This window comes from Streptosporangium sp. NPDC051023, from assembly GCF_040689595.1.
Lineage (GTDB): Bacteria > Actinomycetota > Actinomycetes > Streptosporangiales > Streptosporangiaceae > Streptosporangium.
In genome coordinates this window covers 1-115,343 of record NZ_JBFBCE010000006.1, presented here as the reverse complement: position 1 = coordinate 115,343, position 115,343 = coordinate 1, and the positions used below count along the sequence as shown (strand labels likewise).

At 70.4% G+C, this 115,343-nt stretch carries 91 protein-coding genes and 1 tRNA gene (1 of these 92 running past the window's edge); 39 read left to right on the top strand and 53 right to left on the bottom strand.

The genetic code is table 11. The features are described 5' to 3' along the window. A protein-coding gene (locus AB0395_RS05970) for a winged helix-turn-helix transcriptional regulator (protein ID WP_366277490.1) crosses the window boundary here: on the top strand, positions 1-707 show its 3' portion. Its footprint begins 250 nt before the window's first position; the window shows 707 of its 957 coding nt (coding positions 251-957); its start codon lies off the left edge, out of view; it ends in the stop codon at positions 705-707. Here AB0395_RS05970 and AB0395_RS05965 read toward each other — a convergent pair. The 5 genes from AB0395_RS05965 to AB0395_RS05945 all read right to left on the bottom strand — a co-directional run bounded on the left by AB0395_RS05965 (position 691) and on the right by AB0395_RS05945 (position 8,364). After that, positions 691-2,160 (bottom strand): hypothetical protein, encoded by a 1,470-nt coding sequence (locus AB0395_RS05965; protein ID WP_366277588.1) that lies wholly within the window; start codon positions 2,158-2,160, stop codon positions 691-693. The genes AB0395_RS05970 and AB0395_RS05965 overlap by 17 nt on opposite strands. A gap of 1 nt (position 2,161) precedes the next feature. Then, the gene (locus tag AB0395_RS05960; RefSeq protein WP_366277489.1) at positions 2,162-3,676 is read right to left on the bottom strand and encodes a serine/threonine-protein kinase; all 1,515 of its coding nucleotides are present in this window, start codon (positions 3,674-3,676) and stop codon (positions 2,162-2,164) included. Beyond that, positions 3,669-5,822 (bottom strand): hypothetical protein, encoded by a 2,154-nt coding sequence (locus AB0395_RS05955; protein WP_366277487.1) that lies wholly within the window; start codon positions 5,820-5,822, stop codon positions 3,669-3,671. The genes AB0395_RS05960 and AB0395_RS05955 overlap by 8 nt, the downstream gene beginning before the upstream one ends. Continuing rightward, entirely contained in the window at positions 5,819-7,393 is a 1,575-nt protein-coding gene (locus AB0395_RS05950) for a serine/threonine-protein kinase (RefSeq protein ID WP_366277485.1), read from the bottom strand. Before AB0395_RS05950 ends, AB0395_RS05955 begins: the two co-directional genes overlap by 4 nt. Before the next feature lie 122 nt (positions 7,394-7,515). Next, on the bottom strand, positions 7,516-8,364 hold the full coding sequence (locus tag AB0395_RS05945) for an arylamine N-acetyltransferase (protein ID WP_366277484.1): 849 nt from the start codon (positions 8,362-8,364) through the stop codon (positions 7,516-7,518). A 233-nt stretch (positions 8,365-8,597) separates the two neighbouring features. On the opposite strand from AB0395_RS05945, the gene AB0395_RS05940 reads away from it, so the two are divergent. The 7 genes from AB0395_RS05940 (at position 8,598) to AB0395_RS05910 (ending at position 18,269) form a co-directional block, all read left to right on the top strand. Then, on the top strand, positions 8,598-9,539 hold the full coding sequence (locus AB0395_RS05940) for a GNAT family N-acetyltransferase (RefSeq protein WP_366277482.1): 942 nt from the start codon (positions 8,598-8,600) through the stop codon (positions 9,537-9,539). 277 nt (positions 9,540-9,816) lie between these two features. Beyond that, the gene (locus AB0395_RS05935) at positions 9,817-10,506 is read left to right on the top strand and encodes a response regulator transcription factor (RefSeq protein WP_366277481.1); all 690 of its coding nucleotides are present in this window, start codon (positions 9,817-9,819) and stop codon (positions 10,504-10,506) included. Positions 10,507-10,551: 45 nt separating this feature from the next. Continuing rightward, positions 10,552-13,755 carry a DUF4153 domain-containing protein gene (locus AB0395_RS05930; RefSeq protein ID WP_366277480.1) on the top strand — a complete coding sequence of 1,068 codons (3,204 nt, stop codon included), beginning with the start codon at positions 10,552-10,554 and terminating at the stop codon, positions 13,753-13,755. A 162-nt stretch (positions 13,756-13,917) separates the two neighbouring features. After that, complete coding sequence (locus tag AB0395_RS05925; RefSeq protein ID WP_366277478.1) at positions 13,918-15,441, top strand: amidohydrolase family protein; 1,524 nt, start codon at positions 13,918-13,920, stop codon at positions 15,439-15,441. Between the two features lie 37 nt (positions 15,442-15,478). Beyond that, entirely contained in the window at positions 15,479-16,588 is a 1,110-nt protein-coding gene (locus tag AB0395_RS05920) for an alanine racemase (protein ID WP_366277476.1), read from the top strand. Between the two features lie 51 nt (positions 16,589-16,639). Then, positions 16,640-17,026 (top strand): Rid family detoxifying hydrolase, encoded by a 387-nt coding sequence (locus AB0395_RS05915; RefSeq protein WP_366277474.1) that lies wholly within the window; start codon positions 16,640-16,642, stop codon positions 17,024-17,026. A 31-nt stretch (positions 17,027-17,057) separates the two neighbouring features. Beyond that, entirely contained in the window at positions 17,058-18,269 is a 1,212-nt protein-coding gene (locus AB0395_RS05910; RefSeq protein WP_366277472.1) for a hypothetical protein, read from the top strand. Positions 18,270-18,288: 19 nt separating this feature from the next. On the opposite strand, the gene AB0395_RS05905 is transcribed toward AB0395_RS05910, so the two are convergent. Beyond that, a complete protein-coding gene (locus AB0395_RS05905) occupies positions 18,289-18,837 on the bottom strand; it encodes a TetR/AcrR family transcriptional regulator (RefSeq protein ID WP_366277471.1) in 549 nt (182 codons plus the stop codon). Between the two features lie 96 nt (positions 18,838-18,933). On the opposite strand from AB0395_RS05905, the gene AB0395_RS05900 reads away from it, so the two are divergent. Next, the gene (locus AB0395_RS05900) at positions 18,934-19,410 is read left to right on the top strand and encodes an alpha/beta hydrolase (RefSeq protein ID WP_366277469.1); all 477 of its coding nucleotides are present in this window, start codon (positions 18,934-18,936) and stop codon (positions 19,408-19,410) included. A 25-nt stretch (positions 19,411-19,435) separates the two neighbouring features. Here the strand turns inward: AB0395_RS05900 and AB0395_RS05895 are convergent, their stop codons facing one another. Beyond that, complete coding sequence (locus AB0395_RS05895) at positions 19,436-20,056, bottom strand: LysE family translocator (protein WP_366277467.1); 621 nt, start codon at positions 20,054-20,056, stop codon at positions 19,436-19,438. A 104-nt stretch (positions 20,057-20,160) separates the two neighbouring features. On the opposite strand from AB0395_RS05895, the gene AB0395_RS05890 reads away from it, so the two are divergent. Further along, positions 20,161-22,908, top strand: coding sequence for an AAA family ATPase (locus tag AB0395_RS05890; RefSeq protein ID WP_366277465.1), 2,748 nt, complete (start codon positions 20,161-20,163; stop codon positions 22,906-22,908). 102 nt (positions 22,909-23,010) lie between these two features. On the opposite strand, the gene AB0395_RS05885 is transcribed toward AB0395_RS05890, so the two are convergent. Next, the gene (locus tag AB0395_RS05885) at positions 23,011-23,400 is read right to left on the bottom strand and encodes a response regulator (protein ID WP_366277463.1); all 390 of its coding nucleotides are present in this window, start codon (positions 23,398-23,400) and stop codon (positions 23,011-23,013) included. 1,329 nt (positions 23,401-24,729) lie between these two features. Here AB0395_RS05885 and AB0395_RS05880 point away from each other — a divergent pair. The 3 genes from AB0395_RS05880 to AB0395_RS05870 all read left to right on the top strand — a co-directional run bounded on the left by AB0395_RS05880 (position 24,730) and on the right by AB0395_RS05870 (position 25,521). Further along, the gene (locus AB0395_RS05880; protein ID WP_366277462.1) at positions 24,730-25,104 is read left to right on the top strand and encodes a C40 family peptidase; all 375 of its coding nucleotides are present in this window, start codon (positions 24,730-24,732) and stop codon (positions 25,102-25,104) included. Between the two features lie 81 nt (positions 25,105-25,185). Then, positions 25,186-25,260, top strand: a tRNA-Arg gene (locus tag AB0395_RS05875). Positions 25,261-25,338: 78 nt separating this feature from the next. Further along, on the top strand, positions 25,339-25,521 hold the full coding sequence (locus AB0395_RS05870; protein WP_366277460.1) for a hypothetical protein: 183 nt from the start codon (positions 25,339-25,341) through the stop codon (positions 25,519-25,521). A gap of 26 nt (positions 25,522-25,547) precedes the next feature. Here AB0395_RS05870 and AB0395_RS05865 read toward each other — a convergent pair whose 3' ends face one another. The 3 genes from AB0395_RS05865 to AB0395_RS05855 all read right to left on the bottom strand — a co-directional run bounded on the left by AB0395_RS05865 (position 25,548) and on the right by AB0395_RS05855 (position 27,924). Next, a complete protein-coding gene (locus AB0395_RS05865) occupies positions 25,548-26,273 on the bottom strand; it encodes a Mut7-C RNAse domain-containing protein (protein ID WP_366277586.1) in 726 nt (241 codons plus the stop codon). A 160-nt stretch (positions 26,274-26,433) separates the two neighbouring features. After that, entirely contained in the window at positions 26,434-27,240 is an 807-nt protein-coding gene (locus AB0395_RS05860) for a hypothetical protein (RefSeq protein ID WP_366277458.1), read from the bottom strand. A gap of 216 nt (positions 27,241-27,456) precedes the next feature. Beyond that, on the bottom strand, positions 27,457-27,924 hold the full coding sequence (locus tag AB0395_RS05855; RefSeq protein WP_366277456.1) for a MarR family transcriptional regulator: 468 nt from the start codon (positions 27,922-27,924) through the stop codon (positions 27,457-27,459). 102 nt (positions 27,925-28,026) lie between these two features. On the opposite strand from AB0395_RS05855, the gene AB0395_RS05850 reads away from it, so the two are divergent. Then, complete coding sequence (locus tag AB0395_RS05850; protein WP_366277455.1) at positions 28,027-28,860, top strand: alpha/beta hydrolase; 834 nt, start codon at positions 28,027-28,029, stop codon at positions 28,858-28,860. Positions 28,861-28,982: 122 nt separating this feature from the next. On the opposite strand, the gene AB0395_RS05845 is transcribed toward AB0395_RS05850, so the two are convergent. The 9 genes from AB0395_RS05845 to AB0395_RS05805 all read right to left on the bottom strand — a co-directional run bounded on the left by AB0395_RS05845 (position 28,983) and on the right by AB0395_RS05805 (position 47,851). Continuing rightward, positions 28,983-30,299 carry a TIGR02679 family protein gene (locus tag AB0395_RS05845; RefSeq protein ID WP_366277453.1) on the bottom strand — a complete coding sequence of 439 codons (1,317 nt, stop codon included), beginning with the start codon at positions 30,297-30,299 and terminating at the stop codon, positions 28,983-28,985. Continuing rightward, on the bottom strand, positions 30,296-34,375 hold the full coding sequence (locus AB0395_RS05840; protein ID WP_366277451.1) for a TIGR02680 family protein: 4,080 nt from the start codon (positions 34,373-34,375) through the stop codon (positions 30,296-30,298). The genes AB0395_RS05845 and AB0395_RS05840 overlap by 4 nt, the downstream gene beginning before the upstream one ends. After that, positions 34,375-35,535, bottom strand: coding sequence for a TIGR02678 family protein (locus AB0395_RS05835; protein ID WP_366277449.1), 1,161 nt, complete (start codon positions 35,533-35,535; stop codon positions 34,375-34,377). Before AB0395_RS05835 ends, AB0395_RS05840 begins: the two co-directional genes overlap by 1 nt. Then, positions 35,532-37,082: a TIGR02677 family protein gene (locus AB0395_RS05830; RefSeq protein ID WP_366277448.1), complete on the bottom strand. Its 1,551-nt coding sequence runs from the start codon at positions 37,080-37,082 to the stop codon at positions 35,532-35,534. The genes AB0395_RS05835 and AB0395_RS05830 overlap by 4 nt, the downstream gene beginning before the upstream one ends. Before the next feature lie 183 nt (positions 37,083-37,265). Then, a complete protein-coding gene (locus tag AB0395_RS05825; protein WP_366277446.1) occupies positions 37,266-39,032 on the bottom strand; it encodes a PD-(D/E)XK nuclease family protein in 1,767 nt (588 codons plus the stop codon). A gap of 373 nt (positions 39,033-39,405) precedes the next feature. Further along, on the bottom strand, positions 39,406-40,299 hold the full coding sequence (locus AB0395_RS05820) for a phosphorothioated DNA-binding restriction endonuclease (RefSeq protein ID WP_366277444.1): 894 nt from the start codon (positions 40,297-40,299) through the stop codon (positions 39,406-39,408). A 98-nt stretch (positions 40,300-40,397) separates the two neighbouring features. Continuing rightward, a complete protein-coding gene (locus AB0395_RS05815) occupies positions 40,398-44,840 on the bottom strand; it encodes an amino acid adenylation domain-containing protein (RefSeq protein WP_366277443.1) in 4,443 nt (1,480 codons plus the stop codon). 67 nt (positions 44,841-44,907) lie between these two features. Then, positions 44,908-46,071 carry an aminotransferase class I/II-fold pyridoxal phosphate-dependent enzyme gene (locus AB0395_RS05810; protein WP_366277441.1) on the bottom strand — a complete coding sequence of 388 codons (1,164 nt, stop codon included), beginning with the start codon at positions 46,069-46,071 and terminating at the stop codon, positions 44,908-44,910. Between the two features lie 7 nt (positions 46,072-46,078). Further along, the gene (locus AB0395_RS05805) at positions 46,079-47,851 is read right to left on the bottom strand and encodes a radical SAM protein (RefSeq protein ID WP_366277440.1); all 1,773 of its coding nucleotides are present in this window, start codon (positions 47,849-47,851) and stop codon (positions 46,079-46,081) included. A gap of 403 nt (positions 47,852-48,254) precedes the next feature. On the opposite strand from AB0395_RS05805, the gene AB0395_RS05800 reads away from it, so the two are divergent. The 6 genes from AB0395_RS05800 (at position 48,255) to AB0395_RS05775 (ending at position 56,846) form a co-directional block, all read left to right on the top strand. Then, entirely contained in the window at positions 48,255-51,716 is a 3,462-nt protein-coding gene (locus AB0395_RS05800; RefSeq protein WP_366277439.1) for an amino acid adenylation domain-containing protein, read from the top strand. Continuing rightward, complete coding sequence (locus tag AB0395_RS05795) at positions 51,713-52,909, top strand: MFS transporter (protein ID WP_366277437.1); 1,197 nt, start codon at positions 51,713-51,715, stop codon at positions 52,907-52,909. Before AB0395_RS05800 ends, AB0395_RS05795 begins: the two co-directional genes overlap by 4 nt. A 51-nt stretch (positions 52,910-52,960) precedes the next feature. Continuing rightward, positions 52,961-53,170, top strand: a complete 210-nt coding sequence (locus AB0395_RS05790; protein ID WP_366277436.1) for an MbtH family protein — start codon at positions 52,961-52,963, stop codon at positions 53,168-53,170. Next, complete coding sequence (locus AB0395_RS05785; RefSeq protein WP_366277434.1) at positions 53,160-54,533, top strand: PLP-dependent aminotransferase family protein; 1,374 nt, start codon at positions 53,160-53,162, stop codon at positions 54,531-54,533. The genes AB0395_RS05790 and AB0395_RS05785 overlap by 11 nt, the downstream gene beginning before the upstream one ends. Positions 54,534-54,549: 16 nt before the next feature. Next, complete coding sequence (hppD, locus tag AB0395_RS05780; protein ID WP_366277432.1) at positions 54,550-55,623, top strand: 4-hydroxyphenylpyruvate dioxygenase; 1,074 nt, start codon at positions 54,550-54,552, stop codon at positions 55,621-55,623. A gap of 155 nt (positions 55,624-55,778) precedes the next feature. Further along, positions 55,779-56,846: an alpha-hydroxy acid oxidase gene (locus AB0395_RS05775; protein ID WP_366277431.1), complete on the top strand. Its 1,068-nt coding sequence runs from the start codon at positions 55,779-55,781 to the stop codon at positions 56,844-56,846. An 86-nt stretch (positions 56,847-56,932) separates the two neighbouring features. Here AB0395_RS05775 and AB0395_RS05770 read toward each other — a convergent pair whose 3' ends face one another. From AB0395_RS05770 to AB0395_RS05750, 5 genes are all read right to left on the bottom strand, one after another. Continuing rightward, positions 56,933-57,700, bottom strand: a complete 768-nt coding sequence (locus tag AB0395_RS05770; RefSeq protein ID WP_366277429.1) for an alpha/beta fold hydrolase — start codon at positions 57,698-57,700, stop codon at positions 56,933-56,935. A gap of 49 nt (positions 57,701-57,749) precedes the next feature. Then, the gene (locus tag AB0395_RS05765; RefSeq protein ID WP_366277428.1) at positions 57,750-59,549 is read right to left on the bottom strand and encodes a non-ribosomal peptide synthetase; all 1,800 of its coding nucleotides are present in this window, start codon (positions 59,547-59,549) and stop codon (positions 57,750-57,752) included. A gap of 61 nt (positions 59,550-59,610) precedes the next feature. Then, positions 59,611-60,636 carry a TauD/TfdA family dioxygenase gene (locus tag AB0395_RS05760; protein WP_366277426.1) on the bottom strand — a complete coding sequence of 342 codons (1,026 nt, stop codon included), beginning with the start codon at positions 60,634-60,636 and terminating at the stop codon, positions 59,611-59,613. A 196-nt stretch (positions 60,637-60,832) separates the two neighbouring features. After that, positions 60,833-61,459: an LmbU family transcriptional regulator gene (locus tag AB0395_RS05755; protein ID WP_366277425.1), complete on the bottom strand. Its 627-nt coding sequence runs from the start codon at positions 61,457-61,459 to the stop codon at positions 60,833-60,835. 317 nt (positions 61,460-61,776) lie between these two features. Continuing rightward, complete coding sequence (locus tag AB0395_RS05750; protein WP_366277423.1) at positions 61,777-65,091, bottom strand: glycosyl hydrolase family 18 protein; 3,315 nt, start codon at positions 65,089-65,091, stop codon at positions 61,777-61,779. A gap of 577 nt (positions 65,092-65,668) precedes the next feature. Between AB0395_RS05750 and AB0395_RS05745 the strand changes: the two genes are divergently transcribed. Together AB0395_RS05745 and AB0395_RS05740 are read left to right on the top strand one after the other, a co-directional pair. Beyond that, complete coding sequence (locus AB0395_RS05745; protein WP_366277421.1) at positions 65,669-66,349, top strand: pyridoxamine 5'-phosphate oxidase family protein; 681 nt, start codon at positions 65,669-65,671, stop codon at positions 66,347-66,349. 4 nt (positions 66,350-66,353) lie between these two features. Continuing rightward, complete coding sequence (locus AB0395_RS05740; RefSeq protein ID WP_366277420.1) at positions 66,354-67,484, top strand: globin domain-containing protein; 1,131 nt, start codon at positions 66,354-66,356, stop codon at positions 67,482-67,484. Here AB0395_RS05740 and AB0395_RS05735 read toward each other — a convergent pair. The 6 genes from AB0395_RS05735 to AB0395_RS05710 all read right to left on the bottom strand — a co-directional run bounded on the left by AB0395_RS05735 (position 67,450) and on the right by AB0395_RS05710 (position 73,811). Then, positions 67,450-68,322 (bottom strand): MBL fold metallo-hydrolase, encoded by an 873-nt coding sequence (locus AB0395_RS05735; protein WP_366277418.1) that lies wholly within the window; start codon positions 68,320-68,322, stop codon positions 67,450-67,452. The two genes, AB0395_RS05740 and AB0395_RS05735, sit on opposite strands and share 35 nt — an antisense overlap. 113 nt (positions 68,323-68,435) lie before the next feature. Further along, complete coding sequence (locus AB0395_RS05730; protein WP_366277417.1) at positions 68,436-68,663, bottom strand: hypothetical protein; 228 nt, start codon at positions 68,661-68,663, stop codon at positions 68,436-68,438. Beyond that, positions 68,660-69,808 carry an inorganic phosphate transporter gene (locus AB0395_RS05725; RefSeq protein ID WP_366277416.1) on the bottom strand — a complete coding sequence of 383 codons (1,149 nt, stop codon included), beginning with the start codon at positions 69,806-69,808 and terminating at the stop codon, positions 68,660-68,662. The genes AB0395_RS05730 and AB0395_RS05725 overlap by 4 nt, the downstream gene beginning before the upstream one ends. A gap of 329 nt (positions 69,809-70,137) precedes the next feature. Further along, positions 70,138-71,589, bottom strand: a complete 1,452-nt coding sequence (locus tag AB0395_RS05720) for a hypothetical protein (protein ID WP_366277414.1) — start codon at positions 71,587-71,589, stop codon at positions 70,138-70,140. Between the two features lie 315 nt (positions 71,590-71,904). After that, positions 71,905-72,564, bottom strand: a complete 660-nt coding sequence (locus AB0395_RS05715; RefSeq protein ID WP_366277412.1) for a response regulator transcription factor — start codon at positions 72,562-72,564, stop codon at positions 71,905-71,907. Next, on the bottom strand, positions 72,537-73,811 hold the full coding sequence (locus AB0395_RS05710; protein WP_366277410.1) for a sensor domain-containing protein: 1,275 nt from the start codon (positions 73,809-73,811) through the stop codon (positions 72,537-72,539). Before AB0395_RS05710 ends, AB0395_RS05715 begins: the two co-directional genes overlap by 28 nt. Before the next feature lie 134 nt (positions 73,812-73,945). Here AB0395_RS05710 and AB0395_RS05705 point away from each other — a divergent pair, with 134 nt between their 5' ends. The 3 genes from AB0395_RS05705 to AB0395_RS05695 all read left to right on the top strand — a co-directional run bounded on the left by AB0395_RS05705 (position 73,946) and on the right by AB0395_RS05695 (position 75,563). Next, complete coding sequence (locus AB0395_RS05705) at positions 73,946-74,557, top strand: methyltransferase domain-containing protein (protein ID WP_366277408.1); 612 nt, start codon at positions 73,946-73,948, stop codon at positions 74,555-74,557. Further along, complete coding sequence (locus tag AB0395_RS05700) at positions 74,550-75,152, top strand: DedA family protein (protein WP_366277407.1); 603 nt, start codon at positions 74,550-74,552, stop codon at positions 75,150-75,152. Before AB0395_RS05705 ends, AB0395_RS05700 begins: the two co-directional genes overlap by 8 nt. Positions 75,153-75,233: 81 nt before the next feature. Beyond that, on the top strand, positions 75,234-75,563 hold the full coding sequence (locus AB0395_RS05695) for a hypothetical protein (protein ID WP_366277406.1): 330 nt from the start codon (positions 75,234-75,236) through the stop codon (positions 75,561-75,563). A 117-nt stretch (positions 75,564-75,680) separates the two neighbouring features. Here the strand turns inward: AB0395_RS05695 and AB0395_RS05690 are convergent, their stop codons facing one another. Together AB0395_RS05690 and AB0395_RS05685 are read right to left on the bottom strand one after the other, a co-directional pair. Further along, a complete protein-coding gene (locus AB0395_RS05690) occupies positions 75,681-76,574 on the bottom strand; it encodes a serine/threonine-protein kinase (protein WP_366277404.1) in 894 nt (297 codons plus the stop codon). Between the two features lie 24 nt (positions 76,575-76,598). Next, positions 76,599-78,500 carry an N-6 DNA methylase gene (locus tag AB0395_RS05685; RefSeq protein WP_366277403.1) on the bottom strand — a complete coding sequence of 634 codons (1,902 nt, stop codon included), beginning with the start codon at positions 78,498-78,500 and terminating at the stop codon, positions 76,599-76,601. An 84-nt stretch (positions 78,501-78,584) separates the two neighbouring features. Between AB0395_RS05685 and AB0395_RS05680 the strand changes: the two genes are divergently transcribed. Next, positions 78,585-79,382, top strand: a complete 798-nt coding sequence (locus AB0395_RS05680; protein ID WP_366277401.1) for a PP2C family serine/threonine-protein phosphatase — start codon at positions 78,585-78,587, stop codon at positions 79,380-79,382. Between the two features lie 207 nt (positions 79,383-79,589). Here the strand turns inward: AB0395_RS05680 and AB0395_RS05675 are convergent, their stop codons facing one another. The 10 genes from AB0395_RS05675 to AB0395_RS05630 form a co-directional block, all read right to left on the bottom strand. Continuing rightward, the gene (locus tag AB0395_RS05675) at positions 79,590-80,420 is read right to left on the bottom strand and encodes a phosphoribosylaminoimidazolesuccinocarboxamide synthase (protein ID WP_366277400.1); all 831 of its coding nucleotides are present in this window, start codon (positions 80,418-80,420) and stop codon (positions 79,590-79,592) included. Between the two features lie 233 nt (positions 80,421-80,653). Next, complete coding sequence (locus AB0395_RS05670; RefSeq protein WP_366277398.1) at positions 80,654-81,613, bottom strand: hypothetical protein; 960 nt, start codon at positions 81,611-81,613, stop codon at positions 80,654-80,656. Continuing rightward, positions 81,606-82,097, bottom strand: coding sequence for a SigE family RNA polymerase sigma factor (locus tag AB0395_RS05665; protein ID WP_366277396.1), 492 nt, complete (start codon positions 82,095-82,097; stop codon positions 81,606-81,608). The genes AB0395_RS05670 and AB0395_RS05665 overlap by 8 nt, the downstream gene beginning before the upstream one ends. A gap of 5 nt (positions 82,098-82,102) precedes the next feature. After that, positions 82,103-82,489 carry a MauE/DoxX family redox-associated membrane protein gene (locus AB0395_RS05660; protein WP_366277394.1) on the bottom strand — a complete coding sequence of 129 codons (387 nt, stop codon included), beginning with the start codon at positions 82,487-82,489 and terminating at the stop codon, positions 82,103-82,105. After that, positions 82,486-83,031 carry a hypothetical protein gene (locus tag AB0395_RS05655; protein ID WP_366277393.1) on the bottom strand — a complete coding sequence of 182 codons (546 nt, stop codon included), beginning with the start codon at positions 83,029-83,031 and terminating at the stop codon, positions 82,486-82,488. The genes AB0395_RS05660 and AB0395_RS05655 overlap by 4 nt, the downstream gene beginning before the upstream one ends. A gap of 18 nt (positions 83,032-83,049) precedes the next feature. Next, a complete protein-coding gene (locus tag AB0395_RS05650; protein ID WP_366277391.1) occupies positions 83,050-83,193 on the bottom strand; it encodes a hypothetical protein in 144 nt (47 codons plus the stop codon). A 3-nt stretch (positions 83,194-83,196) separates the two neighbouring features. Next, complete coding sequence (locus AB0395_RS05645) at positions 83,197-83,700, bottom strand: hypothetical protein (RefSeq protein WP_366277389.1); 504 nt, start codon at positions 83,698-83,700, stop codon at positions 83,197-83,199. Then, positions 83,697-84,188, bottom strand: coding sequence for a hypothetical protein (locus AB0395_RS05640; protein WP_366277388.1), 492 nt, complete (start codon positions 84,186-84,188; stop codon positions 83,697-83,699). Before AB0395_RS05640 ends, AB0395_RS05645 begins: the two co-directional genes overlap by 4 nt. A 2-nt stretch (positions 84,189-84,190) precedes the next feature. After that, positions 84,191-84,946 (bottom strand): hypothetical protein, encoded by a 756-nt coding sequence (locus tag AB0395_RS05635; RefSeq protein ID WP_366277386.1) that lies wholly within the window; start codon positions 84,944-84,946, stop codon positions 84,191-84,193. A 975-nt stretch (positions 84,947-85,921) separates the two neighbouring features. Then, positions 85,922-86,683, bottom strand: coding sequence for a protein phosphatase 2C domain-containing protein (locus AB0395_RS05630; protein WP_366277385.1), 762 nt, complete (start codon positions 86,681-86,683; stop codon positions 85,922-85,924). Positions 86,684-86,910: 227 nt separating this feature from the next. On the opposite strand from AB0395_RS05630, the gene AB0395_RS05625 reads away from it, so the two are divergent. From AB0395_RS05625 to AB0395_RS05610, 4 genes are all read left to right on the top strand, one after another. Next, positions 86,911-88,494, top strand: coding sequence for a peptide chain release factor 3 (locus AB0395_RS05625; RefSeq protein ID WP_366277383.1), 1,584 nt, complete (start codon positions 86,911-86,913; stop codon positions 88,492-88,494). A gap of 275 nt (positions 88,495-88,769) precedes the next feature. Continuing rightward, positions 88,770-89,750, top strand: coding sequence for a Gfo/Idh/MocA family oxidoreductase (locus AB0395_RS05620; protein WP_366277381.1), 981 nt, complete (start codon positions 88,770-88,772; stop codon positions 89,748-89,750). Between the two features lie 164 nt (positions 89,751-89,914). After that, complete coding sequence (locus tag AB0395_RS05615) at positions 89,915-91,072, top strand: DUF5685 family protein (RefSeq protein WP_366277380.1); 1,158 nt, start codon at positions 89,915-89,917, stop codon at positions 91,070-91,072. Positions 91,073-91,351: 279 nt separating this feature from the next. Then, on the top strand, positions 91,352-92,566 hold the full coding sequence (locus AB0395_RS05610; protein WP_366277379.1) for an amidohydrolase family protein: 1,215 nt from the start codon (positions 91,352-91,354) through the stop codon (positions 92,564-92,566). A gap of 59 nt (positions 92,567-92,625) precedes the next feature. On the opposite strand, the gene AB0395_RS05605 is transcribed toward AB0395_RS05610, so the two are convergent. The 6 genes from AB0395_RS05605 to AB0395_RS05580 all read right to left on the bottom strand — a co-directional run bounded on the left by AB0395_RS05605 (position 92,626) and on the right by AB0395_RS05580 (position 96,149). Continuing rightward, complete coding sequence (locus AB0395_RS05605) at positions 92,626-93,135, bottom strand: MarR family transcriptional regulator (RefSeq protein WP_366277377.1); 510 nt, start codon at positions 93,133-93,135, stop codon at positions 92,626-92,628. 116 nt (positions 93,136-93,251) lie between these two features. Further along, positions 93,252-93,860: a hypothetical protein gene (locus AB0395_RS05600; RefSeq protein ID WP_366277376.1), complete on the bottom strand. Its 609-nt coding sequence runs from the start codon at positions 93,858-93,860 to the stop codon at positions 93,252-93,254. Between the two features lie 158 nt (positions 93,861-94,018). Continuing rightward, positions 94,019-94,447 carry a large conductance mechanosensitive channel protein MscL gene (mscL, locus tag AB0395_RS05595; protein ID WP_366277374.1) on the bottom strand — a complete coding sequence of 143 codons (429 nt, stop codon included), beginning with the start codon at positions 94,445-94,447 and terminating at the stop codon, positions 94,019-94,021. A gap of 67 nt (positions 94,448-94,514) precedes the next feature. After that, positions 94,515-94,715 carry a DUF397 domain-containing protein gene (locus AB0395_RS05590; protein WP_366277372.1) on the bottom strand — a complete coding sequence of 67 codons (201 nt, stop codon included), beginning with the start codon at positions 94,713-94,715 and terminating at the stop codon, positions 94,515-94,517. A gap of 314 nt (positions 94,716-95,029) precedes the next feature. Continuing rightward, positions 95,030-95,242: a DUF397 domain-containing protein gene (locus AB0395_RS05585; RefSeq protein ID WP_366277370.1), complete on the bottom strand. Its 213-nt coding sequence runs from the start codon at positions 95,240-95,242 to the stop codon at positions 95,030-95,032. Positions 95,243-95,297: 55 nt separating this feature from the next. Further along, on the bottom strand, positions 95,298-96,149 hold the full coding sequence (locus AB0395_RS05580) for a helix-turn-helix transcriptional regulator (protein WP_366277369.1): 852 nt from the start codon (positions 96,147-96,149) through the stop codon (positions 95,298-95,300). Positions 96,150-96,875: 726 nt separating this feature from the next. Here AB0395_RS05580 and AB0395_RS05575 point away from each other — a divergent pair. The 4 genes from AB0395_RS05575 (at position 96,876) to treZ (ending at position 106,369) form a co-directional block, all read left to right on the top strand. Continuing rightward, on the top strand, positions 96,876-100,094 hold the full coding sequence (locus AB0395_RS05575) for a BTAD domain-containing putative transcriptional regulator (protein ID WP_366277367.1): 3,219 nt from the start codon (positions 96,876-96,878) through the stop codon (positions 100,092-100,094). A gap of 183 nt (positions 100,095-100,277) precedes the next feature. Continuing rightward, a complete protein-coding gene (gene glgX / locus AB0395_RS05570; protein WP_366277365.1) occupies positions 100,278-102,383 on the top strand; it encodes a glycogen debranching protein GlgX in 2,106 nt (701 codons plus the stop codon). Beyond that, positions 102,376-104,661 (top strand): malto-oligosyltrehalose synthase, encoded by a 2,286-nt coding sequence (gene treY / locus AB0395_RS05565; RefSeq protein ID WP_366277363.1) that lies wholly within the window; start codon positions 102,376-102,378, stop codon positions 104,659-104,661. Before glgX ends, treY begins: the two co-directional genes overlap by 8 nt. Before the next feature lie 4 nt (positions 104,662-104,665). Further along, a complete protein-coding gene (gene treZ, locus AB0395_RS05560) occupies positions 104,666-106,369 on the top strand; it encodes a malto-oligosyltrehalose trehalohydrolase (protein ID WP_366277362.1) in 1,704 nt (567 codons plus the stop codon). Positions 106,370-106,456: 87 nt separating this feature from the next. On the opposite strand, the gene AB0395_RS05555 is transcribed toward treZ, so the two are convergent. From AB0395_RS05555 to AB0395_RS05545, 3 genes are all read right to left on the bottom strand, one after another. After that, the gene (locus tag AB0395_RS05555) at positions 106,457-107,443 is read right to left on the bottom strand and encodes a DUF523 and DUF1722 domain-containing protein (RefSeq protein WP_366277361.1); all 987 of its coding nucleotides are present in this window, start codon (positions 107,441-107,443) and stop codon (positions 106,457-106,459) included. Continuing rightward, on the bottom strand, positions 107,440-107,964 hold the full coding sequence (locus tag AB0395_RS05550) for a sigma-70 family RNA polymerase sigma factor (RefSeq protein ID WP_366277359.1): 525 nt from the start codon (positions 107,962-107,964) through the stop codon (positions 107,440-107,442). The genes AB0395_RS05555 and AB0395_RS05550 overlap by 4 nt, the downstream gene beginning before the upstream one ends. Before the next feature lie 234 nt (positions 107,965-108,198). Beyond that, entirely contained in the window at positions 108,199-109,185 is a 987-nt protein-coding gene (locus tag AB0395_RS05545) for a MerR family transcriptional regulator (protein ID WP_366277357.1), read from the bottom strand. A 148-nt stretch (positions 109,186-109,333) separates the two neighbouring features. Here AB0395_RS05545 and AB0395_RS05540 point away from each other — a divergent pair, with 148 nt between their 5' ends. The 4 genes from AB0395_RS05540 (at position 109,334) to AB0395_RS05525 (ending at position 113,195) form a co-directional block, all read left to right on the top strand. After that, positions 109,334-110,611, top strand: a complete 1,278-nt coding sequence (locus AB0395_RS05540) for a deoxyribodipyrimidine photo-lyase (protein ID WP_366277585.1) — start codon at positions 109,334-109,336, stop codon at positions 110,609-110,611. 279 nt (positions 110,612-110,890) lie between these two features. Continuing rightward, entirely contained in the window at positions 110,891-111,661 is a 771-nt protein-coding gene (locus tag AB0395_RS05535) for an SAM-dependent methyltransferase (RefSeq protein WP_366277356.1), read from the top strand. 86 nt (positions 111,662-111,747) lie between these two features. After that, entirely contained in the window at positions 111,748-112,704 is a 957-nt protein-coding gene (locus tag AB0395_RS05530) for a hypothetical protein (protein WP_366277354.1), read from the top strand. Positions 112,705-112,793: 89 nt separating this feature from the next. Next, positions 112,794-113,195: a VOC family protein gene (locus AB0395_RS05525; RefSeq protein ID WP_366277352.1), complete on the top strand. Its 402-nt coding sequence runs from the start codon at positions 112,794-112,796 to the stop codon at positions 113,193-113,195. A gap of 2 nt (positions 113,196-113,197) precedes the next feature. Here the strand turns inward: AB0395_RS05525 and AB0395_RS05520 are convergent, their stop codons facing one another. Then, entirely contained in the window at positions 113,198-113,539 is a 342-nt protein-coding gene (locus AB0395_RS05520) for a hypothetical protein (protein ID WP_366277350.1), read from the bottom strand. A gap of 221 nt (positions 113,540-113,760) precedes the next feature. Here AB0395_RS05520 and AB0395_RS05515 point away from each other — a divergent pair, with 221 nt between their 5' ends. Beyond that, on the top strand, positions 113,761-115,110 hold the full coding sequence (locus AB0395_RS05515) for an amino acid permease (protein WP_366277348.1): 1,350 nt from the start codon (positions 113,761-113,763) through the stop codon (positions 115,108-115,110). The last annotated feature ends 233 nt before the right edge of the window (positions 115,111-115,343 follow it).

Here is a 115,343-nt window from a genome sequence, read left to right as displayed (position 1 = left end):
ACCGGCTGACGGAGCGAGGCCTCGGGCTGTGGGCGCCGCTCATGGCCATCCACTCGTGGGAGCGGGACTGGGCCCGCGGGGGATCGCCGCTCCCGTTCGTGCACGCCCCGTGCGGTCTCGCGGCGGTGCCGTACCTCGGGTGTGACGCCTGTCGTGGGCCGGTGAACGCCCGTGAGACCCGCACCGAGGCGGGACCGGCGGCCGGGCTCTCCCGGATCGGCTCGCCGCGCGTGCACCGCCGTACGGTCCGCGCGGGTGCCGGGCCTGATCCGCTCGGCTACCGTCCCGACTCGATGGAGATCCTCGGTGACCGCCGGAGCACCGCCGTCCTGGCCCTCGCGCTCCTCGGCGCCCGCCGCTTCGCCGACTTTCAGTCGGGCCTCGGCATCGCCCCCTCGGTTCTCGCCAACCGGCTGCGCCGCTTCGTTGAACTCGGTGTCCTCGACCCCGGGCCCGGCCGCTCCTACGGTCTCACGGAGAAAGGCCTCGCCTTCTTCGCGGTCTTCGCCCTCCTGGCCGACTGGGCCCGGCGCGAGCTGCCCGCCCCTGAGGACTCGGCCCTGACCTTCACCCACGTCCCCTGCGGCGCCGTTCTCGCCCCCGTCCTGCTCTGCGCCGCCTGCGGCCTGCCGTTGCGGCGGCACGAGATCCGCTTCGGCCTGGACGCGGGGCCGGAGGCGGAGCTGTCGCTCAGTGCCCGCGGGTGAGCGACTCGACCGCCCACCTGGCCGCGGTGAGGGCGCCCTGCTTGATCTCCTCGTCCGGTCCGCCCGCGCCGCTCTGGTATTGGACGCTGACGATCAGGTTGTTGACCCGGACGATCACGGTCGCCGCGTAGCCGCCGCCGAGGACCTCACCCGCGAAAGCCTCGTTCCCCAGCCCGCCGATTCTGCGAGGAGCCGTCTGCGGGCTTCCGTTCCCGTTCGTCGAGCGTTTGGCGGCGGAGGCGATGCGGTCGGCCAGCGTCCGTGAGGCGTCGGCCGCCGCCGGATACAACTGCGCCGTGACGGAGAGCTGACGCCTGAGGGTGCCGGGGTCGTTGTCGTTCGCGGAACCCCAGATGGGGGTGTCCCCCAGGTCGTTCGGGGTGGTTTTCACACCGAGCCGCGCGAGCTGCTCTGCGGTGAACAGCTTGTCCACCCCGGGCTTCCTGGCGAAAGGGCCGGGGTCGACGTAGGACGCCGTCTGGACGGCCGGTGCGGGTGCGCCGGACCTGCTCCAGACGATCCCGCCGACGGCCGCGAGCACGCAGGCGACGGCGGCCGCGATGACGAGGGGAGACCTGAGTCGGGTCGCCTTCGGCCGGGGAGAGACCTGCTCCAGCGCGAGGCGGACCGAGGTGGCGTCGGGTCGATGCGCGGGGTCGGCCGCGAGCAGGCCCTCAACGAGCGGCGCCAGCGGGCTGGAGCCGGTCGGGCCGGCCGTCAACGGGCCGGATACCGGGTCGGCCAGCGGCGAGCCGTCGGCCATCCTGGGCACGGTCTGGGATCCGGTGTCCGGTGCCCTGCCTTCGACGGCGGTGAACAGGGTGGTACCGAGATCCCGCAGGTCGTCGGAGGGGAGAGGGGTCAGGATGCCGGTCAGCACGACCCGGCCGTCCGAGGTGAGCACGACCGTTTCCGGGGTGGCGGCGAGGTGGACGCCCCGTTCGTGGGCGGCGTTCAGCGCGTCGAGCACGCGCAGGCCGACCTCGGCCGCCCGTTCGGGCGGGAGCGGTCCTTCGCTCCTGACGGTCTGGACCAGGGAACGGCCCGTCACCGCCTCTGCGACCAGCCACATCCTGTCGGGGGCGGAGATCACGTCGTGCAGGGTCGTGACACCGGGATGCTTGAGGTCGGCCGCGGCGCGGATGTGGCTGAGGAGCCGGTCGCGGTCCTGACCTGGCGGTGGGAGCCGTACCTCGGCGATCGTGACCTCTCGGCCGAGCAGTTCGTCGCGGGAGCGCCACGAGGTGCCGGTGTGGTCGCGGCGCGCGAGCAACCGGTATCGCCCGGCCAGCAGGTTGGGATCGGCGCCCCCGGTCGTCCCGGAGTGGTCGGGCAGGCGCCCCTGGCCGGTCGTCCCGGGAGGACGAGGCACCTGGCCCTGGCCGGTCATCTCGGGGGAACGGGGCACCTGGCCCTGGCCGGTCGTCCCGGCGGGTCCACCGTTCCGCGGCATGTCAGTCACGGCTGTTCAGCTCCTCGGCGACAAGCTGGGCGGTACGCACGGTCCGCCTGCGCAGCTCAGGAGTCACGCGCTTGCCCTTCTGCGACAGGTTGACCTCGATCAGCAGGTTGCTGACCCGGAAGCGGATCACCTCGTGGGCCCGTTCGAGGGCGCCCACCTCGTAGGCGAACGCCTCGGCGCCGATCCGGTCCACCTCCCGCAGCGGACCGACCCAGCCGAGGGGGCTCGTCCCCCTGTCGGCTTTGATCTTGGCGCGCTCCGCGGCGAAGAACGCGTGCGCCGTGTCCGGCGCCGACCTGCCCGGGGTCGGCGTCAGGTGGCCGAGCGCCACCCTGAGTGAGGACCCGCCAGGCAGGTCGCTCCAGGCGCAGTAGGCCTCCGCGTCCTGCTTGGCCACGTCGGAGACCGGAGCGGAGGTAGGTCCGGCCGCGCGGACCTCCGCGCCGGTGAGCAGGGTGCACGGGGCGGGGGCGGCGGCGAACCGGCCCGCGCCCGGATCTGAGGGCGTGGGGGAGGGCGAGGGCGCCCCCGATCCGCCGGTGGTCAGCAGGACCGTCGTGGCGACCGCCGCCACCGCCACGACCGCCAGCCCTCCTCCGACGAGCCATCTGGTACGGCCGTGCCGCGCCCGCCGAGGCTGTCGTGGCGCAGTCTCCGGTTCGGACACCGGGGAGAGCGGGCCGGGGGGCAGGCCCTGGGCGACCCGTTGCAGCGCCGTACGGAGCATGGCCTCGCCCGGACGCAGCCGGGGGTCCTTCTCCAGTACGGCCAGCAGCACGGGAGCCAGGTCGCCCGCCCGAGAGGGGAAGGGGGGCGGCTCGGTCAGCACGGCGCCCAGGGTCGCCACGGGAATACCCCGCTGGAACGGACCCCGTCCCTCGACGGCGGCGTAGAGCGTCGCACCGAGGGACCACAGATCGGCGGCCGGATCGTCGCCGCCGCGCAGCCGTTCCGGGGCGATGTAGCCGGGGGAGCCGATCAGCGAGTCCGCCGAGGTGAGCTGGGCGTCACCCTCGACCGTCGCGATGCCGAAGTCGGTCAGCAGCACCTCGCCGTCGTCGGCGAGCATGATGTTGGCCGGTTTCACGTCCCGGTGCATGATGCCCCTGCTGTGCGCGAGGGACAGCGCGTCGAGTACGGCGACGCCGATCGCGGCGACCCGCTGAGGGGGGAGCGGCCCGTCCCCGCGGATGACCCGGTCCAGGGAACGGCCCCGGATGAGGTCCATCACGATCCAGGGGCGCCCTTCCTGGGCGACGACGTCGTGCACGGCCACGATGGACGGGTGGCTCAGTCGGGCGGCGGCCCGCGCCTCGCGGAGGGTACGCTCCCGGGTCTCCGCCCGCTCGGCCTCCGTCAGGTTCCGGCTGAGCAGCACCTCCTTGATCGCGACCTCGCGGTGCAGCAGCTCGTCCCTGGCGCGCCAGACCACGCCCATCCCGCCCGCGCCGAGCCGGTCGAGCGCCCGGTAGCGGCCCGCGAGCACGGGCAGGGCCGGATCAGCCATTGCTCTTCAAGGACGCGGTGAGCCAGCGGGCGACCTTCACCGCCCCCTCGGAGATCTTGCCGTCGGAGTCGTCCTTGACGCCGCCCCGCTCGTACTCGACCTCCGCGATCAGGTTGCTGACCCGGAAGACCACGGTGACCTTGTACGACCCGTTGTAGATGTTGATCGCGTCGTAGGCGCCCCTGGTGAAGGCCTCCTCGCCCACTCCCTTCAGGTCCTGTGGGGGCGATGGCTTGGGAGAGGCGAACTTGCCGTTGTCGACGAAGTCCTTGCGCTTGCCTGCCAGGTACTGCTTGGCCCTCTCTATCCCGGAGGCGTCCTGCTTCTGGGCGACCAGCCGTACGCGGAGGTCGAACTTCTCCGGGTTCGGCTTTCGCCAGTCGTGCTGGTTGAGCCAGTCGCACGCGGAGAACTCGACCTCGGAGCTCCTGAATCCGGGCACGACCTCGTCGGCCTGCTTGTCGTCGAGCAGACCGCACGCCCTGGGCGCGGCGGCGAACCTGGCGTTGCCTCCCGCGGACTCCGCCCCCTGGGCGTTCTCGCCCTCGCCGGAGCCGCCGAGCATCGGGGCGACCAGGACGCCGATGGTGACCGCCATGGCCAGGAACAGGCCGCCGGTGAGTCCCACGATCGAGCGGGGCACGAACACCCCGCGGCGGCGGTCGGAGGAGCGCTCCGTCGACTCGCTTGGTCCCGGTGGCGGGGAGGGCTCGCCCGCCCGCGCCACGGAGACCGGGACCAGCTCGCGCGAGGCGGAGACGGGGGCCGGGCCGGGAGGGAGATCGCCGGGACTGGGACCGGGATCGGTCGCGGGGCCGGGGACGGGGACGGGGACGGCGGGTGCGGCGGGGGCCGGTGACGCCTGCGGTGCCCACTCGCGGGAATCCGGCGACGCGGGCGTGATCGTCTCCGGGGCGAAGGGCGGCGCCGCCGGGGGCGCCGCCTCGGCCTGGAACGGAGCGGGAGGAGACACCGGGGGTTTCGCCTCGGGCTGGAACGGCGTGGGAGGAGGAGACGCGGGGGGTGCCGCCTCCAGGTTCGGGAACGGCGAGGTGGGGACGGACGACTCCGGCTCGAAGGGCGGAGCGGGGGGCGCGGCCTCCGGGGCGAAGGACGCCGCCGGGGGCACAGGCTCGGGGAGGAAAGGCGGGACGGGGGTGGCGGTCTCCGCGGCGAAAGGCGGAGCGAGGGAGGCGCTCTCCGGGCTGAAGGGCGCAGAGAGCGGGGTGGCCTCCGGAGCGAAGGGCGCGGCGAAGGGGGTGGCCTCCGGGGCGAAGGGCGGCGCAGGGGCGGTCGCCTCCGGTTCGCGGGGATGCGGCGCGAAGGCGGCCCCCTCCGCCGCGAACGGCGGAGGCGGGGTGGTCGCTTCCGGTTCGTAGGGCCGGGGCACCGCGATCGTCGTCTCAGGATGGTCGTCCCGGTAGCCCGTCGGGCCAGGGGACGGCGGCGGAGACAGGGGCGCCGCGGGGACCGGTGCGGGGAAGGCGGGCGGGAGCTCAGGGGAGTGTGAGGAAAGCGGCGGGACCGGAGGGAGGTCCGAGGGGAAGGGCGCCGAGGCCGCCCAGGGCGACGGCGGGGGCACCGCGTCCGCGCGGACCGGGGGCAGCGGGGTGTGGACCGCGCCGCTCCGGGAGAGATCGAGCAGGATGTTGCGCAGGGAACCGGGATCGGGCCGCCGGGCCGGGTCGCCGGAGAGCATGGCGAACAACACCGGGCCGATCGGGCCCGCGTTGTCGAGGGACCCGCCGGGCGACGGCGGGCGTCCCTCGACGGCGGTGTAGAGGGTGGCGCCGAGCGACCACAGGTCGGCCGCGGGACCCGTCACGCCTTCGGGGGCGGTGAAGGCCGGGGACCGCAGGGTCGGCGCGGCGAGAGTGATCCGGTCGCGGGGGCCGAGCAGCACCGAGCCCGGGCGCACGTCACCGTGGAGCATCCCCCGGTTGTGCACGGCGACAAGCTGGTCCAGCACGGCCAGGCCGACGGCGGCGACATGCTGCGGGGTCATCGGCCCCAGCCGTCCGACCACCTGTTCCAGCGAGGCCTGCTCCAGCACCGCAGGGCCCGCCACGTCGACGGGGTCCGGTCCGCTCACCGCGTGCCGGCCCGCGCGCCTGCTCTGCGACCGTGAGGTGTCTGGATGGTTCATCCTCTCGCCTTCTGCTTGTTCAGCGCTTCCGCGACCCAGGCCGCGGCGGTGTGGGCGCCCGCCTGGATCGCGGGGCCGTCCTTGCTGCCGTCGACCACGGTGTAGGCGACGTCGAGAACCAGGTTGTCGACCCGAAGGATCACGTGGCTCTTCTCCAGCTTTCCGGTCTTCCTGTTCTCGTACAGGTCGTAGCCGAAGGCCTCGTCCCCGGCCGGTTTGACCTCCAACGGCCCCGTCGACCTGGCCGACCGCGCTCCGGCCTGGATGCCGGGCCAGCTCCAGGCGTTCTGCCCGCTGGGTAGTGTGCCGTGCCGCTGGTTGACGAACAGCTCGTGGGCCTGGCGCGGGCTCTTGCCCCACTGTTTGTCCGAGCCCGACGGATACACCTCGAGGCCCATGCCGGGGGCCGTCCACTGACAGCCGCCCTGGTTGGTCCGCTGGCCCGCGCTCTTCAGCGCGGGGATGAGCTGCTTGACGCCGGTCTCGGGGACCAGATCGCACGGGTTCACCGGGACCGCGAAGGCGCCCGGCTTCTCGCTGAGTTTTGGCGGCTCGCTCGGGGCCGTACCGCCGGAGGTGAGGTGGACCACGCCCGCGGTGACGGCGACGACCGCGACGACCGCCGTGATCTCAGCCGCCGCCCACACGGCGGTGCGCCTTCCGCGCGGGGCGGATGCGGACACCCGCGCCCCTTCCCGCTCCGGCGTCCGCGCACCGGTCGCGGGGACGAGGGCCGCCTCGGAGGAGGACGGGGAAGGGAGGTCCGTGGCCGGGCGGCCGAGGGCGATCTCCTGGAGGGCACGGGCGACGTCGTCGAAGGAGGGCCGGTCCTCGACCTTGGGGGCGAGCATCCGCATGAGCAACGGGCCCAGACGGCCCGCCCGCTCCGGTGGCCTGGCGGGATCGGTGAGCACCCGGCCGATCGCCGCGATGGGGGTCTCCGCCGGGTGCGGCGGCAGGCCTTCGACGGCGAAGTAGAGCGTGGCGCCCAGCGACCACAGGTCGGAGGCCGGGCCGCCGCGCTCGCCGCGCAGCCGTTCCGGGGCGATGTAGTTGGGCGAGCCGACCAGGTGGCCGGTGCGTCCCGCCGTCGCCTCCCCCTCGACGACGGCGAAACCGAAGTCGGTCAGTACGGCCCGCCCGGTGCGGGTGAGGAAGACGTTGGCCGGCTTGACGTCCCGGTGCACGACCCCGGCGGCGTGCGCGGCGATGAGCGCGCTGAGGATTCCCACGCCGACCCTGGCCGCCTGGTGCACCGGGAGCGGCTGCCTCAGCAGGACGGTCCGTTCGAGAGACGCGCCGGACAGCAGCTCCATGACGAGCCAAGGCTGCTCCTGCTCGATGATCACGTCGTGGACGGTCACGATCGAGGGATGTTTGAGCCGGGCGGCCAGGTTGGCCTCGCGGAGCGCGGCGGCACAGGCCTCCTGCCGCATGGCGGGGTCGAGGTCCGGCGGGAGCCGTATCTCCTTGACCGCCACGTCACGGCGGAGCATTTCGTCTGCGGCGAGCCAGACCGCGCCCGCTCCGCCCTCGGCAATGGGGTTGAGCAGTCTGTAACGGCCCGCCAACACTCGACTGTCGATCCCGCTCACCCCGTTCGCTGTCCCATCGCGGACAGCAACATAGTCATTTCGCGGCATATGGACCAATGAATGAGAACTTGCTGAAATGAAAGGCGTCGATCTTCCGGTCAGTGCGAGCCGGACCACGCTTCGTGGGCGGTCCACAGGCGGTGCCAGAGCTTGGCGCGTTCCGCGGGGGTCACGTCGTCCAGCGAGAGGCCGAAGACGTCGGCCAGCATCTCGAAGTAGTCGCGTTCCGTCTCCAGGACCAGGGTGTGCTCGCGGTCGCCGATGCGGGTCAGGACCAGGCCCCGCACGATGTCGACGCCCTTCGCGTCGCGCCGCTGCACCGTGGCCACGCGGGTGAACCCCGACTCGGGCGAGGTGGACAGGAACTCGTGCATGGGGACGAACTCCGCCATCCGCGCGGGGACGGCGCGGATGTCCAGGCCGTGAAAGGAGCCGCGCGGGTCGTGGTCGAACCGCCAGCCGCCGGGTTCGGTCATGGAGGGGCGTAGGCCGTAGGTGAAGGGCCCCTGCCGGTAGACGCCTGTGACGAGGGGGATCGGCTCGTGGAACCCGTCCCCGAGCCCCTGGTCGATCAGCCACGTTCCACCGGGGTTGTTCGGGCCCGGCAGGCCGGAGACCATCAGTCCGAGATGCCCGTGGTCGACGCCTGCGGGAGACCAGGCGGTGTGCTGCGCTCCGCCGGCGTGCCGGGTCACCCGGTAGCCGAGCGTCTCGAGCAGTAGCCCGAACGCGCCGTTCAGGTGGTAGCAGTAGCCGCCCCGGCCGCGCGTGATCCGCGCGGCCGACTCCACCGGGTCGATCGTCGTCGGGCGCCCCAGCCAGATCTCCAGACACTCGTACGGCACACGCTCCAGGTGTGCCCGATGCAGCAGGCGAAGCGACTCCGCGCTGGGCGGCCCTTCGACCTTGACCCCGATTCTGCGGAGGTATGCATGGGTGTCGATCACCCCGTCACGATATGTCGGGGAAGCGCGCTCCGGGCGTGCGAGGTTCAGGACGGCTGTCCTCCGGCGGGGCCGCGTTATCCGATTGATCGGCGATCGCGCGCACGGCTAGTCTGATGATCCCTTCGAGCTGGAGGAGGTGAGGAGCAGATGTTCGCCACCCTGGTCACGCGCTCCCGCCTCGGGCGACAGGCCGCCTGAGATCCGGGGAGCGCACGCGCTTTCTGGAGTTTCCCTTGTCCGATCTGCTGTTTCGTCCGCTCGAAGCGGGCGAGTTCCACCTGTTCCACCGTTACGGCCCGCTGCCCGCCTCGGGCGTCGGCGCTCGGGTTTTGCCCTTCGAGGAGCTCGGCTACCGGCCCGGATGGGTCTGGGTCGCGCTGCGCGGAGACGAGGTGGTCGCGCGCGCGGGATTCTGGGGTCCCCAAGGGGCCGGGCATCCCATCAGCCTCGACTGGTTCGATCCCGGGCACGGCCCCGACCGGATCGAGGTGGGAGCCGCCCTGCTGCGAGTGGCCAACGCGGCGCTCTTCCCCCCGGGAGACGGCGCGCAGGCCGGTGAACGGCCCGAGTACCACCTGTTCCTGCCGGGCGACTGGCACGAGCGGCCCGACGCGCTGGCCGACGCCACCGATCGGATCAGCGCGGCCGAGCAGGCCGGATGGCGCCGATCCGTCGAACGGCTCAACCTCCGCTGGACTCCCGAGGACGGCCTGCCGCCCAGGTCGGCCCGGCTCACCTTCACCCCGGCTGACGACGACGAGCAGGTGCTGGGCCTGCTGGCCAGGATCACCGAGGGCAGCCTGGACGCCTGGGACAGGCGCACCCGTGCAGAGAAGGGGGCGAGGGAGACCGCGAAGGGCACCCTGACCGGCCTCGCCGGGCTGGCCGGTGGACGCGCCCGCTGGCGTCTCGCCCGTGACGCCTCTGGCGACCTGGTCGGCATCGTGATGCCCACCCGCAACGACAGGTCGGCGACGGTCGGCTACGTCGGGGTCGACCCCGCCCACCGGGGTCACGGCTACGCCGACGACCTGGTCACCGAGGCGCTGCACATCTTCGTCGCCGAGGGCGAGCCCCAGGTCAACGACAACACCGACGTGGGCAACACGCCCATGGCGGCCTCGTTCGCCCGGCTCGGCTACCGCGTCACGGGACGCAGGCTGATCCTCATCTAGGTACCGAGGTTCCGGGAACGGGACCGGTGGGTTCCGGGGGCGGTGGCCGCACACGCTCACCGCCCCCGGGACGTTTCACGGTCACCGTTCCCGGCCCCGGTACGGCAGGCGGTGACGCGAACCCGGTGGAACGGGGAGACGCGCGGTCGTCGTGGCAGGGACCGCGCCTCCGCTGCGTGAGGCCTGTGGGATCCCCGGACCGGGGCGGGGCCGAGTGCGCGAAATATTCACAATTCACCACAGGTCATCTGCACACACCCCCTTTACGCTGCGGAACATGACTTCCCCCCAGCAACGACGTGTCCTCGTGGTGGAGGACGACGAGACGATCGCGCGGGCCGTACGGCACCGCCTCGCGGCCGAGGGTTTCGACGTCCAGGTCGTCGGGGACGGTGAGGGGGCGCTCGCGGCTTACGCGAGGACCGGGGCCGACGTGGTGGTGCTCGACCGGCTGCTGCCCGGCCTCGACGGGCTGGAGGTCTGCCGGAGGATGCAGGCGGCCAGGCCGGTGCCGGTGCTCATGCTCACCGCCCTGGGTGAGGAGACCGACCTGCTCGTCGGACTCGGGGTCGGGGCGGACGACTACATGGCCAAGCCGTTCAGCATGCGCGAGCTGGTCGCCCGGGTGCACGCCCTGCTGCGCCGGGTCGAGCGGGCCTCCCAGCTCGCCGGGGCGGACACGGTCGTGCGGGTCGGCGACATCGAGATCGACACCGCCGAGCGGCGGGTCTACGTGCGAGGCGCGGAGGCGCAGCTCACCCGGACCGAGTTCGACCTGCTGTGCCGTCTCGCCGAACGGCCGGGCCAGGTGTTCGAGCGCGAGCGGCTGCTCGCCGACATCTGGGGATTCTCCGAGGCGGCGGCCACCCGCACGGTCGACAGCCACGTGCGCGCGCTGCGACGCAAGCTTGGCCCCGGTGTGGTCAGGACCGTCCACGGAGTCGGTTACGCCCTCGTCCGCCGCTGAACCAGTCCTTCCTCTCATCACTCGAACAACAGGATGAGCCAACCATTGAGACCCCTCGACTTCCTGGGCCGGATCAAGATCAAGCTCGGCATGGTCATCCTGCTGGCCGTCGCGGCGGCGTTCTTCGTCAACGAGGTCGGCATCAACGCCGGCTACTCGCGCAACGTCCGTGTCGCGGTCGCCGTGGCGTTCGCCCTGGTCATGATGCAGTTACTCGCGCGGGGGATGACCAAGCCGCTGCGCGAGATGGCCGCCGCCGCGCAGACCATCGCCAAGGGCCGCTACGGTCTGCGCGTCACCGCGACCTCGCGTGACGAGGTCGGCGAGCTGGCCCGCGCCTTCAACGCGATGGCGGCCGACCTCGGCGAGGTCGACCGGCAGCGCCGGGAACTGGTGGCCAACGTCAGCCACGAGCTGCGCACACCGATCACCGCCCTCAGGGCCGTGCTGGAGAACGTGGTCGACGGCGTCTCGACGCCCGACCCCGTCACGTTGGGGACCGCGCTGGCCCAGACCGAGCGACTCGGCAGGCTGGTCGCCCAGCTCCTCGACCTGTCCCGCCTCGACTCGGGGGCCCGGCCGATCGAGGTCGAGGACGTCGAGCTCGAGCCACTGTGCGACCAGGCGTTGCGCGAAGCCGTACTGGCCAGGGACGGGGTCACCGCCCGCTGCGAGGTGCCCGTGGGGCTGAGCGCGCGCGCTGACCCCGACCTGCTGGCACAGGTGCTGGCGAACCTGCTGGACAACGCGGTACGGCACAGCCCCGAGGGCGGGGTCGTGGTGCTGGCGGCGACCTTGGAGGGAGCCGGGGTACGGCTGCGCGTGACCGACCAGGGACCGGGCATCCCGCCAGAGGACCGGGCACGGGCGTTCGAGCGCTTCTCCCGCCTGGACGCAGGACGGGCGGCGGACGAGGGCGGCGCCGGGCTCGGCCTGGCCATCGTCAAGGAGATCGTCGAGTTGCACGGCGGCTCCATCCGTGTCGAGGACGGCGTCGGCTGCCGGATCGCGGTCGACCTACCGGAAAGGATCACGATGGACATTCCGTCCACGTCCGATCTCGCGGAGACGTCCTCCGCCTCGGAGGGGCCCGCGTGGGAGGTTCCTGCCTCGGAGAAGTCCGACGACGTCGACCCCGTCGAGACATTCGAGCCTGTCAACGCCTCCGAACCCGTCGGGTTCGCCGAGACCTTCGGAGCCACCCCGGTTTTCGAGGAGGCCGTACCCGGGAGCCAGGAGGACTCCAAAGACTCGGAGCCCTCGCCGCCTCTCGTGCCGGTCGATCCGTCTCCCGTGTCGGCCGGGCCCGAGCCGTACCCGCCCTTCGCGCACGAGCCCGCGCCTGCGGCCCCACATCGGCCGGGGTCGCCTCGCAGCTGGGCGGGGGCGTTCGCGGGTCTTCTCGGAGGCGGACTCGCGGGCCTGCTCTGCGGCGTGATCGTGGGAGCGGCCCTCGCGTCCCTGGACAGCCTGCTGGGGGTGCTGGCCGGTTTCGTGATCACGCTGGCCGGAGGGTTCGTCGGCACGGTGCTCGGGGCCACCCCCTCTCACGCTCCGGCCGCCGGGGAACCGCGTCGGCGTTCCGCCGAGTTTTCGCACCCCGCCGCACAGGGGCCGGTGGGAGCCGATGAGGAGGCGGGACCGGCACCCGGCGATGACGACGGGGACGGTGGCGACGGGGACGAGCGGCGAGGGGAGGGGACTGCCCGGTCGTGGGGGACGGCGGGCGGACCGCCGGGAGACTCGGGAGGCTATGTGGCCCCGCCGGTTTTCCCCCGGCCCGATCTGCCCGCGACTCCCCGCTGGGCGCTGCCCGCATGTGCGGCCGTCGGCCTCCTCGCGGCGCTGGTTCTGCCTTACAGCCGTGCGGGGCTTGGGTTCGTGCTCGTCGCCGTGGCGATGGGCGTGGCGGTCCTGCCGGTCGCGCGACGGCGGATAACGCCGTGGTCGGTCGGGCTGGGGCTGATCGCGTACGGGATGATCGCGATGGTGATGCTCAGGAGTTCGGACTGGCTCGTCGTACTGCTCCTGCTGGCCGGGTTCCTGCTGGCCGCCCTCGCCCTGTCGGGGGCGGGCCGGAGCTGGCTCGGGATCGCCAGGGGCGGTGCCTCCGTGGTCCTCGGGCTGCTGCCGGTTCCGTGGTTCCTCGCGGAGCCGGTGAAGGGGATGTCGCTGCGCAGACGGCTCGTGCCCGCGCTGATCGGGGTCGGTCTCGCCCTGGTGCTGGTGATGGTGTTCGGCGGGCTGTTCGTCTCGGCGGACGCGGTCTTCGCCAAGGCCGTCGAGCGGGTGTTCCTGGCGCAGGACTGGGCGGCGTCGATGCCGGTGCGGATCGTGCTGTTCACCGGTTTCGCGGTCGTGGTCGCCTCTGCCGTGCTGGTCGGCCTGCGCCCCGTGGCCGAGCCGCGGGTTCCCGCCCTGCGGCTCACGGTCAGCCGCGGTCTGTGGGTGACCCCGCTGGTCGCCCTCAACCTGCTGTTCGGCGTGTTCGTGGGAATGCAGCTGACAGTGCTGTTCGGCAGCACCCGGTGGGTGGTCTCCGCCGTGGGGCTGACCTACGCTGAATACGCCAGATCCGGATTTTTCCAGCTCGTCGTGGTCAGCGTGTTCGTGCTGGCGATCGTGGCGGTCGCCTCGGTCCTGCTCGAGCTCGGGGGCCGGGAGCGGTGGCTGATGGCCGGGTTGCTCGGCCTGCTCTGCGCGCTGACCCTGGTGATCCTGGTCTCCGCGCTGCACCGCCTCGACCTCTACGTCGACGCCTACGGCTTCTCCCGGCTGCGCGCCTCGGTCGCGGCGGCGATCTGGTGGCTGGGCACGGTCTTCGCACTGGTCCTGGTCGCGGGCGCGGTACGGCTCACCCGGCGTGGCCGTGCCGGATGGCTGCCCAGGGCGCTGGTCATGATGACCGGGGTCGCGCTCCTGGCGTTCGCGGTGTGGAACCCGGATCTGCGGGTCGCGGAGACCCAGGTCGCGGTTCGGGGTGTCGAGCGGCTCGACCGGGCCTACCTGGGCGCGCTGGGGGCGGAGGCCGTACCGGCGCTCGACCGGCTGCCCGAGCCGATGCGCAGCTGCGTGCTGCGGGACGTGGTCGACGCCAACCGCCTGTACGTCCCCGATCCGTGGAACGCCTGGAACCTCGCCCGCGAGGAGGCGAGAAAACTGCTCGAACGGCATCCGGTGCTCACCGGCCCTGAGTGCGCCGTCACCCCCTCCTCCGCGCGCGACGTCCCCGGCGAGTACGACTACTGACACACCGCGACACGCCGACACCACGACACGCCGTGGCGCTACGGTTCCACGGCTTCCGCTCTCCAGCGGGAGCCGTGGAACCGTAGCCGGACAGGGGCGGTGGCGGAGCCGATGGAACGCTCGAAGATGCACCGAATCCCTCTTCGATGATTGAATCCGAGCATGTCGTTTGATGTGCTGATCAGAAATGGCTGGGTGCTGGACGGTACCGGCGCTCCGGCTTTTCTGGCGGACATCGGCGTCACCGGGAGCGAGATCGCCGCGGTCGGCAGGCTGGCCGGGGCCGATGCCGCGACGGTGATCGACGCCTCGGATCGGCACGTCATGCCGGGCCTGATCGACTGCCACGCCCACGGCGACGCCCTCGTCTTCGCCCCCGAGGTGCAGCTCGCCGCGCTGCGCCAGGGCGTGACCACGTTCGTCCTCGGCCAGGACGGGCTCTCCTACGCCCCCGCCTCGACCCCCGAGGCCTTCGCCTACGCCACCCGCTACTTCGCCGCGGTCAACGGCACCCACCCCTCGGCCGACGGGCCGCTGAGCGTCCGGGAACTGCTGGCGGACTACGACGGGGCGAGCGCGCTCAACACCGCCTACCTGTTGCCGCACGGCACGATCCGCTACGACGTCATGGGTGCCGCCGAGCGGGCCGCGTCCGCCGACGAGCTGGCCGTCATGCTCGCCCATGTTGAGCGGGGTCTGTCGGAGGGGGCGGTCGGGCTGTCCACGGGCCTGGAGTACGCTCCGGGGCGCTACGCGGACGTCGCCGAACTGGCCGCGCTCTGCGCACCGCTCGGCGGCCTGCCGTACGTCACGCACATGCGGGGATACGGCGCGAAGGCCGCGAGCGGCATGGCCGAGGTGACGGACATCGCCGGGCGCTCCGGCGCGGCCGTGCACGTCTCGCACTACCACGGCCCGGCGTCGACCCTGGTGCCGCTGGTCGATGAGGCCCGTCGCGGCGGGCTCGACGTCACCTTCGACACTTACCCCTACCTGCGGAGCAGCACGATCCTGGCGATGGTCGCGCTGCCGCCGTGGGTCCCGGCCGCCGACACCGACAGGGCGCTCAAGCTGCTGGAGTCGGAGCCGATCGAGTGGGACGAGACCCTCTGGCCGAGGATCACCTTCTCCCATGTGCCGGGTGCCGAGTGGGCCGAAGGATTGACGCTTCCCGAGGCGGCGGCCAGGGCAGGGGACGGACCAGGTGAGTTCTGTAGAAAAGTCCTGATCGACACCCGCCTTGAGGCGGGCTGCGTGATGGCCCGCCCCGACGAGGGGCCAGAGGGGGAGGACTCGGTCCGCGCGATCCTGCGTCATCCGTGCCACACCGGCGGCTCCGACGGCATCTATGTCGGCGGGCACCCGCACCCCAGAGGGTACGGGGCGTTCGCCCGCATGCTCGGTCACCACGTCCGCGAGACCGGTGACTGGACCCTGGAACAGGCCGTCGTCCATCTCGCCGCCCACCCCGCCCGGCGCTTCGGCCTGGCGGGCAGGGGCCTGATCCGCGCGGGCCAGGTGGCCGATGTCGTCGTCTTCGACGCCGCGACGGTCTCCGACCTGGCCACGTACGCCGACCCGCGTGTTCCCGCGACCGGCGTCGACGACGTTCTCGTCTCCGGCGTCGCGGTGCTCGCGGGAGGCCGGCTCACCGGGGCCACCCCCGGCAGGGCGCTGCGGCCCTGAAGATAGGGTCCAGCAAGGGAAGCGAAGGGAGTAACACGTGAAGGGGATCGTCGACCCCGGCAGGGCTGTCGGGTCCTCACTGTTCGGAGGGGCTTTCAGCTTCCCCGTGATGGTGGCGAACCGCGACGCGCTCAAGCACAACATCGCGACGCTCGCGAGCTTCGCCGCCGAGCACGGGCTGCTCCTCGTCCCGCACGCGAAGACGACCATGTCGCCCGAGCTGGTCAGGGCCCAGCTGGAGGCGGGCGCGTGGGGGCTGACGGTCGCCACTCCCAGCCAGGCGCTCACCCTGCGCGAGTTCGGCGTGCCACGCGTCATGATCGCCAACCAGGTCTTCGACCCGGCCGGGCTCGACGCCATCGCCGCGCAGCTCGCGGACGACCCGTCGTTCGAGTTCCTCTGTTTCGTCGACTCGGTCGCCGGGGTCGAGACGCTGTCCCGGCACGCGGGGGCCAGGCCGTTCCGGGTGCTGGCCGAGCTCGGGCACGAGGGCGGGCGGGCAGGCAGCCGTACGCTCGCGGAGCTCCTCGAGGTCGCCGCGGCGGCCCAGGCGGCGCCCGGCGTCGAGCTGGCGGGCGTCGCGGGCTACGAGGGGGGGCTGAAGACGGCCGACGAGGTGCGCGCCTACCTGCGCGGCCTGGTCGAGGCGCTGGAGCACCTGCGGGTGCGCGACCCGATCCTGTCGGTCGGCGGTAGCCAGTGGTTCGATGTGATCGGCAAGGAGCTGGCCGCCTGCCAGGCAAGGGTCATGCTGCGCAGCGGCGCCTACGTCTCCCACGACGACGGCTACTACCGTGAGCGCACGCCGTACACCCGGATCGAGGGGGAGTTGCGGGCCGCGTTGGAGGTCTGGGCGCACGTGCTGAGCGTTCCCGAGCCGGATCTGGCCGTGGTCGGTCTCGGCAAGCGGGACGCCCCCTTCGACGAGGGCCTGCCGATTCCCCGCGGAGCCATCGAGGACGCGACGGTGCTCAAGGTCCAGGACCAGCACTCGGTCCTGCGGCTCGCGCCCGGTTCGCCGGTGAAGCCGGGAGACCTGGTCTCGTTCGGCATCTCGCACCCGTGCACCGCCTTCGACAAGTGGCGGGTCATGCCGGTGGTCGACGACGACTACGTGGTCGTCGACCTGATAACCACCTACTTCTAGTTTTCCGTCGTTGAGAGTCCCTGTCGTTGAGAGTCCCTAAGGAGCTGTGGCATGAGCGGTAAGCAGGAACTGCGGACGGACGAGGGCGCCGCGCCGGTCGGGGCGTACTCGCAGGGCCTCGTGGTCGGCGACTTCGTCTACACCTCGGGTGCGGGCCCGCTGGACCCCAAGACCGGCGAGGTCGTCGGCACGGACGTGGCCGAGCAGACTCACCAGACGATGCGCAACCTCGGCGCGATCCTCGCGGCCCACGGCCTCGGTTTCGACGACGTGGTCAAGTCGACCGTCCACCTGCAGCACCTCAAGCGTGACTTCGCCGCCTACAACGCGGCATACAAGTCATATTTCACTCAGCCGTACCCGGTTCGCACGACTGTCGGGTCCGACTTGATGGACATCCTGGTCGAGATCGACTTCGTGGCCTACAAGGCGCGTTAGAGTCTGACCGACTGCGTGGGAGGGCGGCGGTTTGGACAGCTCGCTATACGTCTACGTCGAGGACGTGCGGGGTGAGGGCCTCGAGGCAGTCCTCGACCGGATCACCGGGTACGGCGTGGCGGGCGTGACCGTCGCCGCCGCCTATCATCGCGCCCGCGACGTCACCCCGCACGGTCGTCCCCGGGTGACGGTCCGCGTCGACGGCGTGCACTTCATGCCGCCGGAGGACCTGTTCGGCGAGCTCCGCCTCGTTCCGCCGGTGCAACCGGGGGCCGAGGAGGGGCCGCTGGCCGCGCTGCGCCTGGCCACCAGGAAACGCGGCCTCAAACTGCACGGCTGGACCGTTTTCTTGGAGAACACCACGCTCGGCCTGGCCAACCCCGACGTCACCGTGCGCAACTGCTTCGGCGACCGGGGCTCGCCCACCGAGCTGTGCCCGTCGCACCCCGATGTCCGTCTCTACGCGGTCGCGCTCGGCCGGGCCGTGGCCAGGCAGGGGGTGGACAGCGTGGTCGCCGAGGCGCTGCACTTCGGCACCTTCGGCTGTGGCTACCACAACGAGCGCAGCTTCGTGCCGCTCGGGCCCATGGACGTGTTCCTGCTCGGCCTGTGCTTCTGCGACTTCTGCATGCGCCGCGCCGCCGACCTCGGCGTCAACGCGGAGGTCGCCCGCGAGGAGTGCGCCAGGATCGTGGGAGGCGTCCTCGACGGAGATCCGCCCGCGCAAGGCGAGGTGACCAGGGCGGCGCTGACCGCGTACGCCGGGCCCGAGGTCGTCTCCTACGCGCGGGCCCGCTCAGAGGTGGTGACCTCGCTGGTCTCCGAGGTCTCGACCGCGGTCACCGCGGAGGGCTCCAGCCTCGCCTTTCTCGACGCGACCGGCTCGGCGAAGGGCTACATCGACGGCCTGCCCCCCTCGGGGCTCTCCGCGCACGACTCCTGGCAGCTCGGCGTCGACCTGGTCGCCCTCGGTGACCTGGTGCCCTCGCTCGGCGTGCTCGCCTACGCCCGCGACGCCGCGCGCGTCGCCGACGACGTGGCCGCCTACCGCCGTTCGACGGGCAAGGACAAGGAACTGCGGGCCGTGCTCCGTCCCGGCATGCCCGACACCGACTCGGCCGACCGGCTCGTCGCCAAGGTCAGGGCCGCCAGGGCGGCCGGGGCGGACGCGGTCGACTTCTACGCCTACGGGCTCATGCCGTACCCGATCCTCGACCGCATCCCGGGCGCGCTCTCCGCCTGACGGGGCGCCCCGTTCCTCGTCAGGTCACCCCGTCGAGGACCGCGGCCACCGCGCGGGCGGTGAAGCCGTCGTCGAGCGGGAGGCCACGGAAGACCGTCCGCAGCCACACTGCCCCGCCCAGCAGATCCAGGATCAACATTGGGTCGGCCGTCTCCGGCAGCTCGCCGCGCAGTCTCGCCCGGACGAAGACGACCTCCTCCTTGGCGAACCGGTCGGCGAAGAAGCGCTGGGCCGCCGCGGCGAGCTCCGGATGGTGTACGGCGGCGCCCAGCGCGGCCACTGCGACGTCGGACGCGGGAGAGTGGGTGAGGAGCGCGGCCACCCCTCGCACCAGCGCCTCCAGGTCGCCCCTGAGGGTGCCGGTGTCCGGCGGCTCGGTGACGAGCAGGTCGGCCTCGATCAGCGCGGCGGCGAGCAGCGCGGCCTTCGACGGCCACCATCGGTAGATGGTGGTCTTGTTGACTCCTGAACGCTCGGCCACCCCCTCGACGGTCAGCCCCTCGTACCCCTTCGCGGCAAGCAGTTCGAGTGTCGCCTGGAAGATCTGCTGTCCTTTGCGCGGTGCCATGCGCCGACTATAGCAACGCAACGATGCGTTGTGTTTTAATGAGAACACTTCACTAAACGCAACGCACCGTTGCGTATGACGCGCCTGGAGGCCCCGATGCCGCCCGTCGTCCTCGTCCATGGAATTCGGGTCAGCTCGACCATGTGGGACCCCGTCGTCTCCCGGCTCGGCCGTCCCGCCGCGACCGTCGATCTGCCGGGCCACGGCACCCTCCGCGGGGAGCCGTTCTCCATGGACGGAGCCACCTCCGCGGTGGCCGCCGCGATCGACTCCCTCGGTGGCAGAGCGCTCGTGGTCGGCCTCTCGCTGGGCGGCTACGTCGGCATCGCGGCCGCGGAGCGCTTTCCCGGAAAGGTGGCCGGTCTGGTCGCCATGGGCTGTACGGCCCGCGGCGAACCGGCTACCCAGGTCTACCGGTTCTTCGCCTCCCTCGCCGCGCGGAACCCGTCACGCGCCAACCGGATCAGCGCCTATGCCCTGCGCCGTCTCCTGCCCGGCCCCGTGGGGGAGGCGATGGTCGCCGGAGGGCTGTCGTCCATGACTTCACGCGTCCGTGACTTCGAGCGTTCGTGACTTCGAGGCCGGGCGGAGCGCGGTGTCAGATCGACCGCCCGGAGAACGCGGTCGCGACCCCCAGCCCCAGGTAGACCACTCCGCTGACGTAGCCGAGCACGTTTGAACGGCTCCGCAGCCTACTGCCCAGCGCGCCCGCGCCCGCCGCGTAGATCATGTCCGAGGTCACCCCGAGAACCAGGAGGGTGACGCCCAGAATCACGATCTGCAGTGGGACGGAGCCCGCCTCGGGATGCACGAACTGCGGCAGGAACGCCAGGAAGAACAGGATCACCTTGGGATTGAGCAGATTGACCACCGCACCCTCAAGGAAGACCGAACGCAGCGGCTGCGGCCGGGCCTCGTAGGTGGCCTGCTCCTGCCCGCGGGTCAGTGCCCTGACACCCAGGTAGATCAGATAGACCACGCCGGCCCACTTGATCACGTTGAAGAGCGCCGCGGACCGGGCGATCACATAGGAAAGCCCCGCCGCCGCGGCGGCGATGTGCACCAGCGTGCCCGTCTCGACGCCGAGCGCGCTCGCGACCCCGGCCGCCCGGCCTTGGGCGATGCTCCGGGCGACGATGTACAGATGATTCGGCCCGGGCACCAGGACCAGCGCCAGGGACGCGACCACGAAGACCAGAAACGTGGACAGGGAGATCATGGCTCCGACCCTAGGACCGGTTTGGTCCCGTGGCGAAGACCATTGAATGGGGTCTTTCGTGGACCAATCGGTTTGTTGCGGGCATGCGATGTCATACTCGCTGGGTGGAGTGGCGGAGAGCCTACAGTGCTCTGATCGGGCGGTCGGCCGAGTTCGGCAGGCTCACCGCTCTGCTCGGCTCGGCCGCGCGGGGACTGGCGGGCGTCGCCCTGGTCGGTGGTGACGCGGGCATCGGCAAGACCCGCCTCGTCGCGGAGCTGGCCGAGCAGGCCAGGCGGGACGGCTTCGCCGTACTCGTCGGGCAGTGCGCAGAGCTGGGTGACGCGCTGCCGTACCTCCCGCTGGCCGACGCCCTGCGCGGCGCTCCCGTGGAACTGCGCGCGGAGATCGACGCGCGTCCCGTCCTCGGCAGGCTGCTGCCGGGGGGTGGCGATCCCGGCCCCGAGACCACCTCCGGCCTCACCCAGCAGCAGCTCTTCGGCTCGATGCTCGGCTTCCTGGCGGCGCGGCCCGTGCTGCTGGTTCTTGAGGACCTGCACTGGGCCGACCGGTCGACCCGTGACCTGCTGGTCTTTCTCAGCCGGATGCTGCAGACCGAGCACGTCTGCCTGGTCGGCACCTACCGCACCGACGACCTGCATCGGCGCCACCCGCTGCGCCGGGTCCTCGCCGAGCTCAAACGCCTGCCTTCGGTGACGTCCGTCGAGCTGAGGCCGCTCGATCGCGACGAGATGACCGACTACCTGGCCGCCCTCGGCGGTACCGACGCCAGAATGATCGACGAGGTCGTCGAGCGGGCCGAAGGCAACCCGTTCTACGGCGCGGAGCTCCTGGAGGCCGTGGCCGAGGGTTCCTCGATGACCGACGACCTGGCCGGTCTGCTGCTGTCCAGGGCCGAGGTGCTCTCCGACGCCGCCCAGCGGGTGCTCCGCGTCGCGGCCGTCGCGGGCAGACGGGTCGACCATGACCTGCTCCAGGAGGCCTCTGGCCTGCAGGACCTGGCCTTCGACGAGGCCATGCGGGAGATCGTCTCGCGCGGGCTGCTCCGCCTCGACGGCGAGTACGGCTACGCCTTCCGGCACGCCCTGCTCCAGGAGGCGGTCTACACCGACCTGCTGCCCGGTGAACGGACCAGGCTGCACTCGGAGTTCGCCCGCCTGCTCACCGCGAGGAAGGGGGCGGCGGCCGAGCTGGCCTACCACTACCTGGCGGGTCACGACCTCGCGGAAGGCCTGGCCGCGTCGGTCGAGGCCGGGCACAGGGCGGAGCGGCTCGGCGCCCCCGCCGAGGCTCACCGCCACTTCGACCAGGCGCTCGGCCTGTGGGACCGGGTCCCCGACGCCGAACGTCTCACCGGGACCGACCGCATACGGCTCGCGCTGCGCACCGCCGCCGCGGCGGCCGACATGGGCGACAACCACCGGGCCGTCGCCCAGCTGCGGGCGGTTCCCCCGTCGGCGGAGGTCTACGAACGGCTCGCCTACTACCTCTACGACTCCGACGACCTCCAGGCGGCGATCGTGGCCGCGGAGGCGGCCGTCGCCGCGGCTCCTCCTGAGAGCCCAGTGCTGGCCAGGGCGCTGGCCACGCTCTCCCGCACGCTCGTCTGGTCCCCCAGGACCGCCGAGGTCAGGCCGCTCGCCGATCGCGCGCTCGAGGTCGCCAGAGCCACCGGGGCAAGCGACGCGGAGAAGGGCGCGGTGCTGGTGCTGGCCGCCTACGCCGAGTACGAGGGCGACGTCGAGCTGGCCGAGGAGCTGTTCTACTGCACCGCCTTCCAGGACTCCGGCGACCTCGCCATGGATCTGCGCGCCCTGTTCAACCACGCCCGGATGCGATACGAACACGGCCTCACGACGGGCGCGGCCGAGGTGGCGGAACACGGTGTGCGGCTGGCGGAAAGGACCGGCCTCTCGTGGAGCACCTACGGCACCGACCTGCGGTTCCTCCAGTTCCTTGTCCACTACACGGCGGGAGACTGGACGCGGGCGGCCGAGGTGGCCGCCGGGTTCGGCGCGCGCGTCGGCACGGTCCCCGAGGCCATCCTGTCCTCCTTCGCGCTGTTCATAGAGGTCGCCACGGGAGTGCCGGTCGAGGACCGCCTTGGCTGGCTCAGGCCGTTCTGGTCCGACTCTCTCGTCGCCTACATGTCGCGCGGCCTGGCCGCGGAACACGCCCTCTGGCGGCAGGACCCCGCACTCGCTCTGGAACACACCACCGCCGTCCTCACGGCCCTCGATCCCGCCGACCTGGGCACCATCCGCATCAGCGCCGTCGCGCTCTGGGCGCTGGCCGACTTGGGCCGCGCCGAAGGGGCCGACGAACTGCTCGACCGCGCCCGCCGTGCGGCCAGGGCCGGGATGGGGATCGAGGGGCAGGGGTGGCTGGCTCGGGCCGAGGCCGAGTGGCACCGCGCGAACGGTCGCGCCGACGTCGAAGCCTGGCGCAGGACCGTTGAGATCTTCGACCCCGTCTTCGTCTACGAGGCCGCGCGCTCACGATGGCGGCTCGCCGAGGCGCTGCTCGCCTCCGGTGACCGTTCCTCCGCGCTGGAGGAGTGGCGGCTCGCCGTCAAGGCCGCCGAATCCCTGGGCGCCAGGCCACTGGGCGAGGCACTGACCGAGCTGGGGCGCCGCGCCAGGTTCGCCCCCGCCCAGCAGGGGCTGCTCACGGGCCGGGAGCAGGAGGTGCTCGCCCTGGTGGCCGAGGGACTGCCCAACCGCGAGATCGGCGAACGGCTGTTCATCGCCCAGAAGACGGTGAGCGTGCACGTCTCCAACATCCTCGCCAAGCTCGGTGTCTCCTCTCGCACCCAGGCCGCGGCCGTGGCCCGCAGAGAGGGCCTGGTCTAACCGTTTCCCCGCCGTGCCTTGGGGCGTTGACGGCGCCACCGGTACGGCGGGGTGACATGGGGCGTTCGGTGTCGGTACGGCGGGCGGTGACGCGGGGCGGATTCAGCCGCTGTGGGCGGCCAAGGCCAGGTCACGAACGACCCGGATGAGCTCGGAAGGGTCGAACGGCTTGGTGAGGTAGGCGTCGACGCCGATGCCCAGCCCCCGCCGCTTGTCGTCCTCCTGGGCTCGCGCGGTGATCAGCACCACCTTGATGTGCTTGGTTTCCTCGTCGCCGCGCAGCCTCGTCGCCGTCATCCAGCCGTCGAGCCTGGGCATCATGACGTCGAGCGTGATGACGTCGGGCATCACGTCCAGCACCCGGTCCAGACAGTCCTGACCGTCGTACGCCGTCTCCACCTGAAACCCCTCCAGGGTCAGGTTGACCGCGATGAGCTGTCGGATGACCTCGTCGTCATCCACCACCAACACTCTGCCCAGAAGGTCGCCCACGGCCGTGAGGCTAACTCCTCTGAGGGACGTCCCGCGCGGTTTTCGATGGATCTGTACACACAGCTATCCGCGAACGACAGATTTCTACAGGCCACACCGGGTCTCGAAGGCGTTTTTCGACAGATTCTCATGGTTTTCCCCCTGAAGGCGCCCAGTGGGTTCCCCGCCTACGTGCCGTCCTCGGAACGGGGACCCTTCGTATCGCCCTGGACGGGGAGCGGCATCCGGTCCTCGGTCTCCCCATCGCGAAGCGGACAGAGACGCCGCCCGCGATCCTCCCGTACGGCCTCCCCGCCCAAGCCCGAAAAGGAAGAACGGGCGAGGCGAGGACACGAGCCGATGGAGCGATCACCACTCCCGGAGTCAGGATGGCCCGTGCACCGCGCCAATCCCGTGACGAGCGCGGAATCCTGCCCCTGCGGTGACCACGGGATGTCGACTCCGGAGCCGTGGGCGGCTCGCACGCCGGTTCAGCCCTTGTGGTGAGCGCGAACACCTGCCTCTGCGGTGAGCGTAAGGCCTTGCCTCCAGAATGAGCGCGGCACGGCGTCTCTGGCACTCGCGTCATCTTCAGGGGCTGTGGACGGCTCCGGAGTTTTCCCCAGAATCGGATTCGGCCCCTCGGTGATCATGCCAGCCTGCCGATCCTGAGGCCTCGATCGTTCATCGAGCCCAGGGAGGCCACGCGTGATCACGACCTTTGTCACCGCCACCATCCTCGCAACGGCCCTCGTGGCCGCTCCGCAGATCCCCGTGACCCACCCCTGCCGGAAGGCCGCCGACGGCTGGGTGAGGCTGCTGTTCGACACCGACCTGCCAGACGACGCCCGGAGACGGCTCGGAGGCGGGAAGCACCTCACAACGGCCGCCGCCTGTCGTCCGAGCGGGCGAGATCCCGGAGCCACACCCGGGACCACGCCCGGGGCCGTCCCCGCCGCAGCCCCCTTCTCCGGTGAAAGCGGCCTCCATCCCACTCCCGCCCCTTCCACTCCTGCCTTTTTCATTTCCGCCCCCACCCCCTCTTCCGCCCCCGATCCCTCGGATCCCGATCCCTGGGGGCCAGGCCCCTCGGTGCCTTCGAAGCCCTCGAGACCCTTCGGGCCGTCAGGGCGCCCCTCGGGAGGTTCCTCGCAGGTTCGCCCGCCTGCCGTCCTCCCCACGCCCGAAACAGGTGAGATCGGCGAGACCGACGAGGCGGGCAGGCCCGTCGGGCGCGACGGGACCGATCGTGCCGACGCGCTCTCGAGGCACATCGGCCACCTGTCTCTCGGCTCTTCCGGCTCTCCTGGGTCTCTCGGCTCTCCCGGGCGGACGGCCATTTCGGCGGCGTTGCGTCAGGTCGGCACGCCGTACGTCTGGGGTGGCGGTTCGAGCGCCGGACCGACCGGCGGCGGCTTCGACTGCTCCGGGCTCGCCCTGCACGCCTGGTCGAAGGCGGGGGCCAGGCTCACTCACTACACCGGCAGCCAGTTCAGACAGGGGCGCCGGGTGTCCTTCTCCCGGCTTCGTCCCGGAGATCTGATCTTCTTCGGCGGCGGCGCCGGAGACCCCACCCACGTGGGTCTCTACGTTCGTGACGGCGTCATGGTCCACGCTCCCAAGACCGGCGACGTCGTCAAAACGACGAACTTCGCCGCCTCCGCCTACTACCGCGCCCGCTACCGAGGAGCCGTCCGTCCGCAGCCCGGAACCCTCCCCGGCTAACCGTCACCGCCCCCCGAGATCGCCTCTTCGCGCTTCGAGTGTCAGTTCCCCTCTGGATGCTGGTAATCTAATCACTCGTTGGCCCCCTTAGCTCAGGGGATAGAGCACCGGCCTCCGGAGCCGGGAGCGCAAGTTCGAATCTTGCAGGGGGCACCAGCGATCTATATCGATATCCATGCAAGGACCTGCGGAAACGCAGGTCCTTTGCGTTTCCGCGTGTGCCGTCGGGAGAGCGTGACCGCGCCCTTCGCCGACGGCCGACGACTGCTCGGCCACAACGGCGGGGTCGAGTGCGACGCCGTCGCGGGGCGACATGCGGCCCGAGAGCCCGTGCGCTCGGCATGGCTCGCCTCCGCCATGTTCGTACGGCTCCGCGCCGGCATGCCGGACCCGCTCGCCCTCGCGGCGGGCCCGTAGGCCCGGCCGACATATTCCGGGACATGTCACATGATTTGCCGCGCCTTAGCGATGATCTCGTCCAGGTGGCCGCTGTGCGCGCCGTGCCAGTAGATGCGATGACAGGCACGGCACCGGGCGAACGTCTCATAGGTACGGCGGGTTCCCGTCGGCAGCATCTGCTCCACCTCGTCCTTGCCCGCCGGAACGAGTGGCCCGTTGCACGCCGTACACCGGGTCCATGGAGCCAGCGGCGGCGCGAACCTGTCCAGCACGTCGGCCAACTGCTCGTCAGGACGGGTGCCCCGGACGTATCCCCCCAGGCGCAATGCCCGGCGCTTGAGCAGCCCCCGATCCTGCGTCAGCAACACGCGCTGCTCCGCATTCGCCTGCGCGATCAGCGCGTCATCGTCCATATCGTTCCGGTACGCGGCGTCGATCCCGACCACGCGCAGCCGTCGGGCCAGCGTCCCCAAATGCACGTCCAGCACAAACCTGGGGAGCGGGATACGCTGGGGCCGCTCGATCGCCCCCACGTGTACGGCCTCGCCCGGCCCGAGCCGGTACGACGGGGGCACCCGGCGGCCGTCCGCCGCCAGCGAGCCGACCTCCGTCAGCGGCACGCCGATCGACTCGATCACATGGCCGAGAGATGACGTCCCGTCATAGGGAACCCGCAACTCGGCGTCTCCGGCTCCGGCGCGTCTCAGCCGCGGCGAGACGAACAACCGCAACTCGGGTGCGACGACGACGGACAGTTCGCGGCCGACCATGCTTCCAGCATCCCAGCCGTCTCCGTACGGCACGGCACGGGCCCGACGCTTGACGGCGCGGCAGACGGTCACGTACCGGGTGTTGTGAGCGCGGCGAGTGCTCCTGACGGTGTCTGACGTTAGGTGTCGTTCGGGGGAGGCCGTCAGTCGGTGAGCGAACTCAGGGGAACGGGGGGTTCCTCCGCCTCCTCGTGATAGGAGGTCGCCACGTCGTCGACGGAAGGGGTGTGATGTCGGTTGGGGCGTCCCAGTCCGTCAGGCGGGCGTCGGCGACGTACCAGCGGCGGGCATCACGGTACGGCTCGCTCCACGAAGCCCTGGCTCTGCGCACCAACTGGTCCTCGCCGAGCCAGAGCCGCCAGGAGATCTCAATCCTCGCCTCCTGGCCGGTCGGCTTCTCCTCAAGCAGGACAGGGGGTTCGGGAGAGGCCCGGTAGAGCTCGCCGAGGGCGATCGTGCCCTGGTAGAGCGTGGTGCGAGTGCCGTCATAGACGCCCGCTGGGCGTTTTGTCGCAGTGGTGGCCAGCACGGCCTTCAGCATGACCGGATCGGCGAGTTTGATCCAGTCGGCGTCCAGCACGGGGTGGATCTTCTTGTCCTTGGAGAGGAACCAGCTTTTCCCGTTGGGAAGGGCTCCCTCCCGGACGTATTTGCGGCCCTCGAAGAGGATCTGCCGTACTGGGCCTTTGAAAAGCGCGAGGTCGGAGCGAAAAGTCAGATCGGTGGCGGTGATTCCGCCCTTGCCGAACTCGGCCACGCCCTTGACCCACATGTTCAGCTTCTCGCCGTCCCGCCTCGTGACAGTGAGAACCTTCGACATCTTCACGCCGTGGTTGTCGATGAACTGGTGTTTGAGCGCGTCGACCGGACTCGCCGAGGTGACCTGCGCATTCGCGGTGCTGCCGAATCCGGCGGCAACGAGCGGGACGATCAGCGCGACGGCCAGCGCGGCGATCTTCTTCCTCATGGAGGACGTCCTCCCGTTAGTGCCCCACACGGCGAAGGGCTGCGGTTCGATCTTCGCAGTCCGCCGTCTCGCTCCCGTCATGATTTCTGTGAGGGGGGGTCGGCGGCGGGAACGCCGTACCTCACGCCTGAGGTGTGTTCCCGTGTGTCTGGCCGTGCGGCAACTGCGGCGTGAATTCCCCGCGGTGGGTTCGGCTCGCCGTGTGCGGCGGTGAACTCACGAGCCCGGCTGGGCCGCCTTCCGTGCGGTGGGGGTCCTCGTGTCCAGGCGTTGTGCGAGCGCTTCGAGCATGGCGACGAGCTCGCGGATCTGCCCGGGGTCGTCGGTGCCGAGTGCCGTGCTCAGGGCGTCGTCGATGGATGTCGAGCGGACCTGGGTCACCCGTGCGGATGCCTCGGGGGCTTCCTTGATGAGAAGCCGGCGGCGGTCCCCGGGGTCGGTCGCCGTCACGATGGAGCCGGCCTCGCGAAGCCGGGCGACGGAGGCCGAGACAGCGCTCTGCGGGAGGCCGGTCCGGGTAGCGATTTCGCCGACGGACGTGTCCGGATGATCGCGGATGTCGCTGGCGACGATCAGGACCGTCCTGACGCTCGTGGAGTGCTGCCCGATGCCCTCGGTGGGCATGGCCTCTTCACCGATCTTCATCAGGGCGCGTCCCAGGAGGAACAGCTCGACTCCGTTCACGTCCACGACGATACATCAAAGAAGATGCATCAAGCTTGATGCATCAAGCTTGATGCATTATTGTCGTCTCATCCGAAGCGATCACACCCGAAGGGGTCTTCGATGAACGACACGCAGGCAGGCACGCTGCCCGTCCCGGGCGCCGACCTCTACTACGAGGTGCGCGGCACCGGTCCCGTCCTCCTCATCTCCCAGAGCGGTGAAGGCGACGCGGGGCGCAGCGTGGATCTGGTCGACCGGCTCACCGAGGACCACACGGTGGTCACATACGACCGGCGCGGGCTGTCGCGCAGCAGGCTCGCCGACCCCGCGCAGGCGGTGACCATGGAGGAGCACGCCGACGACGTCCACCGGCTGCTGGCCTTCCTGACCGGCGAACCGGTGCTCATGCTCGGTTGCAGCCTTGGCGCCGTCATCGGGCTCCACCTGGCCGTCCGCCATCCCGGCCAGGTGAGCACGCTCATCGCGCACGAGCCCGTCGCGCCGCGCTTGCTACCCGACGCCGAAGGCGTCCACCACGAGCGTGAACTGCGGGAGGTGCAGGACGTCTACCGTCGCGACGGCCTGGCCGCGGTCATCAAGGAGGTCGCCAGGGTTCTGGGCATCAACCCCGCGGACCAGGAGACGGAGCCGGGCCTCACCCAGCACCCGTTCACCCCGGAGCGGATCGCCAACTTTGGGTTTTTCATCGAGCGGGACTTCGACGCGATCGTCGCCGACACTCTGAACGTCGCCGAGGTGAAGAACACCCCGACCCGCGTCATCCCCGCGGCGGGCCGTACCACGCCGAGGACGGTTTTCGACTACCGATGCGCACAGGAACTGGCCGACCTCGTCGGCGTCGCCCTCGAGGAGTTCCCCGGTGGCCACAACGGCAACCTGACCCACCCGAGAGCCTACGCGGCACGAGTCCGCGCACTCCTCGCGGTGGCGTGACAGTCCAGGAACGCCGTTGCGGGCCCAGGCGTCCCGCCCCGGGTTCAGAAGGTCATGCGCGATTTCACGTTTCGTCTCGGAGGTGTTCACTCCACATCGACCGCACAGAGTATTTCGGCCGCTCAGGTCTCGGTAATTGACCCGAGAGCTGAGGAGTCTCGGTACGAATCCCGGAACCGGGCGATGGAATCGCCTGATCCGGCGGCCAGGTCGGTGAGGAGGTCCCCGAGAACCATCTCCTCCTCGACCCGTACGGCCCGCCGTACCATCGCCGCCGACAACTCGGGATCCCACGGCGTCGCGCGCGAGTGGCCGGTCAGGGACGTCATGGAGAGCACCTTGCCCGAGAGGATCGCCGCCTCGTAGGCGAGCGAGTCATAGCGCCAGGGGCGCCAATCGACCCGTTCACGGACGGCGCCTGCTATGCCGATCCCACCCCAGTCGAAGTCACCGTGGTAGGCGAACTCCGAACCTCCGGCGGCCAGCAGATCGAGCAGCCGCCAGACGGCCGCCGAAGGTCTGCCGCCCGTGCAGACGAGGGGAGGACAGCGTGGGCCGAGCTCGTCGGCCGCGGCGGCGACCACGACGGGGTTCTCGCAGATCCTGACCAGCCCCGCACGGATGGGGGACTCGTGCCGCTGGAGCTGGCGCAGTGTGAGCAGGCAGGGCTCACCCGCCTCCCGGGTCGCGGCGAGCACGCGCCCGGCCGGGGTGTCGTCGTCTCCGGGAAGGCCGAGGCACAGGACGGACGACGAGAGGTCGTCGAGGTGGACCCCGACGGCCGCCCAAGCCCTCCGCCGGGCGTCGGCCGTGCCGTCTCCCGCGTACGGCAGGCCTCCCAGAGCACGGGCCGCCGACAGCGCCAGCGCGGCCACGGGTTTCCCCTCGTCCAGGGCATGCGCGTCCCCGCAGGTCTCGGCGGCCAGGCGGCCGATCGGGATACCGGCGTGCGGCAGCCGGAGCAGGATCGCGGCCACGGTGTCGAGGAGGATCCGGGCCTCGTGTGGGTCACCGGTGCTCCGCCGTACCACGCCGGTCGTCTCCAGCCAGGACCGCCAGCCGGACAGCTCGGGACGGTCGGTGAGGGCCGCGTCCAGCTCTGCGAAGGCCTCCCGCCAGGCCGCGTCCCGCAGGGCGTTCTCCCGGCCGAGGTCACGGACGGGGCCCTGCAGCAGCACGACCGCGGCGGCCAGACCCTCGGGGCAGACCCCGCTGGATCGGAGCACCCGATCCACCTCGTCGAGCGAGACCGACAGGGAGGAACCCGCGCCCGCCCTGCGCCCGAGCAGCCGTTCGATCGCGCGACGCTGCTCCACCGTGGCGGCGCTCAGGGTGACCGGGCCGATCGGCGGCCTGCCCCGTTCGAGGCGGCGGCGCACCCGCTCGACGAGCCAGGAGGTCTCCGGCCCGCCCAGCAACCGCTCCAACCGCTCGCTCATGAGAACAGCCCGTCCTGTTCCAGGTCGGTGGAAGGCGGCGGCGTGGGGCGTGGCTCGGGACGCTCGGCCCGGCGGCACTCGTGCCCGTCCCATCGCCACGGGGTGACCAGCACGGCGTCGATGCCGTCGCGTCTGGACAGCTGGCAGATCGCCAGTCCCGGCACCTGCGGGTAGCAGCCCCACTCTCGCTCGCTGGTCATCACAACGTCCATGTCGAACGTCGCCAGCAGACCGAGGCACTTGGCCCGTGAGTCGTCGTCGACTCCCGCGAAGGCCTCGTCGAGCGCGACCAGGCGGGGCGCGTACGGATTGCCCGCGGATTTGTAGTGCGCCGAAGCGGCGGCGAACAGCGGAACGGAGGCGGCCAGGACACGTTCGCCGCCCGAGGCCGGGCCGGTGGCCGATCGCCACTGCCCGTCCTGGAGACGCTGGATCGCGAACTCGTGCCAGGCACGGTAGTCCAGCGCCCTGGTCAGCTGCTCGTTCCAACCGGCGGCGGGATTGCCTGCATGCTCTCTGGCGATCTGCTCCGCCAGGAAGGCGCCCACGGTCTCGCGGTCGGCGGCTGACCACGCGTCCACGGTCTGGCGCAGCTTCTCCCGCACCCTTTCCAGCCCGTCGGGGGCGTTCCGCACGGTCTTCCAGAGCAGCCGCAGCCGCATGCCCGTTGAGGTGGGACGGGACTCCAGCTCAGCGTTCATCGTCCGCACCTCCTCCTCGGCGGCAGTGATTAACTCATGCAGGGTGCCGGCCACCTCGTTGAGCAGGTGGTTCTCTAGGATTTCCCGCTCCCTGGCCGACAGCAGCCGTGCCCGCTGCCCGGTCTCCTCCTCCAGCGCCTCCGCCAGGCCGGGAATGTCCCGGCTGTGGCCCTGGAACAGCACGTCCACCATCATGACGCCGTCGCGCAGGGTCAGCCCGACGGAGTGGCCGTGCCTGGACATGGCGTCGGAGAGCAGTTTGTGTTCCTCGGTGACCCGCTTCTGGGCTCGGTCCCACGGTCCTTCGCCGTCGTCGACGCCGTCGAGTTCGGCGTTGACGGCACGGGCCAGCAGTACGGCGGGGGTGGCCGCCCATTCGGCGGTGGGGTCGGGGATCTCCAGCGCGGGCAGGGCGATGCCGATCAGGCCGGTGGCGGCGAACCCGCGGAACTCGGCGACGGCCGTGTCGCGCTGTCGTTCGGCCTCCCCGATCTCGCCACGCAGGGTCTCACGCTTGCCCTCGGCCTTGCCGCGCTTGATCAGTGCGGCCCGTTCCTGTTCGCGGGTGGCGCGTTCGGCGGCTTCCCGCTCCGTCAGCGCCCGCCGTACCTCGTCGAGACGGCGGTAGAGCTCCTCTACGGCGGCTCCGGCGGTTTCCACCAGTGCCCGGTGAGCCTCCGACGCGGCCTCCGCGCGCTCACGTGCCTCCGCCGCGATCTCGGCGGCCTCGGCGTGCCGTTCACGGGCCAGGGACAGCTCCTCCGTTGTCTCCTCCGCCGCCTGGCGGGCGGCGAACAGCGCCTTACCCGCGGGCCAGAGGCCGGCCAGGGCCAGCCGGTAGTCCGCCACGCCGTTCCGGACCTCGGCGAGCCCATCTTTATCCGGTGACAACCCGACATCTCCGGCGAACTCCGCCGCCTGCTCCTGAGCCACGGTCACCTCGCCCTGTCGAGTGGCCACGGTCTGGACGGCGGTGGTGCGGGCGCCGTCGAGCTCACGTCTGCGGCCGTGCTCGGTGGCCAGCCTGACATGGGCTTCACGCAGTGAGGCGTCGGACGGCAGCGCGCGGTGCTCGACGGCGAGTGTGCCCTGCCGTACGGCGAGCGCCTTCAGCTTCTCGTCCAACTCCGTGATGGTCCCGCGCACCTGGGCCAGTTCCTCGGCGAGAACCGCCAGCCGGGCCCGCCGGGCGGTCTTTCTCGCTCCTTCACCGATGTGGACGGCACTCTGTTTGTGCCAGGAGCCGCCGAGCACGCCGTTGGCCCAGCGCCCGTCCACCGTGACCCAGGTCGCCGCGCCGGGCCCAAGCCCGATTCCGGCGAGAACGGCATGGACGGCGGAGTCCGGTAGCGCGGCCGCCTGTGAGTCCGCGCGATCGACGGCCGGGCGTAGTACGGCGGAAAGGCAGGGGCCGGTGATGGGAGAGCCGGTCAGGACGACCGTGTCGTCCACCGTGAGGAGGGTCCCCTCGGGAGTCACCCAGGCGTCCAGGATTCCCGAGGCCTCCAGCGCCGCCTCCAGGGCGGCGCGGTGGTCTCCGGAGACGGCCTCGGCGAAGTCGACCACCTTCCACAGAGGTGCTCCCGGGCGGCCGTCGCGTACCCCGGAAGGGCGGGTGTGTGGGGCAGGCGGGGCGTCGTGGCCGCCCGCCTCCAACCGTGCCATCTCCTCTTGGACGGCCACGGCTCGCTGCCGCTGCTCCCGCAGCTCGGCACCGAGCTCGGCCTCCCTGCGGCCTAGCTCGGCTGTGGCGGCCCGCGCTGCGTCGTCGATGGCCGGCACCGCCGGGTTCTGGCCCTCGGCGGTCTCGGCCCAGGACTCCAGAGCTGTCAGGAGCTCATCCGGATCGTCGATCCGCAGCTCCACCACGCCGGCGAGGTAGGAGACGTAAGCGTCGGCCAGGTCGGTCGCCTGCCGCCGGACAGTCGACTCGGCGGTGGCGATCCGCTCACCGGAGGCCTGGATCTCTCCGGTCAGACGGTCCACCTCCGCTCGGGCGGCCTCGAACCTGCTCCGGGCCCGGTCCACGGCCGAAAGCAGCCGGTCGAGCTCGGCCACCGCCTGCGACCGCCGGTCGGCCAGGGACTCGGCGTCCCGGCGAGAGGCGGCGGGATCCATCTCCCATCGGGCGGTGATCTCCAGGTGAGCGCGCTCGCATCCGGCCCGTCGTGCCGCCGTGTTCGCCTGGCTCCGCGCGGTGTCCCAGTCATGTGCGGCCTGCTCGGCCTTCTCCTGGGCGCTGTCTGCCCGTTTCTGACGGCGCACGGTCTCCGTCGCCAGGTCGTCCCGGTCCTTTTCCTTGGCACGCGCGTGCCGGGTCTGCCGCTCGGCCTCCTCACCGGCCTGCTTGATCCGTTCGGCGTCACGCATCTCGGGGCTCTGCTGGAGCGCCTGTCCGCGGGCTTCCAGGCGGACCCGCGCCGCCGCCAGCTCGGTGAGCCGCGACTGCGCCGTCTCCAGCTCGGCCTGAGCTTCGGCGTGACGAGCCTCGGCGTCGAGAAGATCACGCCCAAGGTGCTCGTAGCGGCTGTGGGTCAGGCGGGGCGCCGCGGCCTTGCGTTTGGCAGCGATCCGGGCATACCTGCGGTAGTGGCCGAGGAAGTCGGAGGCGGCCCCGCGGGTCTCCTCCAGCGCCCGCAGCGCGTCACGTTCCTCGTCGAGCCCGCGGAACGCCTCGGCCACGGTGGTGATCAAAGCGGGACTCATCGGCGGCAGCGCCTCGGTGAGCGCCCGCGAGAGCATCCTCTCGTCGGGCTTCTTCGACAGCTGCGGCTGGCGGAGCTGGATGAGCAGGTTGACCAGCGCCTCGTAGCGGTGCTCGCCCAGGCCGAACAGGGCCTCGTCCACGGCCCTGCGGTAGTCGACGGCCCGGTCGTAGAGCATGCCACGCCCGTTGACGGCCTCCCGGAGTTTCTCGCGGGTGAGCACGACTCCGGCGGGAGACATCAGCTCCAGCCCGTCACCGATCCGCTGACCGGTGACGAAGAACCAGTGCTTGGCGATGCCCTGGCCCTTGACCGCTTTCAGCCCGCAGCCGACGGTCCGGAACTCCATGCCTCCGTCGGCCGAGCACCGGCCGAACTCCAGCCATGTGTACCCCAGCCGTTCGGGGTGCGGGTGTCTGCCGCCCAGCAGGAGGTTCCACTCCATCCGTTTCTGACGGTCGCCGTCTGGCTCGACGCGGTGCGGGGCGAGTTCCCCGTCGAGCAGGAACGGCAGGGTCAGGGCGAGCACCTTGGACTTGCCGGTGCCGTTGTTGCCGCGCAGCAGCAGCCGCCCGTCGTGGAAGTGGAACTCCTCCACGTCGTAATGGAACATGTCGACGAGCCCGGCTCGCAGGGGCTTCCAACGTTCTGAGGTAGGGGTTGGGAGCATCACTGTCCTCGGATGACGGGGGTGTCGAGGGCGTAGCGGGCGATGGCGGGCAGGCCGTGGACGCGCTCTTCGCGAACCTCGACCAGACGGAGGGCGGTCAGTTTCTCCAGGGCCACGGCGAGAAGCCCGTCTTCGGCACCGGGATCGGTCACGCCTTTGCGCCAGAAGGAGGCGTGCTTCGTGGCGGCCTGCCGTACGAAGGCACGCAACTCCTCCAAAGCCACTCCATCCTGGGCGGACCGGGTGGACAGATGCTCGGCCACCAGCAGGGTGACGTGCCCGTCGGTGCGCTGCTCGGGCATGCGCACGTCGGTCAGCTCGTCGTCGGGGTCGACCATCGCGATCCCCTCGGCGCGGATCTCGGCGACCAGCCCGGTGGCCTCCTCGACCCTGCGGACGATCGCGTGACGCTGGGAGACGAGATAGGCGCGCTCGGCCTCGTCCAGGTCGTCGTAGTAGACGACGGGATCCTCCAGAAGCCTGCGGGTGAGCCGCCGGCGAATCGCCTGATTCCGCAGGCTCTCGGTGTCGGCGACGGGTTCCGCGACGAGCTGGGCCAGTCGTTCCTCGAAGGAGGTGGCGCCGATCGTGGACGGTCCGCGTGCCGTGACCAGGAGCGTGGCCATGACGTGCCTGCGTACGTCGTAGAGGACATCCCCGGTGGCCGACAGGTAGGCGTCCTCGTCACCGGCGACTCTGCGCAGCACCCCCCACTCGAGCAGCATGCGCACCACCGCCACGAGGTCGGCTCGCTCCGCCCGGCTGTCCAGGGTGAAGGCGAAGTCCAGCTCCGGCTCGGCCGCCGAGTTCAGCACTCCCTCGGCGAGCCGGCCGAGCGTGGTCTGCGCGTCCGCCCGCTCCAGTACGGCCAGCGCCAGGCAGAGGACGACGTAACGGTGACGGCCGAACGGCTCCCCGGCCCGGCCCCGAGCCGGACGGGTGGCGTCGTCGCCGTCCGGGACGGTCTTGAACAACCTGGCCGTCTCCGCGTCGGCCAGCAGCCGCCAGCCCGTCTCCCGGGTGAGCCAGTCGCGCAGCTCGGCGATGTGCTGGCGCACGAGCGCGAGCCTGTCGGCGTCGTTCTCGACAGTGAGCAGCGGCTTCGTCAGCAGGGCACGGAGTGCGGTCCGCCGCCGGGCCGTCTCCTCCTCGGGAGTCACGAGACCTCCATCAAGTTGGTGATCTCGATGAGGTGCTCGGGTCCGGTGAGCACTCCGTCGGCGGTATGAATCTCGACCTGCCCCCCACCGGGCACGGGGGAGAGCCGTATCTCCATCGAGCCGTCGCCGCTCACCGCCTTCACCTCGGTTTCCCCCGGGAGACGGGCGGCCAGAGCGTCGCCGATGAGCGAAAGGAAGAGCCGGAACGCCCGTGGGTCGAGGACGTCCAACTCGGACAGGAGAGTCGGGCCTTCGGTGCGCAGCCGGGCCCGCGCTGCGGCGGTCTCGGCGGCTTCCCGTTCGGCGTGTTCCAGCAGGAGCCTGCGGGCCAGGGAACGATCCTGGATCCTGTTCGGCTTGCCCCGGCGTTCGTAGGAGCCGGTCATGCGCAGCTGGGGGGAGATCCGGATCGGCGGGGCGTCACGCCACGACGTGCCGGGAGTGAGGTCCCCCTCCTTCCAGGCGGACAGCGTCTCGGCGGTGACGGTGAGGTGCCGTGCGGGCGACAGCCCAAAAGCCGCCCGCCAGAGGCGGTGCATCGCCTGCTCGTCCGGTGCCTCGGCGAACCAGCGCGCCAGGGCGCGGAAGTCGGCCGAGCGGTCCGAACGGCCGGAACGCCGCTCGTTGAGCAGGCCGACGGCGTCGAGGAGTTGCTTGATGGCCGTCACCGCGGACTGCCGCAGCAGGCGGGCCTGGGAGGGGCGGCCCGCGTCACGGGAGACGAACCACTCCCTGAGTCCCTGCCAGCGATTCTCCCAGGAGGCGTGGGCCGCGGCTTCGGCTCTGCCGTACGCCTCGGCCTCATCCGCTCCCTCGGGTACGGCGTCCGCCGCCTCGCGCCGGGCGGCCAGCCGCAGCAGCCTGCCGTGGTCGTGGGCCTCCAGATCGGTCAGGAGCAGGGCTATGCGGGCCCCGGAGTTGGCCAGATCGGCGATGAAACGGTCGATGTAGTCGATCAGCCGTTCCTTGTAGGCGACGAACCCCTCGACGTCGCCGTCGGAGAAGTCGATCGCGCGGCGCAGCGAGGCCATGAACGCCTGAGCGTTGTCGGCCAGCGAGGAGAACCGTTCGGCCAGGGAGAGCAGCAGGAGGTGGACCTTGACGGGATCGGGGTCGGCCTGCGCGGCGAGCTCACGCAGGGCCTGGAGCTGACCGGCGATGTCGCTCAGCGCCACCGACTGGAGCACACCGCGCCGGCCGATCGCCTCCTCGTAGAAGGCGATGGCCTGCTCGGCGGCGTGTCCCGCTGCGGTGAGCTGGAACAGGAACCGTTTGCGGTGGAAGTCCTCGACGGAGGTGACCCTGCCGGTGTCGGCGTCGGCCCGCAGGTTTCCCCACTCGACGAGCTTGTCCAGCGCCTGCGTGAGCTGCTCGCCGCCGTCCCTTCTCAGCTCGGCCGCGATGTCCTCGGGCCGCAAGTGCACGACGAAGCGTTCTTTCGCCCGCGCGAACGCGTGTAACACCTGGCGATAGAGGGGCGCGTTTGGCGCGCTCAGATGGGCGAAGGGCTGAGGATTCCGGTGACTTGCCTGTGATGGGTCAATCACCGTGTCATTTTGCCTGAGGCAGGCGCTCCGAGGCGGGAAGACGGCGTGGTGTCCTGGATAACCCGTCCGAATTTGTGCCTCGGAGCGTTTTCATCGGTTCCCGGCTCGAACAAATGTGTCAGGGGGATTATTCGGAGGCTTCGTCCATGGACAGAAGCGCGTTCACGGCTGTTCGTCGCCCTCTCAGAACGGGGGTTCGTCGTCGGGTTCGGGTTCGGAGAGGGTGGCGGCGATCGCTTCGACGTGGCTGTCGGCCAGGCCGGGGCCCGCCAGAAGTTCCCCGGTGACGGGGTCGAACACGAGGCCGTCCACCGTACGCGCGGGGGAGCCGGAGGCGTCCGGGCACCAGCGGGACACCGGGCAGAACTGGCACCAGGGACCCGGGGTCGCGTGGAAGGTGACATCGCGGTGCCAGGCCCGGACACGGTCGAGGACGACCTGCCCGGCGGCCGAGACCGTCGCCGGGTCGGTCGCGTCGAACGTGAGCACCTCGGCCGAGGCCGGGGTGAGCTGCTCCAGCTCGACCAGCCCATCGGTATCCCCGAAGACACCCGCGGAGATCAGGCTGATCGCCAGGGCGAGCTGCGGAACCATCTCCAGCGCGTTCTCCGCGGTGATGCCGCGTGGCGCCGCCGACGTCTTCTGCTCGCGGTAGACGAGCCGTCCGTCCACCCGGCGCAGGAGGTCGGGGTGGGAGAGCACCACGACGTCGGCATGCGCGTCGTAGGCGGCGACCTTCGGCTCGGGCCTGACCTCGGAGACCTCGCCCGGGCCGCGCAGCGGGCACACCCCCAGATGCTGGAGCAGGTACGGCCTGGCCTGGGCGTACTCCTGCCGTTCCATCAGCTCATCGGCGATGCCGCAGTCGTCGGCGTCCACCTCGGGAAGGTCTGCCACGGAGCAGGGCCTCTCCCGCCTGTGCGCGGCCTCGAGCCACGAGTGCACGTGCTGGCCGCGCTCGGCCGCGGGACTCGTCTCCCAGTCGCCGGGGAGCCGCAACTCCCGCAGGTGAGCCTGTGCCGGGCAGACCTGGTAGTAGCGGGACGTCGTGATCGACCACGTCCGCCGGTGTGTGCCCCGGTCGTCGAGGCCGAGCAGCCCCGGGGTGTGCGCGAGGGCCTCGCAGGAGGCCCGTGCCTTGCACTCGGCGCAGTCGTGTCCGGGGGTCCGGCCGTTCCCGGCCAGCAGCCGGACCGTCACGGGCCTGACGTTCGAGGCGTAGGTGCCGTGGATCCTCTCCAGGTCCGTCGTGTCGAGAAGGACCTGATCCATGCCGGTGGTCAGCCCGACCTCGACGATCCGCACCCGTCCCGGTACGGGAACGGGCCGCACCGGGACGGGGATCGCGGTGTACAGCTCCGCCGGATCCGTCACCTGCCTGTCGGCCGCCGCGACGTACGCCATCGCCTGAGTGGATGGGATGTCCGCGGTGCCCAGGGGACGGCGCAGGCGCATCCTGCGGAACTCCACCACCGCGCCGTCCGGCGAGCCGTACCAGCGGCCCCAGACGGTGAGGGAGCGCATCTCCGTGGGGGACCGGCCGCCCTGGACGATCCGGGGGTTGCGCTCGGGTCTGAGTTCCACTCCCTCGGAGGCGAGCATGGCCGCCAGGCTCTCGGCCGTCTCCAGGTAGGTGTGGCAGGCGTGCCGGACCCAGGTGGCGACCCCGGGATGCACGCTGTTGCGGGCGTTGCCGAGGGCCCTCGTCAGAGCCTCCTCGATCGGCGCGGCCTCGAACTCGGCCAGGTTCAGCGCCTCCATGACCAGACCGAGCGGGAAGGTCTCCCACGGCGCGTATCTGCGCTTCTCGTACGGCTGCGGCCACAGCTGCGGGCGGGCCTTGACGGCCGCGAAGTAGTCGCAGTCGGCGTCCCGGCGGTCGAGCAGGCTCGCCGACAGCCGGACGACGTGGGGGTTTCCGGTGAACTGAGTGCTGGAGGGCTGACTCATCGCACCCTTCTCGATGCGGGGAAAGGAAGGTTCTTCTCTGTCCAGAGGCAGTGAAGCATATTGCGAATGGCAGCCCTCATTTATTGAGGAATGGCGAGAGTCGTTTTGAGGGTATAGCGAAGAATGTCGGATATGAGCAGTTGGGTGGGTGTATCGGTTGAGTGTTCCGGTTATCGCGCCAGGCCGTACAGCAGTGCGATCCACCTTGCACCCGCCGCCGCTGTCGGGGCTCATGGCAGGGCGGACGTACGGCCGCCGCCCGGTCGATCCGGCGTCGATGACGTCGATATGGAGCGTTCAAATGTGATCGGTGACGGCCACGATGAGCCGTACCGTGTGGCCTCGGCTTGGGCACGGTGTGGTGAGAACGGGGTCAGAAGGTACGGGCCGGGGTTCGGAAGACCTGGCGGTTGTGCCAGGCGATGTGGCGGGGGTCGACGGGGTCCAGGCCCGGTTGCGGGGCGCGGACGGGGCGTCCGGCCAGGGCCAGCACCATGTCCTGGGCAGAGGCCGAGCGGCCGACGAATCTGGCCGAGACGGTCACCGTGCGTTCCGGGCTCAGCCCGAGGACGCCTTTGTCGAACAGCTTGTGGTGGATCGCGCACAGGCACAGCCCGTTGGCCGGCTCGTCGGGGCCGTCGAAGGCCCACCAGCGCACGTGCGCGGCGTCCAGCCCGACCGCCGTGCCGTCCAGCCAGCCGTCGTAAGCGCAGAACGCGCACGCGTACTCGTAGGCCATGAGCACCCGCCTGCGAAAAGCGGGATCCCGGCGTGTGGCGACGCCGTTCGTCCCGATCCTCCCGGCGGCCCGCGGAGTTTCCAGATCGAGGCCGACGAGCAGGCACAGATCGGCGTGCAGGGAGGGGGCGAAGTTCGCGTCGAGAAGGAAGCCGGCGATCCGGGTGACCAGGTCCGGCTCCTCGGCCAAGGCGCGGGCCAGATCCGGATGAAGGCGGCCGGACGCCTGACTCTCGCGCAGACGGCCCAGCTCCGGTCCCGGGCTGCCCGGCCCGGTAGTGGTTTCGACCAGCCACAGGCCGTCGCTGGCCAGGTGGTGGAAGGGATAGCCGGGGCTGGTCTCGCGCGGCGGGCCGTACTCCTTGAGCAGGTTTCTGAGCTCCGCCTCAGCGGCGCTGAACAGGATCGGGCTGTTGCCGTGCCGCTGGAAACGTCCCAGGACGTACAGCAGGAGAAGCGGCTTGTGCGGTGCTCGCTCGCCGCCCCTGCTCCAGCGCCGGATCCCGGCGACCTGCTCGACCCAGTCCATGATCCGCCAGTCTATGACGATCTTCGCTATCACCGGCAGAGGCCTCCGCTGAGGTTCCGACCCTGCCGGTGTGCTCGGAAGAACGTTCGGCCGGAACCTCAGCCGGGATCCGGCAGGTGTTTCGCGAGGACGGGGGCGATCTTGCCCAGGGCGTCGGAACTGACGATGCCGTTGTGGTCGCACGGGACGCCGTGGGCGGTCAGGGCGGGCAGGAACGGGCGCCAGGTTTCGGAGGCGCGGACGTCCTGGAGGGTGGCGTCGAAGCAGAGGGCCGGGCCGGTGAAGGGGACGGCGGTGTGCGCGGCCATCGCGCGGGCGTTCTCCCCGGCGACCGCCACCAGGTCGCCGATGGTGGTCTCGTCCAGCGCCGCGAGCGGGCTTCCCGCTTCTCGCAGCGCCGTCTTGAGCGCGGAGCCGCCGGAGCCGGGAGGCGCGGTGACGCCGTCCAGGGCGGTGCGGATCAGCTCCCGCTCGGTGGCGGGGTTTCCGGGGTCGCCGAAGGACAGGCCTCTGACGTCGCCGGGATAGGAGTCCAGCAGGACGAGCAGCGCGACCTCCTCGCCCGCAGCCGTCAGGTCGGCGGCGATCTGCTGGCCGACCGTGCCGCCGAAGGACCAGCCCGCGACGACATACGGCCCGCGGGGCTGGATCGCGCGTATCCGTTCCAGGTAGGCGGCCGCCAGGTCGGGCACGGACAGCGGGTGCACGTGCCCGCCGACCAGCCGTGGGTCTTGGAAGGCGTGCACCGGGTGGCCGGAGGGGAGGTGCCGGGGCAGGGCGGAGTAGCACCATCCCAGCCCGTTCGCCGCGGGAATCAGGAAGACCGGGCACAGCTCGCCGCCGGAACGGTAGGACAGGACGGCGGGGACGCCGGTGGTCTCCCCGCCGAGGTGTCCGGTGAGTCCGGCCACCGTCGGATCCGCGAACAACGCCGACACGCCCACCTCGACACCGAGTACGGCGCGGGCACGGCTGACCAGGCGGACGGCCAGCAGGGAGTGTCCGCCGAGGTCGAAGAAACTGTCATGCACGCCGACCTCGGACACCCCCAGCACCTCGGCGAACAACTCGCACAGGACGGCCTCGCGCGGGGTCCGGGGCGGATGGCCCCCCGGCTGCGCCCGGTGGACGGGAGCGGGCAGCGCGTGCCGGTCCAGCTTCCCGTTCGCGGTCACCGGGAACGCCTCCAGCACCACCACCGCGGACGGCACCATGTACTCCGGCAGCAGCCCGGCCACATGGTCACGGCACCGGGCGGCATCCGTCGATGTGGTGTCCGCCGATCCGATGTCCTTCGATGACGCGCCCGGCGGCGCCGTGCTCGGCGCGGGGACGCCCCCAGAGGGTGTGCTCTGTGACGATGCGGCCGGTGAGGTCACGACGTAGCCGACCAGGCGTTTGTCGCCGGGTCTGTCCTCCCGCACGACCACCGTGGCCTGTCTGACCCCGGGGGCGCTCGCCAGCACCGCCTCGACCTCGCCGGGCTCGACGCGGAAGCCGCGGATCTTCACCTGGTCGTCGGTGCGCCCGAGGAAGATCAGCCGTCCTTCCTCGTCCCAGCGGACGACGTCGCCCGTCCGGTACATCCGTTCACCCGCCTCGCCAAACGGGCAGGCGACGAACCGTGCCGCGGTCAAGCCCGGCCGCCCGACGTACCCGCGTGCCAGCCCGGCCCCGGCGAGATACAGCTCGCCGGGCACCCGGGGCGGCACGGGGCGCAGCGCGTCGTCCAGCACGTACGCGCGCGTGTTGGCCATCGGACGTCCGAGCGGGACGGTTGTGGTGGGCCGGTCACCGGTCCGCCACCGCGTCCACGTGGCGCACAGGGTGATCTCGGTGGGGCCGTACAGCGTCCGCACGGTCGTCTCGGGGCACGACTCGAGCACCGCGCCGACGGCCAGGGGGGAGACGACGTCGCCGCCGGTGAGCACCTCGCGCACGCCGGTGAAACAGCCGGTGAGGTCTTCGGCGACGACCCGGAACAATCCCGCGGTGAGGTGGACGTGGGACACGTCGTTCTCGCGGATCAGCCGTTCGAGCGTCGGCGCATCGAGTTGGCCGGGAGGTGCGACGACCACGCGGGCGCCGGTGAGCAGCGGTACCCAGATCTCGTAGGTGGAGGCGTCGAAGGCGTGGGGGGCGTGGAACAGCACCCGGTCCGCGGGGCCGACCTCCCACATCGGGTCCAGCGCGAGGTCGACGACGCCCTGGTGGGTCACGCCGATGCCCTTGGGCTCGCCGGTCGACCCCGAGGTGTACATGACGTAGGCGAGGTCTTCCGGCCAGGCCTTGTCGAGTGGGCTCCGGGGTTCGTCGAGTGGCTTCTGAGCTGTGCTGAGCGAGGTTCTGGGCTCGTCGAGTGGTTTCTGGGTCGTGTCGAGGGGGCTTCGGGGTTCGCCGAGCGGGTGGGGCGGGGGGCTCTCCGGGGCCGTTCTCCTGTGCCGCCTCTCCCGCCCGTCGCGCTCCTCGGTGCGGGGGCGGGAGAGACCGCCGCTCGCGTCCACCACCAGCACCCGCCGCCCCACGGCGAGCTCGTGCCCGCCGTACGCGTGGTCGACCAGCAGGACGGGGCATCCGGTCTCCTCGACGATCGCCCGCATCCGGGTCACCGGGTAGGCGGTGTGCACCGGAAGGTAGGCCGCCCCGGCCCGCAGTACGGCGAGCAGCGCCACTATCAGCCCGGCAGAACGCTCCATCAGCAACGGCACCACGGTGCCCGCGCCGACACCGGCCTCGGCCAGTGCGGCGGCCAGATGACCGGCACGCTCTTCCAGCTCGCCGTACGTGAGCCGCTCACGGTCCGAGACGACGGCGACCGCGTCGGGCGTCGCGGCGGCGCGTTCGCCGAACACCTCGACGACCGAGCACGTCCGCCGGGGCGACGCGGTGTCGTTCCAGCCGGTCAGGATTCGCTCACGTTCGCGCGGGGACAGCACCTCCAGAGCGCTCAGCCGAGTCTCCGGCGCCGTGACCACCTGGCGGAGGATCCGCGTGAACCGTTCGGCCAGCGTGACGACCGTGGACTCGTCGAACAGGCCGGTCGCGTAGGTGATCGTGAGGTCGATGCCCCCGGCATCTCCGTCGCCCCCGGCACCGCTATCGGTGCTCCGGCGCTCGAACGCGAAGTCCAGGTCGAACTTGGCTCCCTGGGCCACGGCGGTGCCCGGCAGGCACTCCGCGCCCGCGAGGTCGAGCGCGAGGACTCCGCCCTCGGCCCAGGACAGCGCGACCTGGAACAGCGGGTGGCGGGAGAGGGAGCGGACGGGGTTGAGCGCCTCGACCACATGGTCGAACGGGAGGTCCTGGTTGGCGTACGCAGCCAGGTCCGTCTCGCGCACCCGGCCGAGCAACTCGGCGAACGTGGGGTCGCCCGAGGTGTCGGTGCGCAGCACCAGGGTGTTGACGAAGAAGCCGACCAGGTCGTCGAGCGCCTCCTCGCCGCGTCCCGCGACGACCGTGCCGAGTGGGATGTCGGTGCCCGCGCCCAGCCTGGTCAGCAGCGCCGCCAGGGCGGCCTGAACCACCATGAAGACCGTCGCGTGGCGGCTGCGCGCGAGCCCCCGCAACGCGTGGTCGAGCTCGGCGTCGAGCGGGACGTGCACGCGGCCGCAGCGGTTGCCCGGTTTCGGCGGGCAGGGCCGGTCGGTCGGCAGCGCCAGCTCCTCCGGCAGGTCGCGCAGCTTCTCCGTCCAGTGGGCGAGCCGCTCCGCGTTCTCCCCGGCGAGCACCTCACGGTGCCACAGGGCGTAGTCCGCGTACTGCACCGGTAGCGGCTCCCACTCCGGCGGGTGGCCGCGCAGCCGCGCCGCGTACGCGGAGGACAGGTCGGCCCCCAGCAGGTCGATGGACCATCCGTCACCCGCGATGTGGTGCAGCACCAGCACGAGCACGCATTCGCCGGGCTGCGCGGTGATCACCTCCGTGTACAGCGGCGGGTCCGTCGCCAGGTCGAACACGTGGGCGCACGCCCTCGCCACCGCGGCCTCCAGCTCCGCGGGCGGGCACTCGGTGAGCGCGACCTCGATCCGGGCGTCCTCCAGGATCCGCTGCACGGGCTCGCCCTCGTGCTCGGCGAACACCGTCCGCAGGCTCTCGTGCCTGCCCACGACGTCACCCAGCGCGGCGGCCAGCGCCCGGAGGTCGAGCACGCCGCGGACCCGGGTGGCGATCGGCATGTTGTACGTGGGGCTCGGGCCCTCAAGCCGGTCCAGGAACCACAGGCGGCGCTGCCCCGGCGAGGGCGGCACCGTCTCCGGCCTGGGGGAGACCGCCGTCACGCCGGGCCGGTCCCGTCCGCCGTCGAGACGGCCGAGCAGCTCCCTGACCGTCGGCGCCTGGAAGACCGCGCGCACGCCGATCGCGGCGCCCAGCACCGTGCGGATGCGCTTGACCAGGCGTGTCGCCAGCAGCGACTGCCCGCCCATGCCGAAGAAGTTGTCGTCGACGCCGACGTCCGCCAAGCCGAGCACCTCGGCGAACAACCCGCACAGGATCTCCTCTCTGGGGCCGCGTGGCTGCGCCGTACCAGGCGTTTCCGGCATCGGAAGAACCTCCATCGCGTCGGTCTGCGGGTCCGGGGCGACGCGCGTCCGGTTCCCGCCGGGTCGGTCAGCCGGGTACGGCCGCGCGTATCCGGTCGAGCAGTTCGTCGAGCACCGCGGGAGACGTGGCGAAGTTCAGCCGGGCGAACCCCCTGCCCTCGGGGCCGAACTCCGAGCCCCTGAAGAGCATCACCTTGGCCCTGTCCAGGAAGAACGCGGACGGATCCTCGCCGAGACCGAGGGCACGGCAGTCAAGCCACGCGAGGTAGGTCGCCTCAGGCAGCCGGTAGCCGATGCCCTCGGGCAGTCGTTCCGCCACCCGCAGCCGGTTACGCGCGAGCAACGTCTTCACGGTGTCCAGCCAGGTGTCCCCGCCGGTCCAGGCGGCCCTCAGCGCGTCGACCCCGAGGGCGTTCACCTGGCCGAACAGGATCCCGCGATGCGCGTCGACGGCGTCGCGGACCTCCTTGACGCCGATGTGCGCGACGGCGCAGCGGACACCGGCCAGATTGAACGCCTTGCTGCCCGAGGTGATCGTCACCGTGCGTGCCGCGGCGGCCTCGGAGATCGCGGCGAACGGGATGTGCCGGTACCCGTCGTAGGTCAGCTCGGCGTGGACCTCGTCGGAGATCACCAGCAGGTCGTGCTCGACCGCGAGCCTGGCCAGCTCCTCAAGCTCGTCACGCAGGAAGACCCGTCCCGTCGGGTTGTGCGGGTTCACCAGGAACAGCGCGCGGCACGGGACGCCGTCGCGTCCGCGAACCTCGTCCGCGAGCCGGTCGAGGTCGAGCTGCCACCGCTCGTCGTGCCAGCGGATCGGCACGGCCCTGGGCGGGCGCCCCAGTTTGAGGAGCATCTCGGTGAACGGGGGGCAGACCGGTGCGTGCAGCGCGACCGGATCGCCGGGCGAGGTGCCGAAGTGCAGCGCGACCTGCATCGCCTGGTTGATGTCGGTGAACAGCCTGACGTGCGTGGGGTCGGCGGCGAACCCGAAGCGTCCGAGCATGCGCTCGGCGAACGCCTCGCCCAGCGGCCCGCCGTCCGACTCGTCGTACCACGCGGGGTATCCGAGGTCGGTGTCGATGCGGTTGACCAGCGCGCGCCGGATGACCGGCGAGATCGGGAAGTCCATGTCCGCGACCCAGGCGGGCAGCACGCCGTCAGGGGCGGACGCCCACTTCTCCCCGTCACGCCGGGACAGCGTGGCCAGGTCGAGGGCTTCCAGGGTCATCGGGCGCTCACCTTGTCCTGTCGAGAGTCCTGTCGAGAGTCCTGTCGAGGTCCTGTTCGAGCGGCACCGGCGCGCTGTCGTTGCGCGTGGCGCCCCAGCGTCTTTCCGTCTCGTTGTGGATGTACCAGAGGTCGTCCTCCGTCAGTGTGACGGACACGACGCCGGGGAAGGCCTCCTCGAAGTAGATGTACGGCTTGCGGTTGTCGACCCACGGCGAGTGGTAGTCAAGCTTGTCGGTCATCCCGTGGATCCGGGTGATCGGCGTCGCGGGGTGGTAGGTCAGGATGTTCGGGCTGGCGAGGTCGATGAGCCCGTCGTCGATCAGCTCGCTCACCCCCGTGATCGTCTCGTCGATGCTGGCGCGGGTCTCCCCGTCGAGCCCGAAGAGGACGGACGTGCCGACCCTGAGCCCGTGTGCCTTGACCAGCGACGTCGCCTCGCGCACCTTCAGCGCCCAGCTGCGCCCCTCGACGCGGCGGAGGTTCTTGTGGATCCTGTCCATCACCTGCGTGGACATGCTCTCGATGCCGATGTAGACGTAGGTGCACCCCGCCTCGCGCATCATGTCGAGGATTCGGCCGCTCTCCTCTGCCGAGTGCAGCCCGACCAGCACGTCCACGGTCAGTTGCGCCCCCCACTGCAGGTTCCGCAGGCGCAGGAGGTCCGCGTCCGTCCTGAGGAAACGCAGATGGCCCTCGTCCAGCTCGTCCGCGGGGGCCCGGCGGATCCTCCCCAGCTCGGCGCAGAAGTCGGTGATGTCGCGGAAGGTGCCGCTCCAGAAGACGGAGTCGTCGAAGAACATGGCCTCCGCGCCGTAGCCGATATATTCGCACACCCGTTCGATTCCGGCGGACGTCTGGCTGAACTTCTTCAGGCCGCCCGCGAGCTTGGCCGTCTCCGAGCAGAAGTTGCACTGGTAGGGGCACGCGTTCGACACCATCACGTGCGCCGTCCGCTGGATCTCGCCGGTCGTGCCGTCGACGAAGACCGGGAACCTGGACCGGATCGCGAACGCCTCGTACGGCGAGGGCAGCGCGGCGAGGTCGAGCTTGGCCCCCTCCTGGGGATAGGCGTGCACGGCGTCGCCGGCGATCAGGGTGATGAGGGAGCGGCCAGGGGTGACCCCGTGGACGCGCAGCAGCTCCTCGAGGTGGTGACGTACCCCGGAGGGAACGGCCCACCGGGTGTTCAGGTCCACGGAGAGCGCGACGGCGCGCATGAGCAGGTCGAGTGAGTGGTAGGCCTCGCCGGAGATGGTGGCGTCGATCACGCGCGGCACCCGGCCGTCGTCCATGACCGTGAGCGTGCTGCTCGGCGCGAGCATGAGAGTGCCCTTGCCGGGGACGCAGCTGATCGTTTCGTCGACGTGACGCCCGCCCAGGATCACGTAGGCGTTCGGGACCTCGGTCTTCACCAGCTTCGCGATGCTCAGGGCGTAGCGGTGCGCCGGTGAGACGCTGCTGATCAGCACGACCCTGGGCTGCGTCTCACGCAGCAGCCCGATCCAGCGGGCCCGTGCCTCCCGGTCCCAGACCCGCGGGTCGAAGACGGTCTGGTCGGTGTTCGGCGACTCGGTGTACGGCCGGTAGCCGTCGCCTCCCGCGCTCAGGCGGTAGTCGGCGCCGGGAAACCGGGTCCACTCGGGAGCCAGGTCGTTGTAGTGCTCGGCCAGTTCGAGTGGGCCCGCGTCGTGCACGGCGTTGTGCACCGAGACGGAGAGTGCCGCGTAGAGGCACATCGGGTCGCCGGGGTAGGTGATCTCGCCCTCCGCCTGCGTCATCACAGGTGCGAGAACCGAGAGAACCGGGAAATAGCGGCTCGGAGTCCGCCCGTGCGCGAGATCTTCGGAGAGTCGTTCCCTACGTGCGGAAAGGAGCTCCTTAAAGTCAGCGGAAATGGTCGTTCGCGAAAAACGGTGAACGTGAATGTTGTCCAGCAATGCAGTCCCTTTTCCCTTTTTGTTCGCGGCCGGTATGCGTGCGCCGAGGGATGGATAAATCACTCCCCGTGTGATCCTGCATAGCTTTTGTATGAGTTATCCTCCACGTCACTTTCGACCGATTGAACCAGATCGCCGGTGAACGTCAAGCGGCACAGGCGGGGAGGGAGCGCTGTCCCGCCGGCGGGACAGCCGGACGGCACCGGGGCGCGAAGGGCGCGCGTTGACATGGGCGAGCGACGTCATGTTTCAATGGCGAACGTGTGAGAGGGGGGATTCACCGGTGCTTGGCGAGTCGCGCACCATAGTCGATGTTTTCGCGGAACAAGTCCAGGAAAACAGAGATGAGACGGCTGTCAAACAGTCCGGCGTCGCTCTCTCGTATGGCCGTTTAGCTGAAATATCTGATATTGTCGCCGGTTTCCTGATCGACTGTGGGATTCATCCCGAGCAGCGGGTCGGCATTCTCATGGAACGCGGCCTCGACGTGGTCGCCACGATCGTCGGGACGGTGAAGTCGGGCGGCGCCTACGTTCCGCTCGATGTCCGCTCGCCCGCCGCCAGGCTGCGGATGATCCTCACCGAGTGCGAGATCCGCCTGGTAATCGTCGACTCGGGGGAGCGCGCCGACTTCGTCAGGGCCTTCTGTGAGGCGGGCACACGCGTGGTGGTCGTCGGCGAGGACCTCGACCTGTCAGGCCAGGGCAGGGCCGCCCAGGGGAGGGCCGCTGCCACGCGGCCGATCGCGCCGGGGCGGCTCGCCTACGTCATCTACACCTCGGGCTCGACGGGAACCCCGAAAGGCGTGGCGATCTGTCACCGGGACCTGGTCGCGTTCGCGGCCGACCCCTGCTGGGCGGGCATCGAGGAGCGGGTCCTGCTGCACTCCCCGCTGGAGTTCGACGCCTCCGTGTTCCAGATGTGGGTTCCGCTGCTGCGAGGTGGCTGCGTGGTGGTCGCCCCGCCGGGCCGCGTCGAGGCGCGCGGGCTGGCGCGAACGATCGCGGAGGAGTCCGTCACCTGCACTTTCATGACCACCTCGCTGTTCAACGTGCTCACCGAGCAGCACCCCGACGCCTTCGCGGGCCCCTGCCAGGTGTGGATGGGCGGCGAGGCCGCCTCGCCCGTCGCCGTCGAGCGCGCCCTCGCGGCCTCGGGGGCGAAGTCCGTCGTCAACGTGTACGGCCCCACGGAGGCGACGGTGTTCGCCACCTACCACCTGGTCGAGGAACCGGTGCCCAGCCCGGTGCCGATCGGGTCGGCCATGGCGGGCGTCGCCACGTATGTGCTCGACGAGTGGCTGCGCCCGGTCCCCGACGGCGCCGAGGGTGAGCTGTGCCTCGGCGGGCGCGGTGTCGCACGGGGATATTGGGCGCGGCCCGGGCTCACCGCGCAGCGGTTCGTCGCCGACCCCTTCGCCGGTGACGGCGCGCGGATGTACCGTACCGGCGACATCGTACGGCGCCGCGCCGACGGCCTGCTGGAGTTCGTCGGCAGGCGTGACAGCCAGGTCAAGGTCCGGGGGTTCCGGATCGAGCTCGGCGAGGTCGAGAACCAGCTTTCCCGCCGCGAGGACGTCGCGCGGGTCGCCGTCGTCGCCACCGCGGACCGGCACGGCGACAAGACCCTGACCGCCTACGTGGTGCCGGCGGCTCCCGCAGACGACCGGGACGCCTGGACGGGTGTCCTGCTGGACCACCTGCGTGAGCGGCTGCCCTGGTACATGGTGCCGTCGGCGTTCGTCGTACTGGACGAGCTGCCGCTGAACAACAACGGCAAGCTCGACGCGCGGGCGCTGCCCGCGCCCGTGCGGGAGACTACGGGGCCCGCGCCCAGGTCGGAGACAGAGGAACTGCTGTGCCGGTTGTTCGCCGACGTGCTCGGCGTTGACCGGGTCGGCGTCGACGACGGCTTCTTCGACCTGGGCGGCCATTCCCTCGCGGCGACGCGGCTGGCCGCCAGGACCGAGGCCGCCTTCGGCGTCAGGGTCGAGGCGAGGGAGGTCTTCGAGGCCCCGACGGTCGCCGAGCTGGCGGCTCGCGTCCTCAGCCCGGCGACGGCCGCGGCGGGGGAGTCCAGCTCGCCGACGCCCAGGTCGCGTCCCGAGCGGATCCCGCTGTCCTACGCGCAGCGGCGGCTGTGGTTCGTCAACCAGCTGCAGGATGACGACGACCCCGGCTACCACATCCCCCTGATCTTCCGGCTGCCTCACGAGGTCGACGCCGACGCGCTGCGCCGATCCATGGCCGACGTCGTCGCCCGGCACGAGAGCCTGCGCACCGTCTTTCTGGACGATGACGATGACCATGATGATCAGGGCCCGTGGCAGCATGTGCTCGCCGCCGGTGAGCGGATGCCCGAGCTGACGGTCACCATCTGCACCGCGGCCGAGCTCGACGAGCTGCTGGCGGCGGCGGCCCGCAGGCCCTTCGACATCACCCGGGACCTTCCGCTGCGCGGTGAGCTGTTCCGCGTCGCAGGAGAGGGCGCCGGAGGAGACACCGGCAGGACAGACGCGGAAGAGGTCACGGGCGGGAGCGGTGGGAGAAGTGCGAGCGGTGGGGGAAGTGCGGGCGCGGGCGGTGGGCGGACGGTGCTGCTCCTGGTGCTGCACCACATCGCGGCCGACGGCTGGTCGCTGACATCGCTGTGCCGTGACCTGTCGCAGGCCTACCGGGCCAGACTCGCGGGATCGGACCCCGGCTTCACCCCGCTACCGGTGCAGTACGCCGACTACGCGGCCTGGCACCGTGAGCTGCTCGGCGATCCTGGCGACCCGGCCAGTGTGCTGTCCGCCCAGCTCGACTACTGGGCGGAGCGGCTGGCGGACCTCCCGGAAGAGGTTTCGCCGCCTCGTGACCGGCCGCGGCCCGCGGTCGCGGGCAACAGGGGGGACGTCGTCGCGTTCACCGTTCCCGCCGAGCTGCGCCACGGGCTCGAGGACCTCGCCCGCTCCAGCCGCGCCACGCTGTTCATGGTGCTGCACGCCGGGCTGGCGAGCCTGCTCACCGGGCTCGGCTGCGGGCAGGACATCGTGGTCGGCAGCCCGACGGCGGGCCGCGCGGACGAGGCGCTCGACCAGCTGGTCGGGTTCTTCGTCAACATGGTCGTCCTGCGGACCGACACCTCGGGCGACCCGGCGTTCCGCGAACTGCTCGACCGCGTGCGCGAGAGCCTGCTGCCCGCGTACGCCAACCAGGACGTCCCGTTCGACCTCGTGGTCGAGAGGCTCAACCCGGAGCGCGACCTCTCGCGCCACCCGGTCTTCCAGGTCACACTCGGCCTGCTGAACACGCCGGACCTCGGGCTCGACCTCGGACCCGAGCCCGGGGGCCAGGGCGGCGACTGGACGCTGGCGCGGACCGGTGCCGCCAGGTTCGACCTGACCTTCGACCTGATCTCCCGGCAGGGCGATGACGGAGCACCCGGCAGGCTCGACGGTTTCGTCGAGTTCGCGACGGACCTGTTCGACCGGGCGACCGTCGAACGACTGGTCGAGGGGTTCACCGCGACCCTGCGCGAGGCGGTCGCCGACCCCGGCCGGACGATCGGATCGATGGGACACCTCGCCGCCGCCCGGTCCCTGTCCGCGGCCGAACAGGGTGACGGCGCACGAGACGGGCTCACGGCCAGAGGGGACGCCGACGCGCTGGACGGGTTCGCGGCGAGGTCCGGCGTCCACGCGCTCGACAGGTCCGCGCGATGACCGAGACCGAGCTGACCCCGTCGCTGACCAGGCGGATCATCGGGCTGCCCAGAGAGGCCCGGGTCATCTGCGCCGGAATGTTCATCAACAAGTTCGGCAACTTCCTCAGCGTCTTCCTGGTCCTCTACCTCACGCACAGGGGATATTCCCCCTTCCTCGCTGGGGCCGCGCTCGGCACGATCGGCTTCGGTGGTTTTCTCGGTAACGCGGTCGGCGGAACCGTCGCCGACCGGATCGGCAGACGGTGGACGATCGTCGTTTCGATGTTCGGCACCGCGGTTTTCACCCTGCTCGTCCCGCTGGCCGACGACATCGGCCCGATCATCGCGCTGTCACTGGCCGTCGGGTTCCTCGCCCAGCTCTACCGGCCGGCCGCGGGCGCGATCCTCGTCGACACCGTGCCCGCCCGGGACCTGATCGCCGCGGTCTCCCTGCTGCGCCTGGCGATGAACCTGGGGATGGCGGTCGGCAGCGTGGTCGGCGGCGTGCTCAGCGTGATGTCCTACACCTATCTGTTCGTCGGCAACGCGGTGACGTGCCTGCTGTTCGGGCTGCTCGTGTTGGCGCTGCTGCCGGAGACCAGGCCTGGCTCCTCCCGGGAGGCGGGTACCACGCCGCGTGGCGGCTACCGGACCGTCTTCCGGGACCGGGCGATGGTGCTGTACCTGATGTCGATGTTCGCCGCGACCTACGTGTACGTGCAGACGACGGCGACGCTCCCGCTGCACGTCCGGCAGCAGGGAGACGGCAACGAGTTCTACGGCGTGCTGCTCGGGGTGAACGCCCTGCTGATCGTGCTGTTCGAGCTGCCGCTCGTCAGGTTCACCGAGCGGCGTCCACCCCGGCACGTGATCGCGCTTGGGGTCGTGCTGCTGGGCGCGGGCGTCGCGCTGACCGGGGTGGCGAACGCGCAGGGCGCGCTCGTCGCGACCGTGGTGCTGTGGACGCTGGGCGAGATGATCTACACGCCGGTGGCGACGGCGTACCCGGGCCTGCTCGCGCCCGATTACCTCAGGGGGCGTTACCAGGGCGCGGAGGGCGTCGCGGTGACCGTCGCCCAGACGGCGGGCCCCGCCGCGGGCGGGTTCCTGTACGGCCACACCGCCATCGGCCACTGGGTGCTGTGCGGGGTGATCGCCGTGCTCGGGGCGGCGTTCATGCTCGCCGCGAAACCGGCCGGTGCGGCCACATGACGACGGGATCCCCGCGACGGGCGGGGAGAGGATCAGAAACCGGAGGCCGAAGTGTCCAATCCGTTCGACGAAGAGACAGCCACCTTCAAGGTCCTGGTCAACCATGAGGGCCAGTACTCCCTCTGGCCGTCCGCGAACGCCGTACCCGATGGGTGGCAGGTGCGGCTCGACGACGCGGGCCGCGACGAGTGCGTCTCCTACGTGGAGGAGCACTGGACCGACATGCGGCCCCGCAGTCTGGCGGAATCCTATGACGAGTGAAACCGGCGCAGACCCGGTCCCACACCTGAACTCGGCCCCACACCTGAACCCGGGGCCGCGCCCGAACCCGGGGCCGGTCCTGGAACCGGACCTGGACCTGCTCGGGCTGCACGGCTCGCTGGAGTCGCCCGTCATCGAGTCGATGAACTTCCTCAACGAGATCTCGCACCGCTTCCCCGACGCGATCTCCTTCGCCGCGGGACGGCCCTTCGAGGGCTTCTTCGACATCGAGGAGGTGCACGGATACCTACGCACCTACCATGACCACCTGCTCGCCGAGCTGGGTGGCGACGAGATCATGGTCCGGCGCGCCATGCTGCAGTACGGCCGCACCAAGGGGATCATCCACGACCTCGTCGCCAGAAACCTCCTGCTGGACGAGGGCATCGACGTCGACCCGGAGGCGATCGTCGTCACGGTCGGCTGCCAGGAGGCCCTGTACCTCACGCTCAGGGCGCTGCGCAGGACCGAGCGGGACGCGCTGCTCGCCGTGTTCCCGTGCTACGTCGGAGTTGCGGGCGCGGCCGAACTGGCCGACATGCCGCTGCTGCCCGTCGCGGGCTCACCGGAGGGCATCGACCTGGACGACCTCGTCGCGGTCGTCCTGCGCGCCAGGGCGGACGGGATGAGGCCGCGCGCGCTGTACGTGGTGGCCGACTTCGCCAACCCGTCCGGGATCAGCCTCGATCACGCCACCCGTGAGCGCCTGCTCGAACTGGCCGAGGAGCACGACTTCCTCCTTCTCGAGGACAACCCCTACGGGCTCTTCCACGGCGACACGGAGCAGCCGCCGACGCTCAAGGCACTCGACGTCGGCAGGCGCGTCGTCTATCTCGGCTCGTTCGCCAAGACGGGCCTCCCCGGCGCACGGGTCGGCTACGTCGTGGCCGACCAGCGGACCGGATCCGAACTGCTCGCCGACCAGCTCGCGAAGATCAAGAGCATGCTGACGGTCAACACCTCGCCGATCGCGCAGGCTGTCATCGGCGGCAAACTGCTGACGTACGGCTGCAGCCTGCGCGCGGCCAACGTGCGGGAGGCCCAGGTGTACCGCCAGAACCTCCGGCACCTGCTCGACGGGCTGCACAAGCGCTTCCCGCCGGGGACCGGCCCCCGCGTCACCTGGAACACCCCTGCGGGAGGTTTCTTCATCGTCCTCGACGTTCCGTTCCCGGTGGACGACGAACTGCTGGAGCACTCGGCACGCGAGCATCGCGTGCTCTGGACGCCCATGCACCACTTCTACGGCGACGGCCAGGCACGACAGCAGATCCGGCTGTCGTTCAGCTACCTGACGCCTGACGAGATCACCATCGGCCTCGACCGGCTGGCGAACTTCGTCGTCCAGCAATGCGAGGCCTGATTCGGGGAGGCAAGAGATGACCGTGTTCGAGGATCTGTTCGTCGACCACGTCGGGTTCTCCGTCGGCGACCTGGCGGAGACGGCCGAGCTCTTCGTCGATCGTTACGGCTTCACCGTCTACGCTCGGTCCGCCGCAACCGCGCGATCCGGGGGAGCCCGTACGGTGGCGCTCGGCGGCGAGGACATCAGGTTCGTGCTGACCCAGGCGAACGACGTGGACCACCCGGCGGCGGCCTACGTGGAACGGCACGGCGACGGGGTCTCCGACATCGCGCTGAGCACCCCGGACGCCGGGGCGGCGTTCGCGGAGGCGGTACGGCGCGGCGCGCGTCCCGTCACCTCACCGGCCGCGCAGGGCGACGTGGTCACCGCATCGATCGTCGGCTTCGCGGACGTCGTGCACACCTTCGTCCAGCGCCCGCCCTCGACGGACCGCCGTACGCTTCCCGGGCTGTCACCGGTGACGCCGCCGCCGGCGGCGGCGGGGGAACGCATCAGGCTGGGCACGGTCGACCACTTCGCGGTCTGCCTTGAGGCGGGACAGCTCGGCCCCACGGTCGATTTCTACGAAACGGTCCTCGACTTCGAGATGGTGTTCACCCAGCGCATCGTCGTCGGCCGTCAGGCGATGAACTCCAGGGTGGTGCAGAGCCGTTCGGGAGCCGTGACGCTTACCCTGCTCGAACCCGACGTCTCACGTGACCCCGGCCAGATCGACCAGTTCATCAAGGACCACGGCGGAGCCGGCATCCAGCACATCGCCTTCACCACCGACGACATCGTCGAGGCGGTGAGCGGGCTGGGCGCCAACGGCATCGAGTTCCTGCGGACGCCCGGCACCTACTACGACCTGGTGCCCGAGCGCCTGCGACTGGCCAGGCACTCCATCGACGAGCTGCGCGCGCTGAACATCCTCGTCGACCAGGACCAGGACGGTCAGCTGCTGCAGATCTTCTCCAAGACGGTCCACCCGCGCGGCACCCTCTTCTTCGAGGTGATCGAGCGGGCGGGGGCGCGCACCTTCGGCAGCGGCAACATCAACGCGCTCTACACCGCGGTGGAACTACAGCGGTACAGGGAGTCCCAGTGAGCGTCCCCCGCCTCGGCCCCGCCGGAACTCCCGGCGAGGCCTCCGCCGGAACTCCCGGAGGGGCATCTGCCGGAGTTCCCCGAGGGGCCTGCGCCGGAGATCTCGCCGGGGCTCCTGCGGAGGGGCCCGGGAGAGCAACCGGTACGGGCGGAGCGGTGTGCGTCGCGGACGTCGAGCGGCTCGCGGGCGAGCGGCTGCCACCCGACATATGGGACTTCGTCGCGGGCGGCAGCGGTGACGAGTCCACCCAGGCGGCCAACCGGGCGTGCCTCGACCGGGTGTGCCTGGTGCCCAGGGTGCTGACCACGGCGGCCGAGGGCAGCATGGCCGGGCGGCTGGTGCGCAGCGCGGTCGCGATGCCGGTCGCCGTCGCGCCCATGGCCTACCAGCGCCTGTGCCATCCCGACGGGGAGATCGCCGCGGCCCGCGCCGCGAGCAAGGCCGGGGTCCCGTTCACGGTCAGCACACTGAGCAGCGTTCCGATCGAGGAGATCGCGGCGGTCGCCGGGCCGCTCTGGTTCCAGCTCTACTGGCTGCGTGACCGGGGCCTCGTACTCGACCTGGTGGCCAGGGCGGAACGGGCGGGCTGTGAGGCGCTGATGGTCACCGTCGACGTCCCGATCATGGGGCGGCGGCTGCGCGACGTGCGCAACGAGTTCGTGCTGCCTCCGTCGGTCGTCGCGGCCAACCTCGTCGACGGGACGGGGTCCGCCGCGCACGTCCCGGCCCCGCGAGGGTCGGCCGTCGCCGCCCACACGGGCGCCGCGTTCGAGGCCGCGCTCGGCTGGGACGACCTGGCGTGGCTGCGGGAGCACACCGACCTTCCAGTGGTGCTGAAAGGGGTGCTCGACCCGAGGGACGCCGTACGGGCGGCCGAGTCCGGAGTGGCCGCGGTGGTCGTGTCCAACCACGGCGGTCGTCAGCTGGCGGGCGCCGTACCCTCCATCGTGGCGCTGCCGCCGGTCGTCGAGGCGGTCGCGGGGCGGTGCGACGTGCTGCTCGACAGCGGCATCCGCACCGGCACCGACGTCCTGCGCGCGCTGGCGTGTGGTGCCGAGGGCGTGCTGCTCGGCCGTCCCATGCTGTGGGGCCTCGCGGCGGACGGCGAGGCGGGGGCCGGGCTGGTGCTGGACCTGCTGCGTGTCGAGCTGCGCGAGGCCATGCTGCTGGCGGGCTGTGCCGATCTCGCCGCCGCACGCGAGCTGAGCACCGTACTGATCTGAGCACCGCTGATCTGAGCACTGTGCTGATCTGAGCACTGTGCTGAGCTGAGCACCGCTGGGCTCAGCACAGTGCTCAGCTGAGCGCGCTAGGCCACCGGGAAACCCGCGTTGATCGGCGCCATGAACTCGGGCAGCCGTCCCCAGACGTCCGGGGTGTAGAAGTGCCCGCCGGGCAGCGTGTCGTGCCGGAAGCCGTTCGTCGCGAGCTCGCGCCACCTCTCGGTCGCTTCCGGCTCGATGACACCGTCGTCGGCGCCGGTGAACACCTGCAGGGGAACGCCCACCCGTGCCCCGGCCCGGTAGTGGAAGGAGTCACGGACCCTGATGTCGGCGCGCATCAGCTCGACCGCCATCTCCCGCAGGTCCGGGTCGTCGAGCACATGCGCGGGCAGCAGGCCGTTGACACGCATCCAGTGCAGCAGCCGCTCGTCGGTCTCCCCCTGCGAGGGGAACATGTCCCTGGGCCGCAGGCCGTCGCTCGGCGCGTTCGCCGAGGAGACGACGAGCGCCTCGGGAAGCCTGTCGCCGTGCCGGTGCAGCCGGGAGACGACGTCGAACGCCATCCAGCCGCCCATGCTGTGGCCGAAGAGGACGTACGGCCGGTCGGCCGCGGCGAGCACGGCGGCGGTGGCGTCCTCGGCCAGCTCGTCCCAGTCACCGGCGAACTCCTCGGCGAACCGGCCCTCCCTGCCGGGGTAGCAGATCGCCGCCAGGGTGACGTCGGAGGGCACGACGTCCGCCCACCCCAGGTAGGGGCCCGCGCCGCCTCCGCAGAAGCCGAGGCACACGAGCGTCCGCGTCGCGTCCGGCCTGTGCCGGGGGCGTACGACGACGGTGTCCAGCGCTGGGTTCATGGCCCTCTTTCCGGCTCTTCCCGATTGTCCGTTCTCTTCCCGGCCCACCTCAGTTGTCGGGCGCCGTCGTCCGGTGCAGGGACTCGACGTACCTGGCCAGGTCGTGCAGACGCGGGTGCCGGTACACCTGCCGCGTCGGCACGACGACGCCGAGGTTCTTCCTCAACCGTGCGACCACCCTGATGGCCATCAGCGAGTGGCCGCCCAGGGCGAAGAAGTCGTCGTCCGAGCCGATCCCGTCCCGCCCGAGGACCTCGGACCACACACTCGCGATCAGCTCCTCGAACTCTCCCCGTGGCGCGCGACCCGTTTCCGTGGCCCGCGTCGGCTCGGGGAGCGCGGCCAGGTCGGGCTTGCCGTTCGGCGTGAGCGGCACCCGCTCGATGAGCACGAACTCGGTGGGCACCATGAAGTCCGGCAGCGTGGCCGCGAGGTGGTCTCTCAGCCGCTGCACGGAGGGCACCTCGCCGTCGGCAGGCACCAGGTAGGCCACCAGCCGCTCGTCGCGGAGCGTGACGACCGCGCGCGCCACGTCTTGGCGCGCGCCGAGAGCGTGTTCGATCTCGCCGAGCTCAACCCGGAACCCGCGCACCTTCACCTGGCCGTCGGCCCGCCCGGCGAACGTCAGCACGCCGTCGGCGGACCGGTGCGCCCGGTCGCCGGTGCGGTACATCCGCGCGCCCCGTCCGGAGAACGGGTCGGCCACGAACCGCGCCGCGGTGAGCGCGGGGGCGCCGACGTATCCGGCGGCCAGGCGCGGGCCCGCGATGTACAGCTCGCCGGTCACGCCGGGCGGTGCCGGGCGCAGGGCGTCGTCGAGCACGTATACCTGGTTGCCGAGCAGCGGCCGTCCGATGTGCGGCCCTTCACCTGAGATCCACGCGGCGGTGGCGTCGACCGTGCACTCGGTGGGACCGTACAGGTTCAGCGCCTCGACGCCGTCCGCCTCGGCCAGCTCCCGCCAGGCGCGCTCGGATACGGCCTCGCCGCCGATGAACAGCCGGGGCACGCGCCCGTCGGCGAACGGGGCGAGCAGTTCCTCGCGGAGGATCTCCCAGTGCGAGGGCGTCAGGTCGAGGTCGGTCACCGCGTACGCGTCGAGCAGGGCGCGCAGGCGGGCCGGGTCGGTGCGGTCCCGGTCGTCGAGCACGACCACGGTGTCCCCGCGGCACACCCGGACCCACTGCTGCACGGACGCATCGAAGGACACGCTGGCGTTCCAGCCGACCACCCTGGGCTGGGCGGCGTACATGCCGGACCGTTCGAGCGCGGTGACCAGGGACGCGACGGCGCCACGGGACACCTCGACCCCCTTGGGCCTGCCGGTCGAGCCCGAGGTGTAGATCACGTACGCCGGGGTCGGGGCGGGCGGCCCGGCGTCGTGCGGGGCTGGGGCGCCGGGGGAGGGAAGCAAGGCGTCGGGCCCGGTGGCGTCCGGGGCGACGATCTCCGCCCGGCCCGCCCACGGCGGGCGTTCCCCCAGGTGGAGCAGGACCCCGGCGCCCGCGTCCTCGACCATGAACGCGAGCCGGTCGGCGGGATAGGAGGGGTCGAGCGGCACGTACGCCGCGCCCGTGCGCCACACCGCCAGCAGCGCGACGACCAGGTCGGCGCCCCTGGGCAGGCTCACCCCGACCCGGCGGCCAGGTCCGGCTCCCCGGGAGCGCAGCGCAGAGGCCAGCCGCGCCGTGCGCTCCTCGAGCTCGGCGAAGCTCAGCACGACGTTCCGGTGGCGTACCGCGGGCCGGTCCGGCGCCCGCCGGACCGCTGCGGAGAATCGGGTCAGCAGGTCGATCGGCTGTTCCGGCGACGCGGTCACCCCGTGGACTCCTTCCTGTGGCGCGGTCACCCCGTGGGCTCCTTCCTGGGGCGCCGCGGCCCGTGGCCGCCCGCGGCGTCTTCCCGGCGGGTCATGCCGGTCTGGCCGCGGGCTGGACCGTCGGCGCGCAGTCGAGGAGATCGACGGGCTCGCCCATCGCCACGACGATCCTGCGGTCGCCGCGGAAGGGGTCTCTGCCGTGCGCCGTCAGGATGTTGTCGACGATGAGCAGGTCACCCGGCCGCCACCTCTCGCGCACGGTGGCCGACTCGTAGGCGGCCTGCACGGTCTCCAGGTCGTCTCTGCTCAGGGGCTCCCCGTCGCCGAAACCGGTGTTGAACGGAAGTCCGTCCTGCCCGAACTCGTCGACCAGCGTCTCCCTGAGCTCCTCGTCGAGGGACCACTCGTTCCAGAACGCGAGGTGGTTGAACCAGACCTCGTCCCCGGTCCGTGGGTGCCTGATGATGCCGGGGCGTAGCTGGCTGGTGCGGAGGTTCCCGTCGTCCCGCCATTCGTGGTCGATCAGGTTGTCGGCGCAGTAGCGCTCCACGTCGTCCCTGCCCGTCGCGGCGAAGGCCGTCCGCCAGTCTGTGGAGATGTACTCCGAGTAGCTTCGCCTCAGCAGCCAGCCGGTGGCCCGCATCTTCTCCGTCAGGCGCGGGGGGATGTTTCGCAGGACCTTCCTGCAGTCCGCGACCGGTGTCGCCCCGCCCTCGGCGGGCGCGGTCAGGCACGCGAACATGAGCAGCCCGGGGAAGGTCAGGGTGTAGCTGTTCTCGTTGTGCATCCGGATGGACTGGGAGGGCGGCAGGTCTGTCGAGGAGAAGACCCCGTTGCCGAAGTCGCTGCGGGGCGTCGCCTTCTCGCGGTACGGCGTGTGCCTGGGGATGATGACATCCCGGATCTTCGCGAAGTCCTCGACGTCTGTCAGCGGCAGGCCGCGGAGGTAGAGCGCGCCGTGCTCGGTGAGGGCCTCGCGCAGCGAGGGAAGGAGAGCGGCCAGCTGCTCGCAGGCCTCGGCGACGCCGCCCGGATCGGTGAGCAGCGCGGTCGCCGGTTTCCCTTGAGTGATCTCCCAGCGGAGCTCGCCGGTCGTTTCTCCCCGTGTGGAGCCCATTTTCCGTGCCCTTTCACGATCAGCGGGACATGAAGATGATCAGGCTGAAATCGTGGGCGGCGCGATGAGGCGTACATCACGACCAGAAAGCAGGGAGAAAAATACTTAAAATAAAGCTTGCCGATATAAAGTGGTTTATGGTGGTAATGTCGCCTTTTGTCCCTGCGGGTCCTGGGGGTGATATTCTTGTCGTGCCTCAGTCGAGAAAAGCCGCCGCCGCCGTGTCGAGCTGTTCCACGATCCATGATTCCAGACTGATCTTCGAGTGGCCGGCGACTTCCTGGTAACGGGCGATGCGGTCCGCCGTCAGTTTGAGCTCGAGTGAGACCTGTTCGCGTCTGTCGTCGGATTTTTCTCGACGGCTGGCGGCCAGGTTCTGTCTCAGCTGGTTTCGTGGCCATTTGTTCTGCTGTGCCTGGTCGAGCCAGTAGTCCTGCTCCTCGGGGGGCAGCGCGGCCACCTCCGCGTGGTGCTGGAAACTCAGCCCGTCTCGCCGACGCGAGAGCTCGACCCGCCGGGAAACCCAGGCATAGTTGCGAAGCGTCTGGTAGTCGAGGCCGATGGCGTCGATCGCTTTTCGATATCGGTCTGTGTAGCGCGACTGACCGTAGACGAGCCAGTCGCCGAGACACCATGTAGAAGAGTTGGCGACCGCGGAAATCCGAAAACCGGCCTTCTCCCAAAGCGTGTATGGCAACTCGGTGGGTATGTGAAGGCCGACAGGGGTTACATGGACTCCCCCGTAAGAGTCGTCCGATCCCCTGCGATGATGCTGCTCATCGGTGGAGTTCCTTTTCGGCTGGATCCTGGTCGCGCCTTTCATTGCACCTGGGCGCCCAGCCAACACATCCTCCCTGATACGGATAGGCTGAACAATGTTTTAACTTCTACCAGACTGTCACTCTCCATGTAAAGCAGTTGTCAAGAAAGCAGTATGACCGTATCTCGGTGAACCCTTGGGGATGCGCGCAATGTGAATTGTGGAATGTTCTTATCTAATGCCTACCAAGTAGGTGCACAATGTCGGAAATGTCGGCCGGGGTGGGGGTGGCGCGAGACGGAGGAGGCGGTGCGGAAAGACATGTTCCGCCCGGCCGGAGAGGCCGGGCGGAACATGTCAGAGAATGTGCCGGAGAGAGGTCACCGCGGGTAGTCGAAGGCCATCCGATAGGACTTGCCGCCGAAGGTCACGGTGAAGTTGGACGGGGTCGCGATGGGCAGGTCGTAGCGGAGCTGGACCTCCTTCGACTGCCCGGGGGCGATGCTCTCCCAGTTCGGGACCGTCAGCCGGACCCGATGGAAGTCGCCCTTGAGGCCGCCGACGTTCGGTCCCGTGTGCCCGGTCGAGATGACCGACAGTGTCCAGCCGGTCGACTGGCTCATGGTCGCCGGGGCGGAGGTGCCGTAGTCGAACTCGATGGTGGCGCCGCCGGGGATGGTGGTCGTCGAGTTGTTGGTGAACTTGAGCTTGGGAGAGATCGGGTAGTTGGCGTCGCCGACCGCGTAGCCGTACAGCTCGGCCTGGACGTTCAGGGTGTCGGTCGGCATCGTCTTGCTGCCGGCCTTCAGGTTCCCGTACGGCGCGGCCGTCTTGAAGGTGTTGTAGATCTTCGTGGTGAGCGTGTCGCCGATGAAGTACTCGCCCTTGCCGTTGTCACGGCTGGGGTAGTAGTTGTAGTCGCCGGCCAGCTCCCAGATCATGATGCCGCCGAGGCCCTTGCTGGCCACGTAGTCGGCCTTCGCCTGGACGGACTGGTCGTCCTCCGTTGACAGGTAGACCTTCTTGTCGTTGTTCCACAGCCAGGGGGCGACCATGGAGGAGGAGTACTTGCGGGCGTAGGTGCCCGAGATGCGGTCGGTCGGGTCGGTGTCCGGCGTGAGGCCGTACTGGGTGATGTAGCTACCCTGCTTGCCCTCCTGCAGGTTCTTGAAGTGCCAGACCGGGTTGACGCCCGCGGGAACCTCCTTGCCCGCCTTGTCCAGGTCGTGCCAGAGGTTGTCGATGCCGATCGCGCCGTCGCCGCACGGCACCTTGGAGCCGATCTTGCCGCCGGTGCCCTCGGGGCAGTTGTTCTGGTCGGGCAGGTCGGAGGTGCCCCAGAGGCCGTCGGTGCCGCCGGTGACGTGCTGCCATCCCCGGCTGTAGTAGCCGAGGCCGAGGTTGATCCGGCCTGATTGCATCGCGCCGCGTAGGTGGTGGTAGGCCCAGTCACCGTTCATGTAGCCGATGCCACTGTAGGTGCCGTAGACGTTCCAGTACTTCATCTCGGCGTCGCTGCCGTCGTCGTACAGGGCCTGCAGCGGGCCGACGAAGTGGTTCCACGCCCCGTGCAGGTCGTAGGTCATCATGTTGGCGTAGTCGAGGTACGGGGTGACCTGGTAGGACTCGCTGCCGCGCAGGATCCAGCCGGAGGCGGTCGTGGCGGCGGTGAGCAGGTAATACTTGCCGTCGGCCGCCGCGGCGGCGTCCAGCTTCTGGCGCAGCGTCTTCATCAGGTTGACGTATCCGGCCATCAGCGTGGCGCGGCGCGGGTTGGAGAAGCTGAAGTCGTCGGGGTTGCCGGCGTTGGGGGCGGAGGTCGCGTACTCGTAGTCGATGTCCACGCCGTCGAAGCCGTAGTCCTTGATGAACTTCACGGCCGAGTCGGCGAAGGTGTTGATGCTCGCCTGCGAGGCGGTCATCGTGTAGAAGCCGCCGCTGGCCTGCCGGGTGCCGTTGTCATCGAGGTAGCCGCCGGTCTCGGCCCAGCCGCCGATCGACAGCATCGTCTTGACGTTGGGGTGCTGCTTCTTGAACTTGTTGAGCAGGTTGAAGTGGCCCTTGTAGGAGTACGCCGGATCCATCTCGGCGCCCGCGACGCCCGGCCACTCCATGCCGATGGAGGGGTTGTTCGGCCCGGGGGAGCCGACGGAGACCTTGCCCTGCCCGTCGATGTGGGCGAAGGCGTAGTTGATGTGGGTGATCTTGTCCCACGGGATGTCCTTGGCGAGGTAGGCGGGAGAGCCATCCTTGCCGGTCCGCCAGCTGGTGAAGTAGCCGACCACGCGGCGCGGGTGGTCGGCGCCCATCTTCTCGCGCCCGTCGGTGTCGTAGACGGTGCAGTACGGCACGCCGGTCACGCCGGGCGACTGGTAGAGGCCGTCGGGCCTGCAGGCAGACTGGTCGGTGGGCAGCTTGTCGGTGCGTACGGTGACCGTTCCCGAGAAGGCGGACTGGTTGCCCGCCGCGTCCTTGGCGCGGACCTTGAAGGTGTACTCGGTGTCCGCGGTCAGGCCGCTGATGGTGGTGGTCGTGCCCGGCGGCGTCCCCGTCACAGTGGCGGCGGAGGAGTCGCCCTTGTAGACCTCGTACGCGGTGACGCCCTTGTCGTCGGTCGAGGCGCCCCACTGGAGGGTCACGCTGTTGTTCGTCTTGCCGGTCGCGGTCGGCGTGCCCGGTGTGGTCGGCGCGTCGGTGTCCGGCTTGTCGGTGCGTACGGTGACCGTTCCCGAGAAGGCGGACTGGTTGCCCGCCGCGTCCTTGGCGCGGACCTTGAAGGTGTACTCGGTGTCCGCGGTCAGGCCGCTGATGGTGGTGGTCGTGCCCGGCGGCGTCCCCGTCACAGTGGACGCCGACGAGTCCCCGTTGTAGACCTCGTACGCGGTGACACCCCGGTTGTCGGTCGAGGCGCCCCACTGGAGGGTCACGCTGGTGGTCGTCCTACCGGTCGAGGCCGGTGTTCCGGGCGTCGTCGGAGCCTCGGTGTCCGGGGTCTCGTCCTTGAGGGTGCGTACGGTGGTCGCCGGGGAGGACGGCGACTCCTGGTTGGCGGTGTCTCTGGCCTTGACCGTGAAGGTGTACTCGGTGTCGGGGGTGAGGCCGTCGACCGTGGCCGAGGCGGTCGTGACCGACTTGACCTTGGTGGCGCCCTGGTAGACGTCGTATCCGTTGACGCCCTTGTCGTCGGTCGAGGCGGCCCAGGTCAGGGCCACGCTGTTGGTCGTCGGGGTCGCGACCGGCTTGCCCGGCGCGGTCGGCGGGGTGTCCGGCGGGGGACCGCCCTCGCACGGGTTGCCGTTGATCTTGCAGTTGGCCGGGGGCGTGGTCGGCCCCATTCCGACGAAGCCGAAGCTGTTGCCGCCGGTGCTTCCGCCCGCGGGCACGTTGGCGTTGCCGCTTCCCGGCTTCACGGTCACATGGCTGCCGCTTATGGTCGGTGTGCCGTTCCACCAGTTGCCGATGGACTGGCCGGAGTTGAGGTCGAATTCGAGGGTCCAGGTGGTCGCGGCGGTGGTGCCGGAGTTCTTCACCTCGTACCCGCCCTGCCACCAGGTGCCGCGGTCAGAGGCGGTGAACTTGGCTGTCAGCGTCGCCGCGGCATGCGCGGCAGGCGCACCGACCACGGCCATTCCCGCTGTGGCGGTCGCGTACATGACCGCCACGGCGACTGCTCTCCACGAACGGAGACGGGACATCGTGCTTCCTCTCTAATGGAGCAGGTAAGGCGTGTGTCCCCCGAGATCGTTCTCGCGCGCGCGTGTGACCTTCCTCTTGAAGAGGCCGAAGCCGCCTGTCAAGGAAGCAACAAACAAGAAACCTTCTTATTTAATTCGGGAAGCTACTCGCGCTGACATACACCGTCAACCCTTAGTTTTTCCACCTGTCCGACCGTGTTCGCGCGGGTGCGCAGACGCGAAAACCCCTGCCGTCCCGCTGTCGTCCCGCGGGGGTGAAAACGCGCTTCCGCCTGCGGTGATGTCGCCGTGCCCGCCGTACCCCATCGGTTTCGAGGGAAATATCCGATCGATTGCGTTTGGCGCGATCGGGCCGGGGTAGGTGGGGCGACCGAGGCTCAAGTGGTCTGCGTGACCGATGAAGGAAAGTTTCGTAAACATTCCGGACAGACATGATTTATGGTTTAGGCTCCATCGCTTATGTGGGCGAAGGGGTCGGTGTGGTGTTCTCATCACCGGTCGCCGCCGGATGCCGGACCGGTGTTCGCCCAGGTCGAGGGCCTCATTGCCCGCGACAGATGGGAGCGATGTCGAGTTGATGAACCAGCACACGCCGTACGACGATCTGGACGGTGAAGAGAACTTTCCCGGGTCGAGGGGGGAGCACGTGCTCCAGCGCCTGTTCGACACCCAGGACAGGGCGAAACGGTTCTACGAACGCCAGGTCGCCGATCACCTGACGGCGCACATGCGGGAGTTCATTGCCCGGCAAGAGATGGTCTTCGTGGGGACCTCCGACGCCTCGGGTAACTGCGACACGACGTTCAGGGCGGGCCCGCCCGGGTTCGTCAGAGTGCTGGACGGGACCAGGCTCATGTACCCGGAGTTCCGCGGCAACGGCGTGCTCGCCAGCCTCGGCAACATCCTGGAGAACCCGCATCTCAGCCTGCTGTTCGTCGACTTCTTCGAGGACCTGGTCGGGCTGCACGTCAACGGCGCGGCCACCATCACGACCGCCTACGACGCCGCCCGCCGCCACGGCCTGGTCGACGAGGACATGACGGCGCCGGGCCGTAAGGCAGAGCGCTGGGTCATGATCGAGGTCGAGGAGGCCTACATCCACTGCTCGAAGCACATCCCGCTGCTGGCCAGGCTGGACCGCAGGCGGCGCGACACCGAGGGGCGCAGGCCCGCGGGGGACGACTACTTCGGGGTCGGGCGGACGAGGGAGTCTTCGGTCGAACGGGAGCGAGAAGAGGCAGGAAAGTCGGCCGGGTGACGACATGACGATCAACATTGGGCTGATCCGCCACAGCTGGCTGCTCGTCGCGCCGGCGGCGGAAAAGGTAAGCATGCACTTCTACGGCAAGCTCTTCTCCGACTATCCACAGGTCCGCGATCTGTTCCCGCCCGCGATGGACCTCCAGCGCGACCGCCTGCTCAAGGCGCTGACCCAGGTGGTGCTCAACCTGGAGAACGGCGACGCGCTGGGCGACTATCTCGGTCAGCTCGCGCGGGACCACAGGAAGTACGGCGTTCGCCCCGAGCATTACCCCGCGGTGGGGCGCTGCCTGGTCGCCGCGATGCGGGCGAACGCGGGAGGAGCCTGGCTGCCCGTCTACGACGAGGCGTGGACGACCGCCTACAACTACATCGCCGAGGTGATGATTCAGGCGGCGGAGGAGGACGCCGCCCACGCGCCCCCCTCCTGGACCGGCACCGTGGTCTCGCACGAGGTGCGCACCCCCGACATCGCCGTGATCAGTGTCGAGCCCGACCAGCCGTACCCCTTCAGGGCGGGTCAGTACACCACCCTGCAGAGCGCGCACTGGCCCAGGGTGTGGCGTCCCTACTCGATCGCCAACGCGCCAAGGCACGACAACCGGCTCTCCTTCCATGTGCGGGCCGTACCGGGTGGCTGGGTCAGCACGGCGCTGATGAGGCACACCCGCCCCGGCGACAGCATCCTGCTGGGCCCTCCGAGGGGTTCGCTCGTGCTCGAGCGGGCGCGCACCTCGCACCTGGTGTTCCTCGCGGGTGGCACCGGTCTCGCCCCGCTCAAGGCGCTCGTCGAGGAGTCGGCGTGGATGGCCGACCGTCCCTCCATCGACCTCTTCCATGGCGTCCGGCGCAGCGCGGACGCCTACGACACCTACGACCTGCGCCGCCTCCGGTCACAGCACAAACGCCTGCGGGTCATCCAGGCGGTCTCCGAGGAACCGGCGCACTGGCCCCAGCACACCGCGGTCGACGCCCTCGAGTATCACCGGGTCGTCCCGGACGGGGACGTCTTCGTGTGCGGATCGCCGGAGATGGTGCGCGAGACGATCGTCCGCCTGCTGGCCATGGGGGTGCGCAGCGACCGCGTGCACACCGAGTTCACCCCGGACAGCCCCAGCTTCGTGCCCTCATGATCTCCCGTCCCCCTGGCGCGGGGGGCGGGCCGTCCAGGGGGCGGCCAAGCGCGGTGACGGTGGTTTCCCGCGGGTAGGGCGACAGCTGTACGGCCTCCTCAAGGCCCATCCTGCCCGCGGCCACCTCCCGGCAGAGCTCCGCGACCGCGGCGATCTCGGCGCGCTGGGCAACGACGAACCCGCGGTCGACCGGATCGCCGTGGCCGGGCACGACCGTGCCGTCTCCGGGGCCGAGCAGCCCGAGCAGCCCGTCGAGGGCGGGGGGCCAGCCGAGGGGATGGGCGTCCTCGTAGTCGGGCGGCGCGCCGTTCTCCACCAGGTCGCCCGCGAACACCACGCCGGCGTCAGGTACGTGGACCACGAGGTCGTTGCCGGAGTGGCCGGGGCCGAAGTGGGACAGGACGACGCGCCTTCCGCCGACGGACAGCTCGGCGACACCGGTCACCAGCCGGTCGGGCAGCACGATCTCCGTCGCGGCGATGTCGTCCGCGATCCCGTCGTCTCCCCGCTCTCGGTACCACCGCGCCCAGGTGTCCCTGGCCGCGGCCCCGTTCTCCGCGAGGTCGGCCCGGCAGTCCTCGTGGGCCCAGACGGGACACTCGAGGAAGGACCGTGTCCCGAAGCTGTGGTCGAAGTGCGAGTGGGTGATCACCACCGTCCACGGGGCCCGCGTGATCCGCCGCACCTCTGCGGCCAGCTCCGCGCCCTGCCGCTCATCGCCCCTGGTGTCGACCACCAGGCAGCCGCCGTCGCCGACGACCAGCCCGGCCGACAGGTCCAGCTCGGCGTGGCGCCGTACCAGCACCCGGTCGGCCACCTCGACCCATTGCCCATCCATGGGCCGCATTCTTTCCCATCGGCGGTCCCGCGCTCACGGGCCGCCCCGATGCCACCTCGATGCCACCTCGAGGCCGCCCGCCACGAGGGAGGCGGGCGGCCGTGAGAGGGGGCTCACTTGTTGAGCATCACCGAGATCCCGAGGACGACTCCGGCCGCGACGACCAGGAAGCTGACCACGGCGACGACCCAGCCGAGCGGGCGCCCGGCCCCGTCATCGGAGGACTGCGTCGAGGCCAGGCCGACCAGGCCGACCGAGAAGATCGCCACAAGTCCCGCACCCCCGAGGAGCGCGGCGACCAGAACCCGCCACAGGGCGTCGAAATCGAGATAGGCGTTCACACGGCCTCCTTCACCGTCGAGGGCGTCGGCCGCCCGGTCCACTCCTCGTTGACGTTCGAGGCGTTCACAGCCGTACGGCGGGAGGCCAGGTACAGGCCGACTCCGCCGAGCACCGCCAGCAGGAAGACCACGGTCACCCCGCCCGCGCCGCCGATGAGGTCGGATCCCTTCCACGCGATGGCGCCGACGATGGCGGCGGCGGGCAGCGTCAGCAGCCACGCGGTGGCCATCTGGCCCGCCACGTTCCACCGCACCTCGGCCAGTCGCTTGCCGAGGCCCGAGCCGATCACCGACCCCGCGCACACGTGCGTCGTCGACAACGGGAACCCGAAGTGGGACGAGGCGAAGATCACCGCGGCCGAGGAGCCCTCGGCCGCGAAGCCCTGTGGCGTGTCGATCTCGGTCAGGCCCTTGCCGAGCGTACGGATGATCCGCCAGCCGCCGAGATAGGTGCCCAGCGCGATCGCGGTCGCGCTGCCGACGATCACCCAGAGCGGCGGGTTCGCGTCCTTGCCGAGCGTGCCGTTGGCGATCAGCGCGAGCGTGATGATGCCCATGGTCTTCTGGGCGTCGTTGGTTCCGTGGGCGAGCGAGACCAGGGAGGCGGACCCGATCTGGCCGAACCGGAAGCCCCTGCTGCGAATCCCGTCGGGAACCTTCCTGGTGATCACATAGACAAGATAGGTTCCCACGGTCGCGACCAGCATGGCGGCCAGCGGCGCGAGGACGGCGGGGATCAGCACCTTCGACACGATGCCCGCCCCCTTCACGGCCGAGGGGCCGGCGGCGATCAGCGTCGCCCCGACCACCCCGCCGATCAGCGCGTGTGACGAGCTCGAGGGGATGCCGAAGTACCAGGTCAGGAGGTTCCACGCCAGGCCGCCGACCAGCCCGGCGAAGACCACGGTGAGCGTGATGGCTCCCGCCTCGACGATGCCCTTGGCGATGGTCGCCGCGACGGCGAGGGAGAGGAAGGCTCCGACAAAGTTGAGGATCGCCGACAGAGCTACGGCGATCTTGGGGCGTAACGCACCGGTGGCGATGGAGGTCGCCATGGCGTTGGCCGTGTCATGGAATCCGTTGGTGAAGTCGAAGGCGAGCGCGGTGGCGACCACGACGCCCAGCAGTACGGTGTTGGCGTCCATAACACCTGTATGACCCCGTGACGCCTAATGACCCTTAAAGGGCGGCCCCTTTTGGAGAATTCATTCCTTGTACGGCTGGCTGTCACCGAACGTCGGCTAGGGGATGAGGACTGATCATCTGAGGCCAATCGCCGGATTCCACCGCCGATCCCGGTCGCCGAAACCCGGCCCTCACCTCCGATGGCCGGATCTTGACCATCGGTTCCCGATCATTGCTTCTCGATCACCGGACCCGGCCGTCCAGGGATACCGATCACTCGGTCATCCGGAATCGGGCCCGGCGTCGAGCGGCCCGTGGCGCCTTCTCCCGAGGCGCCACGGGCCGCTTGTCAGGTGCAGGTCACGCTGTAGGAGACGGGGTCGGAAGCCGCCCTGTTCGGCGAGAGGATCTCCAGGTAACCGGTCACCGGGCCGCTGGACTTGATCGCCCGCCACGAGTCCCACACGGCCGTCTTCGTCAGGGGGCCGCCCGCGGGGAAGTCGATCTTCTCGACGGGGCTCGAGGTGCCGTTGTCGAACACCCAGGCGTACTCGACGGGCTGGCTGGTCGGAGCCGAGACCGTGATCGTCGCGGTGGCCTTCAGATTGACCGGGCACGCGCCCGTATGTGAGGACGGCGTGATCCTGGGGTCCGTCACCGAGAGCACGTTGCCGCCCGTGTTCGGGGCCGGAGGCCTGCCGTCACACGTCAGGGAGTACTCGGTGGCCTCTGACCTCACCTGTGCGGGGCTGAGGACGTCCACGAATATCCTGCCTGCCTGGCTGCGGGAGGTGTACCACGAGTGGAGCAGCCGCTGGGCCGACGGCCCGGTGATCGTGACGGTCTCCTGCTGCCAGGTGCCGCCGTCCGCCCACCGCCACCGGTAGGTGAGGTCGAAGGGGAAGCTCGTCCCCTTGGGTGCCGTCTTCCAGGGGAGGGAGACGGTCCTGGTCAGGTCTCCCGCGTCTTTGAACTCCCATCTGCCCGGCACCCTCGTGCCGTCGCCGCGCCGCCACTCATAAGTGACGACGGTCGGCTTCGAGGCGGCGATGTCCGCGGTGAAGGTGACGTCGACCGGCGCGGTGCACGGCCCCTGGAAGGCCGCGGGGGTCACCTTGAGGCCGGTGACCGACGCGGTGGCGGGCACGGGCGTGGGTGTGCAGGTCACCGAGTAGGGCGCCCTGTTCGAGGTGTCCAGCACCCTGCCGTCCCGGTCCAGGATCTCGATCCACCGGGTGCCGGAGGCGCTCGCCAGGAACGTACGGCTCACGCCGACCGAGCGCTGCGGGGAGTCCTTGGCGGCGAACCACAGGTCCTGCCTGTCCATGGCACCACCGTCACTGTCGACCCACCGGTAGGAGACGGCCGCGGGAACGCGGGAGACCCGGAAGGTCCCCGAGAAGCTCAGCGTCCTGCCGGGAGCCGTACAGGGCCCCGAGTAGCCGTCCACCGTCACGTGCGCCGACGCCTTCGGCCCCCGCCGGTCGCCGGTCGACGGTTTCCGGCCCTGGATGTCCTTCTGCCCCTCACAGGAGACGGAGAAGTCAGCTCGCCTCGACGTCAGTTTCACCGGGCTGAGCACCTGTACGGCCTGCCAGCCGCGGGCGGTGCCGCTGAAGGTCCGCCGCTCCTTCAGCCTGACGACTTTCGCGCCCGCCTTGACCGTGGTGACCGGCCCCCTGGTGCCGTCGCCGCGCACCCAGCGGTACCTCACCGTCGGGGCGCCCCTGACGGCGACGTCCGCCGAGAACGTCACCGAGGCCGGGCACGGCCCGCTGTAGCTGCCGGGGGACGCTCGCACTCCCGCCACCTCGACCACAGGGGCCGCAGCCTGAGCCGGCGCGGCGAGAAAGCCCGCCGCCAACGATGTTGACAACGAGAAGGCGGCCACCGCCGTCAATGCGGCGCGCCACCGTGACCCGAGAACATATGTGCGTCACTCTCTCTGCTTCCACTATGAGCGCGCACAGCGTGCCAGGGGTGACTTGTGCTTCTCTTGTGAGTCGCTGCACCGGGGGTGTCCTGTGGTCCCAGGACGTCCCCGGGACGTCCTGGGACATTTCCGGGACGTCTTCCAGCCCGTGAAAGACGCCTTCCGGTCCCTGAGGGACGTCTTCTAGCCCCTGAGGTAGGTCACCACGGCCAGCACCCTGCGGTGGTCGTCCTCCGCGGGCGGCAGGTCCAGCTTGGTCAGGATGTTGCCGATGTGCTTGCCGACGGCGGCCTCCGAGACCACCAGGCTCCTGGCGATCGCCGCGTTCGAGCGGCCCTCGGCCATCAGCGCGAGGACCTCCCGCTCGCGCGGCGAGAGCCTGCCGAGCGGGTCGCGGCGGCGGCGCAGCAACTGCCTGACCACCTCGGGGTCCACGACCGTCCCGCCCTCGGCGACGCCGTGCAGCGCGTCGACGAACTCCTCGACGTCACCGACCCGGTCCTTGAGGAGGTAGCCGACCCCGGTGCCGTCGCCGGAGTCGAGCAGCTCGCTCGCGTACGTCTGCTCGACGTACTGGCTCAGCACCAGGACGGGCAGACGCGGGTCGGCCGTGCGGAGCGCGACCGCGGCCCGCAGCCCCTCGTCGGTGAAGCCCGGCGGCATCCGCACGTCGGTGACCACGATGTCCGGCGCGTGGGCCCCCACCGCATCGACGAGCGTCTCAGCGTCGCCGACCGACGCCACCACCCTGTGCCCGAACCGGGTCAGCAGTCCGGCCAGCCCCTCGCGCAGGAGCACGCCGTCTTCGGCGAGGACTATTTCGAGCGATCGATCGGCGCGCAAGGGATCTCCACACGTAGCAGGGTAGGGCCGCCGGCCGGGCTGGAGAGCATCAGCCTGCCGTCGACGACGGAGACGCGGTCGGCCAGTCCCGCGAGCCCGGTTCCCTCGGACGGGTCGGCGCCGCCCGCGCCGTCGTCACGGATCTCCATCACGAGACGACCCCGCTCGAGATGGCCGACGACGGAGGCGTGCTCGGCGCCGCTGTGTTTCGCCATGTTGGCCAGCGCTTCGGAGACCACGAAGTAGGCGACGGACTCCACGGTCTCCGGCAGACGTGGGAGCGTGACGGAGACCTCGACCGGTATCGGCGAACGGTCGGCCACGTCGGCGACGGCGGCGGGCAGCCCCCGGTCGGTGAGGATCTGCGGGTGGATGCCCCTGATCAGGTCACGGATCTCGGCGAGGGCCAGCTTCGCCTGATCGTGGGCCCGTACGACCAGCTCCGCCGTCTCCTCGCCGTCCGTCAGTCTGGCCATGCCGAGCGTCATCGTCAGCGCGACCAGCCGTTGCTGTGCGCCGTCGTGCAGGTCGCGCTCGATCCGCCGCCGCTCCGACTCGAAGGCGTTGACCAGGCGGGTCCTGGACCGGGCGATCTCGGCGAGCCGCTGCCCCGTCTCGGTGTCCTTGGGGGCGAGGAGCACCCTGGCCAGCATGCTGTGGGCCACGGCGAGCAGCGTCAGCGGATAGAGGGCCAGGACGAGCCAGACCACTCCGATGGCGAGCGCGGCGAGCGCTTTCGCGTCATTGTCGACCAGCCAGAACTTCAACACGTTGACGGTGCCCGTCTGGGAGCGCAGGGCCGGTGTCAGGATCATCGTCGCGGGCATGCCCAGCCCGAAGGTCATTGCGACCAGCTCGATCGGCCACAGCAGCGTGACCATCAGGACCAGATAGGCCAGCTCGCGCCAGGTGGCCTGCTCCTGGACGCGGAACCACAGCCACGCGCGGATCCCCGGCGCCTCCGGTTTCCGGTGCGGGGTCACGGCGGGGTCCGGGTCGATGATCCGCAGCCTGCGGCGTTCGACAGCGGCCACCGGGATCCCGCTGAACCCGAGCGCCAGCAGCAGCGGAACGCCGACCAGCACCGTCGCCAGGACCGTGCCCATGAACAGGGTCGCCAGGAAGACCACCAGGACGACCTCGCCGAAGAGCACGCCGGTGATCAGGTAGGCGAGCGAGCGCCACGGCCAGGAGGTGCGCGCCAGATCCCACCGAGTGAGAGCCCGCCACACCGCCGATGATTGCATCCGACGATGCTATGGCCCCAGGTGAGCCGCTCCCAGCGGGGCAGGTCCACTCCCGGGGGTATGGCCAGGCATACCCCCAAGACTAGGTCCCGGCGCCCTGTGGCCGACGCCTCCGCGACGGTGTCATGGGGGCCATGAACCAGACAGCCGTACTCCCGGATCTCCAGGCCTTCCTGTCGGCCGCGCTGCGCAGGCAGAGGGTCGTCGGCGCCATCGCGCCGAGCTCTCCCGCGCTGGCCAGGGCGCTCAGCGCGGTGGTCCCCACGAGCGGCACACCGGTGGTGGTCGAGCTGGGCCCCGGCACCGGCCCGATCAGCGAGGTCATCCGTGAACGGCTCGCCCCCGGCTCCCGCCACCTGGCCGTCGAGATCGACGCGGACCTGGTCGCGCACCTGCGCAGGACCAGACCGTGGCTGGACACCCTGCACGGCGACGCCGCCGACCTGGGGAAGCTGCTGGCCGCTGTGGGGGTCGAGCGGGCGGACGCGGTCGTCAGCACGCTGCCGTGGTCGCTGTTCCCCGGTGAGACACAGGAACGCATCCTCCGCGAGATCAGCGAGGTGCTCGCCCCCGCGGGGGCGTTCACGACGGTGACCTACCTGCACGCGCTGCCGCTCGCGGGGGCCAGGGCCCTGCGGCGGCGGTTGCGCTCGGCCTTCGACGAGGTGCTGATCACCGGCCCGGTCTGGCGGAACCTGCCGCCGGGGATGACGTACGTGTGCCGCAGACCGGTCAACCGTGTCTGATCTGCTCGGCCACCTCCCGCCACCGCTGCTGCTCGCCGTCGCGTGGCTGTTCCTCGTGGCCGAGGCAGGACTGTTGATCGGTGTTGTGCTGCCGGGAACGAGCGTGCTGCTCGCCCTCGGCTACTTCTCCTACCTGGGTGTCGTGCCGCTCGGCGCGGCCGTCGTGGTCGCGGCCTGCGCGGCGGTCGCGGGCACCAACCTCTCCTACCTGTGGGGACGCCGCCGCATGGGCGAGCCGACGTTCCACCGGCTCGCCCCCGGGCGCTGGGACCGGCCTCGCGAACTGCTTGCCAGGTACGGCCGCTGGGCTGTGGTCGGCGGGCAGTGGTTCGGCAGCGCCCGCACCCTCACCCCGCGCCTGGCGGGCTGGGCGGGCATGCCGTACCGGGTCTTCGTCGTGGCGAGCCTGCCGACCGCCTGCGCCTGGGCGGCGGTGCTGGTCGCCCTCGGCCGTTACGTCGCGCCGGAGATCGTCCAGCCGTTCGTCACCCACCTGACCGTCCTCGGCCCCGCCGTGATCGTCGCGGCCCTGATCCTCGCCTGGGTGGTTCGTGCCAGGCTGAGGGCCGCGGCGCGCGGGGAGAGACCGCGCTGAGTGTCGCCGCTTCGCCGGGTCAAGAACCCATTGGCAGACGTTGGGCGTGGCGAACTTCCGCCCATGGGAAAGAGCCCCGACATGACAGTGAAGTCCGCGACGGCCTTCTGCGGGACGGTGGGTTTCGCGCTCGTCCTCGCCCTGGGCGTGCTCCTCGCGGGACACGGCGCCCGTGCCGCGACGATCCCGGGGAGCGCGGCGCGAACGGCCGCGCCGACCCCTCCGCCCGGCGCGCCCCCGGCCTCCGCCTCCCCGTCCGGTACCCCCGTGGTCATCGGGCCCACGCCCGCCGTACGGCCGAAGCCTCGCAAACGGGGTAGAGCCCTCCGCCACCATCACCGTGACCTGCTGGACTGCATGGAGCGGTGGAACGTCAGATGCGAGCGGGGGACCGCACACCGCGGGCGATGACCGGGAGCGCCGCCGCCCCGTCGTTCAGGCACCCGGGAGAGTCCAGGCACCCCGGAGAGTCGTCCAGGGAACTTCGGGGAGGGGGCCGTGGGGCAGGCGTCCTCCCGAACCCCTCCGTCAGGCCAGGACGCGGCCGACCACGCGGGCGTACATCCGCCCGGGGCTGGGAACGGACGGCGGGTTGAGGAAGCCGGGCAGCATCGGCAGGTCGACGGCGAAGGGCTGCAGGCGCTCGTAGAGGACGTGGGCTCCCGAGGGGCGCTGTTCCGGGTCCTTCTCCAGGAGGTCCTGGATCAGCCGGTTCAGTTCGGCGGGGACGCCCCGGACGGCGGGCGGGCGCTCCTTCACCTGGCGTTCGAACACGGCGTACTCGGTCGGCCCGGTGAAGAGCTGCTCACCCGTCAGCATCTCGTGCATCACGCAGCCCAGGGCGTACAGATCGCTGCGGGGATCGACGACGCCGCTCTGTATCTGCTCCGGGGCCATGTAGGCCGGGGTGCCGAGGATCTGGCCGATCCGGGTGAACTGGGCCGAGTCCGCGTCGCGGAGTATGGCGAGGCCGAAGTCCAGCACCTTGACGCTGCCGTCCGGGCAGAGCATCAGGTTGGTCGGTTTGAGGTCGCGGTGGTAGATGCTCAGCGCGTGGGCGGCGGCCAGCACCGCGCAGGCCTGCGCGGCGATCGCCGCGGCCCAGGGGACGGGGAGCGGGCCGTGCTCGCTGAGCAGGTCGGCCACGGTGACTCCCGCGATGAACTGCATCACCTGGAACAGCCGGTGGTCGAAGGTGCCGAAGTCGTAGAGGACGGGGGCGCCGGGGTGCTCCAGCTTCGCCAGGATGCGCGCCTCGCGGAGGAAACGTCGCTTGAGCTCCTCGTCGGGGCCCGTGACGAGCCGCAGGAACTTGACGGCGACCTTGCGGTCGAGATGCCTGTCGTGACCTGCGTACACGGCGCCCATGCCGCCCTGGCCGAGAGGAAGGTCGTCGAGCACATACCGGTCGCCGATGACCATCCGGCCCTCCCATGCCTGCGGGAATCACACTCCTTGGTCGCACGGCCGGAGATGACCGTCAACCAGTCCGTCAAAGCCTAGCCGGATCAAGGTTTCCCCCAGTGCGGTCGTCTCGCGCAACCTGTCCTCCAGCGCGAACAACTCGCGGAAGGCGGTGCCGTACCGGCGCTGCTCGGCCAGCGGCAGCATCGGCACCCTGGCCCGCCGTACGTCGAGGCGGCTGGAACTGGGGTGGACCCGCGCGGCGTCCGCCGAGCGTAGAAAACCGGCGAGGAAGTCGGCGTCGAGCCGCTGGGTGTCCACTCGGTAGAGCGTGAGCTGCGGGCCGAGCGCGGCCCCGCTCCGGGTGATCACCCTGACCGCGCCGAGAACGGTGGTCACGACGTCACCCGGCCCGACCATGACCAGCGCCGGATCCAGGGTCGTCCTGCCGGAGGGGGCGGTTCCCAGGGCGGTGTCCTCCGCGGTCAGCACCGGCAGCGGGCCCTTGTCGACGGACATTCTGGGTGGGGCCTGCAGGATGGTGATCAGGCCCGCCTTCGCCAGCTCGCCGACGGTGGTCGTGGGTAGGTCCTGCCGCTCGGCGAGCAGTTCGAGGGCGGGAGGCGCGCCGGAGAGCGTCGCCGAGGTGCCCCTGAACCGGTCCAGCGCCTCGGTGAAGTCGCGCAGGAAGTCGGGGCCGCCCTGCTGGGGGCGATTGCGCGCGAGGCTGAGGTCCACCTCGTCGTCGAGCAGGTCGATGATCCGCACGGTACGGCTCTCGCCGCCGGACAGCTCGGCCTCGGGGGCGTCGGTGTAGGCGCGCCACGCGGGCTCGACGATTGACAGGTCCTCGCTCGCGTCCACGACCAGGAGTCGGGACGGGGGGCGCTCGCCGTCGGGGCGGCGCAGCAGCCATAGGTCGGGGCCGCCGGCGCCGAGTGTGATCACGGCCCGCAGCGCCCCCGCGCGCAGCAGGTTGCCCCTGATCCGCTTGCCGGGACGGCGGCTCGCCGCGGCGGCCGGCATCAGGATCGCGACCAGGCCACCGGGACGCACCCGGGCCAGGCAGTGTTGCACCCATGCCAGCTCCGACTCCCCGCGTGGCGGCAGGCCGTACTCCCAGCGGGGATCGCCGGTCAGCTCCTCATAGCCCCAGGCGCGCTCGTTGAACGGGGGGTCGCAGACCACGGCGTCCGCCAGCTCGCCCGCGAGGCCGTCCTCGCGGAGCGAGTCGCCCGCGACGATTCGCGCCTTGGCCCCGCGCAGCAGCACCCGCACCGCGGTGAGCAGGGCGTTCGTCTCGTTGAGCTCCTGCCCGAGTGAGCTCTCCGCGTTCAGCAGGAGGGTCCCGACACCACAGGCGGGGTCGAGGACGGTCCCGCCGTTCTGGCCGGCCAGCCGCTGCATGAGCGCGGCCACGTCGTCCCTGGTGACGGAGAGCCTGCGGGAGTGGGCCTCGACGTAGCGCTCGCAGAGGAACTCGAAGGCCCGCAGGGGCCCGTGCTCGGTGGCCAGCTCGGCCACGAGGCGCAGTAGCGCCGAGTCGTCGAGGCGGAGCCCGGGGGAACCGGGAAGGTCGGCTGTCGCCGCGGCCACGCGGCCGAGGGAGCGCCTGCCGTGCTCGCGCCAGGCCTCCGGCTCGCGGTGCAGGAACAGCAGGAACGCGCCGACCGCGCCGACCACGTCACCCAGGCGCAGGTCGTCGACGGAGGTGCGGAGCCGCTGCCAGACCAGGTCGCCGAGGGAGACCTCGAAGGACTTGCCGTTGCGGCGCAGCCACGTGGCGACCTCGGGCAGGGAGAAAAGCGGGCTGGAGGTGGTTCCGCCAACCGGCTGGGGGAAGTCATCGTGGCGGCGGCGCCAGTTGCTGACCGCGGCACGGCCGACGGCGGCGAGCCGGGCGATGTCGCCCGCGTTCACCGTGATGTCCTGGCTCTCCTCCATACTGGGCCAGAGTAGTTGACTGTGCCGCAACGGTCTACAACAGCTTTGCTTGTGAAGTGCTTCAACCAATGCTTTACTGCCTTCATGGCACTGAACGAAGCACCGGCACTGCGCTACGCCGCCCGCTCGGATGTCGGCGTCCGCCGTGAGGCGAACGAGGACTCGGGCTACGCGAGCGCACGCCTGCTCGCCATAGCCGACGGCATGGGCGGGCATGCGGGCGGGGAGGTCGCCAGCTCTCTCGCCGTAACGGCCATGGCGGCGCTGGACGAGAGCCTCCCGCAGACCGGCGTCGATCTGGTGGCCACCATCAAGAGCACCGCGAGGGACGTCAACCACACGCTGCGGGAGATGAGCGAACAGGATCCCACACTGCGCGGCATGGGCACGACCCTGACCGCCATGCTCTGGGACGGCGCCTCCTTCGCCCTCGCCCACGTCGGAGACTCCCGCGCCTACATGCTGCGCGACGGCGCCCTCTACCAGATCACCCACGACCACACGCTGGTCCAGTCGCTGGTCGACGACGGGCGGATCACCCCGGAGCAGGCAATGGAGCATCCGCGCCGCTCCATGGTGCTGCGGGTTCTTGAGGGCACCGGAGACGGCGAGCTGGATCTCTCGTTGCGCGAGGCCCAGCCCGGGGACCGCTACCTGTTGTGCTCGGACGGCCTGACCGGCGTCGTCGGCCCGGAGACCCTGTTCAACACGCTGACCGACATGGACGACCCCGACGAGGCGGCCAGGTGGCTCATCGACCTGGCGAACCGCGGCGGCGGCCCCGACAACATCACCTGCATCGTGGCCGACTTCGGAGACCACCCCGTCTCCGCCAACCGGTTCGTCGTGGGCGCGGCGGCCGAGCGGAAGCTGACGCCCTGATCGCGTGACGGCCCCGGCGTCCTGACGCCTCGCCGGGCCGCCGCGCCGCGTGCGCGGCGCAAGCGGGCCCGAGCCGTGTGCGTGGCGCAAGCGGGCCCGAGCCGTGTGCGTGGCGCAAGCGGGCCCGCGCCGCGTGCGCGGTCGCCTACGCGGTCGCCGGGGGGCACGGCCGTGGGGCGCCGGTCTCCCGGCACCCCACCGCGGGACCTACCAGGTCCTGCCGGTGATGCGCTCGTACGCCTCGATGTAGCGCGCCCTGGTGACCTCCACGACCTCCGCGGGAATCTCGGGGGCGGGCTCCTGCTTGTCCCATCCGCTCCCGGTGGCCCAGTCGCGGACGAACTGCTTGTCGAAGGAGAACTGCGGGCGCCCCGGCTCCCACTCGTCGGCGGGCCAGAAGCGCGAGGAGTCGGAGGTGAGCACCTCGTCGCCGAGCACCAGCGTGCCGTCGGACGCACGGCCCAGCTCGATCTTCGTGTCGGCGATGATGACGCCGCGCTCGCGCGCCAGCTCGGCGCCGCGCCGGTAGATCTCAAGGGTGATCCGGCGCAGCTCCGCGGCGGTCTCCGCGCCCTCCCTGGCGACCACGTCGTCGAAGGTGATGAACTCGTCGTGCTGGCCGAGCGGAGCCTTGGTCGTGGGAGTGAAGATCGGCTCGGGGAGCCTGGAGCCCTCGACGAGGCCCTCGGGCAGCTCGACCCCGGAGACGGCGCCGGTCGACTGGTACTCCTTCAGCCCCGATCCCGTGAGGTAGCCCCTGGCGATGCACTCGACCTGCACCATGTCCAGCTTCCTGCACCGTACGGCACGGCCCTGGAACTCGGCGGGCACGTCGGTGGCGGAGATGACGTGGTTGGGCACGACGTCCGCGAGCTGTTCGAACCACCACAGCGAGAGCTGGGTGAGGATCTTCCCCTTGTCGGGGATGGGGGTGGGCAGGATCACGTCGTAGACCGAGACCCGGTCGGAGGCCACCAGGACGATGTCCCCCCGGTCCTCGTACACGTCGCGGACCTTCCCTGAGTGGAGAAGCTTCACTTGTTCCCTGTCCCCTGTACTCGCTCGGTCCGGTGGCCGCCTGGGGCCGCCGGCCGCTGGTTGATACGTGTGCCTCACCCGGTGACGGGACCGCCCCATGGGCGCGAGGGTCATCGGTGTGATCTCCGTCGCCGGCGGGCCGTCCCCGCGACCGTGAGGCCGATCGGCACCAACAGATTAGTCGCAGGGCCAGGAACGCCCCCACGGGCGGTCGCGGAGGCGGTCCATGCCCCTCAGTGGCGTGCCCGGCCGGGAACCGAGATCAGCGACTCCTTCGGTAGTTCGTAGAGAACGGCCCCGCTCGCCGTGGCCACCTTGCCGTCGGTGAAGACGAGGTAACCGGATGGGCCTGGCCCCAGAGCCCTGCCGGAAAACTCGTAACGGGAGACCTCGACGCCATCCAGGTCGAACTCGATCACCTTGCCGACCACGCGCGCATAGATCCGGTCCCCTCGCACCTCCAGAGCCGGGCCGCCATCCTGGTTGATCAGCTCGACATCCCGGCCGTCCAGCACGGTCTCACGGCCCGCCACCACCAGGCGCACGCGAGTGGCGCGCTTGCCGTACTGGCTCTCCTCGAACAGCACCGGCCCACGGGCGCTCAACCCCACGGGCTCGAAGCCCTTCGGCACCTCGGGCCGGGAGATCCGGCCGTTGGTCAGGTCCAGCAGGTAGTAGGCGCTGACATCGCCGCTGGCGTGGCTGGCGAGCAGCAGCGTCCGTGAGTCCGCCGACCAGGCCCAGGGCCCGATCACCTCGCCGGAGGCGGCGGACGGTGTCCGATACACGGTGTCGCCGGTCAGGTCCCGCACCTCGAAACCATCGCCGACGGGGATGCCGAGCCAGCGACCGTCGGGGGAGAGGGTGAGATTGCCGGGCGGCACCGGAGTCTGCTCTCCCAGCGAGACCTGCCGCCCATCCGTATAAGTCAGAAATGTCGGGCAGCCGTGCATGCACGCCGTGTGGATGCTCCGCCCGACGGCGTGCACCGGGCCGGCGATCACGGACGACTCCTGCCGGGTCGGCCAGAGCCCGCTCACCATGACCAGCACGGCCAGCACGGCCAGAGCCGTACCCGCGGCGGCCGCGCTTCGGCGCCGCCGGAGCGTGGTCAGCGCCCGGCCCGCGTCGGCGTAGTCGCCCGCCTCTTCCTCCAGCGCGCGGTAGGCGGCCCGCAGCGAATCCTTACTCATGTCCGGCCTCCAGCAGTTCGGGCGCGAGTTCCCGCAGCCGCTTGAGCGCGTCGTGGGTGTGGCGCTTCACCGTGCCCACCGAGCACTGCAGCTGCCTGGCGATCTCCGCCTCCGGCAGGTCCTCGTAGAAACGCAGGTACAGCACCGCACGCTGCCTGGGGCCGAGTCGCGACAGGGCCCGTGCCAGCGCGACCCGGCTGTCACTGTGGCCCGAGGAGTCGGGTGCGGCCCGCTCCGGTACCTCGGCGGTGGACCAGAACACCAGCCTGCGTGGCCGGCGCCAGCTTCTGAGCTGGTTGAGCATCATCGTGCGGAGGTAGGCCTCCGGGTTGCCTCCCGCCTCGATCCTGCGCCAGCGGGCAGCCGCCTTCACCAGCGTCTCCTGGAGGAGGTCGGCGGCGGCGTGGTGGTCACCGGTGAGCAGGAAGGCGGTCCGCGACAGAACGTGGCCGCGAGCCGTCACGAACTCCTGGAAGCCTTTCACGACCGCTACAACCCATCGAAGACCGTCAAAGGTTGAGTGAGAAGCAGAACGAGTCCCGCCGCGAGGACAAGGGCGGCGCGGGCCCAGGTGCGCCACGACACGCGTTCGGCCTTGCCGAAGCACAGGCAGACGGACCGCTCGCCAACGGCCAGCTGGTAGGTCTGCACGGCGGTGAAGGCGGTGCCGAGGCCGGTGGCGACGAGGCCGACGAGAAAGTGTGGTGCGGGCGAGAGTGCCAGCACCGCGGCGAGCGCCTCGACGATGAGGATCGCGAGGGCGCCCGCCACGGGCATGGCCAGACTTCGGCGGAACGCGGTGAACCGCCGTGCCTTGCCCAGTACGGCGACGGCCAGCAGGACGGCCAGGCCGTACCGGACAAGGAGCGGGATCAACGCAGAACCACCAGCACGAACAGGAGGGGGACACAGGCCAGTACGAACAGGGGCGTCAGCTTCGGAAGGGTGAAGTCGAAGGCCTTGTCCGCGCTCTGTTTGTCCCGGGCGAGCAGAAAGGTGAGCAGCATCAGCGCGCGGCCCAGCGCGAATCCGGCACCCGTCAGGAGCGCGTCGGACCACGAGCCGAGGAAAACCAGACAGAGCGCCATGATGTGCGGCAGGCCGGTGGGCGAGTAGGTACGCATACCCGTGCCCATCTCAGCACCGAACTGCACAGAACCCCAGAAGGGCGTCAGGGCCACGAACTGCGGGACCAGACGGGCGTTCTGCAGGAGCGGGAACTTCAGGAGATCGAACTCCCGCAGGAGGAACACCACCGCGGCCAGCCCGGCCAGGATCTGGCAGACGAGCACGGGCAGCGGTGCACGGAGCAGTGAGCCGACGACCACGAAGGCGAACGCCGTCGGGAACGCCCCGAGAAACAGGCCGACGATGAAACCGGCCGCATCAGAACCCCGTCGGACCGACGAGGACAGCACCCAGGCGCTGTTGAGGCTTCAAACCGAGCCGGACAGGGAGAACCCCGCGACCAGAGCCGCGGTCAGCCAGATGAAGCCGCCTGGGCCGTACCACAGGGCCGCGATCTCGGCCACCACGATGGCCGTCAGCCCGGGGACAAGCAGCCGGGTCGATGCGGTCATCAATTAGATCGCGGTCCGGCAGATCGAGAAGAGGGTGATGTTCTGGTTGCTGCCCCCGCAGTCGTAGTACATGTACTCACCGTCCGAGCACTTGCGCCTGGCGACTCGGCCGGTCCAACGCCAGGCGTTCCTGCCGTCGCAGGATTCGGGTTCTGGCCAGTACTTGTAGCGGTTGCAGCCTCTCCAGTGGCTGCTGTCGTTCTTGTGCCAGCTGCCGTTGCAGTTGTTGCTGCTGTAGAGGGCGTCGTTGGGCACGCAGATCGTGCTGAAGTCGAAGTAGTCACGGCAGTCGCCCATCCCCCACTGTTTCAGGGCGGCGGCCGACTTCGTCTTGGACCAGGGCAGCAGGTCCAGGGCGCCGAGTCCGGCGGCCGTGGCCACACCGGTGGCGGTGCCCAGCAGTCGGCGGCGGCTCCACCGGCCGTCCTGCTCGGAGGCCATCCGGGTGGGTTCGGCGTTGTCGGGCCTCTCATGCCCGCTGGGGATGCGGCTGAGAATGTCACTCACAGCGAAACTTCCTTTCTGGCGGCGGCGCGTTCGACGAGGTCGGCCACGACCTCTCCCGAGCCTGCGGGAGTGGTGTATTCGATGACGCCCTGCTCGTTGACCACCAGCATGGCCGGGGCGTAGGGGACGGTGATCGAGCGCCAGACCTGGGGATCGGTGCTGACGCGCACGCTCGGCGGGAGCTTGTAGGCGAAGCCGGGATCGTCGGAGACCACCATGAAGGCCACGTCCGCGGGCAGGTCGTCGGCCAGTCTGGCGATGGCGGCGATGACCTCCGCACAGATCGGGCACTGCCGGTTGACCTTCGCGACGATCGTCGTCTGACCCGGACGGCCCAGGTCGCTGAGTTCCTGACTCACCCGCAGGCCGACGCCGTTGAATGTGGCCAGCTCCAGCTCCTTCACCCGGCGGTAGAGCCCGGCCCCGGCCGCCAGGAGCAGCGCCACGAGGACGAACAGGACGATCACCGCGGCGGTGATGGGTTCCACCGTCAGGCTCCCCAGGTGACGTTCAGCACCCGGCCGGTCAGGAAGTCGGCGGCGGCCGACAGCGCCTCGGCGCCCGGCCGGGGTTCGGCGACCTCCGTCACCCCCCGCCTGGGCACGTCCCACGGGTCGATCTTGACCACCGCGGTCTGGGTGACCAGCATGAGCCACTCGTACGGCAGCCCCTCCTTGCTGCTCATCCGCCACACTTCGCCCGCCCCGGTGGAAAACCCGCGCCAGCCGGGCACCTGAGTGCTGTTCAGGTGTTTGGGCTGGACGGCCAGCGTGCCGACGCCGGGGACGGGCAGGAAGTAGGAGGCTCTCCGCAGGTTGAAACGCCGGCCGCCGCTGGAGGTCAGCCCTTCCGGGGTGTCGGTGAACTGGACCCTGGAGAAGTGCTGGACGATGTCGTTGGGCTCCCAGTTCGGCGTGTGGAACATGCAGTGCGCCATGTTCCACGGACCCACCCAGGCGGCCCACCGGGACTCGGGCATGTCCGCGCAGTCGTAGACGATGATCTCGCCGCCGCTGTAGGCGAAACGCTGCCGTTCGGTGGCGCGCAGGCCGGACACGCCTGCTCCCAGCGCGTCGCGGGGTGCCACGTTGAACCCCCAGGCGTCGGCGGTGGTGCCGCGCCCGCCGTAGCGAGGGGTGTACCGGAGGTTGCCGGTCCAGTTGTGTAACTCGTCCTCCGTCACTCCGTCGAGGTTGACGGAGACGAAGGAATTGTCCACGGCGCGGACGGTTGAAAGTTGTGCCATTTCATACCTTTCTGGGAAAAGTGGTATGTACGGCTACAAAATTCCATATAGGATCACTTTAGATCAACACGTTGAGGCAAGCTTTGTTTTCGGATGGCCGATTTACCGGTTTCGGTTCTGTCTGGAATTTCGCCGACGAGTAACAGGCTCCTGATGGACCTGTTCGAACACGCCAGGCCGGTCGCCTCTCGTGGAGGTCCGAGGGCTGGTCATCAGGGCGGCCGCCAAGAACTCCTGCCCGGGACTCCGGAATCCTGGCATGCGACTTCCCGCACGTGGACACCGCGTTTCTCGAACGCCTGCACGTGCTGTTCGTCATGGAAATCGAGAGGCGACGCGTGCACCGCTGGGTGTCACGGCGCATCCGGCCTGCGTCCGGATCACGCGACAGGCCGGGAGCCTGATGAAGAACCGGGTGAGAATCGCGCCTGCCGATATCACCGTTATTGAACGACGGTTCGGCGCGGGCACCAAAGCGAGGTTCGCTCCCGAGGATCGTGCTTTCCCGGTCGCGCTTTTGACGCCGTTACCGCGAGAGGTCCCGCATTGGCTGCGGCTCCTCGTGCGTCCGGACACCGTTCTGCGCCGCCTGGACTCGGTGTGTCAGGAGCTCTCGGGCATGACGGTACGGCGAGGCCGGGGCGGGATCTCGCGTTCCGTGCCCCGGCTTCGTGGGGAGAGGGTCAGGCGGGCCGCGTGATCATGTAGGCCAGCCCGACGAGGATCACGACGGGGATGAGCCACACGATTGCCTCGATGGCGAATTCCTTGTACACGACGGACATCCCTCCGGGGTGACGATCGTTGAGGAGCGCTGGGCATCGACGATAGCGTCTGCCTCCCGCCGCGACCAGGACCCGCGGGCCCCCTTCCCCATCGCCACCGGCCCCGGCCGTGTCGCTCGCCCGATCGTGACCAGGGTTCGCGGGCCCCTTCTCCGCGCCGCCGCCGCGCCCCCGCAGGGGCGCCCGTCTTTTAGGAGGGGCTGGCGGAGCCGACGACCACCGGGGTCTCCGTGCCGGGACCGTCGACGACCTCGGCGACCACGCACGTGATGTTGTCGGGGCCGCCCGCCTCACAGGCCCGCTCGATGAGCTGCCGCGTCACCTCACCGAGGTCGTCGACCTCGGCCAGCACGTGACGCAGTTGCTCGGCCTCGACGACCCCGGAAAGGCCGTCCGAGCAGAGCAGGTAGCGGTCGCCGACCTCGGCGTCCCGCAGCGAGAGGTCGGGATCGGCGTTGTCGCCGCCGTCGAGGACCTGCAGGAGGATCGACCGGTGCGGGTGCCTTGCGGCCTCCTCCGCGGTGATCCGGCCGTCGTCCATCAGTGTCTGCACCAGGGTGTGATCGTAGGTGATCTGGTACAGGTCGCCGTCGCGGAGCAGGTAGGCGCGGGAGTCGCCGATGTGGGCGAGGGCGACGCGCGGTCCGTCCCACAGCATCAAGGTCAGCGTGGTGCCCATCCCGGTCAGGGAGGGATCCTGCTCGACCAGCTCGCGCAGGCGCTGATTGGCTTTGCGGATTCCGGCCTCGGCGGCGGCGACCAGCTCGCCGGGGCACTCGTGGTCCAGATACGCGACCGCGGCGATCGCCGCCGAGCTGGCGACCTCCCCGCCCACATGGCCGCCCATGCCGTCGGCGACGGCGAGCAGCCGGGGGCCGGCGTACGCCGCGTCCTCGTTGCCCTGGCGGACCCGGCCGACGTCGGAACCTGCTGCGTAGCGGAGCGTGATCATCTGCACACCACTGGAAGGTCGAGTTGCACGAGCGAGTCGCTTTCGGGCAGTCGGGATGGGCACGGGCGAACCGAGATGTTCCACAATCCACTTAACACCATGGTGACGCAAGCGGCCTGGGGAAGTGTTGCCACATCCGTTGATGGTCCCGGTGGCGCGTAAGCTGTTTCGGCGCCCCGCACTGTGCCGGGAGCCCCCACCCCCTCGGACGGCTAGGAGACCAGGAAATGACCGCGGTCACTCAGGAGGCGGCGCGGCGCCGCACGTTCGCGGTGATCAGCCACCCCGACGCCGGTAAGTCCACGATGACGGAGGCCCTCGCGCTGCACGCCTCCGCGATCAGTGAGGCGGGCGCCGTGCACGGCAAGGCGGGACGGCGCGGCGTCACGTCCGACTGGATGGACATGGAGAAGGCCAGGGGCATCTCCATCACCTCGGCGGCGCTCAGGTTCGAGTACCGCGACCACATGTTCAACCTGGTCGACACCCCCGGTCACGCCGACTTCTCCGAGGACACCTACCGGGTGCTGGCCGCCGTTGACTGCGCCGTCATGCTCCTCGACGCGGCCAAGGGCATGGAGCCGCAGACCCTGAAGCTGTTCGAGGTCTGCCGCCATCGCCGCATCCCGGTCATCACGTTCGTCAACAAGTGGGACCGCCCGGGACGGGAGGCCCTGGAGCTGCTGGACGAGATCCAGGAGAAGACCGGACTGAGGCCGACCCCGATCACCTGGCCGATCGGAACCGGGGGTTTCTTCCACGGGGTGATCGACCGTGTCGTCGACCAGGCCGTCCGCTACACCCGCACCCCCGGTGGGGCCACCAAGGCCATCGAGACCGATCTCACCCCCGAGCAGGCCGTCGCCGAGCTGGGCGAGGACTGGGAGCGGGCCAAGGACGAGGTCGACCTGCTCTCCGCGATCGGCTCCGACCACGACCAGAAGGCGTTCGAGGCGCACGAGTCGACTCCGGTGCTGTTCGGCGCCGCGCTGAACAACTTCGGTGTCGGCCGCCTGCTCGACGCCATGGTCGACATCGCCCCGGCTCCCGCGCCCCGCCCCGACGTCAAGGACGACCCGCGTCCGCTCGACAAGCCGTTCTCCGGCCTGGTCTTCAAGGTGCAGGCCAACATGGACCCCTCGCACCGCGACCGGATCGCGTTCGTCCGGGTCTGCTCCGGCAGGTTCGAGCGCGGCATGGTGCTGACCCACGCGGCGACGGGCCGTCCCTTCGCGACCAAGTACGCCCAGTCGGTCTTCGGCCAGGAACGCGCCACGATCGACGAGGCCTTCCCCGGCGACGTGATCGGCCTGGTGAACGCCACCGCACTGCGGCCCGGCGACACCCTCTACGACGGCTCCGCGGTCGAGTTCCCCAAGATCCCGAGCTTCGCCCCCGAGCACTTCTGGACCGCCCGCTGCCGTGACTCCAGCAGGGCCAAGCAGTTCCGCAAGGGCATCGACCAGATGGAGGCGGAGGGCGTCGTCCAGGTCTTGCGCTCCGACGTCAGAGGTGACCAGTCCCCGGTGCTCGCCGCGGTCGGCCCGATGCAGTTCGACGTGGTCAAGCACCGCCTCGCCGGAGAGTTCAACACCGAGATCGCCATGGACAGGCTCGACTACAGCCTCGCCAGGATCACCGACGCCGAGTCCGCGCCCGTCCTGGCCCGCCAGCGGGGCGTGGAGGTCTTCACCCGGGCCATCGACGGGGAACTGCTGGCGCTGTTCACCGACGAGTGGCGGATGCGCGGCGTGCTGCGCGACCACCCGGGGCTGGCGCTCAAGGCGCTGCTCGCCGACACCCGCGGCTGAGTCGCCGCGCGGGCCCCTAAAGCACCGCATGGGTCACTGGGTCGCCACCCAGGCAAAATCTCAGGCCCAAAGAGAAGGTTTGCCAGGGGCCGTTTGAGAGCCGCCCAGGGCCTGTCGGGCCGTCCGGGGGCCCATGCCGCCACGCGCCGCCGGTGCGAGGCCGCGGGGGCGTGCCGAGCGAACGTGAGGGATGCCGTCCGCGGGTCCGTGCCGGTGGTCCCCGAATCCCGGTACGTACCGCGCCTCATGAGACACACGTGATGAGATGTGTCCCCATGAGCGTAATCAAGTGGGGCATTCTGGCCACCGGTGGGATCGCCGCGACCTTCACCGAGGATCTGAAGCTCCTGCCGGACGCCGAGGTGGTCGCGGTCGGGTCCAGGACATGGGAGGCGGCGAGCGCGTTCGCCGGGCGGCACGGCATCCCCCGTGCCCACGGGTCGTGGGCCGAACTGGCCGCCGACGAGAACGTGGACGTCGTCTACGTCGCCAACACCCAGAACGCCCACCGGGAGGCGGTGCTCACCTGCCTGAAAGCGGGCAAGGCCGTACTGTGCGAGAAGGCGTTCACGGTGAACGCGGCCGAGGCCGTCGAGCTGGTCGATCTCGCGGCCGAGCGCGGGCTGTTCCTCATGGAGGCCATGTGGATGCGGTGCAACCCCGCTGTCCGCAGGATCGTCGAGCTGCTCGGGGAAGGCGTGATCGGCCAGGTCGAGAGCGTGCACGCCGACTTCGGGATCTCCGTCGCCGTCGGTGAGGACCATCGGCTCCGTGACCCGGCACAGGGTGGTGGCGCCCTGCTCGACCTGGGCGTCTACCCGATCTCGCTCGCCAACCTCGTACTCGGCGCCCCGGAGCGGGTCCAGGCGTGGGCCAGGCTGACCCCGGAGGGCGTGGACGAGAACACCGGCGTCCTGCTCGGCCATCCCGGTGGCGCGGTCGCCCTGCTCTCCTGCGGCATCACCACCGACGGCCCGGTCACCGCCTCGATCTCGGGCAGGCTCGGCCGGATCGAGATACCTCACCTGTTCTTCAGGCCGGACACCTTCACCCTGTACCGCACGGGTACGGATCCGGAGACCTTTCACGTCCCTTACGAGGGGACGGGCATGGTGCACGAGGCCGCGGAAGTGATGCGCTGTCTGCGCGAGGGCCTGCTGGAAAGCCCGCTCGTGCCCTGGCGCGCAACGCTTGAGGTGATGCGCGTCATGGACGAGGTGCGAGGGCAGATCGGGGTCCGCTTTCCCGGCGAGTGACCGCCCGCTCTCGCGGCACTCCCGGAGCCGTGCCATCCGTGGGAGCGCGGCGGGCGTCAGAGCGGTGGGTGACCTCGCCGTCCGGTGCCCTGGACGACCACGAAAGCGGTGAAGGCGTGTGGTCGTCGCGCCGGCCGTACGACACGTACAACAAAAGGGAACAGATGTTTGGGATTGTCCGTCCATGTCGCCATGGGATGTGCGGTGGCTTGTTCAAGGAGTGGATGGCGCACCTGTGCGGGCTCTGCCTGGCGCTCCGTGATGAGCACGGCCACGCCTCCCGGCTGGTCACCAACTATGACGGCCTGCTCGTCTCGGTGCTCACCGAGGCGCAGGCGGCGGAGTCCTCCCCGCACCGCAGGGCGGCGGCGTGCGCTCTGCGCGGGTTCAAGGGCGCGGACGTCGTCGAGGCGGAGGGAGTACGGCTGGCGGCAGCGGTCTCGCTGATCCTGGCCGCGGGCAAGATCAGGGACCATGTCGCGGACGGGGACGGCGTCTATGCGCGCAGGCCGGTCGCGGCCGTCGCGGAGCGGGTCGCCGCCCGCTGGTCGACCGCGGGTTCCGGTACGGCCGTCGCGGTCGGGTTCGACCCGGAGATCCTGGTCAGGGCGGTCGAGGAACAGACCAGGCTGGAGGGCGTGCCCGGGCTGCGCCTGCTGGAGCTCACCGGCCCGACGGAGGCCGCGGTCGCCGCCGCCTTCGGGCACACCGCCCTGCTCGCGGACAAGCCGCACAACCGTGAGTCGCTTGAGGAGGCGGGACGCCACTTCGGCCGTCTCGCCCACCTGCTGGACGCGGTCGAGGACCTGGCCGGAGACCGCGCCGCCGGGGCCTACAACCCATTGGTCGCCTCCGGTACCGACCTGGCCGCCGCCAGGCGTCACTGCGACGACGCGCTGCTCGGCCTGCGACTGGCGGTTGCCGAGCTCGACCTGGAGCGGCGGACCCTGGTCAGGGCGCTGCTGATCAAGGAGATCGGCCGTTCCGTCACCCGTGCCTTCGACATGGCCGAGGCAGCGGGCGGGACCCGAACCGGCGCAGAGAGCAGTAAGAAGAGGGGACGCGAGCACCCGAAGGCGCCGCACCGAGATCCGCGGCTCAAGCCGGACCCCGGCGGTCTGCTGTCGGTGATGTGCGCCGCGATGGCCTGCTGCACCTGCGGCCTGTACCGGCCCCCGTGGGACGAGGACCGTTACAAGTCGTGCGGCGAACGGTGCGACGCCAGTGGTTGTGACGCCTGCGGGCAGTGCGGCGACTGCGGCAACTGCTGCGACTGTGACTGTTGTAGTTGTGACTGCTGTGACTGCAGCTGCGACTGTTAGCGCGTTGACCAGCGCCGACGAGGTCGCCGCCGTCAGCGTGGTGACCACGCGCTGACCACGCACTGACCGCATGTCCTCGCCATGCCCCGGCCCTCCTCGGCGCCCGCACGGCGGGCGGCGGTCATGGCGAGCGATGGTGACATGTGCCCGGCGGAGCGGGCCGGACGCGGTCGCGTGTCCCGGCCCAGCCGGGAGAGGTGTCCTCTCATCTCATTTGACGTCAGATAGTTCTACTTCGTACTATCTTGCATCGAACGAGATGAGTGAGGGAGAGCAGGCATGCGTACCTTGATTCGTGGCGTCCGCGTCTTCGACGGTGAGCGCACCGTCCCCGTCGCCGATGTCCTGATCGACGGCGACCTGATCGCGGAATACGACGGTGGGCGCGTCGACGTGGAGCTCGATGGTTCCGGCAAGACCCTGTTGCCTGGGCTGATCGACGCCCACACCCACATCTTCGACGGCGATCTCGCCCAGGCGCTGAAGTTCGGGGTGACCACCGAGCTGGACATGTTCTGCCTGCCGTCGAACCTGGCCCGCCAGCGTCGCCTGGCCGCCGAGCGTGACGACGTCGCCGACGTGCGGAGCTCGGGCATCCTGGCCACCGCGCCCGGCGGTCACCCGAGCCAGCTCATGAACACGGCGACGATGGCGCACCTGGGCGACGCGGTCGGGCCGTTCGACACGGTGGCGGGCCCCGCTCTGGCGGAGGCGTTCGTCGAGGCCCGACTTGCCGAGGGCGTCGACTATCTCAAGATCGTGATCGACAGCGGTGAGGTGGCCGGGACGCGGCTGCCGGTGCTCGCGCCCGCGACCGTGGCCGCGCTCGTCGAGGCGGGGCACGCGGCGGGGCTGCGGGCCATCGCGCACGCGGTCACCGCTCGCGACACCTACGTCGCCCTGGACGCGGGCGTCGACGGCCTGGCCCACGTCGTCGCCGACGCGGGTCCCGGCGACTCGGCCGCCGAGGAGCTCGCCGCCCGGATCGTCTCCCAGAACGTGTTCGTGGTCAGCACGCTCACCTACTTCGAGGCGGTCACCGGCGGCACCGGCGGCGCGGAGCCGGTGCGTGACGAGCGCGTCGGGCCGTTGCCGCCCGAGCACGCCAAGGCCGCCGGGGACCGCGACCCCGGCGCCGTCCCCGTGCATCCCGAGGGCGTGTCCAACGCGCTGCATGCGGCGGGGGCACTGCACCGGGCGGGGGCGATGCTGCTGGCCGGAACGGACGCGAACGTATGGGCGCCGCTGCACGGGGCCAGCATGCACCGCGAGTTGCTGCTGCTCACACGGGCCGGACTGAGCGCCGAACAGGCCCTGGCCTCGGCGACCGGTGCCGCGGCCCGTGGCTTCGGCCTGGCCGACAGGGGCCGGGTCGCGCCAGGGTTGCGCGCCGACCTCCTGTTGGTGGACGGCGACCCCACCGTCGACGTCACCGCTACCCGCTCCATCGCCGAGGTCTGGCGCCGGGGAGTACGGCAGGCCCGCCCGCGCTGACCGTTCGGCGGGCGACCTCACCGGTGAAGACGGCGCCTGAGGGCGAGGGGGCGACGCCCTCAGGCGTCGGCGCTCAGCATGGCGCGCAGGATCCGGTTGAGGGTGGTCGCGTCCTGGGGCGCCAGACGTGACGCGAGCCGGTTCAGGTTGGCCGCGTGCTCGACAAGCGTGGCGTCGATGACCCGGCGGCCCTCCTCGGTCAGGGCGACGCGGAAGCTCCGGCGGTCGGCGGGGTCGAGGCTGCGCTCGACCAGCCCGGCCTTCTCCAGACGGTCGATCCGGTTCGTCATGGCCGCCCGTGACATCATCAGCACCGCCGACAGCTCCGACGGGATCAGCGTGTACGGCGGGCCCGAGCGCCGAAGCGCGGCCAGCACGTCGAACTCGCCCTGCCGAAGGCCGTGCCGGGCGAACACCCGCTCAACGGCCGACTCGGAGATCCGTGTCACCCGGGCGAGCCGCGCGAAGACCTCCATGGCCGACAGATCCAGGTCGGGACGCTCCCGCCGCCACTGTTCAAGGATCACGTCGATCGCATCCGTGACCTGCTCGTCCGGCTCGCCACTCATGTCCAAACCCTATTCACTCCGAGGCGTTCGGGCCGCTCGGCGCCGTCTTCCGGCGGAACGCCACGGCCCCGCTCCACTGTCTGTTCCGGCCGCGCCGTCGCTCGCCGTACCGGTGCTTACACCCGGCGCCAGTTGTGGTGTTCCAGGAAGGTCCGGTGGCCCGTCGCGTACTCGCCGAAGGCGTCCTGGACCGCCTCGAGGTCGGGGACGTGAGCGCGGACCATCACGTCCCGCAGGCTGTCCTTGTACTCCAGCTCGTATCCCGAGATCTCCGGTGAGGTCTGGACGAAGTGCTCGCCGAAGACGACCAGTGCCGTGAACGGGTTCTGCGGCGACATGGTGGCCACCGCATCCCTGACGAGCTGGAGGTCGGGGTCGATGACGATCATGCCGTCACCGGTGCGCAGCTGCATGCCGGGATAGGCCCCCAGGGGCGCCAGGTTGTGCACCAGGTGCCGCTGGGGGTCGTAACAGACCAGCCCGTACCGGCGGGCCAGCGCGAAGGCCTCGCCCGCCACCTCGTCAGAACGTTCCAGGGCGACGGTGACCACCGCGTGGGCGGGGGAGCACTGCTCGGCCTCGGGCAGCGACGCGGCGAACTCCGTCACCCCGGCGCTGGGTTCCGCGGCCCCGGGCTCCCCACCGCGGAGCGCCAGGAAGACGTCCGCCGCGCGTTCCCTGGTGATCGGCTCGGGCTCGTGCCAGACGGCCAGTTCGAAGCTCATGGTCCCATCGTCTCGCAGATGACCCACCGGGCCGGCCGAACGCCTTCCCCGGGGCCCGCCCGCCGCCGGCGCGCAGGTCCCACCGCTCACGGAACACGCGCGACCGGCCGGGGCAGAGAACGGGGCCGACCGCCCGTGCCCTCGGGCGGGAGGGGTTTTCAGACGGGAGGCATCTCCGCGACGCCGGCCTGGCTCTGCACGGCAGTGCAGAACGCGCAGCGGCTGGCCGCGACGGGGATGTCGCTGAGGCACTCGGGGCACTTCTTCTCCGTGGCCTCCTTGTCCTTGTCGAAGAAGGAGATGAGCCTGCTCATCGGCAGCACGACCAGCCAGTAGATGACGGAGGCGATGATCAGGAAGCTCAGCAGCTGGTTGACGAAGTCGCCGTACATGAACTTGGCGCCGTTGATCGTGAACACATAGTCGGAGAAGTCCGGCTCGTTGCCCCCGGTGATCGCCGCGATCAGCGGGGTGATGAGGTCTTTGACCAGGGCCTGCACCAGGCCGCTGAAGGTCGCGCCGATCACCACGGCGACAGCGAGCTCGACGAGGTTTCCCCTCATCAGGAACTTCTTGAATCCACTCATCCCTGGCGTCCTTCACTTGTGAGGACGCCGAGCCTACCCCGAAGTCCGGCCGGGACGTCAGGCCGTCTCAGACGTCGAACTCCCCGTTCTTCGCGGCCGTGATGAACGCTCTCCACTCCTCGAAGGTGAACGACAGGACGGGACCCGCCCCGGCGTCCTTGCCGTCTCGCACGCCGACCCGGCCGTGTTGTGAGGCGACCTCGACGCAGGTTCCGTTGTTGCATCCCGACCGCCAGATCGCTCCGTGGAACCGCGAGCCGCCGTCCATGCGTTTCCTCCCGGAAAGATTGACGACTCTTCCGTGGAAGAGCGTCGCGCCACGGGAATTATAGTCTATTTTCACGTCTTCGGCCGGTGTTTTTCGTTGTGACCGCTGGGCGGCGAGTGCCCTGTGTGGCGCCGGGAATCAATTCCCTGTATTGCACGCCCCAAACGGGTGGGAGAGTACGGGCGAAAACGGGGTGCATGGGCGAAAATAGGGCACAGGTGGGGTGGTCGCGCGGGCAAAACAAAACGGCACCGCCGGGGTCCGCCTTCGGTGCCGTTCGATGCTATCTCACTCCCCTTTTTGAGGGGTGAGTGTTACAGGCCGAGACTTCCGTCCTTGATGCCGTTCACGAAATCCCGGAATTCGGCGACTGTGAACTCCAGCACCGGTCCACTCTTGTCCTTGCTGTCGCGCATGCCCACGCCCCCGCCAGGAAGCCTGGCGATTTCGACGCAGGAGCCGTTGTTGCACCGGCTTGATACCTGCCACTCAAGAGTGGAGAACTCGGCAGGGTTGGAAGACGTCATCGTCTCTCCGTGAGAATTTGTCGGGACTGGTTTCCTTGGTGACGGGGCATGCCGCTCAGGGCGCGAACCCGTCATATGCCCTCGCGATGCGGACCGCCGACTCCTGTGGGCTCAGCGCCACCGCGCGAAGATGGTTGAGCGTCTCCCTGAAACGCTCAAGTTCTTTGGCCTTCTCCAGGTAGAAGCTACCCATCAGGGTATCGAGATATACCGTGTCCCCTATCGTGGGATCGGAGAACTCCAGTAAAATGAAAGCACTGTCGAACCCCATGTGTGCGCCGACGGTGAAAGGAATCACCTGGATGGTCACGTGGGGGAGCTCAGAGGCCCTTCCGAGTTGCTCGAGCTGCTTTCTCATGACAGCGGCCCCGCCCACGTGGCGGTGCAGCACGGATTCGTCGAGGAGCACCCAGTAATTCGGTGGCTGGGGGCCGTGCAGGCGTTCCTGGCGCCGCAGGCGGTAGGCGACCCGCTCCTCGAGAATGTCGGTGTTCATCCGCGGGAGAAATCCCTTGATGACGGCACGGGCGTAGTCCTCGGTCTGGAGGAGGCCGGGGACGGTCGTCGTTTCGTACTCGGAGATCGAGGTGGCGTCGATCTCCAGGCCGAGAAACGGCCGGAAGTCGACGTCCTCCGTCTCCTGCCACCACACCTGTTGCTTGGCCTCGCGTGCCAGCGTCATCAGGGCGTCGATCTGCGCCTGGTCGGTCACGCCGTAGTAGAGGCAGAGGTCGCGCACGTCCCTGGGCAGCGCGCCGCGCTGCGCCGTCTCGATTCGGCTGATCTTCGCCGGTGAGCACTCGAGCTGCTCGGCGGCGTCCCTGATGCTCCTGCCTGCCTGCTCGCGTAGCTCCCGCAGGCGGCTGGCGAGTTGTCGGCGGCGCAGAGTGGGGTTGGTTCCGGCCATCGGCGCTCACCTCTTCTTCTGTTGATGGCGCAGGCGGCCGCTGCGTCGCTATCGGGAAGTCTTCCCAGGTGGTGGTGTTGGTAACAGCCAAACGGCAACATCATATGGCAATCTCGGAAGGTAACCGCCGGGGGTACATTCCTGTGGTAATTGCCAATGGCAGTCGTCGATGGGGCAAGCTGGATAAAGGGGAGCCGGGGGTCCTGCCGGGGTGAAACCTCAAGGGGGTGACGATCCTTGAAACACGACGTCGAGGTCCGGATCGGCAGTCGGACCGCTCTTACAAGTTTACTGATCATTTACGCGCGTGCGCTAGACGGTTGGATCTTCGGGGAGCCTGATTCGTTCGCCTGGGTCCAGGAGTGGCAGATCGGCCGGGGCAAGTTGCTGAGGCGGAGCTACCGAGACGCCAGGTTCGCGGCCCTGTTGGAGTGTGGCCTGTGCCGGGGCCGGGGCATCGCCGGGCATGCCTCCTCCACCGAGGCGGGCTGCCCCGCCGCCACGGTCGCCGAAGCCGATCCCGATCCTGGGACCGGCACCGTGATCGAGGCCGGGACGCAGACGTGGACAGGGACGTGGACAGGGAGCGGGACGGGGACGGGGACGGGGAAAGGTTGCTCGCTGTGTGACGGCACCGGACGGATAGACCGGCTCTGGCTGAGGGAGGGCCGCAGGCCAAGGCCATGAGCGGCTAGTATCTGCCGAGGTCGTGAGCGAGGTGGCCGGATGGACTTTCGTGTGCTGGGGCCGGTCAGTGTGATCGCCGACGACGGGGCGCCGCTGGACGTCGGGCCCTACCAGCAGCGGGCGGTGCTGGCGCTGTGCATGCTCGCCGTCCCCCGTCCCGTCGCCCCCGTCAGGATGATGGACGCCCTCTGGGAGGACGAGCCGCCGCCCGGGGCGGTCAACACCCTCCAGGCCTACATCTCCAAGCTCCGCCGCGTCTTCGAGCCCGGCAGGAGACGGGCGGTGTCTCCCACGGTCCTGGTCAGCAGGCCGGGCGGTTACGCCCTCGACATCCCGCGGACCGCGTTCGACCTGTCCAGGGCGCGGGGGCACGCGGCCGAGGGCAGGCGCCTGAGCGCGGCCGGTGATCACGAGGCGGCGGGCGCGGAGCTGCGACTGGCGCTTGCGGAATGGCGCGGGGAGCCGCTCGCGGACTTCGCGGGCGCCTCGTGGGCCACCGAGGAGATCGCCCACATGGGCGAGCTGAGGCTGACCCTGCAGGAGGACGTCGCGGAGTGCGACCTCGCGCTCGGCCTGGGCGCGGCGCTGACGGGCGGGCTGGCGCAGCTGGTCGCGGCCAACCCGTTCAGGGAGCGCCTGCGTGTGCTCGGCGCCCACGCCCTGTACCAGGCGGGACGGCAGGCCGACGCGCTGGCCGTGCTCGCGGAGGGACGCGGTCTCCTGATCGAGGAGCTGGGACTCGACCCCGACCCCCGCTCCAGGGAGATGGAACGGCGCATCCTCGCCCAGGACCCGGCGCTGACCCCCCGTCTCACGGCGGTCGTGACACGTGAGAGCCGGCTGATCGGCAGGCAGGCGGAGACGGGGGTTCTGGAGGCGGCGGTCGCCGGCGGGGAGCACCGGGTCGTGCTGCTGGCCGGGGAGCCCGGCATCGGCAAGACCAGTCTCGCCGAGCAGGCCGCGGGGACCGCGCGGGCCAGGGGGCACAGGGTGGTGTGGGGCCGCTGCTGGGACGGCACGGGCGCGCCGCCCTTCTGGCCGTGGACGCAGGCCGTACAGGAGCTGGTCGGTGGAGACAGGAGGCTCGATGGGGGGCCGGCCCGGCTGGCGGGAGGCGGACGGTTCCAGCTCTACGAGGCGTTCGCCGGGCTGCTCAACGAGCACGGCCGTGTCCTGCTCGTCCTTGACGACCTCCAGTGGGCGGACGCCTCGTCGCTGAGGCTGCTGGAGTTCCTCGCCTCGACCCGCCTCTGTCCCGGGCTGACCGTGGTCGCGACCTACCGTGACACCGAGGTACGGCCAGGCGGAGCACTGGAACACGCGCTCGGTGCCCTGCTGCGGCTGCCGGACGTGCGCAGGCTCCTGCTGCGGGGGTTCGGCGAGGAGGAGATCCGCGAGTACCTCGGCAGGGCGGGCGCCGACCCGGGGCGCGCCGAGGAGATGAGCAGGCTGACCGCGGGCAACCCGTTCTTCCTGGGAGAGGTCCTGCGGCTCGGTGAGACCCCGCGGGCGCTGTCCGACGTCGTGCGCGGCCGGATGGCGGGCCTGCCGCCGGAGACCGAGGAGGTGCTGACCGTCGCGGCGCTGCTCGGCGGGGACGTGGCGGCGGACGTCCTGACCCAGGCGGCCGGGCTGCCCGAGGAGCGGGTGCTCGACATCGTCGACGCCGCGGTCGGCGCGGGGCTGCTGGCCGAGGGCGAAGGGCTCGCCTGCCGCTTCGTTCACGACATCGTGCGTGACGTGCTGCGCGAGGCGCTGCCTCCGCTGCGCCGCAGGCGGCTGCACGCCAGGATCGCCGAGGTGCTTGAGGCGCGCAGCGGGACCCGCCTCACCGAGATCGCCCACCACTACCGGGAGAGCCTGCTCACCGCCAGGATGACGGTCAAGGCCATCGGCTACACCCGACGCGCCGCCGCCCAGGCCACGGCCCAGTTCGCCCACGAGGACGCGGTCGAGAACCTGGAACAGGCGATCGCCATGGTCGACCGGCTCCCCAGGTCCGACGACGCGCTCCGGTGTGACCTCCTGCTCGACCTGGCCGAGGCGCAGGCGGCCGCGGGGATGAGCATCGCGGCCCACGCCTCCCTTGAGGGCGCGGCGGAGATCGCGGAAGGGCTCGGGGACGACAGCAGGCTGGCCAGGGCGGCGCTGGGCTTCTCCGACCCGATCTCCCTGGCCATGTACGAGGAGATGACCGGCATCGGCAGGCTCGCCGAGCGCATCGACCGGGTCCTGGCCTCGGGCCTGGCCGAGGGGTCGCCCTGGCGGGCCCAGCTCCTGGCCGCCGCCGCGATGACCGGCTCGACGGCCAGGCCCGTCGAGGAGAGCGCGGCGATGGCGCGGGAGGCCGTACGGCTCGCCCGCAGGACCGGCGACGACCGGACCCTGTCCAGGGCGTTGATCGTCCAGGAACTGCTGTCCAGGACCGACCACGACCACGACCGCAGGCAGGCGGTCATCGACGAGATCGCCGAGATCGGCCGCCGCACCGGCGACCTGGCCATCGAGTGGATCGGCCGCGAGACCGCCTACGTCGAGCTGACCGCCCAGGGCAGGACGGAGCGGGCCCCCGAGCTGCTGGCCTGGCTCACCGAGACGGCGGACCGGCTCAGGCTCCCCTCGATGGTGAGCCTGGCCGCCTGGCAGCGCGCCGTACACGCTTATCTGGGCGGGCGCTTCGACGAGGCCCTCGCCGCGGCCGACGAGTCCGCCGCGGCCTACCCCGAGGGAGCGCTGGGCAGGGACGACGCGGAGCTGCGGCGCGGAGTCTTCCGGTTCCTCGCGCTGCGGGCGCGGGGCGCGGCGGCCGAGGCGCTCGCGGTGGCCGACGAGATGCTCGGCCTGCGTCCTGGGCAGCGGCCCTGGCAGATCCTGCGCTGCCTGGCCCTGATCGACCTGGGACGGGCGGACGAGGCGCGCGCCGTCTTCGCCGGGCTCGCCCGCGACGGTTTCGCGCCCGTCGGCCCCGACCTGCCCTACCGGTTCGTTCCCGACGCCCTCAGCGAGATCTGCGCCGCGCTCGGCGAGGCGGAGGCGGGGCGGGTCCTGTACCGCATGCTCGCCCCCAACGCGGGCAGGTTGCTCGGCTGGTCGGTGACGGACCTGTGCCTGGCACGGCTCGCCCTGCTGGACGGCGACGCGGAACACGCCAACGCCCATCTGCGGGCGGCGCGGGACTTCGCCGACCGCGCCGGGCTGAGTCTGTACGAGCCCACGCTGCGCGAGCTGGGCGCCCTGCCCGCCGGGCGGGCTCGCTGAGGGGACGCGCGAATCGCCGGGCGCTCACCGTGGGGAACGGAACACTCCCATGTCACGCTGGCTTTGAGCCGCTGGAGCGGGCAATGTCTTCACATGGGGGCAGGTTCGCTGTGACAAAGGTGGGCGCGGGTGCATGACAGGGAGAACACGGGGCATGTTTTCCCACCGCTGAAGGGCGGTGCGATGATCGAGATTTGGCCTGGTGACCCCTATCCTCTCGGGGCCACCTACGACGGCGCGGGGACCAACTTCGCGCTCTTCACCGAGGCCGCCGAACGGGTCGAGCTGTGTCTGTTCGACGAGGAGAACAACGAGACGAGGGTTCCCTTCACCGAGTGCGAGGGATACGTCTGGCACGGCTACCTGCCCGGTGTCGGCCCGGGCCAGCGGTACGGCTACCGCGTGCACGGCCCGCACGCCCCCGCGCGGGGAGTGTGGTGCAACCCCGCCAAGCTCCTGCTCGACCCCTACGCCAAGGCGGTCGAGGGAGACGTGAAATGGGACGAGGCGGTGTACGGCTACCGCTTCGGGCAGCCGGACAGCCGCAACGACGCCGACTCGGCCCCGTTCGTCCCCCGGTCCATCGTGATCAACCCGTTCTTCGGGTGGGGACACGACCGGCCGCCCGCGACGCCGTACCACGACACGGTCATCTACGAGGCGCACGTCAAGGGTCTGACCGTGAACCACCCGAAGATCCCCGAGCGGATCCGCGGCACCTACGCGGCCATCGGCCACCCGGAGATCATCGACCATCTGACGGCGCTCGGGGTCACGGCGATCGAGCTGATGCCGGTGCACCAGTTCGTCACCGACCACGTCCTGCGGGAGCGCGGTCTGACGAACTACTGGGGCTACAACAGCATCGGGTTCTTCGCCCCGCACAACGCCTACTCGAGCACCGGCCAGCGCGGCGGGCAGGTGCTGGAGTTCAAGGCCATGGTCAAGGCGCTGCACGAGGCGAACATCGAGGTGATCCTCGACGTGGTCTACAACCACACCGCGGAGGGCAACCACCTGGGGCCGACGCTGAGCATGCGGGGGATCGACAACCCCGGCTACTACCGCCTCGTCGAGGACGACAGGCGCTACTACATGGACACGACGGGGACCGGGAACAGCCTGTTCATGCGCTCCCCGCACGTGCTCCAGATGATCATGGACTCGCTCCGCTACTGGGTCATCGAGATGCACGTCGACGGGTTCAGGTTCGACCTGGCGGCCACGCTGGCCAGGGAGCTGCACGAGGTCGACCGGCTGAGCGCCTTCTTCGACCTGGTCCAGCAGGACCCGGTGCTGTCGCAGGTCAAGCTGATCGCCGAACCGTGGGACGTCGGCCCCGGCGGCTACCAGGTCGGCAACTTCCCCGCCAGGTGGACCGAGTGGAACGGCATGTACCGCGACACGATCCGCGACCTGTGGCGCGGAGAACCCGCCTCCCTGCCCGAGTTCGCCTCCCGGCTGACCGGCTCAAGCGACCTCTACCAGGACGACAGCCGCAGGCCCGCGGCCTCGATCAACTTCGTCACCTGCCACGACGGGTTCACCCTGCAGGACCTCGTCTCCTACAACGGCAAGCACAACGAGGCCAACGGCGAGAACAACCGGGACGGCACCGACGACAACCGCTCGTGGAACTGCGGCACGGAGGGCCCCGCCTCGCTCGCGGTCGAGTCGCTGCGCGAGCAGCAGAAACGTAACTTCCTGACCACGTTGTTCCTGTCCCAGGGCGTGCCGATGATCTCCCACGGCGACGAGCTCGGCCGCACGCAGCAGGGCAACAACAACGTCTACTGCCAGGACAACGAGCTGAGCTGGGTCGACTGGTCCGACGTCAGGGAGAACTGGCTGCTGCTGGAGTTCACCCGGCGCCTGGCCAGGCTCCGCGCCGAGCACCCGGTCTTCCGCAGGCGCCGCTTCTTCTACGGCCGTCCGGTGCGAGGCTCCGAGGACAACCTCAGCGACATCGCCTGGTTCACCCCGCAAGGGGAGAAGATGACCGACGCCGACTGGAACGTGGGCTACGCCAAGTCACTGGCGGTCTTCCTGAACGGCGACGCCATCACCGAGCCGGACCGCAGGGGGCGGCAGATCAAGGACGCCTCGTTCCTGCTGCTGTTCAACGCCCACAACGACGTCATCGAGTTCACCATCCCCAAGGACTACGGCGACATGTGGGTGACGGAGATCGACACGGCGATGCCGATCATCGTCGACACCCGGGTCTGCAGGGCGGCAGAGGAGGTTCCGGTGGTCGGCCGGTCTGTGCGGGTGTTGCGGCGTGTCTGAGACTTCCAACGGGTTTTCCGGCGGGACCGCCGGTGGGAGGAGCGCCGAGGGGGCTTCCGAGGAGGCCGCGGAGGGGCGCCGCAGCGCGCCCAGCTCGACCTACCGGATTCAGCTGACCCCCGACTTCGGCTTCGCCGACGTCGCCGAGCTGGCCCCCTACCTGCGCGATCTCGGGGTGAGCCATGTCTACCTCTCCCCGATCCTGCAGGCCACGCCGCAGTCGCGGCACGGCTACGACGTGACCGACCACTCCCGGGTCAGGGAGGAGTTCGGCGGGGCCGAGGGGCTGCGGGCGCTGTCGGCGACGCTGACCGGATACGGCCTCGGGATCGTCCTGGACATCGTGCCCAACCACATGACGATCCCGGTGCCCGAGTCGGGCAACCGGCAGCTCTGGTCGGTGCTCGGGGAGGGGCGGGCGTCGCCGTACGCGTCATGGTTCGACATTGACTGGGCCGGCGGCGACGGCAGGGTGAACATGCCGGTGCTCGGCGACGCGGTCCAGCCGGTCGCGGACGGTGACGTGCTGCGCTACCACGGGCATGAGTTCCCGCTGCCCGACACCCACTACCGGCTGGTCGACTGGCGTGCCGGGCCCGGCTACCGGCGTTTCTTCGACGTGTCCTCGCTGATCGGGGTGCGGGTGGAGGACCCGGAGGTCTTCGACGCCACCCACGAGGTGATCCTCGGGCTGGTTCGCGAGGGGGTCGTCAACGGCCTGCGGGTCGACCACCCCGACGGCCTGGCCGAGCCGCGCGGCTACCTCGCCAAGCTCCGCGCGGCCTCCGGGGTGTGGACGGTCGCGGAGAAGATCCTGATCGGCGCGGAGCGGCTACCCGGCGACTGGGACTGCGACGGCACCACCGGTTACGAGGTGCTCAACCGGATCACCGGCCTGTTCGTCGACCTGGCGGGGGAGCGGCCACTGGTCGACCTGTTCGTCGCGCGCACCGGCATGCCCCGCGAGTACGCCACCGTGGTCAGGGAGTCGAAGCGGGAGGTCCTCGACCTGTTCTTCACCGCCGAGATCGACCGGCTGCACGCCCTCGTCGGCTCAGACCGCGAGACACTGGTCGAGCTGCTGGCCGCGATGCCCGTCTACCGGGCATACGCGGTGCCCGGCGAGCCGGTGCCCAGGGCGTCCGCCGCGATCGTCGAGGCGGCGGGCCGGGTCGCCGCGGCCAGGCTGCCCGAGGGCGCCCCGGTCGCCGAGGTCGTCGACGCGGTCCTGTACGGCCCCGCGGAGGCCGTCACCCGCTTCCAGCAGACCTGCGGCCCCGTCATGGCCAAGGGGGTCGAGGACACCGCGCTCTACCGCTGGTATCCACTGGCGTGCCTGAACGAGGTCGGCGGGGAGCCCGACCGGTTCGACGGCGGCGTCGAGGCCTTCCACGCGTTCTGCGGGGAGATGTCCCCCGGGACGATGACCACGCTGTCCACCCACGACACCAAGCGCTCCGAGGACGTGCGCGCCCGTCTCGCCGTGCTGTCCGAGCTGCCGCAGGAGTGGGCGGAGGCGGTGGGGGAGTGGTCGTCCAAGGTCTCCTTCGACCCCGCGCTCGACTACCTGGCCTGGCAGAACCTGATGGCCGCCTGGCCGATCGGTCAGGACAGGTTCTTCGAGTACCTGTTCAAGGCGGCGCGTGAGGCCAAGACCTCGATCTCGTGGGCCGCTCCCGACCCCGCGTACGAGCGGGGGCTGCGCGACTTCGTCACCCGGGCCTTCGGCGAGTGCGGCGCCTCCATCGCCGGGTTCACCGCCGGGATCGAGCCGTACGCCAGGTCCAACTCCCTGGGCCAGAAACTCGTCCAGCTCATGCTGCCCGGCGTGCCCGACCTCTACTGGGGCAACGAGATCACCGACTTCTCCCTGGTCGACCCGGACAACCGGCGCCCCGTCGACTTCGCACGCCGCCGCGCCCTGCTCACCGCGATGGACGGGCGGCGGGAAAGCCCGCAGGGGCGGTCGTGGGACGAGGAAAAGCTGCTGGTCACCACCCAGGCGCTGCGCCTGCGCGGGCGCCTCGACCCCGCGTTGCCGTACGTCCCGATCGAGGCGGACGAGCACGCGGTGGCCTTCGCGCGCGGGGACAGGGCGGTCGCGGTCGCGACCCGGATGCCGGTCGGGCTGGCCAGGCGCGGCGGCTGGGGAAGCAGGACGATCACGCTGCCGCACGGAAGGTGGCGCGACCTGCTGTCCGGCGTCGAGCACACCGGGCGGATCCCGCTCGCCCACCTGCTGTCCACACATCCCGTCGCGCTTTTGGAGAGGGAGTAAGCCCGTGTTCGAGGTCTGGGCGCCGCAGGCGACCTCCGTCGATGTGGAGATCGGTGAGGTCCGCTACCCGATGGCCGTCGGGGCGGGCGGCTGGTGGTCGGCAGAGGTGCCGGGCGCGGGGCACGGGACCGACTACCGGTTCCGGCTCGACGGCGGTGAGCCGCTGCCCGACCCGAGGTCCCGCCGGCAGCCCGAGGGGATCTTCGGGCCCAGCAGGGTCTACGAGCACGACAGGTTCGGGTGGACCGACGGTCTGTGGCGCGGGCGTGACCTGCCCGGCTCGGTGATCTACGAGCTGCACATCGGCACCTTCACTCCCGAAGGGACCTTCGAGGCGGCGATCGGGAAGCTTCCGCACCTCGCCGACCTGGGCGTCGACTTTATCGAGATCATGCCGGTGCCCCCGGTCCCGGGAAAGCGCAACTGGGGTTACGACGGGGTCGACCTGTGGGCCGTGACCGACAACTACGGCGGCCCCGACGGGCTCAAGCGCTTCGTCGACGCCTGTCACCGGCAGGGGATCGGGGTGATCCTGGACGTCGTCCACAACCATCTCGGCCCCTCGGGCAACTTCCTGGCCCCCTTCGGCCCCTACTTCAACGCCTCGGCCGCCTCCTTCTGGGGCCAGGCGGTCAACCTGGACGGCCCCGGCTCCGACGAGGTGCGCCGTTACTTCGTCGGCAACGCCCTGCAGTGGCTGCGCGACTACCACATCGACGGCCTACGCCTCGATGCCGTGCACGCGCTGCACGACGCGCGGGCCACCCACCTGCTTGAGGAGATGGCGGCCGAGGTCGAGGCGCTGTCGGCGTCGGTCGGCAGGCCGCTGACGCTGATCGCCGAGTCCGACCTCAACGACCCCAGACTGGTGACCTCGCGCGAGGCCGGGGGGTACGGCCTGGCCGCGGTCTGGAACGACGACGTCCACCACGCACTGCACGTGGCGGTGACCGGGGAGCGGCACGGCTACTACGACGACTTCGCCGGGGCGCTGGCCAAGGTGCTGACCGCGGGTTACTACCACGACGGCACCTACTCGACCTTCAGGAGACGCTCCCACGGTCGCCCCGCCCGGCACGTTCCCGGGTATCGCTTCGTCTGCTGCGCGCAGAACCACGACCAGATCGGCAACCGCGCCGAGGGCGATCGGATGCCGCCCGAGGCGCTGCGCCTGGCCGCGGGGCTGCTGCTGACCTCGCCGTTCACCCCCATGCTGTTCATGGGCGAGGAGTGGGGGGCGCGCACCCCCTTCCTGTTCTTCACCGACCACGTCGAGCCCCAGCTCCGCGAGGGCGAGGCGGACCGGCGGCGGCGGGAGTTCCTCGGCCACGGCTACGACGACTGGGCGGAGAAGGCGCCCGACCCCGGCGAGGAGCTGACGTTCCTGCGCTCGAAGCTCGACTGGAGCGAGCTGGACGACGACGCCCATCGGGCCCACCTCAATTGGTACCGGGCGCTGATCGCGTTGCGCCGCGAGCATCCCGAGCTCACCGATCCGAGGCTGGAACGCGTCAGGGTGGAGTACGGCGAGACCTGGCTGGTCGTGCACCGGGGGACGCTCCGGGTCGCGGCCAATCTGAGCCCTGTCCCGATCACGATACGGACCACCCCGGGGCATGTCCTGCTCGCCTCCGACCCTTCGGTGACCGCGGAGGGTGAGGAGCTTCTCCTGCCCGCTCGCTCGCTGGCCGTACTGAAGGTGGGGTGAGCTGGAAGCGCCGACGAGGGTGGCCTGAGCCGGGGGCCGCCGTGCCGGAGGCGGGGGAGTCCGCCGTGCCGCCGTCGCGGCGTGGGCTCAGACCGGGACGTGGTTGCGCAGGCGCAGCTGCGCCGGATAGGGCGAGAAATAGGTCTGGTCCCTGACGTACCCGGCGCCCTCGCCCCTGGCGTGATGGCGGAGCAGGGTCGTGGGCACGCTGAGCGCCACCTGGCCGGCCCGGTAGGAGGCGATCACCTCTGCCAGATCGGCCCGCCTCGCCGCGTCGAGCGAGTCACTCATCATCCCCATGCAGTGCTGGAGCACGTTGACGTTGCGCCCGATGCTGGCCTTCCTGGCGAAGGCCGTGCCGAACGCGCGGGCGTAGTCGGCGGCCAGCTCCTCGCGGGGGCGCGCGCCCGCCCTCGCGACGACCCGGCCCGCCTCGTGGTAGGCGGCGGGGTCGTGGGCCAGCATCTGCATCTTGTGCCGGGAGTGGAAGGCGACCAGGTCGCGAGCCCGCCAGTCGCTCTCCAGCAGCGCGCGCAGCCTGGCGTGCGCGAAGATCCGCTCGACGAAGGTCTCGCGGAGCAGCGCGTCGTTCAGCCGCCCCTCGTCCTCGACCGGCAGCAGCGGGTGCGCGGCGATGATCCTGGCCGCGAACACGCCAACGCCCCTGCGGTCGACGGCGGCGTCGCCCGCGTAGACCGGGATGCCGTGCACCCCGCAGCTCGGGCTCCTGGACTTGAACACGTAGCCGTCGACGTCGAGGGTGCGCGCCCGCCGCGCCGCCAGGGACGCCATCCCGGCCGTCAGATCGACCCCGCTCTTACGGGTGACCAGGCGTGGCCCTTCTGGCGACCGTTCCAGGCGGAGGGTCTCGCGCGGGGTGCCGAGACCGAGCTCCATCTCCGGGCAGACGCGCACCCAGTCGACGTAGGGGTCGAGCTCCCCGTTGAGGAACCTGTCGCGGCTGTGGCCGCCGTTGAACCGGACCGGCTCGCCCATCAGGCAGCTCGAGACCGCGACCCTTGGCCTGATCTCACCGCGGGCCCGCCCAGCGAGGTCCATGCCGTCGCGGGTCATGCCGCTATCGGGGTGAGGAGGTCGGACAGGCGGCGCAGACCGCGGGCCGTACGGGCCTTGACGGTGCCGAGCGGCACGCTCAGCCTCTCGGCGATCTCCCGCTGGGTCAGGTCGCCGTAGTAGGCCAGCTCGATGGCCTGGCGCTGCGGTGCGGGCAGCGCGGCCAGTGCCCGCTGGACCTGGTCACGCTCGGCCAGGCCGTCCCCGTGGGTCCGGCCGTCCTGGCCCGCGGGGTCGGCGACCACATCCAGCGGCACCGTCTGCGGCGCGCGCGCCCGCAGGTGGTCGACCGCCCGGTTGTGCGCGATGCCGAGCAGCCAGGCGGGAAGGCTGCGGGCCGGGTCGAAACGGTGCCGTGACCGCCAGACCTCGGCGAAAACCACCTGCTGCAGGTCTTCGATGTCCTGGGGGGCCACGAAACGGCGCAGGTAAGAGCGGACGAGCGGGCCGTGCGTATGGAAGCACTCGGCCAGCGCGGTGTCGTCGCCCTCGGCGAGCCGAACGTTCAAGGTGTCTGTCATGGTGGCTTCCCTTGCCGAGAAAACCTATTCAAAACTTATTCATACTCCTCAGTCTCGGTGATCGCAACCTTGATGGGAAGACCGGTACGGCGCGGGGACGCCTCGTGCGGCCGGGATGGCGCGTCACCGCGGTGACAGAGCGTCCCAGCGGCGTGGCGAGAGGGCGTCTCAGGGCACTGAAGAGCGTCTCAGAGCGCTGCGGTGAGAGGGCGTCTCAGCGCACTGGAGAACGTCTCAGCGCAGTGCGGCGCCGATCCAGGTGAGCGCCTCGGCGAAGGAGGTGACGCGCCCGATCGACGGGGGCAGGCCATCCCACCACCCGCCGCCGCCGACGACGAGGCGGCTCGGCGGGCGCAGCAGGGGCAGCAGGGAGAGCGGCGCGGGGTCGCCGGTCTCCGGAAGCTGGGACCAGACGAAGACCACCGCGGGGCCAAGACGGCGCATCGCGTCGCCGAGCGCCGAGTAGGGGGTCCGCGCGCCGAGCACGCGTGTGTCGACGTGGTAGTCGACGGTCAGCACCGCGGCCAGCGCGTAGATCGGCAGGCTGTGCTGCTCGTCCTCCGCGCAGGCCAGCAGCACCGGACGCTCGTTGACGGACCTGGCGGGACGGTGGACGAGCCGGGTGAGCGCGGTCAGCACCCGGTCGGAGAACACGTGCTCCACCTCGATGCTCGCGCCGGTCTCCGCCTGGCGCCTGCAGATGACGTCGAAAACCGGTAGCACCAGGTTCTGCCAGGTCCACAGGACGCCGTGCCTGGCCAGCGCGGCGCCGATCCAGTCGGAGATGGTCTGGCTGTCCAGCGCGATCGCGGCCCGCGCCAGCATCGCCACGGTCGGGATCTCGGGTGTCGCCGGAGCCAGGGTGGGAATCCCGGCGGGCGCCGGTATGGTCACGGCCGGGACCTCGACCGGTGGGGGCGCGACCGGCCGCGTCCCGCGCTCCGCCGGGCCCGGCGGGACGGCCCTGATCCTCAGGACCTCCCTGGCGGCGTCGGCCGCGGACACCCCGCTCCTGATGAGCCGGTTCATCTCCTCCAGGCGGCGCAGGTCGTTGGAGTCGTAGCGGCGGTGCCCTCCCGGGCTGCGGCGGCTCGGGCCGATCCCGTAACGCAGGTTCCAGGTGCGCAGCGTGGGGGCGGGTACGCCGAGCCTGCGTGCGACGGCCCCTATGCCGTAGCCCGGCTCCTCCTCGGTGGTCGCCTGCCCCTGCTCGTCCGTCACCGTCTCACCTCATCCGCGGACGTCCCACGATCGATGTACCAGATTGCCAGCCGATGCGGGTGGTTCGGTCCATCCATGAGTTTCCTTCGGGCGCCCGGCCCCGGGCGGATGCAACCACGGGCGCGGGAGACACGAAAGCCCCTGTGTGATGGAGACCGTCGTCGTCCTGCTCAACCGTGACCTCCGGGTGCACGACCATCCGGCACTGGCCGCGGCGTGCGCGGGCGCGCGCCGCGTCGTGCCCCTGTTCGTCGTCGATCCCGCGATGCCCCCGGGTCACCGGACGGCGTTCCTTGCGGAGAGCCTCGCCGACCTGCGCCGGTCGCTGCGCGAGCGGGGCGGTGAGCTCGCGATCCGCTGGGGTGATCCGGTCGCGGAGACGATGCGCCTCGCCGGGGAGGTCTCCGCCCAGGCCGTCCACGTCAGTGACGACGTCAGCGCGCTCGCGCGGCGCAGGCAGCGGCGGCTGGCCGGGGAGTGCGAGCGGAACCGGATGGAGTTCCTGACCTTCCCCGGTGTCACGATCGTGCCTCCCGGCGCCCTCAAACCCTCGGGCGGCGGCGACCACTACCGGGTCTTCACGCCCTACTGGCGGGCCTGGAGCGAGCACACCCGCAGGCGGGTGCTGGAGGCCCCGAGGGCCGTGCCCTTCCCCGAGAAACTGGAGGCGGGCTCCCTGCCCGTGTCGAGGCGCGGGCCGCACGGGCTGTTCAGGGGTGGCGAGACGGTCGCCCGCGAGCGGATGAGGAGCTGGCTGAAGCACTGCGTCGAGGACTACGCGGAGGGTCACGACGACCTCGCGGGTAACCGTACCTCCAAGCTCGGGCCCTACCTGCGCTTCGGCTGCCTGTCGCCGCTCGAGCTCGAGTCGCTCTCGGTCAACGGCGAAGAATTCGTCAGGCAACTCTGTTGGAGGGACTTCTTCCACCAGGTCACGCTGGCCTTTCCGCGCATCAACCGGGACGACTACCGGGCGCGTGGCCAGGAATGGGTCGACGACCCGGACGCGGCCCAGGCGTGGAAGGAGGGCAGAACCGGGGTGCCGATCGTGGACGCGGGCATGCGGCAACTGCTCGCCGAGGGCTGGATGCACAACCGTGCCCGTATGCTCACGGCGTCGTTCCTGGTCAGGCGGCTGCGTGTGGACTGGCGGGCGGGCGCGGAACACTTCTTCCTGCTGCTGCTCGACGGAGACGTCCCCAACAACTACGGCAACTGGCAGTGGGTCGCGGGAACCGGCAACGACACCAGGCCCAACCGGATCGTCAACCCGGTCAGGCAGGCGAAGCGGTTCGACCCGGAAGGGGAGTACATCCGGCGCTACCTCCCCGAGCTGGACACCGTGCCGATGAAAATGATCTACGAGCCGTGGCGCATGCCCAGGGGGATCAGGGGCTATCCCGCGCCGCTGGTCTCGATGGACTGAGCGGTCGCGCGGTGCCCGGCGAGCGGACTCCGCCCCCTCGCGCGGACAGGGGGGCCGACGCGGGGGTGCGTGTGACCCGCTGTCCGTTCTCCCCGCGGACAGCGGGTCAGCCACGCGGACGCCCTTCGTCGCACGGGAACCGATCACGGGCGGTAGCGAATAGCGGGCCGATCACAAATGCTCGCCGTACGGTCCGTTTCGTCCCTTGTAGGCTACGATCTGCGACTGAGCCGGTCTCCACGGCTACCACGATCAGGTGACAGGGACGAGGTGGTGGCCGTGAACGGAAGAAAGTCCTCCGGCTTCGATGCGAGCACCCCGAACGTGGCCCGCATCTACGACTACATGCTGGGCGGGAAGGACAACTTCGCCGCCGACCGCGAGGCGGCCGAGCGGGTCCTCCAGGCCTTTCCCGAGTCCCGGCAGGGGGTTCGGGTCAACCGGCAGTTCCTCGGCAACGTGGTGCGCCACCTCGCGGGAGAGGCGGGCATCCGCCAGTTCCTCGACATCGGCGCGGGACTGCCGACACAGGACAACGTCCACCAGGTCGCCCACTCGGCCGACCCCGAGGCCCGTACGGTCTACATCGACAACGATCCCGTCGTGTGCGTGCACGGCAGGGCACTGCTCGCCAAAACCCCGGCGGTCGCCATGATCGAGGGGGACCTGCGCCGTCCTGAGGAGATCTGGGCCGCCGCAGTGGACACGGGGTTGATCGACCCGGGCGAGCCGGTCGCGCTTCTCCTCGTGGCGATCCTGCACTTCCTGGACGATCCGTACGCGGAGGTCGCCAAGCTGCGGGAGCTGATGGCGCCGGGCAGCCATCTCGTGATCACGCACCTGACGTCCACCAAAGCTCGCGATACGGACATCGACGAGATCAGGCGGATCTATGCGGGGACCGGTTCCGGGGTGGTCTCCCGGAGCATTGACGAGATCAAGGAGTTCTTCGGCGACTTCGAGCTCCTCGACGGCGGCCGGTTCATCTCGCCGCTGGCGATCAAGCGCTTCGAGGTGCTCGGCTGGGGCGGGGTCGGCCGCAAGGTGTGAGATCGGTCACGTCCGCCGTGTACGCCGCGTTTCCGGTCCTGACCGCAAGTGCTGATATGTCGTGTGCGGAACGATTCGCCGCCGTCATGCGTCGCACAGTTGTGATCATCTTTGACGGCATCGACGACGAGCTGCGCACCGCCCGTGAACGGGTGCGGCGGTTTGAACAGCTGAGTACCCAGCGTGGGGCGCTGGCCCTGCAGCTCGACGAGGTCGGGCAGCTGCTCGCCGACCTCGAGGACCAGCTCGTCAAGGAAGAACAGGACGTCTCCAAACTGGAGGCGGGCGGCTTCGCGGCGTTCCTGGCCGGGCTCGCCGGCTCGAAGGAGGAGAAGCTCGCCAAGGAGCGGGCCGAGGCCCAGGCGCTGCGGCAGCGCCTGGAGGGGCAGCGCACCCGCCTGCGGTGGCTCGAGGCGGACAGCGCGGCCGTGGAGAGCGGCCTGGCCGAGGTCGCGACGGCCAGGGAGGAGTTCGCCGGGCTGCTCGAGCGCAAGGAGCGCCTGCTGGTCGAGTCGGGGGACCCGAGGGCCAGGGAGCTCACCGAGATCGGCCAGCGGCTCGCCGACACCCACGCCGACCTCCGCGAGCACGAGGAGGCCCACCAGGCGGGGCTCGCCGCGATCCAGGCGGTCGGCCAGGTCATGCACAGCCTCGGCGGCGCCCGCGGCGCCTCCCGGTGGGACATGCTGAGCGGCGGTGGTTTCGCCGACATGGTCGAGCACGGCCACCTGCGCAACGCGAGCGAGGCGGCCTGGCACGCGCAGCGCGCCCTGGACACCTTCTCCAGGGAACTGGCGGACGTCGGGGTGCGTGCGAGCCTGCAACTGCCCGAGGTGGACACCCGCTGGTTCGCCGACATGTTCTTCGACAACATCGTGGTCGACGCGATCAAGCACCAGCGGATCGCCCGCACCGGCGAGGCGGTCGCCGAGATCGCTCAGTGGGTGAACGAGACGGTCGCCGGTCTGGCCACCCACTGTGCCGAGCTGGCCCGTCAGCGTGATCTTCTCGTCACCCGCAGGGAGGAAGTCCTGGCCGGTTGAGGGGAAGGTACGGCCGGTCTGCTGACGGGACCGGCCAACGGTGACAAGCTCTGGGCTGAAGGCATCGCATCGTCTCGATGGAGGGCAGCATGTCGAACCCCCATGTGGTTCCATTCCTTCGTTATCAGGATGCCCCGGCGGCCATCGAATGGCTGGGCAAGGTCTTCGGCTTCCGGCCTGCGGTCATGGTTCCCGGCCCCCGCGGGGGCATCGGGTACGCCCAGCTCATGCTCGGAGACGCGGTGATCATGCTGGCCTCGATCCGCCCGGACGAGCCGTACCTTCGCAGCGCGCTCGACCTGCCCGCGGTCAGCCAGGGGGTGTTCGTCGTGGTCGGCGACCTGGACGCCCACTACGAGCAGGCGGTCTCCAGAGGGGCGGAGATCGTGGTCGAGCCCGAGGCCACCCCCGAAGGCACCAGGATCTACGTGGCCTTCGACCTGGAAGGTCAGCTCTGGGCTTTCGGGGACGGCTTCGAGGTCAACGACTGACCTCAGTGCTCGTGGTCGTGGTCATGGTCGTGGTCGTCTTCCTCGTCCGAGGGGCCGTCTGAGGGTTCGACTCCCAGTACGGCCTCTCGGGGCTCGATCTGCTCCACGTGCTCGATCAGACCCAGAACGTGGTCCGGCTCGATGAGCCACTGCAGCGCGGTGGCTCCCGTGTCGTCGGCGGAGACCATCTCCGCCTGCTCCCTGCGCTCGTCGTCGTCCAGGTCGGCGTCCGGATGGTTGATTTCCTTCAGCGCGGCTTCCTGGAGCCCGGCGAGGTCCTGAACTTCAACGGTCAGCTCAACCGTCAGACGCAGATAGCGTTCGGTGCCCGATTCATCACTCATGGTGGAATCCTAGTGCCATGGTGACGGACGACCAGACTAACTGATCGTTTCAGGGTGGGATCGGCGTGCCCACGCCGGAACCGGTTCCGGCGGCATCGATTTGCGGCCTGACCGACGGTCGCTGTCTGATCCAGGAAACATGCTCCAGGCCACACAGATGTCATTCGGGGCCGAGGCTTCTTTTCGGCATCCCGAAAATCCCCCCAAAGGAGCTGAACGTCATGACCGAGATCGACAGTTCACCGGCGTTACACCGCGGGCTCAAACGCCGGCACATGACGATGATCGGCCTCGGCGGCATCATCAGTGCCGGGCTGTTCGTCAGCAGCGGCAAGGTGATCGCCGATACCGGGCCCGCGGCCCTGGTCGCCTACGTGCTGGGCGGGGCGATCGTCATCCTGGTGATGAGGATGCTCGGCGAGATGGCCGCGGCTCGCCCCTCTTCCGGCTCCTTTATCGACTACGCGCGTCTCGCTCTGGGCGAGCGGGCCGGATTCCTGGTCGGCTGGAGTTACTGGCTGTTCGCGATCGTGGCGGTGGCCTTCGAGGCGGTGGCCGGGGCTCAGCTCCTGCGCGCGCTGGCTCCCGCGCTGCCGGTGCTGCCGGTCGCGGTCGCGTTGGTTGTGACGATCACCGCGGCCAACCTGGTGTCGGTGAAGCTGTTCGGCGAGACCGAGTTCTGGCTGGCCACCGTCAAGATCGTCGCCATCGTCTTCTTCATCGGGGCGGGGGCGCTGTTCGTCGTCGGGCTGTGGCCGGGGGGCGGGAGGGGCCTGACGGCCCTGACCGAGTACGGCGGTTTCGCTCCGAAGGGCTGGGGCGCCGTGCCCGTCGCGCTGGTCACGGTGCTGTTCTCCTACTTCGGTGCCGAGATCGTCACCATCGCCGCCGCCGAGTCGCAGGAACCGGCCACGGAAGTCGCCAGGGCCACCATCCGGGTGATCTGGCGGGTTCTGATGTTCTATGTCGGCTCGGTCTTCGTGATCGTCGCGGTCGTGCCGTGGAATCAGGTCCCGGCCAACGGTGAGGACAGCCCCTTCGCCACCGCCATCGACCGGCTGGGCGTTCCCGGCGCGGCCGACCTGATGACAGTGGTGATTTTTGTCGCGGTCCTGTCGGTGATGAACGCGGCGATATACGGCGCCTCGCGCATCATGACGACGATGGCCGCCCGCCGTGACGCCCCACGCTCGATGGCGTACGTCAATGCCAGAGGAGTGCCGACCCGGCCACTGCTGTTCGGCTCCGGCCTGGCCCTGCTGGTCATGTTCGCCGCCTACGCGGCGGGCGCGCGGGATCTTTTCGGCCTGCTGATCAACGTTGCCGGGCTGCTCGTTCTCGTGCTGTACATCTTCATCGCGGTCGCCCAGCTCCGCCTGCGCGCACATGCCCGGGGCCCGCTGCCACTGCGGATGTGGGGCTATCCGTGGCTCACCTGGATCGTGATCGTCCTGCTGGCGCTGGTGTTCGTCGCCGTCGCCGCCTCACCCGGTGCGTTGCCGGTCGTCATCGGCGTGGCCGCCGTGCTCGGCGCTCTTCTGCTGGCCCATCTGCTCAAGACCCGTCGCTGAACAGGAGCCGCCTGTGCGAACCGTCCTCGCCACCCTGTGCACGATGTTCCTCCTCACCGGCACCGCCAACGCGGCGACTGCCCGGTTCATCCGCGCTCTAGGCCGCTTTATCCGCGCGCTAGGCCGCGGATAACCGGACGAGGACGTCTTCGTCCACGTCGAGCGGGAGACCGGGGCGGGGCTCGTCGTCAGCGGGGCCAAGGTCGTCGCCACCGGATCCGCGCTCACCCACT

What these genes read in the sequence shown, in the direction of transcription:
- AB0395_RS05520 (WP_366277350.1), bottom strand. Translation starts at nt 113,539, where the DNA reads ATGAGTGATGAATCGGGCACCGAACGCTATCTGCGTCTGACGGTTGAG.
- AB0395_RS05555 (WP_366277361.1), bottom strand. Translation starts at nt 107,443, where the DNA reads ATGACCCGCGACGGCATGGACCTCGCTGGGCGGGCCCGCGGTGAGATC.
- AB0395_RS05590 (WP_366277372.1), bottom strand. Translation starts at nt 94,715, where the DNA reads ATGGACGGCGGCTCGCGGTTCCACGGAGCGATCTGGCGGTCGGGATGC.
- AB0395_RS05915 (WP_366277474.1), top strand. Translation starts at nt 16,640, where the DNA reads ATGAGCGGTAAGCAGGAACTGCGGACGGACGAGGGCGCCGCGCCGGTC.
- AB0395_RS05860 (WP_366277458.1), bottom strand. Translation starts at nt 27,240, where the DNA reads ATGAGGAAGAAGATCGCCGCGCTGGCCGTCGCGCTGATCGTCCCGCTC.
- AB0395_RS05895 (WP_366277467.1), bottom strand. Translation starts at nt 20,056, where the DNA reads ATGATCTCCCTGTCCACGTTTCTGGTCTTCGTGGTCGCGTCCCTGGCG.
- AB0395_RS05670 (WP_366277398.1), bottom strand. Translation starts at nt 81,613, where the DNA reads ATGAGTAAGGATTCGCTGCGGGCCGCCTACCGCGCGCTGGAGGAAGAG.
- AB0395_RS05925 (WP_366277478.1), top strand. Translation starts at nt 13,918, where the DNA reads ATGTCGTTTGATGTGCTGATCAGAAATGGCTGGGTGCTGGACGGTACC.
- mscL (WP_366277374.1), bottom strand. Translation starts at nt 94,447, where the DNA reads ATGAGTGGATTCAAGAAGTTCCTGATGAGGGGAAACCTCGTCGAGCTC.
- AB0395_RS05905 (WP_366277471.1), bottom strand. Translation starts at nt 18,837, where the DNA reads ATGGCACCGCGCAAAGGACAGCAGATCTTCCAGGCGACACTCGAACTG.
- AB0395_RS05815 (WP_366277443.1), bottom strand. Translation starts at nt 44,840, where the DNA reads ATGCCGGAAACGCCTGGTACGGCGCAGCCACGCGGCCCCAGAGAGGAG.
- AB0395_RS05900 (WP_366277469.1), top strand. Translation starts at nt 18,934, where the DNA reads ATGCCGCCCGTCGTCCTCGTCCATGGAATTCGGGTCAGCTCGACCATG.
- AB0395_RS05625 (WP_366277383.1), top strand. Translation starts at nt 86,911, where the DNA reads ATGACCGCGGTCACTCAGGAGGCGGCGCGGCGCCGCACGTTCGCGGTG.
- AB0395_RS05955 (WP_366277487.1), bottom strand. Translation starts at nt 5,822, where the DNA reads ATGAACCATCCAGACACCTCACGGTCGCAGAGCAGGCGCGCGGGCCGG.
- hppD (WP_366277432.1), top strand. Translation starts at nt 54,550, where the DNA reads ATGACCGTGTTCGAGGATCTGTTCGTCGACCACGTCGGGTTCTCCGTC.
- glgX (WP_366277365.1), top strand. Translation starts at nt 100,278, where the DNA reads ATGATCGAGATTTGGCCTGGTGACCCCTATCCTCTCGGGGCCACCTAC.
- AB0395_RS05635 (WP_366277386.1), bottom strand. Translation starts at nt 84,946, where the DNA reads ATGGCACAACTTTCAACCGTCCGCGCCGTGGACAATTCCTTCGTCTCC.
- AB0395_RS05610 (WP_366277379.1), top strand. Translation starts at nt 91,352, where the DNA reads ATGCGTACCTTGATTCGTGGCGTCCGCGTCTTCGACGGTGAGCGCACC.
- AB0395_RS05710 (WP_366277410.1), bottom strand. Translation starts at nt 73,811, where the DNA reads ATGCAATCATCGGCGGTGTGGCGGGCTCTCACTCGGTGGGATCTGGCG.
- AB0395_RS05750 (WP_366277423.1), bottom strand. Translation starts at nt 65,091, where the DNA reads ATGTCCCGTCTCCGTTCGTGGAGAGCAGTCGCCGTGGCGGTCATGTAC.
- AB0395_RS05680 (WP_366277401.1), top strand. Translation starts at nt 78,585, where the DNA reads ATGGCACTGAACGAAGCACCGGCACTGCGCTACGCCGCCCGCTCGGAT.
- AB0395_RS05690 (WP_366277404.1), bottom strand. Translation starts at nt 76,574, where the DNA reads ATGGTCATCGGCGACCGGTATGTGCTCGACGACCTTCCTCTCGGCCAG.
- AB0395_RS05760 (WP_366277426.1), bottom strand. Translation starts at nt 60,636, where the DNA reads ATGGGCTCCACACGGGGAGAAACGACCGGCGAGCTCCGCTGGGAGATC.
- AB0395_RS05515 (WP_366277348.1), top strand. Translation starts at nt 113,761, where the DNA reads ATGACCGAGATCGACAGTTCACCGGCGTTACACCGCGGGCTCAAACGC.
- AB0395_RS05600 (WP_366277376.1), bottom strand. Translation starts at nt 93,860, where the DNA reads ATGAGCTTCGAACTGGCCGTCTGGCACGAGCCCGAGCCGATCACCAGG.
- AB0395_RS05755 (WP_366277425.1), bottom strand. Translation starts at nt 61,459, where the DNA reads ATGAAAGGCGCGACCAGGATCCAGCCGAAAAGGAACTCCACCGATGAG.
- AB0395_RS05735 (WP_366277418.1), bottom strand. Translation starts at nt 68,322, where the DNA reads ATGGATGGGCAATGGGTCGAGGTGGCCGACCGGGTGCTGGTACGGCGC.
- AB0395_RS05540 (WP_366277585.1), top strand. Translation starts at nt 109,334, where the DNA reads ATGGAGACCGTCGTCGTCCTGCTCAACCGTGACCTCCGGGTGCACGAC.
- AB0395_RS05810 (WP_366277441.1), bottom strand. Translation starts at nt 46,071, where the DNA reads ATGACCCTGGAAGCCCTCGACCTGGCCACGCTGTCCCGGCGTGACGGG.
- AB0395_RS05850 (WP_366277455.1), top strand. Translation starts at nt 28,027, where the DNA reads ATGAACGACACGCAGGCAGGCACGCTGCCCGTCCCGGGCGCCGACCTC.
- AB0395_RS05525 (WP_366277352.1), top strand. Translation starts at nt 112,794, where the DNA reads ATGTCGAACCCCCATGTGGTTCCATTCCTTCGTTATCAGGATGCCCCG.
- AB0395_RS05785 (WP_366277434.1), top strand. Translation starts at nt 53,160, where the DNA reads ATGACGAGTGAAACCGGCGCAGACCCGGTCCCACACCTGAACTCGGCC.
- AB0395_RS05575 (WP_366277367.1), top strand. Translation starts at nt 96,876, where the DNA reads ATGGACTTTCGTGTGCTGGGGCCGGTCAGTGTGATCGCCGACGACGGG.
- AB0395_RS05800 (WP_366277439.1), top strand. Translation starts at nt 48,255, where the DNA reads ATGTTTCAATGGCGAACGTGTGAGAGGGGGGATTCACCGGTGCTTGGC.
- AB0395_RS05840 (WP_366277451.1), bottom strand. Translation starts at nt 34,375, where the DNA reads ATGCTCCCAACCCCTACCTCAGAACGTTGGAAGCCCCTGCGAGCCGGG.
- AB0395_RS05935 (WP_366277481.1), top strand. Translation starts at nt 9,817, where the DNA reads ATGACTTCCCCCCAGCAACGACGTGTCCTCGTGGTGGAGGACGACGAG.
- AB0395_RS05705 (WP_366277408.1), top strand. Translation starts at nt 73,946, where the DNA reads ATGAACCAGACAGCCGTACTCCCGGATCTCCAGGCCTTCCTGTCGGCC.
- AB0395_RS05695 (WP_366277406.1), top strand. Translation starts at nt 75,234, where the DNA reads ATGACAGTGAAGTCCGCGACGGCCTTCTGCGGGACGGTGGGTTTCGCG.
- AB0395_RS05605 (WP_366277377.1), bottom strand. Translation starts at nt 93,135, where the DNA reads ATGAGTGGCGAGCCGGACGAGCAGGTCACGGATGCGATCGACGTGATC.
- AB0395_RS05740 (WP_366277420.1), top strand. Translation starts at nt 66,354, where the DNA reads ATGACGATCAACATTGGGCTGATCCGCCACAGCTGGCTGCTCGTCGCG.
- AB0395_RS05550 (WP_366277359.1), bottom strand. Translation starts at nt 107,964, where the DNA reads ATGACAGACACCTTGAACGTTCGGCTCGCCGAGGGCGACGACACCGCG.
- AB0395_RS05965 (WP_366277588.1), bottom strand. Translation starts at nt 2,160, where the DNA reads ATGCCGCGGAACGGTGGACCCGCCGGGACGACCGGCCAGGGCCAGGTG.
- AB0395_RS05580 (WP_366277369.1), bottom strand. Translation starts at nt 96,149, where the DNA reads ATGGCCGGAACCAACCCCACTCTGCGCCGCCGACAACTCGCCAGCCGC.
- AB0395_RS05725 (WP_366277416.1), bottom strand. Translation starts at nt 69,808, where the DNA reads ATGGACGCCAACACCGTACTGCTGGGCGTCGTGGTCGCCACCGCGCTC.
- AB0395_RS05795 (WP_366277437.1), top strand. Translation starts at nt 51,713, where the DNA reads ATGACCGAGACCGAGCTGACCCCGTCGCTGACCAGGCGGATCATCGGG.
- AB0395_RS05770 (WP_366277429.1), bottom strand. Translation starts at nt 57,700, where the DNA reads ATGAACCCAGCGCTGGACACCGTCGTCGTACGCCCCCGGCACAGGCCG.
- AB0395_RS05650 (WP_366277391.1), bottom strand. Translation starts at nt 83,193, where the DNA reads ATGACCGCATCGACCCGGCTGCTTGTCCCCGGGCTGACGGCCATCGTG.
- AB0395_RS05960 (WP_366277489.1), bottom strand. Translation starts at nt 3,676, where the DNA reads ATGGCTGATCCGGCCCTGCCCGTGCTCGCGGGCCGCTACCGGGCGCTC.
- AB0395_RS05620 (WP_366277381.1), top strand. Translation starts at nt 88,770, where the DNA reads ATGAGCGTAATCAAGTGGGGCATTCTGGCCACCGGTGGGATCGCCGCG.
- AB0395_RS05820 (WP_366277444.1), bottom strand. Translation starts at nt 40,299, where the DNA reads ATGGACTGGGTCGAGCAGGTCGCCGGGATCCGGCGCTGGAGCAGGGGC.
- AB0395_RS05615 (WP_366277380.1), top strand. Translation starts at nt 89,915, where the DNA reads ATGTTTGGGATTGTCCGTCCATGTCGCCATGGGATGTGCGGTGGCTTG.
- AB0395_RS05630 (WP_366277385.1), bottom strand. Translation starts at nt 86,683, where the DNA reads ATGATCACGCTCCGCTACGCAGCAGGTTCCGACGTCGGCCGGGTCCGC.
- AB0395_RS05585 (WP_366277370.1), bottom strand. Translation starts at nt 95,242, where the DNA reads ATGACGTCTTCCAACCCTGCCGAGTTCTCCACTCTTGAGTGGCAGGTA.
- AB0395_RS05865 (WP_366277586.1), bottom strand. Translation starts at nt 26,273, where the DNA reads ATGGTCGGCCGCGAACTGTCCGTCGTCGTCGCACCCGAGTTGCGGTTG.
- AB0395_RS05745 (WP_366277421.1), top strand. Translation starts at nt 65,669, where the DNA reads ATGAACCAGCACACGCCGTACGACGATCTGGACGGTGAAGAGAACTTT.
- AB0395_RS05825 (WP_366277446.1), bottom strand. Translation starts at nt 39,032, where the DNA reads ATGAGTCAGCCCTCCAGCACTCAGTTCACCGGAAACCCCCACGTCGTC.
- AB0395_RS05805 (WP_366277440.1), bottom strand. Translation starts at nt 47,851, where the DNA reads ATGACGCAGGCGGAGGGCGAGATCACCTACCCCGGCGACCCGATGTGC.
- AB0395_RS05685 (WP_366277403.1), bottom strand. Translation starts at nt 78,500, where the DNA reads ATGGAGGAGAGCCAGGACATCACGGTGAACGCGGGCGACATCGCCCGG.
- AB0395_RS05530 (WP_366277354.1), top strand. Translation starts at nt 111,748, where the DNA reads ATGCGTCGCACAGTTGTGATCATCTTTGACGGCATCGACGACGAGCTG.
- AB0395_RS05845 (WP_366277453.1), bottom strand. Translation starts at nt 30,299, where the DNA reads ATGAGCGAGCGGTTGGAGCGGTTGCTGGGCGGGCCGGAGACCTCCTGG.